Source organism: Candidatus Methanoperedens sp., assembly GCA_027460525.1.
GTDB lineage: Archaea > Halobacteriota > Methanosarcinia > Methanosarcinales > Methanoperedenaceae > Methanoperedens.
In genome coordinates this window covers 1-108,864 of sequence record JAPZAS010000006.1, presented here as the reverse complement: position 1 = coordinate 108,864, position 108,864 = coordinate 1, and the positions used below count along the sequence as shown (strand labels likewise).

General features: G+C 44.6%; 108 protein-coding genes and 1 tRNA gene. 52 read left to right on the top strand and 57 right to left on the bottom strand.

Features of this window, described 5'->3' with window-relative positions:
• Window positions 1-500: 500 nt before the first annotated feature.
• The gene (locus O8C68_02435; protein MCZ7394660.1) at window positions 501-2,630 is read right to left on the bottom strand and encodes an FCD domain-containing protein; all 2,130 of its coding nucleotides are present in this window, start codon (window positions 2,628-2,630) and stop codon (window positions 501-503) included.
• A gap of 371 nt (window positions 2,631-3,001) precedes the next feature.
• Between O8C68_02435 and O8C68_02430 the strand changes: the two genes are divergently transcribed.
• Window positions 3,002-5,107 carry a HEAT repeat domain-containing protein gene (locus O8C68_02430; GenBank protein MCZ7394659.1) on the top strand — a complete coding sequence of 702 codons (2,106 nt, stop codon included), beginning with the start codon at window positions 3,002-3,004 and terminating at the stop codon, window positions 5,105-5,107.
• 45 nt (window positions 5,108-5,152) lie between these two features.
• Window positions 5,153-5,704 (top strand): hypothetical protein, encoded by a 552-nt coding sequence (locus tag O8C68_02425; protein ID MCZ7394658.1) that lies wholly within the window; start codon window positions 5,153-5,155, stop codon window positions 5,702-5,704.
• A gap of 318 nt (window positions 5,705-6,022) precedes the next feature.
• On the opposite strand, the gene O8C68_02420 is transcribed toward O8C68_02425, so the two are convergent.
• From O8C68_02420 to O8C68_02365, 12 genes are all read right to left on the bottom strand, one after another.
• Entirely contained in the window at window positions 6,023-6,268 is a 246-nt protein-coding gene (locus O8C68_02420) for a hypothetical protein (protein ID MCZ7394657.1), read from the bottom strand.
• Between the two features lie 27 nt (window positions 6,269-6,295).
• Window positions 6,296-6,910: an MFS transporter gene (locus O8C68_02415; GenBank protein ID MCZ7394656.1), complete on the bottom strand. Its 615-nt coding sequence runs from the start codon at window positions 6,908-6,910 to the stop codon at window positions 6,296-6,298.
• Window positions 6,911-7,299: 389 nt separating this feature from the next.
• The gene (locus O8C68_02410; protein MCZ7394655.1) at window positions 7,300-10,458 is read right to left on the bottom strand and encodes a glycosyl hydrolase family 18 protein; all 3,159 of its coding nucleotides are present in this window, start codon (window positions 10,456-10,458) and stop codon (window positions 7,300-7,302) included.
• A gap of 256 nt (window positions 10,459-10,714) precedes the next feature.
• Complete coding sequence (locus O8C68_02405) at window positions 10,715-13,456, bottom strand: hypothetical protein (protein ID MCZ7394654.1); 2,742 nt, start codon at window positions 13,454-13,456, stop codon at window positions 10,715-10,717.
• A gap of 143 nt (window positions 13,457-13,599) precedes the next feature.
• Entirely contained in the window at window positions 13,600-14,358 is a 759-nt protein-coding gene (locus O8C68_02400; GenBank protein MCZ7394653.1) for a hypothetical protein, read from the bottom strand.
• Between the two features lie 57 nt (window positions 14,359-14,415).
• A complete protein-coding gene (locus O8C68_02395) occupies window positions 14,416-16,839 on the bottom strand; it encodes a hypothetical protein (protein MCZ7394652.1) in 2,424 nt (807 codons plus the stop codon).
• 126 nt (window positions 16,840-16,965) lie between these two features.
• A complete protein-coding gene (locus tag O8C68_02390; protein MCZ7394651.1) occupies window positions 16,966-21,816 on the bottom strand; it encodes a VWA domain-containing protein in 4,851 nt (1,616 codons plus the stop codon).
• A gap of 353 nt (window positions 21,817-22,169) precedes the next feature.
• The gene (locus tag O8C68_02385) at window positions 22,170-25,670 is read right to left on the bottom strand and encodes a S8 family serine peptidase (GenBank protein MCZ7394650.1); all 3,501 of its coding nucleotides are present in this window, start codon (window positions 25,668-25,670) and stop codon (window positions 22,170-22,172) included.
• Window positions 25,651-26,232, bottom strand: a complete 582-nt coding sequence (locus O8C68_02380) for a protease complex subunit PrcB family protein (GenBank protein MCZ7394649.1) — start codon at window positions 26,230-26,232, stop codon at window positions 25,651-25,653. Before O8C68_02380 ends, O8C68_02385 begins: the two co-directional genes overlap by 20 nt.
• Before the next feature lie 90 nt (window positions 26,233-26,322).
• On the bottom strand, window positions 26,323-28,071 hold the full coding sequence (locus O8C68_02375; GenBank protein MCZ7394648.1) for a class I SAM-dependent methyltransferase: 1,749 nt from the start codon (window positions 28,069-28,071) through the stop codon (window positions 26,323-26,325).
• A 305-nt stretch (window positions 28,072-28,376) separates the two neighbouring features.
• Entirely contained in the window at window positions 28,377-31,727 is a 3,351-nt protein-coding gene (locus tag O8C68_02370) for an ammonia-forming cytochrome c nitrite reductase subunit c552 (GenBank protein ID MCZ7394647.1), read from the bottom strand.
• 59 nt (window positions 31,728-31,786) lie between these two features.
• Window positions 31,787-31,948 (bottom strand): hypothetical protein, encoded by a 162-nt coding sequence (locus O8C68_02365; protein ID MCZ7394646.1) that lies wholly within the window; start codon window positions 31,946-31,948, stop codon window positions 31,787-31,789.
• Window positions 31,949-32,202: 254 nt separating this feature from the next.
• Between O8C68_02365 and O8C68_02360 the strand changes: the two genes are divergently transcribed.
• The gene (locus tag O8C68_02360) at window positions 32,203-33,102 is read left to right on the top strand and encodes a hypothetical protein (protein ID MCZ7394645.1); all 900 of its coding nucleotides are present in this window, start codon (window positions 32,203-32,205) and stop codon (window positions 33,100-33,102) included.
• A gap of 5 nt (window positions 33,103-33,107) precedes the next feature.
• Here O8C68_02360 and O8C68_02355 read toward each other — a convergent pair whose 3' ends face one another.
• Both O8C68_02355 and O8C68_02350 read right to left on the bottom strand, forming a co-directional pair.
• Window positions 33,108-34,265, bottom strand: coding sequence for an aminotransferase class I/II-fold pyridoxal phosphate-dependent enzyme (locus tag O8C68_02355; protein ID MCZ7394644.1), 1,158 nt, complete (start codon window positions 34,263-34,265; stop codon window positions 33,108-33,110).
• A 4-nt stretch (window positions 34,266-34,269) separates the two neighbouring features.
• Window positions 34,270-34,749: an Lrp/AsnC family transcriptional regulator gene (locus tag O8C68_02350; GenBank protein MCZ7394643.1), complete on the bottom strand. Its 480-nt coding sequence runs from the start codon at window positions 34,747-34,749 to the stop codon at window positions 34,270-34,272.
• 91 nt (window positions 34,750-34,840) lie between these two features.
• Between O8C68_02350 and cofC the strand changes: the two genes are divergently transcribed.
• The 13 genes from cofC to O8C68_02285 all read left to right on the top strand — a co-directional run bounded on the left by cofC (window position 34,841) and on the right by O8C68_02285 (window position 45,063).
• Window positions 34,841-35,497, top strand: a complete 657-nt coding sequence (cofC, locus tag O8C68_02345) for a 2-phospho-L-lactate guanylyltransferase (protein ID MCZ7394642.1) — start codon at window positions 34,841-34,843, stop codon at window positions 35,495-35,497.
• Entirely contained in the window at window positions 35,498-36,397 is a 900-nt protein-coding gene (locus O8C68_02340; protein ID MCZ7394641.1) for a metal ABC transporter substrate-binding protein, read from the top strand.
• Window positions 36,390-37,127 (top strand): metal ABC transporter ATP-binding protein, encoded by a 738-nt coding sequence (locus O8C68_02335; protein MCZ7394640.1) that lies wholly within the window; start codon window positions 36,390-36,392, stop codon window positions 37,125-37,127. The genes O8C68_02340 and O8C68_02335 overlap by 8 nt, the downstream gene beginning before the upstream one ends.
• A 1-nt stretch (window position 37,128) precedes the next feature.
• A complete protein-coding gene (locus tag O8C68_02330; GenBank protein MCZ7394639.1) occupies window positions 37,129-37,929 on the top strand; it encodes a metal ABC transporter permease in 801 nt (266 codons plus the stop codon).
• A gap of 53 nt (window positions 37,930-37,982) precedes the next feature.
• Window positions 37,983-38,879 carry a pyridoxal 5'-phosphate synthase lyase subunit PdxS gene (gene pdxS / locus O8C68_02325; protein MCZ7394638.1) on the top strand — a complete coding sequence of 299 codons (897 nt, stop codon included), beginning with the start codon at window positions 37,983-37,985 and terminating at the stop codon, window positions 38,877-38,879.
• A 65-nt stretch (window positions 38,880-38,944) separates the two neighbouring features.
• Window positions 38,945-40,069, top strand: coding sequence for an OB-fold nucleic acid binding domain-containing protein (locus tag O8C68_02320; GenBank protein ID MCZ7394637.1), 1,125 nt, complete (start codon window positions 38,945-38,947; stop codon window positions 40,067-40,069).
• A gap of 139 nt (window positions 40,070-40,208) precedes the next feature.
• Window positions 40,209-41,186, top strand: coding sequence for a DNA repair and recombination protein RadA (gene radA, locus O8C68_02315; protein MCZ7394636.1), 978 nt, complete (start codon window positions 40,209-40,211; stop codon window positions 41,184-41,186).
• A 62-nt stretch (window positions 41,187-41,248) separates the two neighbouring features.
• Window positions 41,249-41,752: a formaldehyde-activating enzyme gene (fae, locus tag O8C68_02310; GenBank protein MCZ7394635.1), complete on the top strand. Its 504-nt coding sequence runs from the start codon at window positions 41,249-41,251 to the stop codon at window positions 41,750-41,752.
• Window positions 41,753-41,790: 38 nt separating this feature from the next.
• Window positions 41,791-42,465, top strand: a complete 675-nt coding sequence (locus O8C68_02305; GenBank protein MCZ7394634.1) for a phosphoglycolate phosphatase — start codon at window positions 41,791-41,793, stop codon at window positions 42,463-42,465.
• The gene (locus O8C68_02300) at window positions 42,465-42,683 is read left to right on the top strand and encodes a YgiT-type zinc finger protein (GenBank protein ID MCZ7394633.1); all 219 of its coding nucleotides are present in this window, start codon (window positions 42,465-42,467) and stop codon (window positions 42,681-42,683) included. The genes O8C68_02305 and O8C68_02300 overlap by 1 nt, the downstream gene beginning before the upstream one ends.
• 96 nt (window positions 42,684-42,779) lie before the next feature.
• Complete coding sequence (locus O8C68_02295) at window positions 42,780-42,950, top strand: hypothetical protein (protein ID MCZ7394632.1); 171 nt, start codon at window positions 42,780-42,782, stop codon at window positions 42,948-42,950.
• A 273-nt stretch (window positions 42,951-43,223) separates the two neighbouring features.
• The gene (locus O8C68_02290; GenBank protein ID MCZ7394631.1) at window positions 43,224-43,475 is read left to right on the top strand and encodes a DUF433 domain-containing protein; all 252 of its coding nucleotides are present in this window, start codon (window positions 43,224-43,226) and stop codon (window positions 43,473-43,475) included.
• A 100-nt stretch (window positions 43,476-43,575) separates the two neighbouring features.
• Window positions 43,576-45,063 (top strand): hypothetical protein, encoded by a 1,488-nt coding sequence (locus O8C68_02285; protein ID MCZ7394630.1) that lies wholly within the window; start codon window positions 43,576-43,578, stop codon window positions 45,061-45,063.
• Here O8C68_02285 and O8C68_02280 read toward each other — a convergent pair.
• The gene (locus tag O8C68_02280) at window positions 45,060-45,455 is read right to left on the bottom strand and encodes a hypothetical protein (GenBank protein ID MCZ7394629.1); all 396 of its coding nucleotides are present in this window, start codon (window positions 45,453-45,455) and stop codon (window positions 45,060-45,062) included. The genes O8C68_02285 and O8C68_02280 overlap by 4 nt on opposite strands.
• 93 nt (window positions 45,456-45,548) lie before the next feature.
• Here O8C68_02280 and O8C68_02275 point away from each other — a divergent pair, with 93 nt between their 5' ends.
• Together O8C68_02275 and O8C68_02270 are read left to right on the top strand one after the other, a co-directional pair.
• On the top strand, window positions 45,549-45,821 hold the full coding sequence (locus O8C68_02275; protein ID MCZ7394628.1) for a UPF0147 family protein: 273 nt from the start codon (window positions 45,549-45,551) through the stop codon (window positions 45,819-45,821).
• A gap of 461 nt (window positions 45,822-46,282) precedes the next feature.
• Window positions 46,283-47,524 carry an ORC1-type DNA replication protein gene (locus O8C68_02270; protein MCZ7394627.1) on the top strand — a complete coding sequence of 414 codons (1,242 nt, stop codon included), beginning with the start codon at window positions 46,283-46,285 and terminating at the stop codon, window positions 47,522-47,524.
• Here O8C68_02270 and O8C68_02265 read toward each other — a convergent pair.
• Window positions 47,513-48,088, bottom strand: coding sequence for a S26 family signal peptidase (locus O8C68_02265; GenBank protein MCZ7394626.1), 576 nt, complete (start codon window positions 48,086-48,088; stop codon window positions 47,513-47,515). The genes O8C68_02270 and O8C68_02265 overlap by 12 nt on opposite strands.
• Before the next feature lie 99 nt (window positions 48,089-48,187).
• Between O8C68_02265 and hisS the strand changes: the two genes are divergently transcribed.
• Window positions 48,188-49,423 (top strand): histidine--tRNA ligase, encoded by a 1,236-nt coding sequence (gene hisS / locus O8C68_02260; protein MCZ7394625.1) that lies wholly within the window; start codon window positions 48,188-48,190, stop codon window positions 49,421-49,423.
• A gap of 97 nt (window positions 49,424-49,520) precedes the next feature.
• A complete protein-coding gene (locus tag O8C68_02255; GenBank protein ID MCZ7394624.1) occupies window positions 49,521-50,504 on the top strand; it encodes a hemolysin family protein in 984 nt (327 codons plus the stop codon).
• Between the two features lie 2 nt (window positions 50,505-50,506).
• Here O8C68_02255 and hisF read toward each other — a convergent pair whose 3' ends face one another.
• The 6 genes from hisF to O8C68_02225 form a co-directional block, all read right to left on the bottom strand.
• Window positions 50,507-51,328: an imidazole glycerol phosphate synthase subunit HisF gene (gene hisF / locus O8C68_02250; GenBank protein MCZ7394623.1), complete on the bottom strand. Its 822-nt coding sequence runs from the start codon at window positions 51,326-51,328 to the stop codon at window positions 50,507-50,509.
• Between the two features lie 178 nt (window positions 51,329-51,506).
• Window positions 51,507-52,043, bottom strand: a complete 537-nt coding sequence (locus tag O8C68_02245) for a hypothetical protein (protein ID MCZ7394622.1) — start codon at window positions 52,041-52,043, stop codon at window positions 51,507-51,509.
• 57 nt (window positions 52,044-52,100) lie between these two features.
• Window positions 52,101-52,778, bottom strand: a complete 678-nt coding sequence (locus O8C68_02240) for a hypothetical protein (GenBank protein MCZ7394621.1) — start codon at window positions 52,776-52,778, stop codon at window positions 52,101-52,103.
• Between the two features lie 72 nt (window positions 52,779-52,850).
• Window positions 52,851-53,438: a DUF2589 domain-containing protein gene (locus O8C68_02235; protein ID MCZ7394620.1), complete on the bottom strand. Its 588-nt coding sequence runs from the start codon at window positions 53,436-53,438 to the stop codon at window positions 52,851-52,853.
• Window positions 53,439-53,712: 274 nt separating this feature from the next.
• Window positions 53,713-54,054 carry a hypothetical protein gene (locus O8C68_02230; protein ID MCZ7394619.1) on the bottom strand — a complete coding sequence of 114 codons (342 nt, stop codon included), beginning with the start codon at window positions 54,052-54,054 and terminating at the stop codon, window positions 53,713-53,715.
• 1 nt (window position 54,055) lies between these two features.
• Window positions 54,056-54,751 (bottom strand): RNA ligase partner protein, encoded by a 696-nt coding sequence (locus O8C68_02225; protein ID MCZ7394618.1) that lies wholly within the window; start codon window positions 54,749-54,751, stop codon window positions 54,056-54,058.
• A gap of 85 nt (window positions 54,752-54,836) precedes the next feature.
• On the opposite strand from O8C68_02225, the gene hisB reads away from it, so the two are divergent.
• Window positions 54,837-55,409, top strand: a complete 573-nt coding sequence (hisB, locus tag O8C68_02220; protein MCZ7394617.1) for an imidazoleglycerol-phosphate dehydratase HisB — start codon at window positions 54,837-54,839, stop codon at window positions 55,407-55,409.
• Window positions 55,410-55,411: 2 nt separating this feature from the next.
• Here hisB and nadA read toward each other — a convergent pair whose 3' ends face one another.
• On the bottom strand, window positions 55,412-56,320 hold the full coding sequence (nadA, locus tag O8C68_02215) for a quinolinate synthase NadA (protein ID MCZ7394616.1): 909 nt from the start codon (window positions 56,318-56,320) through the stop codon (window positions 55,412-55,414).
• An 87-nt stretch (window positions 56,321-56,407) separates the two neighbouring features.
• Between nadA and pyrF the strand changes: the two genes are divergently transcribed.
• On the top strand, window positions 56,408-57,067 hold the full coding sequence (gene pyrF / locus O8C68_02210; protein ID MCZ7394615.1) for an orotidine-5'-phosphate decarboxylase: 660 nt from the start codon (window positions 56,408-56,410) through the stop codon (window positions 57,065-57,067).
• 98 nt (window positions 57,068-57,165) lie between these two features.
• On the opposite strand, the gene O8C68_02205 is transcribed toward pyrF, so the two are convergent.
• The 3 genes from O8C68_02205 to O8C68_02195 all read right to left on the bottom strand — a co-directional run bounded on the left by O8C68_02205 (window position 57,166) and on the right by O8C68_02195 (window position 58,604).
• A complete protein-coding gene (locus O8C68_02205; protein ID MCZ7394614.1) occupies window positions 57,166-57,312 on the bottom strand; it encodes a hypothetical protein in 147 nt (48 codons plus the stop codon).
• Between the two features lie 130 nt (window positions 57,313-57,442).
• Window positions 57,443-58,021: a flavodoxin family protein gene (locus tag O8C68_02200; protein ID MCZ7394613.1), complete on the bottom strand. Its 579-nt coding sequence runs from the start codon at window positions 58,019-58,021 to the stop codon at window positions 57,443-57,445.
• The gene (locus O8C68_02195; GenBank protein MCZ7394612.1) at window positions 58,002-58,604 is read right to left on the bottom strand and encodes a hypothetical protein; all 603 of its coding nucleotides are present in this window, start codon (window positions 58,602-58,604) and stop codon (window positions 58,002-58,004) included. The genes O8C68_02200 and O8C68_02195 overlap by 20 nt, the downstream gene beginning before the upstream one ends.
• Before the next feature lie 64 nt (window positions 58,605-58,668).
• Between O8C68_02195 and O8C68_02190 the strand changes: the two genes are divergently transcribed.
• Complete coding sequence (locus O8C68_02190; protein MCZ7394611.1) at window positions 58,669-59,193, top strand: hypothetical protein; 525 nt, start codon at window positions 58,669-58,671, stop codon at window positions 59,191-59,193.
• Window positions 59,194-59,361: 168 nt separating this feature from the next.
• Here the strand turns inward: O8C68_02190 and O8C68_02185 are convergent, their stop codons facing one another.
• Complete coding sequence (locus O8C68_02185) at window positions 59,362-59,940, bottom strand: methyltransferase domain-containing protein (protein MCZ7394610.1); 579 nt, start codon at window positions 59,938-59,940, stop codon at window positions 59,362-59,364.
• A gap of 13 nt (window positions 59,941-59,953) precedes the next feature.
• Window positions 59,954-60,214, bottom strand: coding sequence for a hypothetical protein (locus tag O8C68_02180; protein MCZ7394609.1), 261 nt, complete (start codon window positions 60,212-60,214; stop codon window positions 59,954-59,956).
• 63 nt (window positions 60,215-60,277) lie between these two features.
• Between O8C68_02180 and O8C68_02175 the strand changes: the two genes are divergently transcribed.
• Window positions 60,278-60,616: a hypothetical protein gene (locus O8C68_02175; GenBank protein ID MCZ7394608.1), complete on the top strand. Its 339-nt coding sequence runs from the start codon at window positions 60,278-60,280 to the stop codon at window positions 60,614-60,616.
• Between the two features lie 149 nt (window positions 60,617-60,765).
• Here O8C68_02175 and O8C68_02170 read toward each other — a convergent pair whose 3' ends face one another.
• The 4 genes from O8C68_02170 to O8C68_02155 are packed head-to-tail and all read right to left on the bottom strand — an operon-like array spanning window position 60,766 to window position 64,625.
• Window positions 60,766-61,707: an ArsA family ATPase gene (locus O8C68_02170; protein ID MCZ7394607.1), complete on the bottom strand. Its 942-nt coding sequence runs from the start codon at window positions 61,705-61,707 to the stop codon at window positions 60,766-60,768.
• A 5-nt stretch (window positions 61,708-61,712) separates the two neighbouring features.
• A complete protein-coding gene (locus tag O8C68_02165; protein ID MCZ7394606.1) occupies window positions 61,713-62,648 on the bottom strand; it encodes a TRC40/GET3/ArsA family transport-energizing ATPase in 936 nt (311 codons plus the stop codon).
• Window positions 62,649-62,682: 34 nt separating this feature from the next.
• Window positions 62,683-62,970: a hypothetical protein gene (locus O8C68_02160; GenBank protein MCZ7394605.1), complete on the bottom strand. Its 288-nt coding sequence runs from the start codon at window positions 62,968-62,970 to the stop codon at window positions 62,683-62,685.
• A 14-nt stretch (window positions 62,971-62,984) separates the two neighbouring features.
• Window positions 62,985-64,625, bottom strand: a complete 1,641-nt coding sequence (locus O8C68_02155; protein MCZ7394604.1) for a hypothetical protein — start codon at window positions 64,623-64,625, stop codon at window positions 62,985-62,987.
• Between the two features lie 242 nt (window positions 64,626-64,867).
• On the opposite strand from O8C68_02155, the gene O8C68_02150 reads away from it, so the two are divergent.
• Window positions 64,868-65,014: a hypothetical protein gene (locus O8C68_02150; GenBank protein MCZ7394603.1), complete on the top strand. Its 147-nt coding sequence runs from the start codon at window positions 64,868-64,870 to the stop codon at window positions 65,012-65,014.
• A 97-nt stretch (window positions 65,015-65,111) separates the two neighbouring features.
• Here O8C68_02150 and O8C68_02145 read toward each other — a convergent pair whose 3' ends face one another.
• Entirely contained in the window at window positions 65,112-66,326 is a 1,215-nt protein-coding gene (locus O8C68_02145; protein ID MCZ7394602.1) for an FprA family A-type flavoprotein, read from the bottom strand.
• A 95-nt stretch (window positions 66,327-66,421) separates the two neighbouring features.
• Between O8C68_02145 and O8C68_02140 the strand changes: the two genes are divergently transcribed.
• Both O8C68_02140 and O8C68_02135 read left to right on the top strand, forming a co-directional pair.
• Entirely contained in the window at window positions 66,422-66,577 is a 156-nt protein-coding gene (locus tag O8C68_02140; GenBank protein ID MCZ7394601.1) for a rubredoxin, read from the top strand.
• A gap of 149 nt (window positions 66,578-66,726) precedes the next feature.
• Window positions 66,727-67,617, top strand: a complete 891-nt coding sequence (locus tag O8C68_02135; protein ID MCZ7394600.1) for a radical SAM protein — start codon at window positions 66,727-66,729, stop codon at window positions 67,615-67,617.
• 8 nt (window positions 67,618-67,625) lie between these two features.
• Here the strand turns inward: O8C68_02135 and larE are convergent, their stop codons facing one another.
• From larE to O8C68_02105, 6 genes are all read right to left on the bottom strand, one after another.
• Window positions 67,626-68,426 (bottom strand): ATP-dependent sacrificial sulfur transferase LarE, encoded by an 801-nt coding sequence (gene larE / locus O8C68_02130; protein ID MCZ7394599.1) that lies wholly within the window; start codon window positions 68,424-68,426, stop codon window positions 67,626-67,628.
• 284 nt (window positions 68,427-68,710) lie between these two features.
• A complete protein-coding gene (locus O8C68_02125) occupies window positions 68,711-69,133 on the bottom strand; it encodes a ferritin-like domain-containing protein (protein ID MCZ7394598.1) in 423 nt (140 codons plus the stop codon).
• A gap of 33 nt (window positions 69,134-69,166) precedes the next feature.
• Entirely contained in the window at window positions 69,167-70,159 is a 993-nt protein-coding gene (gene purM, locus O8C68_02120) for a phosphoribosylformylglycinamidine cyclo-ligase (GenBank protein ID MCZ7394597.1), read from the bottom strand.
• 181 nt (window positions 70,160-70,340) lie between these two features.
• On the bottom strand, window positions 70,341-71,000 hold the full coding sequence (locus O8C68_02115) for a translation initiation factor IF-6 (GenBank protein MCZ7394596.1): 660 nt from the start codon (window positions 70,998-71,000) through the stop codon (window positions 70,341-70,343).
• 16 nt (window positions 71,001-71,016) lie between these two features.
• Entirely contained in the window at window positions 71,017-71,280 is a 264-nt protein-coding gene (locus O8C68_02110) for a 50S ribosomal protein L31e (protein ID MCZ7394595.1), read from the bottom strand.
• Window positions 71,281-71,285: 5 nt separating this feature from the next.
• Entirely contained in the window at window positions 71,286-71,438 is a 153-nt protein-coding gene (locus tag O8C68_02105; protein ID MCZ7394594.1) for a 50S ribosomal protein L39e, read from the bottom strand.
• Window positions 71,439-71,610: 172 nt separating this feature from the next.
• On the opposite strand from O8C68_02105, the gene O8C68_02100 reads away from it, so the two are divergent.
• Window positions 71,611-72,882 (top strand): hydroxymethylglutaryl-CoA reductase, degradative, encoded by a 1,272-nt coding sequence (locus O8C68_02100; protein MCZ7394593.1) that lies wholly within the window; start codon window positions 71,611-71,613, stop codon window positions 72,880-72,882.
• A 14-nt stretch (window positions 72,883-72,896) separates the two neighbouring features.
• On the opposite strand, the gene O8C68_02095 is transcribed toward O8C68_02100, so the two are convergent.
• A complete protein-coding gene (locus O8C68_02095; protein ID MCZ7394592.1) occupies window positions 72,897-73,814 on the bottom strand; it encodes a hypothetical protein in 918 nt (305 codons plus the stop codon).
• Between the two features lie 28 nt (window positions 73,815-73,842).
• Window positions 73,843-74,322, bottom strand: coding sequence for a VIT1/CCC1 transporter family protein (locus O8C68_02090; GenBank protein ID MCZ7394591.1), 480 nt, complete (start codon window positions 74,320-74,322; stop codon window positions 73,843-73,845).
• Between the two features lie 88 nt (window positions 74,323-74,410).
• Here O8C68_02090 and O8C68_02085 point away from each other — a divergent pair, with 88 nt between their 5' ends.
• From O8C68_02085 to O8C68_02055, 7 genes are all read left to right on the top strand, one after another.
• Window positions 74,411-75,373, top strand: coding sequence for a replication factor C small subunit (locus tag O8C68_02085; protein MCZ7394590.1), 963 nt, complete (start codon window positions 74,411-74,413; stop codon window positions 75,371-75,373).
• 36 nt (window positions 75,374-75,409) lie between these two features.
• Window positions 75,410-76,003 (top strand): DedA family protein, encoded by a 594-nt coding sequence (locus O8C68_02080; protein ID MCZ7394589.1) that lies wholly within the window; start codon window positions 75,410-75,412, stop codon window positions 76,001-76,003.
• A gap of 93 nt (window positions 76,004-76,096) precedes the next feature.
• Entirely contained in the window at window positions 76,097-76,606 is a 510-nt protein-coding gene (locus O8C68_02075) for an ArsR family transcriptional regulator (protein MCZ7394588.1), read from the top strand.
• A 103-nt stretch (window positions 76,607-76,709) separates the two neighbouring features.
• Window positions 76,710-77,486, top strand: a complete 777-nt coding sequence (locus tag O8C68_02070) for a winged helix-turn-helix transcriptional regulator (protein ID MCZ7394587.1) — start codon at window positions 76,710-76,712, stop codon at window positions 77,484-77,486.
• Window positions 77,487-77,598: 112 nt separating this feature from the next.
• Window positions 77,599-78,861 carry a Single-stranded DNA binding protein gene (locus tag O8C68_02065; protein ID MCZ7394586.1) on the top strand — a complete coding sequence of 421 codons (1,263 nt, stop codon included), beginning with the start codon at window positions 77,599-77,601 and terminating at the stop codon, window positions 78,859-78,861.
• 1 nt (window position 78,862) lies between these two features.
• On the top strand, window positions 78,863-79,930 hold the full coding sequence (locus O8C68_02060) for a DNA-binding protein (GenBank protein MCZ7394585.1): 1,068 nt from the start codon (window positions 78,863-78,865) through the stop codon (window positions 79,928-79,930).
• A gap of 2 nt (window positions 79,931-79,932) precedes the next feature.
• A complete protein-coding gene (locus O8C68_02055) occupies window positions 79,933-80,751 on the top strand; it encodes a metallophosphoesterase (GenBank protein MCZ7394584.1) in 819 nt (272 codons plus the stop codon).
• A gap of 1,926 nt (window positions 80,752-82,677) precedes the next feature.
• On the opposite strand, the gene O8C68_02050 is transcribed toward O8C68_02055, so the two are convergent.
• A complete protein-coding gene (locus tag O8C68_02050) occupies window positions 82,678-82,869 on the bottom strand; it encodes a hypothetical protein (GenBank protein ID MCZ7394583.1) in 192 nt (63 codons plus the stop codon).
• Between the two features lie 81 nt (window positions 82,870-82,950).
• Here O8C68_02050 and O8C68_02045 point away from each other — a divergent pair, with 81 nt between their 5' ends.
• Window positions 82,951-83,250, top strand: coding sequence for a hypothetical protein (locus O8C68_02045; protein MCZ7394582.1), 300 nt, complete (start codon window positions 82,951-82,953; stop codon window positions 83,248-83,250).
• Between the two features lie 27 nt (window positions 83,251-83,277).
• Here the strand turns inward: O8C68_02045 and O8C68_02040 are convergent, their stop codons facing one another.
• Both O8C68_02040 and O8C68_02035 read right to left on the bottom strand, forming a co-directional pair.
• Complete coding sequence (locus tag O8C68_02040; GenBank protein ID MCZ7394581.1) at window positions 83,278-83,550, bottom strand: hypothetical protein; 273 nt, start codon at window positions 83,548-83,550, stop codon at window positions 83,278-83,280.
• 3 nt (window positions 83,551-83,553) lie between these two features.
• On the bottom strand, window positions 83,554-84,798 hold the full coding sequence (locus O8C68_02035) for a hypothetical protein (protein ID MCZ7394580.1): 1,245 nt from the start codon (window positions 84,796-84,798) through the stop codon (window positions 83,554-83,556).
• Window positions 84,799-85,004: 206 nt separating this feature from the next.
• Between O8C68_02035 and O8C68_02030 the strand changes: the two genes are divergently transcribed.
• From O8C68_02030 to O8C68_02020, 3 genes are read left to right on the top strand one after another with little or no spacing between them, the layout of a single operon-like run.
• Window positions 85,005-85,751: a hypothetical protein gene (locus O8C68_02030; GenBank protein MCZ7394579.1), complete on the top strand. Its 747-nt coding sequence runs from the start codon at window positions 85,005-85,007 to the stop codon at window positions 85,749-85,751.
• Between the two features lie 53 nt (window positions 85,752-85,804).
• On the top strand, window positions 85,805-86,959 hold the full coding sequence (locus O8C68_02025; GenBank protein ID MCZ7394578.1) for a formate--phosphoribosylaminoimidazolecarboxamide ligase family protein: 1,155 nt from the start codon (window positions 85,805-85,807) through the stop codon (window positions 86,957-86,959).
• A 25-nt stretch (window positions 86,960-86,984) separates the two neighbouring features.
• A complete protein-coding gene (locus O8C68_02020; GenBank protein MCZ7394577.1) occupies window positions 86,985-88,376 on the top strand; it encodes a mannose-1-phosphate guanylyltransferase/mannose-6-phosphate isomerase in 1,392 nt (463 codons plus the stop codon).
• A 28-nt stretch (window positions 88,377-88,404) separates the two neighbouring features.
• On the opposite strand, the gene O8C68_02015 is transcribed toward O8C68_02020, so the two are convergent.
• Together O8C68_02015 and O8C68_02010 are read right to left on the bottom strand one after the other, a co-directional pair.
• Entirely contained in the window at window positions 88,405-88,908 is a 504-nt protein-coding gene (locus O8C68_02015; GenBank protein MCZ7394576.1) for a hypothetical protein, read from the bottom strand.
• 4 nt (window positions 88,909-88,912) lie between these two features.
• On the bottom strand, window positions 88,913-89,329 hold the full coding sequence (locus O8C68_02010) for a DUF22 domain-containing protein (protein ID MCZ7394575.1): 417 nt from the start codon (window positions 89,327-89,329) through the stop codon (window positions 88,913-88,915).
• A 172-nt stretch (window positions 89,330-89,501) separates the two neighbouring features.
• Between O8C68_02010 and O8C68_02005 the strand changes: the two genes are divergently transcribed.
• Both O8C68_02005 and O8C68_02000 read left to right on the top strand, forming a co-directional pair.
• Window positions 89,502-89,576 (top strand) — tRNA-Glu (locus tag O8C68_02005).
• A 128-nt stretch (window positions 89,577-89,704) separates the two neighbouring features.
• A complete protein-coding gene (locus O8C68_02000) occupies window positions 89,705-90,544 on the top strand; it encodes a proline dehydrogenase family protein (GenBank protein ID MCZ7394574.1) in 840 nt (279 codons plus the stop codon).
• On the opposite strand, the gene O8C68_01995 is transcribed toward O8C68_02000, so the two are convergent.
• The 4 genes from O8C68_01995 to O8C68_01980 all read right to left on the bottom strand — a co-directional run bounded on the left by O8C68_01995 (window position 90,528) and on the right by O8C68_01980 (window position 93,883).
• Window positions 90,528-91,412 (bottom strand): phosphatase PAP2 family protein, encoded by an 885-nt coding sequence (locus tag O8C68_01995; protein MCZ7394573.1) that lies wholly within the window; start codon window positions 91,410-91,412, stop codon window positions 90,528-90,530. The two genes, O8C68_02000 and O8C68_01995, sit on opposite strands and share 17 nt — an antisense overlap.
• A gap of 318 nt (window positions 91,413-91,730) precedes the next feature.
• A complete protein-coding gene (locus tag O8C68_01990) occupies window positions 91,731-92,267 on the bottom strand; it encodes a type II toxin-antitoxin system CcdA family antitoxin (protein MCZ7394572.1) in 537 nt (178 codons plus the stop codon).
• 218 nt (window positions 92,268-92,485) lie between these two features.
• Window positions 92,486-92,662 (bottom strand): DUF5350 domain-containing protein, encoded by a 177-nt coding sequence (locus O8C68_01985; protein MCZ7394571.1) that lies wholly within the window; start codon window positions 92,660-92,662, stop codon window positions 92,486-92,488.
• 51 nt (window positions 92,663-92,713) lie between these two features.
• Window positions 92,714-93,883: a Coenzyme F420 hydrogenase/dehydrogenase, beta subunit C-terminal domain gene (locus tag O8C68_01980; protein ID MCZ7394570.1), complete on the bottom strand. Its 1,170-nt coding sequence runs from the start codon at window positions 93,881-93,883 to the stop codon at window positions 92,714-92,716.
• Window positions 93,884-93,973: 90 nt separating this feature from the next.
• On the opposite strand from O8C68_01980, the gene O8C68_01975 reads away from it, so the two are divergent.
• Genes O8C68_01975 through O8C68_01965 form a run of 3 tightly spaced genes read left to right on the top strand, consistent with a single transcriptional unit; the run spans window position 93,974 to window position 98,778 of the window.
• Window positions 93,974-96,769, top strand: coding sequence for a DEAD/DEAH box helicase family protein (locus O8C68_01975; GenBank protein MCZ7394569.1), 2,796 nt, complete (start codon window positions 93,974-93,976; stop codon window positions 96,767-96,769).
• A 58-nt stretch (window positions 96,770-96,827) separates the two neighbouring features.
• Window positions 96,828-98,324 (top strand): hypothetical protein, encoded by a 1,497-nt coding sequence (locus O8C68_01970; protein MCZ7394568.1) that lies wholly within the window; start codon window positions 96,828-96,830, stop codon window positions 98,322-98,324.
• Window positions 98,302-98,778 (top strand): hypothetical protein, encoded by a 477-nt coding sequence (locus O8C68_01965; GenBank protein ID MCZ7394567.1) that lies wholly within the window; start codon window positions 98,302-98,304, stop codon window positions 98,776-98,778. The genes O8C68_01970 and O8C68_01965 overlap by 23 nt, the downstream gene beginning before the upstream one ends.
• A gap of 194 nt (window positions 98,779-98,972) precedes the next feature.
• Here the strand turns inward: O8C68_01965 and O8C68_01960 are convergent, their stop codons facing one another.
• Window positions 98,973-99,203 (bottom strand): type II toxin-antitoxin system HicA family toxin, encoded by a 231-nt coding sequence (locus O8C68_01960; protein MCZ7394566.1) that lies wholly within the window; start codon window positions 99,201-99,203, stop codon window positions 98,973-98,975.
• Entirely contained in the window at window positions 99,196-99,459 is a 264-nt protein-coding gene (locus O8C68_01955; GenBank protein ID MCZ7394565.1) for a type II toxin-antitoxin system HicB family antitoxin, read from the bottom strand. Before O8C68_01955 ends, O8C68_01960 begins: the two co-directional genes overlap by 8 nt.
• A gap of 243 nt (window positions 99,460-99,702) precedes the next feature.
• On the opposite strand from O8C68_01955, the gene O8C68_01950 reads away from it, so the two are divergent.
• The 6 genes from O8C68_01950 to O8C68_01925 all read left to right on the top strand — a co-directional run bounded on the left by O8C68_01950 (window position 99,703) and on the right by O8C68_01925 (window position 103,987).
• On the top strand, window positions 99,703-101,154 hold the full coding sequence (locus O8C68_01950) for a restriction endonuclease subunit S (GenBank protein ID MCZ7394564.1): 1,452 nt from the start codon (window positions 99,703-99,705) through the stop codon (window positions 101,152-101,154).
• Window positions 101,155-101,307: 153 nt separating this feature from the next.
• Entirely contained in the window at window positions 101,308-101,706 is a 399-nt protein-coding gene (locus O8C68_01945; protein ID MCZ7394563.1) for a nucleotidyltransferase domain-containing protein, read from the top strand.
• A complete protein-coding gene (locus O8C68_01940) occupies window positions 101,703-102,119 on the top strand; it encodes a DUF86 domain-containing protein (protein ID MCZ7394562.1) in 417 nt (138 codons plus the stop codon). The genes O8C68_01945 and O8C68_01940 overlap by 4 nt, the downstream gene beginning before the upstream one ends.
• 70 nt (window positions 102,120-102,189) lie before the next feature.
• Window positions 102,190-102,747, top strand: coding sequence for a nucleotidyltransferase domain-containing protein (locus tag O8C68_01935; protein MCZ7394561.1), 558 nt, complete (start codon window positions 102,190-102,192; stop codon window positions 102,745-102,747).
• A 92-nt stretch (window positions 102,748-102,839) separates the two neighbouring features.
• Window positions 102,840-103,544 (top strand): N-6 DNA methylase, encoded by a 705-nt coding sequence (locus O8C68_01930; protein ID MCZ7394560.1) that lies wholly within the window; start codon window positions 102,840-102,842, stop codon window positions 103,542-103,544.
• On the top strand, window positions 103,541-103,987 hold the full coding sequence (locus tag O8C68_01925) for an N-6 DNA methylase (GenBank protein ID MCZ7394559.1): 447 nt from the start codon (window positions 103,541-103,543) through the stop codon (window positions 103,985-103,987). Before O8C68_01930 ends, O8C68_01925 begins: the two co-directional genes overlap by 4 nt.
• An 8-nt stretch (window positions 103,988-103,995) precedes the next feature.
• On the opposite strand, the gene O8C68_01920 is transcribed toward O8C68_01925, so the two are convergent.
• From O8C68_01920 to argB, 3 genes are read right to left on the bottom strand one after another with little or no spacing between them, the layout of a single operon-like run.
• The gene (locus O8C68_01920; GenBank protein ID MCZ7394558.1) at window positions 103,996-105,765 is read right to left on the bottom strand and encodes a ribosome biogenesis/translation initiation ATPase RLI; all 1,770 of its coding nucleotides are present in this window, start codon (window positions 105,763-105,765) and stop codon (window positions 103,996-103,998) included.
• 2 nt (window positions 105,766-105,767) lie between these two features.
• A complete protein-coding gene (locus O8C68_01915; GenBank protein MCZ7394557.1) occupies window positions 105,768-106,103 on the bottom strand; it encodes a hypothetical protein in 336 nt (111 codons plus the stop codon).
• 6 nt (window positions 106,104-106,109) lie between these two features.
• A complete protein-coding gene (gene argB / locus O8C68_01910) occupies window positions 106,110-106,994 on the bottom strand; it encodes an acetylglutamate kinase (protein ID MCZ7394556.1) in 885 nt (294 codons plus the stop codon).
• Window positions 106,995-107,174: 180 nt separating this feature from the next.
• On the opposite strand from argB, the gene O8C68_01905 reads away from it, so the two are divergent.
• Window positions 107,175-107,477 carry a hypothetical protein gene (locus tag O8C68_01905; GenBank protein ID MCZ7394555.1) on the top strand — a complete coding sequence of 101 codons (303 nt, stop codon included), beginning with the start codon at window positions 107,175-107,177 and terminating at the stop codon, window positions 107,475-107,477.
• 79 nt (window positions 107,478-107,556) lie between these two features.
• Window positions 107,557-108,165 (top strand): hypothetical protein, encoded by a 609-nt coding sequence (locus tag O8C68_01900; protein MCZ7394554.1) that lies wholly within the window; start codon window positions 107,557-107,559, stop codon window positions 108,163-108,165.
• A gap of 15 nt (window positions 108,166-108,180) precedes the next feature.
• Here O8C68_01900 and O8C68_01895 read toward each other — a convergent pair.
• Window positions 108,181-108,864 (bottom strand): PAS domain S-box protein (locus O8C68_01895; GenBank protein MCZ7394553.1); only part of this gene is annotated, 684 nt, incomplete at its 5' end.

Genomic DNA, 108,864 nt, shown 5'->3' with positions numbered 1-108,864 from the left:
TCAAATTTGGGATCGCTGGTTGCCGGTGTGGTTCCCAGGCTGAAAAACACACCGCGTACCGTCCCAGTTGCTTGTAAAGTTACCATTTGTTCCTCCTTTTATCTATTGTTAAATTGTGATAAGAACCCGTGTTATCACATCATGTAACTGGTTTTTGAGTATTTATTAATTTCTTCTCAGGGTACTGTCAAGTCTTGGGTTGCTAATATTATATAATTTATTAAATCAGTATCGATTGACATATCGAACGAAGCGCTTCTTTTTTAGCTGACTAAGACTTGACAGAACCGAAAATCTATTTATTTTGTGTCAGAATGGGTTTATCACAGAGACAAGAATATTTGCTAAAGAAATTAATATGCCTTGAAAATATAGTTATGAGAGATAATGAATGTGGGAAACACCCGAATCGGTTATTTGAAAGGATTAGGTTGCTGAGATGCATGAACCTGAATCCCATAAGATCGTTGACCGTACACTTGAGGATATTGGAAGGATAATCACCTAGCATTAAATCCTTGTTCCCAGACACTCCTTACATAATCGATATGAGCTTCCATGTGTTTAATTGCTCTTTCTTCATCTTTGTCGATGATAGCATCCAATATTTTGCTGTGTTGGCGTAAAGTCTCAAAAGATTGAACTTGTCTGCTTAGCGGAGATAATGATCTATATAACAATCTGCAAATATCATAGAATAGACTGTTTCCACTTGCGACAGATATCCCCACATGGAAGTCAAAATCATACTCCCATATATCCTTCTCCTTTGCTTTTTCATCTCCTAGAGCTTTTTCAAATTCTCCTAAAATGGTCTTTAGAGCCTCTATGTTCCGAGTATCTCTATATTTTGCTGCTAGTCTTACTGAACTCAACTCCATCTGTTTGCGGACTTCCCAAATCGCTTCAAAAGTGCAGATATCTTTTCTATAATCTGTTCGGAGTTTTTCAGTTAAAATATCGAAGAAGTGATTGATATCTATGTTAAAAATTATAGTATTATTACTCTCCCAAAAATTAAGTTCAAATTCTGTTGGATCTCTCATAATGGCATAGAACTGAACCTTGTTCTCTAAATGCCGATTGGTATCTTTTATAATATTATTAATCTTATCATCATCCAGACTATATCCAACAAATAAAATGGTTTTTATGAAAAAAAGCTCCTCGAGTTTATTGAAGATAATATAATCTCTATCAAAGGAACCATGTATTTTGTAAATTGTTGTATCAGATTTCATCTCCAACATGTCTTTATCTTCTTGAATTAGATTAATTCTTCCTCTACGCTTTTTGATCGCATCTTCTAAAATGCAATCATCATTCGTTGTGATAGAATTTTTGATAGTTAAAATATCTGCAATCTTTTCATAAATCGAGGAATTACCGCCACGATTCATGATAATGTCTGTTAATCCGGAACCAATAAATAAAACTGCATTCCCCTCGAATATCTCAGTAATTAATCGTTTCAAACTAATCTGATCAAAAAAGGGAGGATTATATGTAGGAATAAACCCATTTCTAACTAAATCTTGTTCCATTTCAGCGGGTTTGTATGAAAAAACATCGAATTGACTCAATTCGCAATTCTTAGAGGAAATATAACCCGGAGCTACGCTACAAAGAGCCGCCGTGATAGATCCTCCACCATCATTCAACAATTCTATTATCATCTCTTTTTTTTCTCTTGTACTTATGAAAATATGTGAATATGGGAATGCCAGTCTAAGAATTGCAGTGATAAGCTTCAAGTGGTTATCAGAGACCTGATATTCATGCTTTGGCTGGAATGTCATTTTATTAGCTGTTTTCAAACGAGGTATCCCAAATATCGGAAAGCAGTTGAATTTATTTCTTAAAAACAATCCATGTTTGATCAATGCCATGATATCGAATTTGAAATCATATAATCCGAGCAACACACCAATCCCCACATTTCTTATTCCACTATTACATATTCTTTCTTGAGTTTCTAACCTGGACTGATAATCTTTTTTTGAAACACACTCTTTATGAAGCTCGTCGTATGTTTTCTTGTGATATGTTTCTTGCCATGAAAGCACACTGTCTAAACCCACACTCTTCAACGAACTATAACTCTCCTTCGATAAAGGAGGAGAGTTTAAACCAATCATCCCTCCACCTTCTTTCTGCTTTAGTTTATTTTTCAAATATCTTATATATTCCTTCATTTCTTTTGTGCCAATTTTCGGGTCGTCTGAGAAAACCAATTCTATTGTTCTAAAACTATTTTCTTCCGTCAAATAATCAATTTCCTTACAATATTGGTCAAAAAATAAACGGGTTCTGCTGTGGCTGTCATTATTACTATTAAATGCACAATAAGGACATTTGTTTATACAATAATTTGTAATGTAAAGCGGAACCATTAGATTTATTTGATGTCCAAGCGCATCGTTCCTGACACACTTTGCAGTTTTCAACAGATTATGAAAATCTTTATTATTGGTGTTTGGATCTATATGGAGAAGTGAAGCAATTTCTAGTTCATCCAGCTCCTTTAATTTTTGCGCCTTCTCAAGAACTTTGTCAACATTCTTAAGTTCTGATTTTCCCTTATCTAAAAGATAATTGATTTCATCAGGATCTATGCTAAATCCATTCATAAGATAACCTCTCTTCTTCTAACATATTTAGGCAAATTCACATAAAAATCGAATTCGTTGCGATGTTCTTTACTGACAATATTAAAGAATTCTTGAAAAATATCATCATTTTCTCTATCGAGCATGGTTGTTAATTTCATATTGCCGTCGAATGACATGTCTTCGTAATATTATTGAGCCAAAGTCCTTCTTGGTACAATCTTTCTTCTCCTCATCAATTGGTTTCTTATAACTTATTATTATTAGCATCTCACTATTAGAATCATATGCATTTATATAGTTGTACATGGGTTTCTTATTATCAGAAAATATATAACTTAAATATTTAGAAAGAATTTTGATGGTTCTATCAGATTAATAGGTGATGGAGTTTGGTTACTGAACCTGAAATTCACAGGATGGTGAAGAGTGGGAATGTGTATGATCGCATAGTAGCACTGCATGAACTCAAGAAGAAATTCTCAACTCTCACTGATAAATATCAAGCAACGAAAGACCTGCTAACCCTTACAAGAGATAAAGAAAGCTCTGTGCGAAAGACAGCAGCAGAAGCCCTTGGTTCCGCCTTTGCTTGCCTCACTGATAAAGATCAGGCATGGAAGGACATGCTAATCCTTACAAAAGATAAAGAAAGCTCTGTGCGAAAGACAGCAGCAGAAGCACTAGGTTCCGCCTTTGCTAACATCACTGATAAAGATCAGGCATGGATGGACATGCTAGCCCTGACAAAGGATGAGAATTGGGATGTGCGAAGTGTTTCAGCAGAAGCCCTTGGTTCTGCCTTTGTCCACCTCACAGATAAAGATCAGGCAACGAAAGACCTGCTAACCCTGACAAAGGATGAGAACTGGGATGTGCGAAGTGGTGTGGCATATGCCCTTGGTTCCGCCTTTGCTAACATCACAGATAAAGATCAGGCAACGAAAGACCTGCTAACCCTGACAAAGGATGAGAACTGGGATGTGCGAAGTGGGGTGGCATATGCCCTTGGTTCCGCCTTTGCCCACCTCACAGATAAAGATCAGGCAACCAAAAACCTGATAAATTTGACAAATGATACCGACAGCTTTGTACGAAGGAATGCAGCAGAAGCCCTTGGTTCCGCCTTTGCTAACATCACTGATAAAGATCAGGCATGGAATGACCTGCTTGCCCTGACAAAGGACGAGAACTGGGATGTGCGAAAGACAGCAGCAGAAGCCCTTGATTCCGCCTTTGTTCACGTCACTGATAAAGACCAGGCAACGAAAGACCTGTTAACCCTGACAAAGGACGAGAACTGGAATGTGCGAAGCGGTGTAGCATTTGCCCTTGGTTCCGCCTTTGTTCACCTCACAGATAGAGATCAGGCAGCGAAGGACCTGCTTTCCCTGACAAATGACAAATATAGTATTGTGCGAGCATATGCCAACCATTCACTGGGGAGAGTATATATTTATAAGGCAACAGAAGCAGAGGATATAGAGAAATTCAGAAAAGAATTAGAAAAAGCTCTGGAATTTTTTGAGAAATCATCAAACGAAGAAATATATTCACAGCCTGCCAGATTTTGTCTTCCATTTTACAGATCGTTACATGCAATTATTTTTGAGAAGGACAATGCAGAGGCTAAAGTCCAGGAATATCTTAATGAAGCAAGAAGTGCAGTCGGCAGTTCAGAAGGCAGGGAAAAACTTCTCGAAGCTGTTGAGAACCTGGGAAATGCGCTGAAAGAGGCGCAGAAGGTGCGGGATTTTAACGACATGAAATCCGACCTCAACGCATACAGGCGGTACTGCGACCGCGCCTGCGAACTGCTTGATACAACGGAGGAGAAAGCGCCGGGTGCATCGAGGTTGATCAGGAAGGGACTGCCGATTATTAAGGGGATAATAGCGGAGATACAGGAGAAGGCAGAGGCACTGTGTAAAGAGACACAGGGTACCCCATTTGAAGATTTGGGGAACAAAGTGAATAAAGAAGGGCAGAATCTTTTAAAAGTTGACAATCCTATAGCACTTTATAAAGCAATAGATACTATGCAGATTTTATTGTCATCTATCTGCACCAAGATGCCTGAAGAAGAGAAGGGGGAGGCATGTGATTTATTAAAGATAGCAAAAGATGAACCGATTGTTGAAGAGAAAATTAATTTAATTAATATAATTTTAAGTAAATTCTCATCTCAAAGAAGTATTGTGAAAATTATTGAAAATTTTGATAAAAAACTTAATGAAATGATTGTCTCCTTAAAGCCGGGAATCAGTGAAGAACTTACTATAACTGTTGGGGCTGAATTCCATGGAACAGGTTTGCAGCATGTCATCACTATTCCTTTGCAAGAAATCTCTTATTCAGGATTAAAAGAGGATTTAGAAAAAATCAATGAAAAAAGTTTAATTAAATTGGCAACCCTTCCATTAAGACTGGCAAAAAAAATAAAAGATTATCTTATTCGAAATAAGAAAGATGAACTGGTGGCAGAAATTATATCGTAGACATTGAAATTAAGGTCATGGTTACAATTTGAAAAGGTGAACAAGATGTATTTTGAAAAAGCAGGAAAAGAGAATACCCAAAAAACTTTGCAAATTGCTAAAGAAGAGGCATTAAAGCGTGGAATAAATCAGATAGTTGTGGCATCAACATTTGGAGATACAGCACTTGCTGCTGCTGAGATGTTGAAAGGCACAGGAATAAATCTTGTAGTGGTTACGCATAATACAGGAATTAGAGAGCCGGATCTCCAAACGTTTGACCCGGAAATAAAAAAGAAAATCGAGAATATGGGTGGAAAGGTTCACACCGGGACTATGGTTTTAAGAGGTCTTGGTACTGCACTTAAGGAAAGAGGCTCTCAATCTTATGAACAGACAGTAGCTGATACCCTGAGAATCTTTGGTCAGGGGACAAAAGTGGTTGTTGAGATCGTAGCTATGAGTGCGGATGCAGGACTTATTCCATTCTCAGATGTTATTGCAGTGGCTGGAACAGACAGGGGAGCAGATACTGCTGTTATCATTAAAGCGAATTCTTCAAATAGATTTTTTGACATTAAACTGAGGGAATATCTTGTTAAGCCACTTGATTTCTAAAAACTTAGATAGGAGTATTCTTACTCTTTAAAGCCTGTTGATTCAAAATCCATTAGAGTGAGCGCAAGCTCTGCCGGAAGCCTTCTCATATCTTATCATTAACCATTCCTCCGTTTTAAGAATAGCCTTTAATTCTGGAATTTTTTTCCAGATTGTCACCTGGGGAATTTTATCCCGCCTAAAATGGAGAAATCTATGAGAATAGATGATGTCATAGCAGCAGGCAAGGAGAAACCGCCGCAAATGTTGCCAAGCGCAGGGGAATACTGAACTTCTACGCTCTATTAATCGGCTAAAAAGACAGCAAGCTTTGAAATCTTATGGGTAATCCCTTTTTGATTGTCTTTCTTCCTTCCCTCTTGCTAAAGACAAAATTCCTGCAATTATAAGGATTACGAGACACGTCAACAGCGCTGCATGAATCCCTGAAAGGAATGCAATTGATACACCACCGATAAGCTTTGATGTTCCTATGAAAACTGAGAAGGCTGTGCTCCGCGGTATTGCTACGGTGGCTGCTGTTATTGTAATAACGAAGCTGCCGAGTGTTCCTGTGTTGGTCATAAGCCGGAGCAAACCCGAGATGCTCCCTTAATGTTGATGCTGTGCATTTGATATCACTGCGCTGCTGTTTGCCGGCCAGAACATAGCACCTCCGATTCCAGTGATTATTGAGGCTAAAATTATGGTATAGTAATTACTTGAGATTGTCAGGGTCATATACATCAGTATCGCAAAACACATGAGCACTATACCCACTGTTGGGATTTCTCTGGCACCGAACCTGTCTGAAAGCCTGCCCATGTATGGCAAGAGAAAGCTGCTGATAATATAACCGGGTGTTAACTTCAATGATGCTGTAAACGGATCCAAACCCTTGATACTTTGAATATACATGATAATTAAGAATGTTACCGACAAAAACCCAAGGCTTTGAAAGAAGGATGCAAAAATGGAAGCAGTGTGCACCTTGTTCTTGAAGGTGTGTAGGTCAACCGCGGGGAACACAATTATTGCTTCCCAGTATAAAAAGGCTACAACTGCAACTGTGCCCGCAAACATAAGCAGGATATTGAAACTGCTTAATCCTGCAGAAGCAAAATCTACTGCCCCGTAACATAAGAAAGAGAGCGCTGAGCCCTGAAGCAGCATACCTGTTAGGTCTAACTTCGCATTGACTTTCGGGTTATCCTCCAGGTATTTCATTCCAAGCAAAAAGCTACAATACCTATTGGCACATTTATGAAAAATATGAAACGTCAGCCTATGAATGTGATCAGCATACCGCCAAGCACGATGCCCAGCATTCCGCCTATTGCCTGTATGGCTCTGAAACCCACAAGAAAACCATTTGTTGGCGCAAGACCGCCAGAGTGCTTAAACCTCGAAAGTATAAGAATCTTACGAAATCATCAATTAAAATTAATTATATAATTGTGGCTGCGCTATCCTGCTTCCTGCATCCTGGCAAGCGTTGTCTTTATCTCTGCAATTTCTCTCTATTTCCCGATATTTCTCATATCATAATGAGCCAAAGAACCATAAAGATGGTTTGAAAAAAAGGCAGAAAGGGAATGTAGGAACATTCCTTATATTTACGTGTGTATCGCTACAGACTGCGAACCGAGTATATTTCCGCTGCTGTCCACAAGTTTGATCTTTATCCTGTTATTTCCGGGGTCATTGGCAATAGCTCCGGTCGGAGTGTAGAATACCGCAAACGTAGGCTGCCCTCCGATACCTATCGTTATATTTTGTGCATTACCGATGATCGCGCCGGTTGTCGGGTTGGTCTGTTTTCCCTGCACTGCAATCGGCATGGTACCTGCATCAACCACAAGAGAAACATTTGCACCCGCTGCATTTCCAACGTTGGAGGTTGCGATTGCAAACGCTCCTGGGACATTTATACTGGCTGAGACATCTGTTGTGGTGGACATCATAACGATATCCGCAGAGGGTGTATTGCTCGCAGCGAGCGTGAAAGTATTTACCTGTGTGATTGGGGCAGATACTATTGTACCGTTTGTGGTCTTTATATCAAAGGTCACGCTGCTGGCTGGGAATGAGGATGTCGGAGTTATATCAAGCACAAAGAATGCCACGCCATTGCCGGGTTTGATTGTGGCTTTAGCATTGACCTGGCCGAAGTTCGTAAGACCATCCCATGTTTTGAAGTTAATATTCACTGGCAGACTTGTGTGCTGTGTGATCTGGACATCCTGTGCATAGTTGGAACCGTAGTTAACTACAGATACAAGCAATGTCACACTGCTTCCAACCTGCGCTACACGACTGCTGGGTGCGATTGAGGCAACAAGTGCGGGTGCACCTGTAACTGTAAAGGCATTTGGAAGTACACCAAAGCTCCCATCAGGATTGGTGACTTTTACGTCGTATGTTCCTGCCGACAGCGTTGGCACTATCGCACTGATGATGGTAGATGTGACAACGCTCGATGTTGCTGTTACATTACCAAATTTCACTGTAGCACCAGAAACAAAACCACTGCCGCCTATCGAAACTGCAGCCCCAACAGGTCCGGAAGATGGTGTTATGAGGATAACTGAGATTGTTGGAGTTGGGGTGGGAGTGGGTGTAGGACTTGGAGTGGGGGTTGGTGTGACAGCCGCAGAGGAAACGGCTACTCTTCCTGTCATGAAAGAATGAAAGTTACAGTGATAATCATAATTTCCAGCAACGTTGAATGTTCGGGAAAAGGTCTGGCCATTAGAAAGAGAGCCTGAATCGAATAGTCCGGTATCGCTGGTGACTGTATGCAGTGTCGAGTCCAGATTAGTCCAGGTAACTGAAGTTCCTGGGGCTACATTTATGGTTTGCGGCTGGAAAGAGAAACCTGAGATGCTGACGTTGGCTGTGGGTGTTGAAGTCGGTGTTGGAGTTGGGGTTGGCCCTGCTGAGAAAGCTGATTTTACTACATTCCAGATGTTCGCATTATTACCTTCATACCCCAGAGCCCAGAAGCCTGCACCTCCAATATTTTCGGAGTTTACATAATCGAGTTTTAAACCGAGGGATTCATCGTCATCGTACCAGGTTTGATGCCATGTGTCACCTAACTTGTATCTGTACCATGGTGTGTTTGAATTAGAATCCCAGAGTCTACCATATGTCTGCGCATTCGCAATGGCGTTTTTCATTTGGACGGTAGCGCCATTTCCAATTGTGCTTGCTCCTTGTTCACTAGATGAAGAAGGCCAATCATAACCATAAAGAGGTAATCCCAATATTATTTTACTCGATGGATAATACTTTTTTAATAGATTCACAGAGTAATCTACATCCAATTGATATGGATCATTATAAGCATTATAAGGAGATACTGCCCCTGTTGTAGTGTCCTTAGACCAGTGATAATCATATCCCATTAGGAAAATAGCATCAACATATTGCGCAAGATTACCATTACGATAAACTCCTTCTACCCCGCCAGATACGTCAATGGATATATGAGAATCCAGATTTGCCGATTTGAGTTTGGTATAGAGGATTTGCATGAACTCCTCAAATAAAGCAGAATTTGAAGTATGAGTATAGGTGTTTGTAGGATTAGGAAACTCGAAATCTATATTTACTCCATCTGCTCCGTACGTCTGCATGGCATACAGGATATTATTTGCAAGATTCTCTCTATGGTAAGCAAATATGCTGTCCATCGTGACGGCATCGAAGCTTGTGACGGATATGATCACTTTTACCCCATTCTGGCGTGCGACATTTTTAACAGCATTATACCTGTTTATGTCTATTGGCGCAACAAGCGTACCATCACTCTTTGCATTCCATGAATGATACGCCACATGAGTAAGCCCTTTCCAGTCCGGCTGGTAGGAAGATGGATCTGTCCAGTAAGGCCAGAAAGCGTATATCAATTTAGACAAATTATTTTCAATTGCTACAGGCGTGAAGATTGTAATTTTATTCGGATCGCTGCTTCCAATGTTGTTGTTTTCATTAGACTCGGTTATCCCCTGATTGCTATCTGTAAACACTGTTACATAATAGCTTCCAGCAGGAACCGAAGCCGGAATTGCGTTTGTCGTGACGGTGACTGTATTGGAAGCTCCGGCAGCTAATGAACCCATCGAAAAATCGCCCAGAGAATAAGTTGTGCCATACACTGAAGTCCCAAGTGAAATCCGGTTTGAGAAAGAACCCGATGCTGCTCCTCCTATATTCTTTATGGTATAAGTCACTGAGAAAGTCTGTCCTGTAGTGGCAGAAGAAGTACCAATGCTCACTGAAGTAACAGTAAGGTCAGGTGTAGATTGTGACACTGTAATTTTATTCGGATCGCTGCTTCCAATGTTGTTGTTTTCATTAGACTCGGTTATCCCCTGATTGCTATCTGTAAACACTGTTACATAATAGCTTCCAGCAGGAACCGAAGCCGGAATTGCGTTTGTCGTGACGGTAACTGTATTGGAAGCTCCGGCAGCTAATGAACTCATATAAAAATTACCAAGGGAGTATGTGGTACCATACGCTGAAGTCCCCAATGAAATCCGGTTATAGAAAGCACCCGATGAAGAACCTCCCTGGTTCTTGATTGTGAAAGTAACCGAGATGCTTTGCCCTGTGGTGGCTGAGGAAGGAGTAAAGCTCATCGAAGTAACAGTAAGATCGGGCGTAGCTGCTGAGGCTATACCACCTGCAAACAATGAGATTATCAGCGCCGTTGTTACAACTACAATTCTGAGGGCACACCCTCTCTGAATATTATCCGATCCCATTTTTCCACCCATCCAGTTTGCGTGGCGACCACCATTTGATGCGTTTTTTGAGCAGGCACGCTATCTAATTAAGTATTAGTAAAACTCGAAAGTATTAAAATCTTTCGAATTCATCAATTTAAATTAATTATTATTGTTCCAAATCCCCATCCCGAGCTGCGTCCCGGCAAAAGTGGCCTTTATTCTGGAAATGCCTTCTCTGACAATGACTCCTTTCCCAGATGGTGCATCGAATAAGAGAGCAAAATATTTTTTCCTACGTCGTGGATACCGCCACCGACTGCGCTCCGATTATCTTCCCGTTAACATCCATGAGTTCTAGCATTATCCTGTTGTTTGCAGGATCATAGGCTATCGGCTGCGTCGGCGTCAGGAACACCGCAAAGGTAGGCTGAGCACCCACTGCAATGGTTAATCCTGTAGCAGGGCCCTTAATGCTGCCGTCAGGATTGGTCTCGTTCACCTGATATGCCAGTCCTGTTATCGAAGACGGTACTTGCACAGTGAAGCTTACACCGGTTGCATTGGCTGTGCCAACATTCGATGTAGCTACTGCAAAGGCTGTTGGTGTGCCAACTCCTGTCCTATAATCCAGGGTACCTGTCGCCATCATGATAATATCAGCAGTGGGCACTGTACTTGCTGAGATGGTCAAAGTGTTAACTCCGCTTATCGGAGCAGTTGCACCGTTGGTGCTGGACACGTTGAATGTCATTGACGAACTGTTGAATGTTGCTGTTGCATTGATGCTTAGCACAAAGTTAGCAGTACTACCTGATGGTATGTCAACTGAGGTGTTTGGCGAACCTGTGAACGCAGTGCCATTCCATTGCTGATAGCTTACAGTTACAGGCAAACCGGATGCCTGTGCTATACTCACACCAGTCGCTGTTCCTGTTCCCCCGTTGATTACTGACATGAATATCGTAACTGGAGTGCCTACCTGCGCATTCCTGCTGTTCGGGGTTATGGAGGAGACCACTGCCGGGGTTCCTGTAACTACCCATGTCCACAACTGCGTAGCAGTTCCATTAATGTTGGTTGCTGTTGCAGTTACGTTCCAGGCTCCTGCTGCCGCACTTGTATTGGTATAGGAGGCTGCAGTTACGCTATTGTTGGTCTGCACGGTTGTTCCGTTGATTGTCCATGTTACATTCAAGGTTTGGTTCACTGTGATGTTGAATGTCCTGGTTGCTCCTGCAGTATCACTGACCGGGGAGGATGGGGCATATCCGATGACGGATGGTACCGGGGTTACTGCTGGCGCATTTGCAGTTATGGTTGTGCTTGCGCTTGTGTAGCCAGTCTTGCTTGCGGTTGCGGTTATTGTGCCCGCACCTGTGGCATTAACGCTGATGGTTCCATTGCCATCAGTATCAGTGATGCCGCTCCCGGTTGCATTACCGTTCAAGGTAACTGTTGCGCCACTGATATTCACACCCACACTGGTTACCGCGAAAATCACGCTTGTAGGCACACCAACTGTTACTGAGGTTGGAGTTGCAGATATGGACAGTGTAAAATTGAAAGGATCATCTCTTGCCCTGCCAAATATGATGTAACGTGGGTCAGCAAAGCTCCCACTGCTGCCTCCCTGCAAAGTGTATCCAGTGGCAATCCATAATAGACCGGATGGATTATACGATCTTACCCTGACATAATCACCCCACCCATGAGGATCCGAAGATGCTGTATTATTAGGTCCATTCGTCCCTACATTTGTAGTCATAAGTTCCCACGGTGGTGGAGCCCCGCTGTAACTGTCAACGATTCCAACTGCATGGCTTGGATAGTAACTCCCTCCTCCCCAGAATACCGAAATGCCGAGGTGACCACGGCTATCAGGAGCAGCAGCACCGTATTGGTACGCGAAGTTAGGACTCCATATCGATGGACGACCAACATAACTCTTATCGCTTTCTTTGAAAGTGGCTGCTTCAATGTAAGGATAGGGGAATCCGTTTCCCTGCTTTACATTCCAGAAGAATCCAATTGTTCCATTGGCAACCCAGCCTGATAAAACCCTACTGTCTGTACGAGCACACCAGTTATATCCATCGGGTCCTGGGCAGATGGCAGAACCCTTAGTTGTGGTCGTCCATGTAGTAATTGTCCTATCGTAATAATTGGCACTTGTCGAACTCTCATCCCAGCTATACAGACGGAAAACACTATTTGTATGGTGAGTCCCCCAATACATTATACTTGTGGCGCCCTGTGCAGGTGCAAATGTAAAATGACTATTATCGGAGATATAGTTGTAACTTAAAGACGCATGGTTCTTCAAGTCATCCAGAGGAAAACGCAGAGTGATGGTACGGGTAAATGAATCTGTTTGGTCAAATATATTGGATGCAATGTAGAGATAGTTGTTGCTTAGAGCCAGTTGAGGATAATCCCACCACTGATTAGTCCATGTGCTATTGATATTGGTAGGATAAACGTTATAGAAAACCCATGTTGCACCTTTGTCGTTGGATATTCCCAACCTGAAATAGTTAACCCCGTTAGCATTTTGTATGCCTTGCCTGTACCAGATAAATATGTCGCGGCTCTGCTCATATATTACATCCTGGTCGCAGCAAAATGTAGGCATGTCTGCGAAGGGATTCACGTAACTGAATGTCGAACCTCCATCCACAGAGCGTGCTGCATACCAGTTGCCTGTGTAAAATACATAATTGCCACTGTTCGCAACGCTTGGTTCATTTACAGTGGATTTTGATAGTGCAGAAGCTCCAAGGGCACTGTTGTTGAATATTGTAAAGGTACCAGGAGAAGATGAAAGTGGAGCAAACTTAGTATTTACAATATCGGTCTCTTTACCCGAAGGGCCTACTGGTGCTTTTTCTTGAAGAATCGGCTGTCCAGATAGATGAGTTTTGTTCAGCATTTCTAAACGGTGTTTTTGCTCTTCAGGACTCACTGCTGGAAGTTCAGCTAAAAACTTTATGTTACCAGATTCTGGCGCCGTTATATTGGCTATCATTGCTTGCATCGTTCCTGATGGTATTGAAGCAAGTTCATTATCGGTATTTTGTTGACTAAAGACCCCTTGAGTTGATGCCAAAAAAATAATAAGCGACCCTAATGCTATCACAATCAACTCAATATTTTTAATTTTTCTTTGTCTTAACATTTTTAACCATTTATTTTTTTTAATTTGAATTTATACAACAAAATGAAAATGATTGCCAAAAGTACTATAATTCCTATGATTACAACGGAAATGCTCTCGGCAGAAGTGGCGGGGCCTGGTTTAAGTATGAGACTACTACTATTAAATCCGCTTATAACGGAGCCATCATCAACATCCACATATATTCCTGGTATCAAACACTCTTGTGTTCCACCAATATATCTGCAGGTTGTTTTGTCAATGGCACCCGTTACTACCCAAACGTATCCATCTGTAGAATTACTTTTTAATACCCTATCTATTTCCGCAACTATAGGTTCTTTTAGACCGTTCTCCTTTGCCTTCTCTATTACCTGTTCTTTCGTTATTGAAAATGTATGCGGTTTCTTTGGACCAAGGTAATCTGTTATATTTCCATCTTTATCTAAGGATACTGAAACATAACTTGTTCCTGGACTTGCTAAATAAGCTGAAGGTATGTCGTATGAATAAGAAACACTGTAGGATATCTCGCCTGTTCCAGATTGAAAAGTTTTGTTGTCTGTAATAGCTAAATGCTTATCGAAATAATCACTGCCAACGAAAGACTTTATATAATTATTGGAAATATTAATTATATAGCTTGGAACTGCTACATTTAATGTTTTACTGGGTGGACCTATCGTTCCAGTTCCAGTTATCGCCTGACCGGATTCTTGTTGGGCAAAAACTATGGATACACTCAGCAACAACAAAAACATCCCGGTTATTATTTTCGGCATAACTAATCACATAGTGTTAATCTTGATAAGGTTTTACTTTCGTAGACATATATTTTCCTACGTCGTTGATACCGCCACTGACTGCGCTCCGATTATCTTCCCGCTGCCATCTACCAGTTGAAGCGTAATCCTGTTGTTTGCCGGGTCGTTGGCTATTGCTACAGTTGGCGTCAGGAACACTGCAAAGGTCGGCTGAGCGCCCGCGTTAATGGTCAATCCAGTTGCTGGACCTATAATGGCTCCAGTTGTTGGATTGGTCTGGTTCACCTGAGTTACCAGTCCTGTTATCGACGTCGGCACGCTCAATACCAAACTTACACCAGTTGCATTGGCTCCCCCAACGTTTGCTGTCGCTACTGCAAACACAGCAGGTGTATTAACTGCTGTACTTACAGCCAGTGACGTGGACATCATGATAACATCCGCACTGGGCATTATACTTGCTGAGATGGTCAGCGTGTTTACTCCACTGATCGGAGCCTGTGCTGCATTAGTGCCAGATACATTGAATGTCATCGGCGAACTGCTGAACGCTGCTGTTGCATTGATTGTCAGCACAAAGTTAGCCGTGCCGCCTGCAGCTATGTCCACCGGTGTGTTCGATGAACCTGTGAAAGCAGTGCCGTTCCACTGCTGATAACTTATTGTGACGGGCAAACCGGATGCCTGTGCTACACTCACACCAGTTGCTGTTGCTGTTCCGCCATTGATCACTGACATGAATATCGTTACTGGCGTGCCTACCTGCGCATTCCTGCTGTTCGGGGTTATGGAAGATACCAGTGCAGGTAGTGTTAATGTATTGACCACAATAACTCTTATCTGCGCTGTATTGTTTAAGTTGCCTGCTTTATCGTAAGCGCTGATATTCAGATTATATGTTCCATCCGAAGCATTTACCGCCACACTGCTATTCATCCAGTTACCGCTCACATTATTTAAAACAACAGTCCCTGCACCTATTGATGCGGCATTAACTGTAGCATTTTTTACACCGCTAAATAAATCCATAATTGCAGCGCTTAATGTTATTGATTGACCGCTCCTAACTGTCGTCTGACCGGCTGGATAACCTACAGCACCAGGATATACCGTGGGAGGCTCTCCATCCCATGAGTACTCAGTCCAGTGCGAAACATCGAATGATAGGGTGTGTGTCGAATTGTCCCAGCTAAGATTTACGACTGCGCCTCCTGACGTCTTTTCGGATGGAACTATCAACACTCCATCCTGCAGAATAGCCGGACTTACTGTGAATGCGGTCAGATTATAGATACTGAGAGTGGCTGCTTTATTAAATTCCCTCAAGGCATCGGCAGTGGCATTGAGGTTCATGGATTTCCCAGACATCTTCAGCATTTCTCCGAGATTTTTAAGATTCATAGAAGTTGTATAATCAGTCAGATTAATTGGCTCATTAAATTTAAGGGTGGCAATTCTGTTCGAACCATTATAAGGTTCAAATACAAGGTAAGCAGCGCTATAGTCGGGTATATCGCGGAAGTTGGTGGTACTGCCTCCAAGATCGGTATTGAAATGCTCTCTCGGATTGATATTTGAAACAACTACCAGTGCGCCTATTTTGGGAATGGTAACAGGACCATAAGGCGTAGACATTGTTACATTTATCCACACAATCCTTGCATCCTGAGTCGGGATAATCCCCAGTGTATGAGTAATCCTGTAAGAATAATTGCCGTCGGGTAATAAAACCCCGGAGTTATTAGATTCAAGAGGAATTGAGCCGTCTGCTTCGAAGAAATTTGCTGTCACGCTGGAATAATGAATTTTATCGATGGTGTTGACGATTATCTCCACAGGACTGTTGTTATAGAACATGGATGCATTCGAAGGATGAGCAGGAACGTTCTTGGATGAATTATATCCTATTACCTTTACCCCGGGATACATAAAAGCTATAACGATAAGATTTGTTGTACCGGAAACTCCAGAAGTATCGTATGCCGTTACTGTTACATTGAATATTCCCCTGACAACTTTATCAACTTTTACAGTTTTATTGAAATAGGTTATTTGCCCAACCCCTGCGTACGACCCGTTTAAATCCATCAAGACCGTACCCAGCGTGCTGACGCTTGAGACATCTGCAATCACATTTGCAGTGTTGATACCGGTACCGGTGTCGATTATTCCCACGTTAAGGGTAAAGTTAGGGGTCACTTCATTCGCAATACCACCTGAAAGCGGTTCATATGTGGTATTTGATGGAATTAAGACAGGTCCGGAAACCGGAGGGAATGTTTTTGCATCGCTCGAACCTTTGACTGACCAGGGAGCGCCTGGAATAGCCCCATACGAATCTGCGTGACCACCCGAGGTCTTCTGGACAGAGTGGTCGTTGCCTGTTCCTTCTTCAGAAAGCGCCGCGACTGCGCCGCCCGCCAGCAATATGCTCGCGATTACCGTTATTCCAACCACGATTCTGAGGGCACGCCCTCCATGAGTTCTTACTACGACCATATTTGACCATCATTCGAGTATTGCTGCATTTTTACATATAATCTATGTTGGGTTTTGGCGCTTTAATATGCGGGGCAAATATCCAAAAAGATACAAGGGAATGATTGAACATTCCCTAAATTTATTCTAAGTGTGTATCGACACAGACTGCGAACCAAGTATGTTTCCGCTGCCGTCCACAAGTTTGATCATGATCCTGTTATTGCCAGGATCATTGGCAATAGCACCGGTCGGAGTGTAGAACACCGCAAACGTGGGCTGCTCTCCAACACCTATCGCTATGTTCTTGGCATCACCTATGATCGCGCCTGTTGTCGGGTTGGTCTGTTTTCCTGATACTACAAGCGGCATGGTACCTGCATCAACAACGAGGGATACATTTGCAGCCGCTGCATTTCCAACGTTGGAGGTCGCAATCGCAAACGCTCCCGCTACATTTACACTGGCTGAGACGTCTGTTGTGGTGGATATCATGACGATATCTGCAGACGGCGAACTGGTCGCGGCGAGCGTGAATGTATTAACCAGTGTAATCGGGGCAGATACTGTTGTGCCATTTGTAGTCTTTATATCGAAGGTCATGCTGCTTGCCGGGAATGAGGATGTCGGAGTTATGTCAAGCACGAAGAATGCCACGCCGTTGTTAGGTTTGATTGTTGCTTTAGCATTGGGTACGCCGAATTTCGTCAAGCCGTCCCAGGTCTTGAAGTTAATAATTACTGGCAAAGTTGTGTGCTGTGTAAGCTGGACATCCTGTGCGTAGTCGGTACCATAGTTAATTACAGAGATAAGCAGTGTTATACTGCTTCCAACCTGTGCGACCCGGCTGCTTGGTGCGATTGACGATACGAGTGCAGGTGCGCCAGTAACTGTGAAAGCACCTACCAGTGCGCCGAACTGACCATCCGGGTTTGTCACTGTGACCTTATAGGAACCTATGGTAAGACCAGTAGTATCAATCGTCCCTGTTATCTTTGTTGAGCTGACGACAGCTACATTGGTAAGGCTCTTTGTTCCTATCTGTGCAGTGGCACCAGTGATGAAATTCGTCCCTGTGATGGCTACGTTGACAGTCGCGGAAGAGACACTGGTGCTAGGCGATATTCCAAGTACTGTCGGGGGAAGTGTGGTGGTTACTGTGAAACCGTTGGATACTGTTGTGCTCTGACCGTCTGGATTAGTAACGGCCACATCATAGGTTCCAGTGGAAAGACTTGGTACGAATACCTGAATTATAGTATCTGAAATCGCACTTGAAACCGCTGTAACTCCACCGACCGTGACTACAGAACTCTTATCAAAGCCAGTGCCTCCTATGGTGAATATGGAGCCAACTGGCCCTGTGTCAGGTGCTATTACCACGATTGCTGGCGGGTTCGCACCCAGTAAGCCTACGCTGACGTCATCTATAAGCCAGCCGCGGAAGCCGTTGTATAAGCTGTCTACTGTATTGAACCTGAATCGAACCTTAACCTGGCTCTTGCCTGTGTAGTTACTGATATCCATGGTTACCTTGTACCACACACCAGGCAGGTCAAGACCGCCTGAACTATAAGGCATAAAAGCGGCAGCTTTGGGGTCGTTGAGCGGGTTGAGACTGCCGAGTTGAGTATAGGTAGTACCATTATCCGTGGAGATGTCAATGAACATCCTATCGAACGCATTGGTATCCACTCCTTCAACCTCCCACCAAGTCATGAACGAAAGCGTGGCCTTATTAACAGACGCAAGATTGATTGCAGGCGAGGTTAGTGTGCCTTGATTAGGTCCGTTAGATGTGCATCCGTTCTTGGATGTTTGAGTGATTAATTTATAGTCAGAGCCACAGTACGTGCCTGTTGAGTTTTCGCCATACCACCAGACATAATTGCCGCTGAATGCGGGTGGCAGTTCTCCTGTGTCAGGCAACGTAACAAGCGTGGGATTGATATCTGGAATTTTGACAAAGTACTGGTCTGCTTTATATTCCCTGTGCCAGAACCCGGTTGCAACCCAGCCGTTTGTGCCGGATTCAATATTATCGAAGAATCCAGATGACGAAGAGACTGTGAATCCATTGGTGAGAGTGGCGCTCAGACCGTCCGTGTTTGTAACAACTACATTATAAGTCCCTGCTGAAAGCGTTGGTATTGTTGCTGTTATTTTTGTGGTACTTACCACAACGACCGATGTAGCGCTGACGCTGCCAACAGTTACCGAGGCTCCTGATTTGAATCCCGACCCTGTAATAACGATGTTTGTGGGAGTGTTGATGATGCCCACATTAGGTGTGATTGCGGTTACCGACATCCCGGTCACTGTAAAAGCTTTTGAAAGTATACCAAAGCCCCCGTCAGGATTGGTGACTTTTACGTCGTATGTTCCTGCCGACAGTGTTGGCACGATTGCCTGGATGATGGTAGATGATATAACGCTTGACGTGGCGTTTACACTACCGAATTTAACCGTGGAACCCGAAACAAAACCACTGCCGCCAATCGAGACTGCAGTTCCTACAGGTCCAGATGTTGGTGTTATTAGAGTAACTGCGACCGAGTTTTGCTGAGACGGTGCATAGTATCCACCGCTATCAGAGCCGGTAAGCCCAGAATAGGTAGCAGTCACCTGAACATTCCTGAGTGTACCATCGTTGCTGGGATTGCATGTCTGATAGGTAATCTGGTACTGATTGGCTAGATTCTGTGATATTTGTACATAGATGTCTGCAAGTTGGTTCTCGGACGGCGAATAATAGAATTTTCCGCCCGTTTCAGTAGCAATCTGCTGAAGTACGCTAGTAGCAACGCTTGCCCCCAAACCGATTGTATAGACAGGTATGTTATTGGCTTTGGCGTAGTTTATCGTTTCTGTCAATGTGTGAACATCAGCATTGCTAAAGCCATCGGTAAACGCTATTATAGCTTTGCGGTTTGCTTCTGTTTTTGTTAGCGTGACCGCATTATATATAGAGTCATAGAGCGCAGTATTACCTTCTGAAAAGTTTGGCATACTGTTTACCATGTTCAAAAGCAGCGTCTTGTTGCTTGTGAAATTCTGGACGACGTCTACTGAAGTTGCGAACTTGAGGATGGCAAACCTATCATTTGCAGCGCCTAAATTAATGAAATTTGTCAATCCTGTCTTTTCAGCCGCAATGCTGGCTGCGCTCATACTTCCGCTATAATCGACAGTCATGGCAATTGAAGCTGGTATTCCTGTGGATGAAACCGGAGTAACAGATATCGACGGCGTACATGTAGAACTCTCGGTAACTGCGAAGTTAGATGCTGTTAATCCTGTGATGGATGCACCATTCTGGTTTGCTACAGTGACATATGCCTTGATCGTGCTGAATGAACTATTGTCTATCTGGTTTATCGTGACTGTAAGCTGGCTGGTAGTTGCAGACTGGATTGTAAATGCTGCATTGTTTACATCGCTGGCTACATTCCCGACTGAATCAGCCACCACTGCCTTTACAAAAACATTTGTTGAAGGAGCGTTTGGTACAGTCCAGGCATATGAGCCGGTATTTGAAAGTCCGGTTGCGATTGGAGCATATGTGCCGTTTAATCCTGTTGTGGAATAATACAGGCTGACGGTAAGAGACCCATTCCCGCCAGATGCTACCCATGTGATATTTTGACTGGAGCCTACTGTCCAGGTTTCGCCGCCATTTGGCTGGTTCAATGCTATGGTTGGTGTAGTTGGTGCAGCAAAATACTGCGGTGCAAATTCCCCCCCTGCCACGTCTTGATTGTCATATACCACCGAGATGGGGTTGGTGCCGACGATTTTGTATATGTCCTTAGTTGAAGGAACAACTATATGAAAATTGCCTTTATTCAGATATCCGCTCCAGACTGCCCCGGCTGAATTGGTCACCGTGATCAATGCATTATCACTAAAAGAGAAAATTACCAGTTTTCCGCCTAAAATCGCAGGATAGTAAAACAATGTTCCGATTCCTGTTCCGGATGTATCCATCGCATGAACGGAATAGGCGTAATTCCCGCTCCAGCTGGAATAAGGTATTACTCCGACATTTACATCCTTGCTTGTTGTAATTGTCAGATATTGTGCAGTGTTGAATGGTATCGATGTAACATTGCCGGCATTCAATGTGCCACTATATATTAAGGCACCTGTGTCGGTATTTGTAACAGTTGCCGTAGTACCATCACTGTATGCGATGATGTCAAGGTCCTCTGTCCAACCGCCTGAAGTACCTACCCATGTGTAGAACTTCTGGCCCATGAATGTGCCGCTCGATGCAGGAACGTAGAACCCCTGGTCGCTATAGCTCAGTGCAGAGACTGGATTAGAGGCAGTAACTGTGATATACACATTGCTTAATGTTGGCTCAGCATGACGCTGACCGGCATTTAGTACTCCTGACCAGATAGTTGCACCTGTCACTGTGTTGGAAATCAGCACTGAGGTGGAATCATTATAGGCAAAGACGATAAAATTGGTGTAATTGGAGCCTGTCCATGAACTAATATCCACCTGATATGTGTAAAATTTGGTGCTCAAGCTTTTCCCGTTATTATCCATTGCGTAATATCCCATGACATAGGAGCTTAGTTCGTCGCCAACAATCACGCTGTATGGATTTGTCCCTTTTATCCTATATGTCCCTTTTGTTAACCCATAGCTGTAGGCTGTTAATCCCTGATGTCCTCCATTGTTGATTGTCCCACTCCAGAGAAGTACAGAAGCATTATTGTACACCTGGAATTGTGTAGCATCCGTATAGCTAAATATCAGGATGTCACTGTGCGTATACGTATAGGTGTCATACGTCGATGTCGAAGTAGAAATCTGCGTCTCCCCACCAAATGAATTGACCGCACTTTGAGCGGTAGTCGAGCCGGTTTTATCCGATGATCTACCTGGTGTGTCAGCTGCACTTGCGCCAGGAAGTATAATAATTAGAGATGCAAGTATGCAAACGACTAAAAATTTTCGTATTAGATTTATTCCACCGTTCCTCATTCTTATTCCTCCATGCACCAAAGGAGCTAAACCATCCTTTCTAATTAATGATTTGTTACACTATAGACGGTTTACACGTATTGGCAATCCTTATGGTGATAATGAGTATGACCATAACTCTATATAAAACTTATCATGTATAAAAATATAAATCAGTTAATTATAATTTAGTGAAGTTTGGCAAAACTATGCAAAATTATTTTGTTAGAGTGAAATAAAAAATGGTGTTTATTTCAAGATCACATTGGATATTGCAAACAGGGTCGATAAGATATCAGGAAATCTAACAAAAATGTAGTAAATGCATTGTGTTTTCTTCTATCTCGCCCATAAACACTCCTCTGCATTGTATTTTATGTTGTGGATAATGCTATCGACTGGGCTCCGATTACGTTGCCGCTGCCATCCTTTAACTGCAGCGTTATCCTGTTGTTTGTTGGATCGAAGGCTATCGGCTGTGTTGGTGTCAGGAACACCGCAAAGCTCGGCTGTGCACCAGCGTTGATGGTCACTCCTGTCGCCGGACCGATGATGGCTCCGGTTGCTGGATTTGTCTGGTTCACCTGGGTTGCCAGTCCTGTTATCGAAGACGGTACAGTCACGACAAGACTTACACCGGTTGCAGAGGCTCCGACATTCGATGTAGCTACTGCAAAGAACGTTGGTGTGTTGACCGCTGTGCTTACATTCAGGTTTGTGGATATCATGATGACATCCGGCAACTGTACAAGGCTTCCTGATATGGTCAGCGTGTTTACTCCACTTATCGGGGCTGCTGCTGCATTGGTGCCTGACACGTTGAATGTCATCGGCGAACTACTGAACGCTGACGTTGCAGTGATTGTCAGCACAAAGTTAGCCGTGCCGCCAGCGGGTATGTTCACTGGTGTGTTTGCTGGACCTGTGAATGCTGTTCCGTTCCATGGCGTATAGCTTACGGTTGCGGGTTCCAGCGGTGGTGCCTGTGATACACTCACACCAGTCGCTGTGGCTGTTCCGCCATTGATCACTGACATGAATATCGTTATTGGAGTGCCTACCTGCGCATTCCTGCTGTTTGGGGTTATGGAGGATACCAGTAATGGCATGGGTGCAGGAGTTGGCGTTGGGGTAGGACTTGGAGTGGGCGCTGCATTAGCTGATGCATTATTTAAATTTATTCTAATTGGAACCTCTGCATAATCCTCTGTCGAATCCTGGATCGCAAATAAGAGGTCGGTTACGTTTTGAGTTAGTTGGGAACCGTTTATCGTAACGTTTACCTGCCGTGTTTGTCCAGGACTCAGTGAAATCGGGGTTTGGTTCACCGCTGCTCCGCTCCACGGAGCAATATCTGTAAAGTTGATTGTAAGATTATATGTCTCAGGGTTTCCAGCATTTTTAATAAATACCCCAAAATCAGGAAAGGTCTTGAGGTAATCCTGGATATCGACATTTTCTAGTTTCTCCCACGGCTGATTAAGCTGCGGATTATTGTGTGTTGATGCAAAGCGGGTCAGATTAAATTGGGTTTCGGTGGGGCAATACCCAGTGCAATACCCAAGTACTAAATCAAGATCATTTGCAGGATTCACCCACTGCAGGGTCACATTCATGTACCGCGTATTCTTAAGATTAATCCCGCTTGAACCGGCATCCCATGCAAGCGAATAAAGTGAATCGGTGTTGTTTATAGTGCCGCTTGAAAAGTTATTCCCGCCCGGCATCAGTTTTTTAACACTCAGATTCAGATTCGGCTTTGCAGTGGCATCGTTGGTTATCGAGAATGTAAAATTCTTAACTTCATTACCTGCTACAACACTTTGCAGGGACGATGGATTTACCGCAAGGTTTCCTTTTGTTCCTGTAGGATATAATACATTCAAATTGTAACCCACGCTGCCGCTCAGGGAAAATGCATGCACTGCCACCCAGTATTCATCATACACCATGTTATTGAGGGTCACGACCTCTGAGACACCCGAGTTTTGTTCTGAAAGATCCACCAGATCGCCATTCGGCGCAAAAAGATACAAATCAAGGTCGCTGGCACTGTCTGCCCAGTTAAGATTGACCTTCAGCGTTGTGCCGTTGTATGATTTCAATTTGTAGTAAATCCAGTCACCGCAAAAAAGGTTATTAATACATGACGTAGTAGCACCATCATCTACAGTTCCCTGAATAGAACCGCTGCCCATCTGTGGTATTGTAATAACCACCGGGATTCTGAGCGTTCCGGCGGTTGAGTTCGCCACTACCAAGGTAGTCCCGTATATTGCAGATTTTACTCCAGCAGGGGGAGTAAAGGTGATGTTGATGGTTTTGCTGCTGCCTGCATCTATAATCACGTAATCGGGGAGATTAAAGCTTGATATAGGAATGGTGTTAAATTTTTCAAGGTCGGTCATCGCCTCGAGGGAAAAGCTAAAATTTACGGAATATGAGTTATTGTTGTTCAATACCATCGTTCCAATCGTACTGAAACCAGGAATTACGCTCTCTTCCCATCTGTCATCTCCGTTGATGCTTGCGCTGATGTTGTACGTGAATGCGTTTGTGAGGTTTATTATTCCTGCCCCTTTCTCGAATACATGAGAATTTGAAGCTGCAAGATTGCTTGAGGTATGCATCAGGATATCTCGAACCTGTGCCGGTGTAAGTGCTGGATTTTTCTGAAGAAGAAGAGCTGCAGCCCCGGAAACATGCGGCGTCGCCATGGAAGTACCGGACTCAATTTTATAGCCAGAGGGGGCACAGAGTTCACATGCGCCTGTTGGAACTGTGGAGTTTATGCTGACACCAGGAGCAACGACATCGGGATCGAGCCTGCCAAAAGCAGAAGGACCGCGGCTGCTGAATGAGGCTATGGTGTCGTTGCTGTCTGAAGCGCCAACTGTTATCACTTTCTTGGCAGAGCCAGGAGCGCCTATTGTATCTGTGCCAGGTCCTTCATTCCCCGCTGCCACTACCACTACCACGCCTTTTTCAACAGCAGCGTCGGATACAATAGTTGTCACATCTGCGAATTCATCGTTTGGCTGAGTGGAACCTCCAAGAGACATACTTATTATGTTGGCGCCGTGGGCTATGCTCCAGTCGATCCCTGCGATTGTGTTTGAAGTACCGCAAGAGCCTGAACTGTCACATACTTTGACCGCGAATAGAGTTGCATTCGGCGCCACACCTTTTAATATGCCGTTTGCCGCCACTATTCCTGCCACATGCGTGCCGTGCCCAAAATCATCGAGAGGAGGGTTATTATTCACAAAGTTGATTCCATCCGCCACTTTTTTTCCAGGACCAAAGCCTCCGCCAAGGTCGGGATGATTGTAGTCTATGCCTGAATCTATAATCGCGACTTTGATTCCTGTCCCTGTGTACCCAAACGTATTCCACACATAGGTTGCTCCTATGGTCTGTGTGGAATTTGTCTGTAGAATACTTTTTTCTGAAGGCTGCGGCGGAAGCGACACGATTTCATCGTAGTATATTCTTTCAACTCCGGGCATTCTTGACAGTTCGGAAATTCTTGAAGCGGGCATTTTTGCTGAAAATGCATCTACGATGTTATACCTGCGCCCTACCTTCCCACCACCGGATTCTACTGCCGATGAGAGTAAAGACAAAAGTTTTGTCTTTGAAGTCTTGATTTTATCAGGTTTTTTCATGAAAACAATTACAGGTATCTGGTCTTCAGGTTTTGAATTTGCAATTTTCAGCCCAAGATTGTGGCTTATATTTCCATCCGCTCTGGAAAGGGAGAAGCCATGTTCATTTAAGCCAATATCGGTTTGAGCAGGCTTGGCTGAAGCAATACTGATTACAAATAAGCAGGCAATTAGAGTTATAAACAGGTTATTCGACGCTGAACTCAATGTTCTTCAACTCCTTTTCTGTTTCAATTACCTTCCTGCCTTCTTTATCCTCAACTTCCTTCGTCACTTTTAAGGATGCCTTATAATTCCCTTTTCCCAGTTTCCCGATGGGTATTATTACAGTGGGCTGCGTGATCACCTGCGCCACTACCATCCCTTTTCCAGGGTCTGTGTAATTGGCGAAGACGGCAAACTCATTTCCTTGTTTCTCCACCCTATCTATCGCTATTCCGTACCCGCTTGTACTGAAAACGCCCCTGAACACTACGAAATTAAGGGCGTCATTGACTGAAAAAGCAGAGGGCTGAAGGGCTTTTTTTATAACAATACTGTTCAGGCGTTCCTTAACTTCAGGAATGCTGCCATTGAGTACGATGAAGATTTCCTCAGATTTACCTGAAAATCCTCCAAGCGGATTCAAATCTATCTCTGGATTGACCTGCAGTTTCTCTTGTGGTTGGGTTACACATCCTGACAGTGAGGCGAGCACCGTAATTGCAGCAGTCAATAATATTATTGTTGGCTGATGGAGTTCATCAATCACTTTCACTATTTTTAACATGCTCCGTTTTTCCTGAACAATACAAGTTGCAAAACCTCACTATGTTTTGCTGGTAATTCATCTTAAGCAATTTATTATTGGGTTTCAAGCTTAATAATGCTTCGAATCTTTCCTCACTATAATTGTAACATTGCGAGAAATTAGTAATGAAAGAAGGCTTTTCAGTTTATAAGGATATTTTTGAAACACAGGCATATCAAGCACAAGCCTGTCGATGGGATTTACATCACAAATTGTAAATGGTAAATTCTTAATAATTTTTTTAATAGAAAAATATGAATATTCGCCCTTCAATAAGTGCATCACATACAGCCGTGATTTATATTCATCAGATATAAACCACATACCGCCTAGGATTGTTGCATAAAGTTTAGCGACCTTTAAAGGAAGGTACGGCATTAAGAACAGATTCCCATGACGTTCTATTGGATACAGGCGGTTTGGGAATTCGATTAAAGCTATGCCGCCAACCTTTAAAATCCGGTTTATCTCTTCAACCATTTTATGAGGGTCTGGAACATGCTCTAATACATGAGAACATATACATATATCGAAAATCCCATCCTGAAAGGGAAGATAAAATCCATCAGCTTGGACGCAGTATGCATTTTTCAATGCCTTAATACGAGAGTTTGTCAATTTAATTAAACTTGGGTCAATTTCAATGCCGACCACCTTTGTTCCTAATGATTCCAACAGTGGCAAGCTTCCACCAGACCCACAACCAAGTTCTAAGATAGTAGATCCAGAAATGGTTTTAAATTTATTTATATAATCTGTATATATTTTAAATTGATCCACACTCAAGTGTGCCATGAAACTATCTTCATACAACCGTCCGTTTCCTATGCCTTTTAATCCTGATAGATAATTCTCAAGAATTTCGATAAAATTTTCAGTCACCCCAAACCTTTCAGGATTGTTAATTACTGACTTAAACCCTGTGCCTGCGTCTATTGAAATTTCCATTACCCTTAGGTGCAGCCTTTTTACCTCATTACCATTTTTTCTCCGGACGTCATTAGATATCGTTATGCTATGCCGTCCTCTGGTCGCTACATCCAATACATATTCATTGTCAAGCGTGATATTTTTACCATTGCTCCAATGGACTCCTATAGCTCCAACGAAATTATTATCAAAATAGACGCTGCCTCCGAACAGCAGGGTTTCTTGAGAGCCGGCAAGGGTTTTTATGTGCAGTAGATATGTTCCAACCATATCAAGGATAATATCATAGGATACAGATGAGTATTGATCTGGATGCAGCACCACCCAATCCCGCTCCTGCTTTTCTATATTGCCAGAGCTATCAGAGTACTCAGAACCATGCAGAGCTACTACTTTTTTTATATATCTCGTGAGTTTATCTTCACTTTTATGGGCTGGTGGCTTTTCTTTATGCAATATTCTTTTCAATATGCCCATTTCTGTGTGCGTATCAAAAGTCCCACGACACTTCTCATGCAGCGCAAACATTTCGGGATTGTTAATTACTGATTTAATCCCTATAACTAATTCTATTGAAATTTCCATTACCCTTAAATGCAGCCTGCGTGGTTCCTTACCATATTTTTTTCTCCCGACTTCATTAGAAATCGTTATCGTATGCCTTCCTCTGGTTGTAATATCCAATATAAATTCACTGACAAGCATGTTGTTTGTACCGTAGCTGCGATGAACCTTTATATATCCCACAAATTTATTATCAAAATAAACGCTTCCTCCGAACAGCAGGGTTTCTTCTAAACCTGCCAGGGTTTTTACTTGCAGACTATATGTCCCAATCATTTCAAGAGCAACATCATAGGATATTGATGAATCCTGGTCTGGCTTCAATACTACCCAATCCCGCTCCTGCGTTTCAACATTGCCAGAGCTATTAGAGTATTCAGAACCATGCAGAGATAGTACTTTCATAGATTCCAAAACAGTACTTCACGCACTGTTTTTATAGCTACCCATCAAGCCCTAATTTTCTATTTTGCACTAACTTAATGTGATTCTGCTATTTTGAATAATCAGGCAATTATAGTGATAGGTGCGTTTATTTTAAGAAAAAGACTTTAATTGACGGAATTAAAAATAAAAAAAAGAGCTGGTGTTTATTTTCATAAACACCTCTCTCACTGCATTGTGTCTTTTTACGTTGTGGATATTGCCACTGACTGGGCTCCGATTACGTTGCCACTGCCATCCTTTAACTGCAGCGTTATCCTGTTGTTCACAAGATCCAGCGCTATCTTCTGTGTTGGTGTCAGAAATACCGCAAAGCTCGGCTGTGCGCCAGCGTTAATGGTCAATCCTGTCGCCGGACCTATGATGGTTCCGGTTGTTGGATTGGTCTGGTTCACCTGATATACCAGCCCTGTTATCGAAGACGGCACGACCACATTAAGGCTTACACCTGTTGCAGTGGCGCCGACATTCGATGTAGCTACTGCTAATGCTGTTGGTGTGTTAACCGCTGTCTGTACATTCAGATTTGTGGACATCATGATAACATCTGCAGGAGTCCCAGTACTTGCTGACATTGTAAGAGTGTTCACTCCGCTTATCGGAGCAGGTGCTGTATTAGTGCCTGCCACGTTGTATGTCACCGATGATGTACCGAACGCTGCAGTTGGAGTGATGGTCAGCACGAAGTTAGCCGTGCTGCCAGCGGGTATGTCTACAGGTGTATTTGGTGAACCTGTGAACGATACACCGTTCCACTGCTGATAGCTTACAGTTACAGGCAAACTTGATGCCTGCGTTATGGTCACGCCTGTGGCTATCGCTGTGCCGCCGTTAATCACTGACATGAATATCGTCCCCGGTTTGCCTACCACTGCATTCCTGCTGGTCGGCGTGATGGAAGATACCAGTGCTGGTGTTGCAATTGCTGCTGTGGCTTGGTTTGCCAGACTTACTGCATCATCGAGCAGCCCGTTTACCTTTGTTGGATTGTGTACGCCCCAGCTTAAGTCTGATGACACCAATCGCACGTTCCAGTAAGCCTGGGCAATCAGAGTTCGGCTCAGGTTCTTCTCACCGTTATAGGCTTTAATTGTATTCAACGCACTTATAACGGTTGCGTTGGTGGTATTCCACTTAGCATGGGTTTTTGCCTGTATACCCGCGATGGTTTGGCTTACATTGCCAAGGGGGGTGAACAGGACGGTCAGATTGCCAGGTTTGCTTGCAGTTTTTGTGCTTGCAGTTATTGCTACATGGCAGCTTGAGCACTCTGGGTTTCCGTTTGAGTCTGTTTTGTTCTGCAGTAGAGTCGCGTTAATCTTGAAGGAATGCCCTCCCACCTTCTGGCTGTCAGGCAGTACGTTTCCGTTCGAGTCTGTTGTCATTGTTGCCATGTGGCAATCAATGCACTCGAAATTCAACAAGCCTGTCTGCTTCCATGAGCCGGCGAACACATCCGCTGCCGGGACACCATGTGGGCTTGTTGGGGTAGTAGCAGTAGCACTTGCCCATCCAGGTCCTGTATTGCCTGCTCTTATGTTGGTATGGCAGTTGCCGCATAGCATTGTTGTGTTATCCATCATTGTATAGGCTGCCTGGTACCTGGTTGGCACGCCTTTTGCGTCCGTTGCTGTTATAATTGCGGTCTTATTATAAAATCCATACGCCTTTGCCACTCCGTACTTAGCCTGGGTCTTTTTGAGCCAGTCGCCCATGTCGTGGATGTTATGGCAAACCATGCATGTAACACCATGGAAATCAGTCAGTGGTATTTTGGTAATATTGTCCTTGTTCGCAGGGTTCCAGTTCTGCGGAGATTTGCATTGCAAACAGGTATTTGGTTGCGGACTACCGTAGCCTGTGGTTGCGTTGAAAGTACCAAAGAAATGGTTACCAATGGCTCCTCCAATTGAAACAACCTTGTCGTTGTGTGCGCTTGCATTCCATCCATTAAAGATTGGAACAATTGAATGTGAACTCGCACTCAGGCTCTGAGAGCTTGCAGTATGGCATTGTGTGGTGCCGCCGCATGAGTTTGCCGGATCAGCCGATGCGCTGTTGGGCGAATTCAGGAAGTCGAAGATGGTGTTCGCATGATTCTTCATCATATCTTTACCCACTGTTGCGTTTGTACCTTTCATGTGGCAGTCCGTACAGGTTGCCCATTTACTTTGTGGGTAGTTCATTCTGGAATGCGTAAGATTAACCCCTGCCGTATGGGCTAACCCATGCCTGTAATGGCACTTTGAGCACAATACTTCAGATACAGGACCTGTGACATTTATTGGTGCAGTACCATAGCTTGCATCTTTCCTGCTGGTATCCGTTCCGGGATATAACAGGGCAGGTGTACTAAGGGTATCGATGATATCTGTGCCTGCTGCAAGTGAAGCAGTTGCATTGAAGAAACCTATATTCGCATTTGCGACCTCAGACCATGTGTCTGCAACGAAATTACCATTTGAGAATGTGTCTGCGTATTTGTTATCCGTCATATTGTGGATATTGTGGCACACACCACATGTTACAGCTATAGTGTTTGCTAATGGCACACTCGGGTTTTTATATTGATCAAACGGCGAATGGCATTGCATACAACTTGTGCCGTTTTCAGCTGCAGGTGGCGAATGTTCGCCGCTTCCTGTATCATAGCCTGTTCCATGATTGGAACCGCTATGGCACTCCTCGCATAATTTTGCAGAATAATTAACAACTACCTGATGCCCGTTGCCTGCCGGTCCATGACATCTCTCACAGGCAATTCCCGGCTCGCTAAAGGTTCCACTAATGCCTGGTAATATCTTGGCGTTTGTATTCCAGCCAGTAGTATGGCATCTTGCACAGGTGCCGTATGGAGCAGAGGGTGTTTCACCAGTTCCCCATGTCTTAGTTTCAGTATCATATGTATTGCTCTGAGCAAGCCAATATCCAGTTGTGTTCATATATAAAAATGAGAATTTGCTAACAACTACATAGCCTATGTCACCCCAGCTATAACCTGGCGGAGTTGGAAGATTCATTGCCTGAGCTTTATTTGCTGGCGTTAACATAACACGATGCAATGTGTTAGTCCATTTATCGTACTTTGCCTTGTGGCAGTTTACGCATACTGTTGATGTCAGGTAAGTCGGTGTGCCTGTAAGGAAATTGAAATTTCCTCCGATAACATCGACATGGCAGTTATAACATCCAGGCTGATCAAGCCTTGCTGATGCAAGTGTGGTATCATTGTATCTATGGGTTTTATTATAACTCTGGCCCGTAGAAGTTAACGAAAAATCCGATGGCGCGATAATTTTCACATGGCATGTTGTACAGCTTGCCACGGTTTCAGGCAAGTCAGTGCCAGTGCCATTGAAACGATGTGTTGCGTTGAAAAATATCCCTGCTGGCTTCAAAGAAAGATCCGATTTGTGACAGAAAGAACAATCGGGTGGTGGCGACACTGTAAAAAAGGCAGGTGTTGCCTGACTACTTCCTGTCAGCATCAGCAGGACTATTATTCCTATTCCTGTTATGATTGATTTTTTAATCATTTTTTTCTCCTAATTCTTTTTATTTTTTAATAACCTGATAAATATTGCTCATCTTCTCTTTATGCCCAAGCCGCTGAGAGTATAGCTATTGTTAAGACAAATTCAAATGCCTGTGCCTTCTTTGTCGGCGATGGAGACGGAGTGCCCGTTCCGGCAACAAGTACTGTTATCGAAGTGTTTGGCACCAAGCTTCCATTTCCAGCCATTCTCACAGAGCCCATACAATATTCTCCTATCCTATCTATTTATCGCGAATACTCCACGTGTACAGTCCACGTTTTCTTGCAGGTTTTCTTTGTTACATGCTATATTTAATACTTTGCATGATGTAATTATTAATCATCTCAACTTAAACTGCGTCAGTGTTGGAGATTGGGGACATACATTCCATAATACCTCTCCCAACAATTCGGCATGTATATTTTTTTTAAAAGGTTACATTAATAAATAATAAGATAATGTAGGAGGGATGAAAATGGTGGAAGATACTGGAAAAATCATAAGTAACGGCTTTGAAACATACACAAAGAATCTCAATCTGTGTGTTCCTTTTGTGGTCAATTTATTTGTTTCTCGCATAATGGATTTTTTGTTTTTTTCTGTTGGATTTTCTTATATTCTTGGGTCAAATCTATCATCTCTTAATGAAACTGCAAGTCCTGAACAGATTATTTCAACAATTCTCCCTCTGATAAGCCGTCATATTTTTGAGATCGCCATTATGGTCATTTTATTTATTCTAATTTCTTTGTTTTTCCAGGCGTTCTTCACAGCGGGTGCTATAGGAATGGCAAAACAAGCCACAGAAACAGGAACCTTGAATCTTTCATCCATGCTGGAATATGGAAAGAAGAACGTGGTTAATCTTTATCTTGCCGAGATTCTGATAGGGCTGCTCCTCTTCGCGGGTGTAGTGTTCCTTGTGCCCGGAGCACTCAGTGCTGATAGAGGCAACATATTATCGTCTGATACGAGTTCAATACTGTTGTTTATGATAGGAGTTTTGGTCTGGATAATCTATGCGGTGATTCTTAGCATAGTTCTTGCTCTCGCGAGCTATGCTCTGGTTGTGGAAAGCCTTGGACCTGTGGATGGAATAATAGCAGGTTATAACTTTTTCACCAAGCAAAAGTTCGATGTATTCCTGCTCTGGCTGATTATCCTTATAGTATCAGCTGTACCAATAATCGGGCTGGTTATCCTTGGCGCTATTTTTGGCATGAACTTTATCTGGCTTCTGATAATCTTGGTCAGCGTTTTAATCATCGCCCCTCTTACCACGCTCTGGTGGGTTCGTTTATACATGACCAGAACCGATAAAAAAATTTACTTTAACGAGCTTCTGGCTCATCCAAACGAGCTTGAAAAGTTTTGAAAAGCTTAGAGTTTTTCAATAAAAGCTTCTATTCTGCCAAGAGCCTCGATCAATTCCTCGCGCGAGGTTGCATAAGAGCACCTCAGATACCCTGCGCCGCATTCACCGAACACATCACCAGGTACAACAGCCACCTTTTGCTCTTTTAAAAGGGCGCCTGCAAACTCCTCTGAGGTAATACCGGTGCTTTTTATGGAGGGAAAAGCGTAGAAAGCACCTCTTGGTTCGAAGCAAATAAGCCCGAGCTTGTTAAGACCATTTACAATTAAACGCCTTCTCCTGTCGTATTCCCTGACCATTTTCTGCATTTCGCCATCTCCATTTTTCAATGCTTCTATTGCCCCCATCTGGGCTGTAATTGGGGCGCAGAGCATGGTGTATTGATGGATTTTCGTCATTGCTTCGAGAAGCTCCACGTTCCCCGCGGCAAAGCCGATGCGTAATCCGGTCATGGCATGTGATTTAGATAATCCATTTAAAATTATGCTTCTCTCCTTCATCCCGGAGAGCGAGGAAAAACAGGTATGAACGCCATCGTAGGTCAGTTTGCCATAAACCTCGTCCGAGATTACCACGATGTCGTTTTCATTCACGACATCTGCTATCTCCTCAAGGTCTTTTTTCCCCATGACCGCACCCGTGGGATTATTGGGATAACTCAAAACAAGGGCTTTAGTTTTAGCTGTGATGCTCTTCTTTATCTGGTCTGCTGTGACCCTGAACTCATCCTCCTCGTACGTGGGTACAGGAACAGGTTTTCCACCTGCCAGAGAAACACTGGGTTTATAGGAAACATAGCATGGCTCGGGGATTATAACCTCATCCCCTGGGTTTGTCACTGCCCTGAATGCCAGGTCAGCAGCCTCGCTTACGCCTGTCGTAACAAGAATCTCGTTCCTTGGATTATAATCGACATTGTAGTCCTTCCTGTAGCATTCTGAGATCAATTCCCTCAGTTCGAGAAGTCCGTAGTTCGAGGTGTATGAAGTGAAACCTTTCTCAAGCGAGTAGATGCACGCCTCCCTTATATGCCATGGTGTTACAAAGTCGGGTTCTCCCACCCCGAGTGATATAACCCCATCCATCTCAAGCACGAGATCAAAGAATTTCCTTATCCCTGAGGGAGGAATGTTTTTTACTCTTGTTGATACGAATTCCGACATGGCATCACGGTGATACAGCAAGGCGTTCTGAGCGTTCTTTCTCAAACAGTACATCTCCGTCTTCTTTGTATGCGCGCAGTACAAAATGCGTTACAGTTCCCTGCACCTGCTCAAGCGTTGCTATTTTCTCCGCCACAAAGAAAGCTACGTCCTTCATGGACTTACCCCTCACTGTGAGGGAGAGGTCGTGGTCGCCTGAAATAAGCCTTACCGACCTCACTTCCGGGAACTTTGCAATCCTCTCAGCGATGGCATCATAGCCTGTCCTTGAGCGAAGCGCCACCTTTAGCTCTATAATAGCGTACACATATTCCTCGCCCGCCTTTTCCCAGTCGATTACGGTCTTGTATTTTCTTATTATCCCCTTTTTTTCCATCTCTTTGATTTTTGAGGCTATCTCTGCTTCCGTCATTCCGGTCAGAGCTGCGATTTCTCTGGGCGTGATTCTCGGATTGCTCTCCAGTATCTCCAGTATTTCTTTCATTATTATGCCTCGCGGCTTTTCTATGTTGTAAGGGTTAATAGGTTTTGTGTTTCCAAAGCTTTTTATTGGTATACCTTGTCTTTTAGGGGATATGAGAGCCGTCATCCCATTCAAGAAGAGCAATGCCAAATCAAGATTGGGAGCATTGCTCTCTCAAAAAGAACGCGAGGGACTTGCGATGGCAATGCTCAATGACGTGGCAGAGGCATTGCTTGGCTCCGGGTGTTTTGGGGTGGTTGATATATTATCCACCTCTATCATCGAAGCTAAAGGCACCAATGTCGTGCTGACCTATAAGGGATTGAATGAAGCCCTGAACGAATACCTTCAAAAAATGTCTTTGCATAAAATAAACGAGCCTGTTCTGATAATAATGGCAGATATACCGCTTGTTTCAACAGATAACCTCGGGGATATTGCCTCCTCGCATGCTGATATTGTGATTGCTCCTGGCAGGATGGGTGGAACCAATGCCTTATTTATCCGCGATCCTGAAAGCTTCCGTGTGGATTATTACGGTGTGAGTTTCTTGAAACACCTTGAAATTGCACGCAAGAACAATCTTGAGATTTCGGTTTTTGATTCCTTCAACCTTAGCACCGATATCGATGAAGTCGCAGACCTTGCAGAGGTTCTGATCCATGGAAAAGGGGAGGCTGCGCATTACTTAAAAAAACTTGGGTTCAGTCTTCTGGAAAATGAGGGACGTGTCGGAGTTAAGAGGAACAAAAACGTCCCTGAGGGATAGATGAAAAAATTAATAATCATTTTTATTTTAATTGCCTCAATAGCGGAAGGGTGCATCGGGCAGCAAAAGGCAAATGAAACAAGCGAAAAGATCAATGTCGTTACCACTTTCTATCCCCTCTATGAATTCTCAAAGCGGATAGGGGGTGAAAAAGCCGATGTATCGATACTGGTTCCTGCGGGCGCAGAGCCGCATGACTGGGAACCAGGTCCACAGGATATTATCAGAATAGAGTCCGCCCAGATATTTGTTTATAATGGCGCTGGGCTTGAACCTTATGTTGATAAAATTATAACAAAGACAGAATCCCAGAAATTGATTGTCGTGGATTCAAGCGAAGGGATTGAATTAATTAAAGAAGGGGGGACGCCTGATCCCCATATCTGGCTTGACCCGGTGCTGGCAAAACACCAGGTAGAAGCTATTGAGAAGGCTTTTATTAAAACAGACCCAAAGAATAGCGATTATTACAGAGCCAATACCGCCGCACTCGAACAGGAATTAGATGCCCTGGATGCTCAGATATCAAAAGAATTAGCTCCTGCCAAGAATAAGGTGTTCATAACTTCTCACAGTGCATTTGGCTATTTTGCAAAAAGGTACGGTTTAACGCAGATCGCAATTGCCGGGCTCTCGCCTGATATCGAGCCCAGCCCTGCAAAGATTGCCGAGATAGTTGGGGTTGCACGGGAGAATAAGGTTAAATACATTTTCTTTGAGACTTTAGTAAGCCCAAAGCTATCTGAAACTATTGCAAACGAGGCTGGGGCACAAACGCTGGTGCTCAATCCGATAGAAGGGCTTTCTGAAGCTCAAATCAAGCAAGGTGAGAACTACCTTACTATAATGCAGGATAATGTGAAAAATCTTAAATTGGCACTTGAGGCGGAGAATGGATGAAAATATCATTGAAATGACGGGTGTAAGTTTCAAGCAGGACACTTCGTGGATTCTCGAAGATATCAACCTGGAAATAAAGCGGGGAGAATTCTTAGGAATTATAGGCCCTAATGGTGCGGGTAAGACCACACTTCTGAAAATAATGCTTAAGCTTATTGAACCGACCAGTGGTACAATAAAGTTGTTCGGAGAGGACATACGCCGCTTTAAGGACTGGTATAAGATAGGGTACATTCCCCAGCATGCCCTCAGTTTTGACGTAAATTTTCCCGTAAACGTGTTTGAAGTGGTCTCCATGGGCAGATTCTCAAAAAAGGGGCTCTTCAAAAACCTCGGAAAAGAAGATCTGCAGGTGATTGATGACGCACTGGAAATAGTGGGCATGAAAGAGTATAAAAAAAGGCGAATAGGCGAACTGTCGGGTGGCCAGCAGCAGCGCGTATTCATTGCAAGGGCACTGGCAAGCCAGCCGGAATTATTGATTCTGGATGAGCCTACCGTGGGTGTGGATATTGCGGGGCAAAAAGAATTCTATGATTTTTTAGAGAAATTAAATAAGGAGAAAAAAATCACCTTGGTGATTGTAACCCATGATATCGGGAATATAAGTTCTCGTATCGGAAGGCTCGCCTGCATCAATAAAAAGATGTTCTCCGGATGCCACCCCGAGGAACTATTCGGCTATGCTCCGGAAGGCATGAAGTTCGTGCATCACTTACATGGAGAATAACATGCTGGAGATCTTCCAATACGGTTTCATGCAGCGGGCACTGATTGCAGGGGTAATGATTGCGGTCATCTGCTCTGCAATCGGCACGTTCATAGTATTGAAAAGACTCTCAATGATCGGGGATGGACTTTCGCATATTGCGCTGGGGGGTGTGGCTCTGGGTTTGTTTTTAAATGTTTATCCTGTTTTATCAGCCCTGATATTCTCGGTATTGAGCGCTATAGGTATCAACCGCCTGAGGGGGGCGAAAATTTTCGGGGATGTGGCAATAGCCATATTCTTTTCTGCCGGGCTTGCTGTGGCTGTGGTTCTCCTGAGCCTTGCAAGGGGTTTCAATGTGGATCTTTTCAGTTATTTGTTCGGAAGCATTCTTACCGTAAACGAGACTGACCTTGAAGTTATGCTCGGCATGGGCATATTTACTCTCGCGGCTGTGGTTATTTTTTACAAAGAACTTTTTTACATCACGTTTGATGAGGTAGCCGCACGAGCAAGCGGCATCCCCGTGGAGAAATTGAACACGCTGCTTGTGGTATTAACTGCAATAACCGTAGTGGTATCATTAAAAATTGTGGGTATCCTGCTTGTTTCTTCCCTTCTTGTTGTCCCCGTTGCCACAAGCCTCCAGATTGCCAGAAATTTCAGGGAGACAATTTTAAGCTCGATGGTTTTTGCAATATTCTCGGTGGTGATGGGCTTGATATTCTCCTTCTATTTTAACCTGGCAGCAGGTGGAGCGATAGTATTGACCTCTGTGATCACATTTTTAATTGTAATGATTTATAAAAAGTATATGAGTTAAATATAAAGGGCGCAAAGTATAATATCTCATATTATAAGGATGAATTACATTGTATGCAGCTTGAAAAACTAAGACACGGCACTGAACTTTTAAAACGCGGCTTCGCCAGCATGCAAAAAGGCGGGGTAATAATGGACGTAACCACGCCTCAGGAGGCGCAGATAGCAGAGAGGGCAGGCGCTGTCGCCGTAATGGCTCTTCACGCTGTGCCCGCTGATATCAGGAAAGCAGGCGGGGTGGCGAGGATGGCAGACCCCCAGGTGATTGCGGCTATCATTGATTCAGTCACCATACCCGTGATGGCGAAAGCGAGGATAGGGCATTTTGTTGAGGCTGAAATCCTCGAGGCGCTGGGTGTTGACATGGTGGATGAGTCCGAGGTATTAACGCCTGCTGACGAGAGCTTCCATATAGACAAGACAAGATTTACCATACCTTTTGTGTGCGGCGCTCGCGATCTTGGCGAAGCCTTACGCAGGGTAAACGAAGGCGCTGCAATGATAAGGACAAAGGGAGAAGCCGGGACAGGGGACGTTAAAGAGGCTGTCCGCCATATGCGGGCTATCATGGGCGCGATAAGAGAGCTGAAAGGAAAAGGTTCTGAGGAGCTGATCCAGGTGGCGCGCAGGATAGAAGCTCCGATTGAGCTTGTGAAAGAGACTGCCGAGCTTCAAAGATTACCAGTGGTGAATTTCGCGGCAGGAGGCATTGCAACGCCTGCTGATGCTGCGCTTATGATGAGGCTTGGCGCAGATGGCGTTTTCGTGGGCTCAGGGATATTCAAGGCTGAGAATCCTGAGAAGATGGCGTCCGCCATTGTCGAGGCTGTGAATAATTACGATAATCCTGCTGTGCTTGCCGAGATTTCAAAGGGGCTTGGAGGGGCGATGAAGGGAATTGATATTCGAGGCCTTACGGAGAAGGAAGTGCTTCAGGCGCGAGGGTGGTAATTACCGCCGCACGGATATTATAGCAACCATAAACCTTTTATCTCAACCAACCTTTTCAGAACATCATGGTGGACTTCGAGGAGATTGAAGAGGTTTACAAAAAGCTTGAAGGTAAGCTCACGCCTGACGAATTCAGGTCAAAAGTAGAAGAGAAAGTTACCATGATGAACGGTCTTTGCGATTCAAAGACCGCAGCCATGCTCGTTGCAAGCGAGTTTGGATTAAACGAGACAGTAAAAATCAGGGATATGAGCGAGGATAAGGGCAATGTTGTCTTTATCGCAAAGGCAATCTCAATCGGCGACATAAAAGAATTTACGCGTGACAATGACACCACAGGTCGCGTTGTGAATCTAACGCTTGCAGACGACACCGGTTCTATCAGGGCTGCGCTGTGGGATGAAGCCTGCGACCTCGTGAAGATAGGGGATATAAAGGCAGGTCAGAGCCTTAAAGTGAAAGGATATATCAAACAGGGGCAGCGCGGGCTTGAGGTCAATGTAGGTAAAGGCGGGAATATCGAGCATGTGGAAAAAGAAGTGCCTGTGAACATAAAACCCCTCAAGATAGGTGAAATCAAGCCCGGGATGATTGGCTTGAATATCGTTGGCAAGGTGCTTGATATTGGAAAGATGCGCACCTTTGCGCGCAAGGACGGAAGTGCCGGAAAAGTTACAAACGTAACCCTCGGGGACGATACAGGCAAGATGAGGCTTACGCTCTGGGATGGAAAGGCAGATGCGCCTGGTTTTAACGCAGGGGATACAGTGGAAATAACGAATGCTTATTCACGCGAGAACACCTTCAGCAACCAGACAGAACTGAATCTGGGCTCGGGCAGCGGGATCGTGAAGAGCAGCATTCTTGTTGACTATTCTGAAACCCTCACACCAGTTTCCGACATAGGAATAAACCAGGCTTACAGCGTGGCAGGGCATGTCTCAGGAATCGATGAGATCCGGGAATTTGAGAGGAAGGACGGCACCAAAAGCAGGGTATCGAATATCTATATTTCGGATGAGTCAGGAAGAATTAAAGTGGTGCTGTGGGGCGAACATGCAGAGCTGGTCAATGAACTGGATATAGGAAGCGAGATACGCATTGTTGATGCCTATGCAAAATCCGGCAGGAATGAAGAAGTGGAGCTGAGCGCAGGTGCAAGGACAAGAATCCACATCATACGAAAATAATTTTCCAGTGGAAATGGTGGGGTTCATCATTATCATTGATAATACTTTCACCCCGCTCTGGGAAGGTTTATAATCGTGCGTGAAGATTTGAAAATATAAAATGTGCACCAGAACAAATAAAATGTGCACTGGAGGAAACATGGTAGAAAGAAAAGGGTTGGAAGATTTGCCGGGCGTGGGTCCCGCGACAGCAGAAAAACTTAAGGAAGCAGGTTATGGCTCTATCGAAGCCATAGCAGTATCCTCGTCGTCTGAACTTGCAAGCATCGCTGAAATCGGCGAGTCCACAGCCCAGAAAATAATAAATGCAGCTCGTCAGGCTGCTGACGTGGGCGGGTTTGAGACAGGCGACCAGGTGCTTGAGCGGCGAAAACTCGTGGGAAAACTCAGCTTCGGCGTCAAGGCATTTGACGACCTTATGGGGGGCGGAGTTGAGACCCAGGCAATAACAGAATTCTACGGCGAGTTCGGCTCGGGTAAGACGCAGGTGGGTCATCAGATGGCTGTGAACGTGCAGCTTCCACCCGAAGAAGGGGGTCTTTCCGGGTCGGTGATAATAATAGACACTGAAAATACCTTCAGACCTGAAAGAATTACACAGATGGTGCTGGGACTATCGGCTAAAAAAGGGGTGGAATACGACCCCGAGGAGTTCCTGAAGAACATCCATGTGGCAAAAGCGTACAATTCAAATCATCAGATACTGCTGGTGGATACCGCCAGCGACCTTGCCAATAAATTAAAAGACACGGATAAACCAGTGCGCCTGCTGGTGGTTGATTCCCTCACCGCGCATTTCAGGGCTGAATATGTGGGGCGCGGCACGCTTGCGGACAGGCAGCAGAAACTCAACAAGCACATGCATGAGCTGATGAAGTTCGCAAACCTGTTTAATGCTGCAATAGTCGTGACCAACCAGGTGATGTCAAAGCCGGATGCATTCTTCGGAGACCCCACAAAGCCCATTGGCGGGCATATCGTGGGGCACACTGCCACGTTCAGATTATATCTGCGAAAATCCAAGGGAGAAAAGAGGATAGCAAGACTGGTGGATTCCCCCAACCTTCCCGAGGGCGAGGCTATATTCTCGGTTACCATGGAAGGGCTTAAGGATTAAAAATGAAGCAAGATATCGAAACCGATAAATAGTCTTGTGCTTAAGTGAAATGGGCGATTTAAATGGTACACATCGTGAAAAGCATGATCGGAGAAGCCCTCACAGGCGAGGGTAACGAGGTAGCACATATTGATCTTGTGATAGGTACAAAAGGGAGTGCCGTGGAAACTGCATTCATGAACTCGCTTGCAATGCCCAGGGAAGGCCACACGCCTCTTCTTGCTGTGCTTGAACCGAATTTACAGCCAAAGCCATCTACGCTTATAATAAACAAGGTAACGATAAAAAATGCAAACCAGGCGTTACTCATGTTCGGACCCGCGCAGGCTGCAGTAGCCAAGGCCGTTATGGATAGTGTTGAGGATGGGGTAATAAATAAAAATGATGCTGAGGATTTATTGCTCATAGTTTCTGTATTCATCCACTGGGATGCAGAAGATAAACAGAAGATATACGACTACAATTACGAGGCTACAAAGCTTGCAATAAAAAGAGCGATAGAGAAAGAACCTTCTGTAAATGAAGCCCTCGCAAGAAAGGATTCTGCTAAACATCCCTTCGCTTAGCCTATTTTTTTAAAACTCAGAGAAGGAAGTTCATACTTGTGGAATTCAATGCAATCGCAGTGGACGTTGACGGGACTATTACCTTTGCGGACAGGAGCCTTGACTGCAGGGCGGTTGAGGCACTGCGAAGCCTGCATGTGCCTGTGGTGATAGCTACCGGGAATGTGCTGTGTTTTGCGAGGGCGGTCTCAAAACTTGTGGGAACCGGAGGAATAGTGATTGCCGAGAACGGGGGCGTGGTGGAGTGCGGCACAGTCGAATACGATACCACGCATATAAAGGAGTGCGAGGATGCTTTTGAGTTCCTAAAAAAGCATTTCGCTCTTGAGAGGCTTGACCCTGAAAACAGGAAAACCGAGATTGGATTGCGGCGGAATTTTGATGTTGAGAAAGCAAGAGAACTTTTGAAAGAGTATCAGGAGATTGAGATAGTGGATACGGGTTTTGCCGTGCATATCAAGAGTAAAAAGATCAATAAAGGCACAGGACTAAAGCGCATCGCCAAACTGATGAACCTCAGTTCCAAGGATTTTGTGGCTATTGGAGATTCGCCCAATGATATCGAGATGCTGAAAGCCTCTGGTTTTGGTGTAGCTGTGGGGAATGCGCATCCTGAATTGAAGAAGGTTGCGGATATGGTTACGGAGGGTGAGCATGGGGCGGGGGTGGCGGAGGCGGTGCGGTATCTGAGGGAGAGAGGGGAAATAAGATGATGCAATGTCATTTTTGTGGTGGAGACATGAAAAAAGGGAAAAACACCTATACGCTGAATGGAACAGGTTATCATTTATTGATTGATGATGTACCGGCATGGATTTGTTCACAGTGCCATGAAGTCTATTTTGAAGAGAATGCTGTTGATATGATACAGCATATGATTAAAAACCTCGATGTGCATGTCAATAAAGTGAGGGAAGCGGCGATTGCTTAGTGGCAGGAATACCAATCTTAACGCTAGGTCAAATATCAATATGGTTCTAACCAATAATATAGCAACCAATAAAAACACATGAACACAAAGTCAAAGATGATAAAAACCCTCTCCGAAGAGATTCCCGATGCTAAAATTGAAGAGTTATTTTTCAAACGGCAAGTTGATGTTGGTTTGAAGGAACTTGACGAAGGTAAAGGGATACCTCATGAAGAGGTAGAAAAGCGGATGGCCAGATGGCTTACTTGTAGTGAAGGGTTTAAATGAACTTCATGTTTTTACAAACCAATTCAATAAATCTGCGTTCATCAATGCCGAAACCCTGCGGGTTCTCGACTCCGCGCCCACGTATTGCGAAGCAATACGTGTACACGCCCTCCAGAGGCGTGACTCTGGGCGCCTTCATCTGCGGTTCGTTTTATTCTTCGTCTAGCGACCCATGACCTCCGAACCCCTCTCCCTCGCAAAATATCTCGCCTCCTCCCGCGCCGAACCAAAAGCCTATAAATTACTTAAATCATAAAATCATAAGGTGAAATAATGTACAAAGGCATCATCCAGTCAGACCCCAGGATTATGATGGGCAAACCAGTCATAGCCGGCACGCGTATTACGGTAGAACTCATCCTTGAGAAGCTCGCCGCTGGCGAGACGATTGAGCAAATACTTGAAGCTCACCCCCGGCTGACACGAAAAGCGATTCACGCAGCTTTGGCTTTTGCAGCCGAGGCATTGCGAGCTGATGTAGTCTATCCTCAACCGGAGGCTGTCCATGAAGTTTCTGGCGGATGAGAATGTAGACAATCCAATTGTGGAGCGTCTCAGGAAAGATGGTCATATCATCCTCTTTACGCATGGAGCGGTTCGAATCAGAAAATTGGGCTCTTGAACTATGCCTGACGAAATCCTCTCCCTCGCCAGATACCTCGCCTCCTCCCGCGCCGAGTTTGCGCTCTCTGAGATGAACCTATATCTTAGCAAAAAATATGAAGAAAAAGAACTCTACGAGATTTTAAAACCTCACCTTTACGACCTCGACCTCTTCTGCGATTCACGCTATAAATGCACCAAACTCGTGAAGTCCCCGCTCCCTGCTGATGATTCAGTCATCAGGGAACTTGAGAAATCATTTAAAAAACCGCAATTGCCCGCGCATATCGAAAAATTGATCGAATCCTATATCGAGCGCTCCTGCGGGAAAAACTGGCACACCGGCAAGACTGCGCAGCTCATTCGTGAAAATATCGTAAGGCAGAAGGAAGAGTACTGGAAAAGGAAGGGAGATTCACAGTATCCCGGAATCAGGATTATTTCTTATCTGCTCTATCATTTTCCTGTTTATTTCTGCCAGTTCCAGTATTTGCTGCTCGAGCTCCTCGAAAAAGGATTGCTCACAAACAAAATGAGCTTTCTTGATGTCGGCTCAGGTCCGGGCACGATAACACTCAGCACTCTCGATTTCCTCCACAAATTGCTTGGCATTTATTCAAAGAAGGGCATTGATGTAAAATTGAATATCAGGTTTGCCTCAATCGAGCAGGAGCAGGAGAATATCAATTGCTATAAGGAGCTGACCTCCCTCTATCTCTCGGGTTCTGCCGCGGAAAATGCCAATATCACTATAAACGAACCTGTTCATGCCCCTCTTGAAACTGCGCAGGTTCCGGAGGAGACAGATTTTATAATCTTCTCAAACGTACTTGCAGAGATGAGCGCCGCACCACGGGAGCGTGCATCTGTGGTGGAGCGGCTCGCTTCGGGTAGCAAGAACCCCACAATTATCATTATCGAACCTGCCGAACTTGAGACTTCAAGCGCCCTCAGGCTTACCCAGCACGCCCTCACCAAGAAGGGGTTTACCATCTACAGCCCGTGCACTTTCATCTGGGGCATAGGATGCCGGGGAGAGAACTGCTGGAGTTTTCAGGAGCTCGGCGATATCGCGGTTCCGGGTTTTATGGAAAGGATAGCAAGAACCGCGGAATCTTACAGATACATAAATACAGACATGAAATTCTCATCTGTGATACTGAGAAAAGACGGCATGGCAAAACATGCGTACCGGGCGAAGGGAAAATTCGTGCGGCTTGCCAACCTGGAAAAACACATTGAGAAGAGGGTTAATGTTGTTGTTTCTGTCATGTCAGGAAATCTTGGAGATGAAAAAACTTATGTATTCAAGGTATGCGATGGTACCGCTTCCGACCCATGCTATGCTGTGCTGCCTGCTTACCACATAAGCGAGGGGAATAAGAAACTCTTTGAAGCAGGATATGGCGACATAGTTGAGATATACGGTACCCTTGTGAGAGAGAACAGGGCGCTGTCTTCATACAATCTCCTGATCATGCGAAATACCCTGGTCAAACCTGCGGGCTAGCCTTCTTTTTCTTCCTTGAGCAATTTCAAGATCCTGATGCCCCGCTCTATGCACTCCATCCTGTCCTTGACGCGCGCAAGGTCGGTCTCAGCTTCAAGATTCATAGCAACAGCGTGTATTTTATTCGAAATTATCCTGTTAATCGTCTGGTACTCGCCTTCTTGCGCTGCTTGCGGTTTTAGCGATGAAGGGGGTTCTGGCTCTTTTTTGTCCTTTTTATGTCCCTGGTCAGCTTTTTTTTCCTCTTCCTGGAAATCGCACACAGGACAGACTGTTTTCCCCTGATACCGAAACATTGGCGCCCCGCATTCATGGTGGCTTGCCAGCATAGTCCCGCCTCTTTCAAGCAGTTTTGTGATTTTCTGTATTTTTTCATCTTCTTTGCCCGACATGTATTCACCAAACCGAAAGTCTTTTGTTACAATAACTTAAATATGCGCCTACCTAAATATGCCCCTTTTGTTTTATAATAATTGGTGATAACTGTGCCCGAAAATCCCAGCGAGGTCATACGACAGTGCATTGATGTGCTTGACAGGATAAGCACGGATGATTCTGTCCCAAGGAATATAAGGCGCACAGCTGATAACATCAAAAAAATACTCTCAAATGAAAAAGAACCCCTGTCAGTAAGAGCCGCAATGGTAATTTCCAACCTTGATGATATAGGCAACGATCCCAACGTCCCTATTCACACACGAACCCTCGTCTGGGGGCTGTCCAGCAGGCTAGAGTCTATTCCTGTGGATAGATCGTAATATTTGACGGTTTACCCACCCTGTTATTTCTGCTGGAAATTTTATATTTTTTTGGGTTACGATTTTCTTCATGTTACGTTAATTTTATATCTGATTTATTTATACATTATTTTTATATTAACTAATAAGAGAAAGATTAATATACAGTTAAGTACAAAGTATGACTCATTGGATTTTAATTTATATCTTTCATTATTTAAAATTAGATTTTATTTTTTTCCAGACGAAATAATGGGGTGGGTCAAGGATATTAATTCCACAGGAAGCGGAGGTTTTACGTTGGCTGATAACAGGTTGGTTAGAGGAATTAAAACCAAAAAAGCAAAAAAAATCGACAACGGGCTATAGAATTTCAACAGCATTTTGTAAGCACTAAAGATGGACTCCAATGGAAATAAAGGGGTGAGAACCAGAAGTCTTAATACCTCTCCTTCTATTCCAGTATCTTGGAGGCTGAAGGATTGGAGAGCAAACTGGCTACAATAAATGGTATCTTTGAGGACATGTTAACGAGAGTGAGTATTTTTGAGAACAGGGAGGTTCTTCGGTCCACATATACACCAGACGACCTTCCTCACAGAAGCGACCAGGTGAACGGGCTGGCTACGATTCTGTTTCCTGCGCTCAGGGGTGAAACACCTTCCAATATTCTGATATATGGAAAAACAGGAACCGGCAAAACCGCAGTGGCGAAACATGTCGGGAGGGAGCTTGAAAGGACAGGAGAATCACAAGGAATACCATGTGTTGTAGTTTATATTAACTGCGAAGTTGTGGACACTCAGTACCGCCTGCTGGCATCCATAGCCAGGCATTTTGATAAAGAGATTCCCATGACCGGCTGGCCGACCGACCAGGTTTACAGTGAGCTTAAAAGTGCACTGGATTCGGATAAACGCATTGCGATAATAATACTGGATGAAGTGGACAAACTTGTAATTAAAGGGGATGATGTGCTTTATAATCTCACCCGGATCAATTCAGAATTAACAAAAGCAAAAGCCAGTCTTATCGGCATCACCAACGACTTAAAGTTTACAGAATACCTTGATCCGAGGGTGAAAAGCTCGCTTGGGGAGGAAGAGATTATCTTTCCTCCATACGATGCCAATCAGTTAAGGGACATACTTCGCCAGAGAGCTGAAATGGCATTCAAGCCAGGGGTGCTGGAAGAGATGGTAATACCATTATGCGCGGCGTATGCTGCACAGGAGCACGGGGATGCCAGGCGCGCGCTTGATTTATTGCGCGTTTCCGGGGAACTTGCAGAACGTGTAAAATCTCCCAAGGTTCAGGAAATGCACGTCAGGCAGGCGCAGGAGAAAATAGAGATAGACAGGGTTGTCGAGGTTGTAAGGACATTACCCAGCCAGTCTAAACTCATTCTATTGAGCGTGGTACTTCTTGATCATAATGTGGACGGCAGCTTAACAACAGGCGAAGCATACAATATTTACAAACAGATGTGCAAGATAATCGGAATAGAGGTACTGACGCAGCGAAGGGTAACGGATTTAATATCAGAGCTTGACATGATGGGCATTCTGAACGCAACAGTGGTCAGCAAGGGCAGGTACGGAAGAACTAAAGAAATCTCACTGAGTGTCCCTTCTGATAGCACAAAGCGAGTTCTTTTTGAGGATTACAGGTTAAAACCGCTTGAGCGCTATAAGCCGCCCAACCAGACAAAGTTATATGCTTAGTATCTTTCTGGGAATAATAGAAACATAACCCAGAACAGGGATACGATAAAACCGTGCCACCCCGATCACCCACTCTTTTTTCACAGGCTGGAGATAACTTATGCTGCCCTGCTGGTCATACGCTGGGTTTGTTCTGGTATTGTCTCCTTTTGTAATATAACCTGCATAGGGAGCCGGAGGTCCTCCATCCCACATGGATTTACCCTCTTCAACATAGTACATGGCACGGTGGATTATGGGGGTAACCCCTTCTCTCCCATAGGGTTTGTATAAAATCACATCGCCATATTCATCAAATGAAGTATAATTGGTATTTTTTCCTGTTTCGTATGTTATTATCTGGGTGCGGTCGCTGCTCTGAACAAAGATAATATCCCCTATTTGAATATGCGGTATCATGCTGCCACTCTCCACCGCAACCATGGGCGCCCAGAGTCCTAAAGCAATGTGGGATACTGAAGCGAAAATTGCCACAACAAAGATTACGAAGAGAAAATCCCGTAAAAGTCCGACCCAGGGATTCTCGCTTTTATTGAACTCTTTTATTTTTTCTATTAGACCCATAAGAACGGAGGTAACATCAGAAGGTGTATTAAGCCTTGCCCCTGAAAAGCATACAGTTTATAAAGGACAAAGCTGTTATCGGGTAAAAAGGAAGTAAGTATGGAAATACAAAAACCACGAGGCACGCGCGATTTTCTACCCGAGGAAATGGCAAAGCGAAAGTACGTAGAAAATAAGATGCGCGAGGTTGCACAACGATGGGGTTATGGCGAGATAAAGACTCCTACTTTTGAGCATATCGAGCTTTTTACACTGAAGTCAGGAGAAGCCATTCTGGGTGAGATATACAACTTCAGGGATAAGGGAGACCGCGAGATTGCGCTTCGACCCGAGCTCACAGCGCCCGTGGTAAGGATGTACGTCGAGGAACTTCAGAGGTCGGCGAAACCGCTTAAGTTCTATTATTTTGACAACTGCTTCAGGTATGAGCGACCGCAGAAAGGCCGCTTCAGGGAGTTTTTCCAGTTTGGCGTGGAGATTCTAGGGAGTGCAAAAGCAGAGGCTGATGCCGAGGTTATCGCACTGGCGGAAGAGATGCTAACGAGCGTGGATGTGAAGGGAGACCTGCATGTGGGGCATCTTGGGATTGTGCGCGCACTGTTGAAGGATATGCAAGCTGAGCACCAGAGCAGGATAATGAGGCTCGTGGACAAGAAGGACGATAAAGGGCTTGAGGAGTTCCTGGATGAGATCAATGCGCCCGATGAGATGAGGGGAAAATTGTTCCGTTTGATAGGGCTTCACGGGGATAATGCGGTGCATGAAGCCCGTGAATTAGTCGGGGATATCGAGGCGATATCACAGTTCGAGGCGCTTCTTGATCTGCTGGATGTTTACGGGCTGGAATACCAGGTTGACCTTGGGATAGCAAGGGGGCTTGATTATTATACGGGCATGGTGTTTGAGATATACTGCGAGGGCTTGGGGGCGCAGAACCAGGTGTGCGGCGGCGGCTCCTATCGCCTCGCGCAATTGTTCGGCGGCGAGGATGTAGCTTCGACGGGATATGCTATCGGTTTTGACAGGGTTATGGAGATATGCGAGGCGGCTCCGCAGTCTTCAAAGCGCATTGTTGTTGTCTGTTTTGAGGACACGCGTAAAGAGGCTATTGTGATTGCAAAAAAGCTGAGGGCGCATGTCTCAACATACGTGGACGTGATGGGGCGCAAGTTCAAGGATCAGATTTCCTATGCAAATACGATTGGCGCAAGCCATGTTGTTATCGTGGGGAAGAACGAGCTTGATGCAGGGAAGGTGGCGCTCAAGGATATGAGGACAGGGGTGCAGGAGCTGGTGACGGTGGAGGAAGTGGGGGAGAGATTGAACGAAATTTAAAACAAAACAAGCGCTTAAAGGATAGCAAAGAAAAAAGTTCCAAGATTAGTTTTAAGCATTAATCTACTATTTACCTGTATTCAACCAGGTGAATTTATTGTCCCCGACCGAGCTTTCCTTCACAATAATCGCAATAATTCTCCTCATGCTGGCATCGATATTCTTCAGCCTTTCCGAAACCTCCATAATCTCCCAGAACAGGATCCGTCTCAAAGGCCATCTTTCCAAAGGGCGAAAAAACGCATCAATTATAAAAGAAATGCTCGACGTTCCCGAGAATTTCCTCGCAGCCATCCTGATAGGCAACAACATTGTCAACATCACCATCTCGGTACTTGTAACAGTAGTAGTAATTCATCTTTTTGGTCCGAATGCCATAACGATAGCAACTATAGTTGCCACCCTCCTCATTGTTGCTTTTGCAGAGATAACCCCGAAGGCGTATGCAGCAAGGAATCCCGGGATAGCCTACAAACTTGCGCCAGTGATGAAATTTCTTATATGGATTTTAAAACCGCTCATCATTTTCTTTACAGGATTAACGAATGTCATACTGCGGCTGCTCGGTGTGAAAACCTCCATAAAAGAACCCATTTTCATGCGTGAGGACCTGGGCTATATGATTGAAATAGGTGAAGAGGAAGGAATAATTCAGAAAGAAGAGAGACACCTTCTCAAATCAGCGCTTGACTTTTCCGGGATAAAAGCAGGGGACATAATGATTCCTTTTGAAAAAGTAACATGCATTGATGCCGGGGCAACGCTTGGCGATGCTGTAGAACTTGTACGCAGAAAGAAATTCGCAAGAATCCCTGTTATTAACGAAGGAAAAATACTGGGATTCGTGCACATAAAAGACGCTCTTAATAATCTGGCTGACTGGAAAAAATCAATAAAAGAAATAGCAAGACCAGCTCTCTTTGCAAATCCCGGCACATCGTTACTCGAACTCGTAGATTTAATAAAAGGCAGCCAGTCAAGCATGTGCTTCGTAATAGATGAGGAAGGAAAACCTCTTGGTCTTATAACGCTGGGATTACTGCTTGAAAATATCGTGGGTGAAATCAAACAGATCGAATAGGCTTAAACCCTTACCGCCACCCCTTTGTTCCTGAGATACTCCTTTACCTCGCCGATGCTGTATTCCCCGAAATGGAAGATGCTCGCGGCAAGCGCAGCATCAGCTTTTCCTTGTGTGAATGCCTCGTACATGTGCTCTATATTCCCCGCGCCGCCAGAGGCTATTATGGGAATATCCAGCGTCTCTGAGAGCGTTCGTGTAACAGGTAAATCATATCCGTCCTTTGTACCGTCCCTGTCCATGCTGGTGAGCAGTATCTCGCCGGAGCCCAGTTCTTCCACTTTCTGCGCCCAGAGTACAGCATCTATGCCTGTAGGCGTCCTTCCCCCGTAGATTACAACCTCGTACCAGGCTTTCCTCCCGTCCTCAAGCTCGATTATAGTCTTATCTTTTTTATTATTGATATCAAAATTACGCCTGCAGTCGATTGCGGTGACGATGCACTGCGAGCCGAATATCCCAGAGGATTCCCTCACAAAATCAGGATTCTTCACAGCAGCGGTATTGATCGAGACCTTGTCAGCGCCTGCCCGGAGGATGCTCCTGATAGCATTTATACTGCTTATTCCTCCTCCCACCGTGAGAGGGATAAAGACCTCGTCCGCAGTCCTCTCTATCACCTCGATCATCGTGGCTCTCTTCTCATGCGAGGCTGTGATATCCAGGAAGACAAGCTCGTCAGCACCTTGCTCGTTGTACCTCTTAGCAAGCTTCACAGGGTCGCCCGCCTCTTTTAAATTTACAAACTCGATTCCCTTGACCACGCAGCCCCCTTCCTTATCAAGGGTGACATCGAGGCACGGGATGATTCGTTTGGTGAGCATTGCCCTTTTCTACTTGTTATGGAATGAAATAGTTTTGGTGTACCTGATAACTTATTTGTTATTGTTAAGATGGACAGTAAATATTATAAAATTGAAAAAAAGGTCTTTGATTACCCCCATTAAATGGTCACTGGCCCTATTTGTCAGCACATATGTTCTTCGACGAATGCGTGCTTTTTTAAAGGGCGTCAGTCTTATTGCTTTCAATTTTCTGTATGATATCCATGAGCAGGTAATTTATGTCTGTAGACGCAAGCTTTGCACAAAAATAGTTATACATCGGTATGGTCTCTGGTGTTCTACTAAGCATTTTCCATATGGTGTCTACCCCTTGCTGATTTACTTGAAGATTGTTATACAAATCAGGTTCCTTGCTCGCCAAGACTGCAATGGCGTGACATAATTTTTCGCTGAATTGATCAAGGTTGTGATCAATATTTTCTATTTTGGAATATATCTCTTTTGAAACTTTTTCCAACGATTGGGCTGCAACGGCTTTCTGGTTTTTTCTGATGCTGGTTCCTGCTTGAATTTGATTGGGCAGGTACCCGTCCAAGACTGAAGCCACAGAACTTTTTTCTGCCTGGAGCAGAATAACGATGGGTGATCGTAAGCCTGACAAGTCCTTTTCAGCTTCTTCCAGCCAGGCGAGGTACGCATCCACAAAACTGGAGCTTTCGGTACGGTAAATATTGCTGACGTCTGCGAGTTTCATCGCTTGCGTCAAGAGTTTTTCCCGCAGAATACATTGCATCCTATGTAGCTCCGTCAATCATTCTGGCTGTAACGTACGTACTACGCCTCCAGATTCGCTCGCCTTTGTAGCCCATTCAAGACCTTCTTCTTTCAGTGTGATTTTCAGGCGCACAACCGTCGTATTTGATGCCTGTTCTTTAACATCAGCCGTTTTGATGTTGGCCACAATACTTGAAGCCACTGGCTCTTTGGCGACGCCGACTATTGATACCCTGGCGCGAAGATCTCTTGCAATGGCTTCCTTGTGTGTTGCAGTCAAGGTGGTCTTCATTTTGGTCACAGTGGCTGCAAAAGCATCTTGAACACTACGCGCAACGGTTTCTTTCATGATAGGGGCTTCTGTTTGTTTCACCAACTCAAGCCGGTTTTTTACCTCATTTAAAAACGCTTCATAGAAAGCTGGGTTAATCTTGATATTGTTCTTAGACAAGGTCGTTTTCAGTTGTGCTTCTGCTGCATCTGCAATCTTTGCCGGATCTTCCATCTCCCCGCTTTGTCCTTCCACTTGATTCTCGATAAGCATGGGCATTTCAATTGTCAACTCAGGAATACGGATGCGAGGAACCGACAAACCTTCGAGAAGCGGGTTGCTTTTGTAGTATTCTGCCAGCGCTGCAGTTTGCTCATCAGCCATGCGACGTGCACGAATTAATCCAGACATCATTGATCCCAAAAGGTCGCCCAAATCTGCCATATTGCCTCCTCTGACGAATGCAGGTAAAGGGAAACTTCCGACGCCCTTTACCTGCATGCTTATAATTTTATATTACGCGGGTACTTCCTTGATGTTATTCTCGAGAATACCCAAGAGCTTTTCCATCCCAGCTGGAAGCTCATCCTGCACTGCACGAACATGAATGGTCATGCTGTAAGTCCGTTCCGTTTTATCTGTTGCAGATGAAGATTTCTTATTGCTGTAACTGCATTTCAACTCTGCTGACACGGGCCCCCATCCACCTTTTACCGCCAGAGATGCGTTTAATTCCGATGATGATGCCGTTGTCGACTCCACAACAGAATTAATCTTCGCGTTAAAGTCAATCGTTACTTCTTCGACCCTTATGAAGGGAATAGGAAGCATCGTGAGAATCGGCACAGTCAGTTTCATCGGTGTCGGCGTGGAGGTAATAACCCCAGTAGCGGGATCTTTCGTGTCAATAATTTTGTCGTATTCAAATGTAACCATCGTTGGCTTACCTTTATCGGGATCCGTCGCATTGAATCCAACACTCTTGATGAAATCGACCGATGTTTGTGCAGATTGTGCTTGAGCTTTGATGACGGCGTTCAACGGGCCGCCAATCATTGATTCAAAATTTATATTTGATAATTCCTGTCCTTCTGTACCAGCCATAATATCCTCCCTTTAAGTTGGTTCGATGTATTTCGTCCTAGTAACTACTCGCACCTCACCCATATCTTTACATGATGAGATAGTATTTAAAATTTATTGTTATATTGCTCCGGACTTCACTATAACATAATGAATCCGTTGTTTTAATCTCTAAGAAAACTATTTTTTCACAAATTATACGTCCATATCATTTCACTGAGAAAAAGGACATGATTGCAGAAAAAATCAGAGAGAAAAAAGACCCAGCGGCTCAGTTCAGGAAAATGATAGAGGTTTAGATCTTACCATGATCAGCAAAAAACGCATACTTATTTTTAACTTTAGTCTCCCCAAGCACCCTCTTAATCAAAGGCGCATCCCCGAACACATCCTCACGTTTGCCTTTTCCATTGATATAAACAGCAACAAGCACTATGGTAAGCCCGATCAATGGATTTTCAGGATTTGCCGCAGTAACAAGCATGCCCACCCAAGCAAGCACCCCCGCAACCATGCCGCGCATCGCGCCTTTCCTGTATGATTCAATTTTAGTGCGATGGAAGATGCGAATATCGCGAAGCGTCAGGAAAATAATTGCTGCAAAACCGAAAAGTGCGATATAGAGATAGATGTTCATGCTATACCGTGCTTGCTATTTTTTCAGGTTTTATGCGTTTTAGGTATTCTTTCATCATCGCAGGAAAAGATTTCGCCTCCACGAAACGAAGACCGAGCTGCTCTGCCCATTTCTGGATACCGATATCGCTTGCCACGACTGCAGCATCAAGCTCTTTTGCAAGCAGTAACACATCAATATCCGGGGCGCTGTCAAGGATTCCGTATCGCAGGGCGTTCCTGTATTTATCCCGGAAGTTGTTGATGATCCCGCCTATCACATTTCGCTCGATCTCAGGCTCGATCTCGTGCTTTGAGCGCGCTTTGGTGGTGCGGAAGAGGCACTCTGTAGCTGACTCCCATATTGCATCCTCTGCCACGTTCATCCCTTTGTTGATCCTGCCGCGCATGAAATCCACGTAATCATAGAAAATCTTGGAGGGGATTTTCACTTCATACCTGTCCGGGGTTTTTTTGACAAGCCACGTATCTATTTTTGCCAGCGTCTCCTCATCGCAGCCGTTGTTCTTTGCAAATTCCCTCAGCTCATTATACACGGAAGGATACGGGATGTAGCAGCTAATCCCGAGATGCAGGCGCACCTCGGCTATGATATCAAGGATGCCTCCCATTGCGATACAAAGAGTACCGCCTTCAAGTTCCCTTGTCTGCGTATCTGTCAGGGCGCTGGTATCAAGAACGAATCTCTGGCGAATCATATGAACAAATAATATCTTTATCGAGTTAAGAAACTTTCTGTTAATTGCAATACCTTTATATTCTAACCAAATAATAAAACCCACCATGCGCTCATCGAAAGTAACCCGGAAAACAAACGAGACCGAGATAGAAGTGAAATTATCCCTGGAAGGTTCGGGAAATACCGATATCAACACAGGCATAGCATTCTTTGACCATATGCTCAACTCTTTTGCAAAGCACGGCTCCTTTGACCTCGCTGTAAAGGCGCGAGGGGATCTCAGCGTGGATGACCACCATACCATAGAAGACGTTGGCATAGCACTTGGCAGTGCGCTAGAGAAGGCACTGGGGGACAAAAAAGGGATTGAGCGCTTTGGTGAAGCAAGCGTGCCCATGGATGAAGCGCTTGCCACAGTTGCAATAGACCTGAGCGGGCGGAGTTTTCTTGCCTTCGAGGCATCGTTTGGCGGGAAAATAGGGGGCTTCAATCCTCAGAATACCCGGCATTTTTTTGAATCACTAACAAGCAATGCGGGAATTAACGCGCATATGGATGTTAAGGGGGAGAACGACCATCATAAAAATGAAGCGCTCTTCAAGGCATTCGGGATTGCATTAAAAAGAGCAACCAGGTTAAGCGGGGTAGGTGTTCCGAGCACAAAAGGCGTATTGTAGTTTCAGTCGCCCCTTCCCACTTCCAGCATCCTGTCAAGTGCAAGTTTTGCTTTAATCCTTATGTCCTCAGGGACTTTTATCACATGCTCGTTTCTTTCAAGGGAGCGGATAATGCTCTGCAGTGTGTTCATTTTCATATTCGGACAGACGGCATATCGTGTTGCGGGAATGAAGGTCTTATCGGGATTTTCTTTGCCCAGGCGGTGTAAAAGTCCGACCTCAGTGCCTATGATGAACTCCCGCGATGCGGAAAGCCCGGCATATTTTAACATGCCCTCAGTGCTCAGCACCTTATCAGCAAGGGTTATGACATCGGGTCTACACTCGGGATGAACCAGCACCTCGGCATCGGGATGCTCCTCTTTTTCAAGCAGTATATCGCCTGGCAGTATAAGGTGGTGGGTGGGACAGTACCCGTTCCAGGGAATGATTTTCTTTTTTGTATGGGCTGCAACATACAGGGCAAGATTTTTATCAGGGACGAAGATTATCTCATCTTCAGCCAATGAGTCCACCACTTTAACGGCGTTCGCAGAAGTGCAGCATATATCGCTTTCGGCTTTAACCGATGCGGGGGTATTCACGTAACAAACGACAGCAGCTTCTGGATATTTTTCCTTCTCCTGTCTTAATAACTCGGCGGTTATCATGGCAGCCATCGGGCACTGGGCGCTGAGCTCTGGCATGAGCACGGTTTTTTTCGGGCAGAGGATTGCAGCACTCTCTGCCATGAAATCCACACCGCAAAAGACAATAACGGAAGCCGCGTGAGAAGCGGCTTTCTGGCTCAAGCCGAAGGAATCCCCTACAAAGTCAGCGATATCCTGCACATCCCCGCGCTGGTAGTTATGCGCAAGGATGATTGCATTTTTTTCTTTTTTTAATTGTTCTATTCTTTTGACTTCATCCATATTTCAGGGTCAGACATTATCCTATTGCTTAAATTGTTTTCTAACTTCACGGCAATATTAAAGAGATTGAGAAACGTTATGATTGCTATGCAGCCAGTACGCAGGAAAACGCGCCTTATCCTTGCCCTTGATGTTACAGATGAAAATAAAGCCGTCTCTATATCCAAAGCCGCAGCAAAGCATGTGGATGCCATCAAGATAGGCTACCCGCTTGTTCTTGGGGCAGGACTTGGGATAATTGACAGGATTTGCGAATTTGCGCCTGTAATTGCGGATTTTAAGGTGGCTGACATCCCAAACACAGCGCAGATTATATGCAGACAGGCGTTTGAGGCAGGCGCAAGTGCGGTTATAGTGCATGGTTTTACAGGAAGGGACAGCCTTCTTGAGTGCGTGAAAACGGCGCAGGAATACAAAGGGGAGATATATGTTGTTACGGAAATGAGCCATCCGGGGGCAGTAGAGTTCATGGCGCCAAAAGCCCTTGAGATTGCGGCTCTTGCAGTTGATTGCAAAGCACAGGGCGTGGTGGCTCCTGCAACGCGCCCTGAAAGAATAAAGCAGATACGAAGTATTGTCGGGAGTCTGACGATAATCTCGCCAGGCGTGGGCGCGCAGGGAGGAAGTGCAGCAGATGCCATAAAGGCTGGTGCAGATTATGTTATAGCTGGGCGAACAATTTATGGCTCAAAGACTCCCGGAACGGAAGCCGAAAAAATAGCAAAAGAGATTGAAAAGTGCCGATGATGATAAAATTCGCTGACATATGATGAACCCTATGAGTACTGATGGCACGAATCTGTATATAGATACGTTTCTGAAAGCTATTTTTTCAGCTTCGATAATTAACGGAACTGCATAGCCTGCGGTCTTATGAAATAGAGACGGTAGCGCAGGCACTCTTTGAAATTATCACCCTTGAAGTCGCATGGCTCAAGGTTTGCTGCTGTGCATTTGTCTCCCGAACAGAAGGTGCATTTTTCAGATGGCATCAATCTCGATATACAGAGAGGGTTCTATTATTCTTTTCGGTTACCTAAACCGGGGGTTTCAAAAAGCGGCAGTGGGAATTCAGCCAGTATACGGGGAGAGATAGGTGTCAGGTCTTAAGACAAAATCAAATCAATCACTTCTTATTTTCTTAAGCAGCCATGCCATATTCTCTCCGAGATTCTTCATATTCCGGATTCCTTCTTCGTCTTTATCAACATCCCCAATTTCTCTTCCCATGCCCATGTTCCAGTAACTTGAACCTGGAACGACTATCTGATTGATAAGGAAGAAATGATTGATCGAGTCAAAAACATGTATTGCGCCTCCCCTTCGCACCGCAACCACAGCGGCGCCTACTTTTCGCTTGAACATGGAACCATTGGCCATTGCGGTAAATCCCGCACGTTCTATCAGAGCCTTCATTTCTGAGGTTATATCGGCGAAATATGTTGGTGAACCGAGAATAATTCCATCAGCTTCCACCATCTTTTCAATACAATCATTCACTATATCATTTTTGACTGCGCATTTCCTGTCTTTTGTTTCAAAACATTTATAGCAGGCAGTACATCCCTGGATTTTCCTGCCTGCAAGCTCCACTAATTCTGTTTCTATCCCAACTTTCTCCAGTTCGCTGAACACATGGTTTATGAGAATTGCAGTGTTGCCCTGTTTTCGGGCGCTTCCGTTAAATGCTACTACCTTCATGCTGATCGCCTCTATATCCAAATACCACTTCATGGAATAAAATACCAATTATGAGCATTGATTTTACACCAGTTCCTTCAGTATAATAATGCGATCTAAAACTCCAGAATCGTCCTCTGGAATGGATCATCCATGGCATTTGGCAGCACCTTGAAGTTATTTTTATTCTCTTCATCAAATTCGCTCTGAATTCCACATCTGGATATAAATATCCTGGATTTTTAATAACTTTCATCCTGCCAAGATCGAACAATCCTATATCCTTCAATTCCAGTGTGCTCTTTGAGAATTTATTGGCTGCCAGATAGAAATATTCGCATGTACCCCTGTATGTCTCCAGATATTCCATCGCCATCTTCGGATATACACGCTTATCCCATTCCTTGATCTCGATTCCCACAATATAGAACCTCTCAAATTGTTTATAAACTGCAATAATGTCGGCAAGATTGCAGACGCTTTCCCGACAGAGGAAAGGTTTTAGATGGATCTCGGACGTTTGGAATACAGGGATCCCGTGGCGGGTAATAGCATTGACAATTATATTGGAATTAATGGTAGTTCCGAAGCTGGAGAAGTGCATCAGATATCTCATGGAGTTTTATATTATAAGATTGAGGTAAGAGGAAAGTGAAAGTGAAGAAAAAATGGCAGGATATACAGAACACGATAAAATAGCAGAAATGGCAGGAATACCATCCGTCATATCCGAAGAGATCAATCGATTCATGAATGATATGAATCCTCCAAAGGAATTTGAAGATCACAATACTGAAAGAAAGATATTCGTGTGCGGGCACTTGAATGTATCAATCAGGACTTTGATGGGAAGTGAAAAGTTAAACGAGAGGGGAAAAAAAGAATGGGTACAAAAAGAGGACTTGAAATGGTTACTGGCAACGAGAAAAGAATATATCAGGTGCTACTATCTGCATCTTGCTGTCGATAATATTTACGAGAATAAAGATCTGATAAAGGGCGGTAGAGAGACTATTGACAATTGCATAAATAGCTGGGGCAAAAACAGTGCAGTTATTGTTCCGGGAACAGAACCCTATCTGAAAGATGTGTTGGGATTTTTGAGAAATAATGCTGAGAATATCAGACAGATTATTTTTCCTGAATATGATAGTGGATGCATACTTCTAAACAGTTCATTTATGAAGCTTTAGTTGATTAAACACCTTTCTAATGACCAGTAAAATCATAGAAGAGGCTGACCTTGAGGAAGAAGCATAAGAAGTAATCTGGCTGCTTTTCATTTACAGGGTCTTCGCTTACCTTTCTTTTTCTTGTGACGGTCTAGGCCTTATAGAGTACGCATGTAATCAGGCGTTGATCTACAAACGAGCAATGGAGGACAGCCAGGCTTTCACACCCTCAGCCCCAAGCGTTGTTTCAAGTTCCGCTTCCCTGATGTAATTGATCTTCCAACCTTCGCGGAACGTGGCCCGTATCTCTGCCTGCGTTACTCTCCTTGGCCCGTATGATCCCGGCTCATGCTCGCTGAAACAGAGCATGAAATACTTGCCACCAGGATGGAGCGCCGAAGATAAACTTGCAGCATAAATCGGACGCTCCTCATCCGAGAACACGTGAAACAGGCCGCAGTCGATTATGGTATCGAACTTAGTCTGAAGCAATTGAAGTTTGAGAGCGTCTGAAACGAGAAAGTTTACAGTTATTCCACGTTCTTTTGCCTTGTCTTTTGCTTTTTTGATGGCAGACTGTGCTGCATCGATGCCCCACACTTCAAGACCCTTACTGGCAAGATATAATGAGTTTTCCCCTGTTCCACATCCCACATCAAGCACTCTTCCGCTTATTTCTCCATTTTCCGCAAGCCTGATGAACTCCTTCTGTGGGCGCCCGATATCCCATGGTGGAATACCCTCGTATGCGGAATCAAAAAAATTCATGATTTCCTCAATATCATATGCGTAGATCAATAAGAAACTTTCCGAGGATGTTATCGGTGTGGAAAGCACGGACATGCTCTTTTGTAGCCACGGAAAGATATGCAGTGTGAAGAATTTGCCTAAAATGGAATTCTTTACCTCTCCACGTTAGCGGGCAAAGCGGTGTTGGGTCGCACGCTGCGGTCGTGACACTCCCTGCAGCGAGCTGCTGGGTATCTCCATGAAATAAGTCTACTTCACCTCTTGATCGCGCAGCACTGATAGTAAGTAGCATTACATATAAAGAAAAGAAAGTCCATAGCTTCAATATTGAAATACTTCTTTAGAGGTTTACGACATGCAAACGATCACTGACGATTTCATGAGGCGGATGCTCCCCACGACAAAAAATTACTGTCTCGTTATTTTGAGAGCCGGACCGAAAAGCAAGGAACTTGGCGCAGAAAAGATCATATGGGAACATGGCCGGCGGAACTTCGCGCTCCGTGCAGATGGATTGCTGTCGATTGTCTGCCCTGTCATTGACGGAAGCGATGTAAGAGGCGTTGGTATATTCAACACCAGTGTCGAAGAAACAAAAAGGATAATGGATGAAGATCCGGGAGTAAAAGCAGAAATATTTGTCTACGAACTTCATGCGTGCCGGAGTTTCCCGGGAAGTTGCTTGCCCAAGTAATTAACCCCGGAATCTTTGACTGCGCCGTATAAACATATTCTTTATGCTATTTTTCAAGCTGAGCTATTATGTCCTTAAACTTTACACCCCCTCAACCAACCGATAACCTGACAGAACCCTAAATAAATATGTATCAACTCAAATTAGATTCATTTCAGAACCTTTTTCAGCATATCCACTCCCCTTATCTCTCCCTCGAACATCGGTATCTTTGCGATAACAAGAGCCCCGAACTTTCTATCAATGAGCTCAAGATAATGCTTCTGCTCGGCCTGTTTGTTCACGATGAAAGATGAGCTTGAGTCCGAGAGCGGCATGACCTGGTTAACTATCACCCCGCCGACGGGAATCTGGAATGCTCTTACCCAGTAAATGAACCTCTCCACCACAGAGATGGGAAGCGCCAGCGGAAGCGTGACAAAATAGAAAGCGGTGAGGGCCGGATCCGTTATGATCTTCCTTATCTCCTCTGTTTTACGTCTGGATTCCAGAAGGCCTTCGACCATTGGATCACAAACCTCTTTTTTTTCCTTTTTGAAAGAAAGGGATTTTTTGAGACATAACGCCTCCTCCCTGCTCTTTATCATTTTCCCAAGCCATATGTCGTACATCCTGCTCATTCCAAGAAGGCGATAGGTATGTGCAACCGGTGCAGTGTCAAAGACATAGTAATCATACCTGTTCTGGAGTATGATGTCCACAACGTTGTCGAACATGGCGGATTCCTCAAAGGCAGGATTCGTTATGGCAGCATCAATAAAAGGCGTCGGATCTATCGGTATGTCTGCATATTTCAGGAAATCGAGAATCTTGCTGCGGGTGTTCTCGCGATACTTCTCAACTGTCGCACCTGTTTCGATCTCAAGTGCAAAGAGGTTACTGCATCCCTCGACTGGCGCCTCACCGCCCCCAATAAATTGCTGTCCGAAGCAGCTTGAGAGGCTATGCACCGGATTCGTGCTGCAAAGGAGTGTTTTTTTGCCCCACGATGCAAGGTAGATGGCTGTTGCCGAAGCCATTACTGTTTTACCCACTCCGCCTTTACCCCCGAAAAAAACGTATTTGGCTTTTCCTTCAGTGAGTTTATTCATCTTTTTCACCCATACACTATACCCGCAGTCTTTTCTAGCGTCAAAAGTCCTTTGGGCTCGCGGTCCATCATCGGGACCTCCGCCACTATCCTGCCGCCAAATTTCTTGTGTATTGTCTCCATATTTCCCTGCTGCATTTTGACCCTGCTCTTCAGGAAATCGGGCACATTCGGGTCATTCAGTAGCTCGCGCGGATACACCTGGTTCACGATGATCCCGGAAAGTTCGATCCCGAATTTCCTGAATTCCTTGATCGCTATCTCGGTATCAAGGATAGCCATCTGTTCAGGGATAACCACATAAAAGAGGGCAGTTGTATCACGCCCGCCTATGATCTTTGCCATAAAGCCAAGTCTGTTCTTGATATCCTGGAGTTCCTCAAGTATTCCCATTTCCTCAGATACCTGCTTCTTGCCGGATATCCTCTTAACCCTTTCATCCACGTCCTGTGAATCCTTTCTTATGTCCACAACTTTGTTTATCCAGACATCAAGAAGGGATGCCATGGAAAGGAAGCGTATAGCATGCCCGTGAGGCATCATGTCGAAGATGTAGTAATCATAGTTCCCTGCCATAATTAGTTCAATCATACTGTCAAAGGTGGCACTTTCGGACATGGCAGGCTGCGCTGAGGCGCTCTTAATATAGTCTTCGATCTCCTCAGGGACCTCACCGTACATGTCCAATATCTTTTTCCTGACACTTGCCTGGTATTCCGAGACCACCCTGTCCGCATCTATCTCAAGAGCAAAGAGGTTCGGGGCAAGCTGCACCTCACCTTTCCCGAAAAGGTCATGCTCGAATACATCGGTGAGAGATGCCTGCGGGTCTGTAGAAAAAACTATGACTTTCTTACCTTTCGATGCGAGATATCGTGCGGTAATTGCTGAAAGAGTGGTCTTCCCGAGACCGCCCTTACCAGCGAAGAGCAGGTATTTCATACCAGGACGCTCTACAATTTCTTTTAGAATATCTTCAGCCTCCGAACATCCTGTCCGTCACGTCCCGGTCGCGCAAGAGCGTCCTCTTCCAGGTCTTCACATGCGGCACAACGTGAGGAAGCAGGCGCAGCGAGTAATATGGGGGAAGCACAGGTATCCCCAGCATGTCACCCATCACTATCAGCATGAAAAGATTTTCCATATGCATCCGCGTGCGAAGCGAATACGTTACCATGTCGTGGGCAGCCATCCCGTATACGAAGTCCTTGATGGCGCTCTTTATGGAGGCAAATCTTTTTTTCTCATCTTTCTGCGTATCCATTGTTACACCTCATTTTACTGGGGAACCTTTTTTCTTCTCTTGAAAGCCCCGTATATATCAATACACATGATAAGTGCTGCGATTATCAGAATTACTCCTATGATACCTGCCACTATGTTCCCCGCTGCAATCGGAGTTGAGGCAAATCCCTTTGTAAGAGACTGATAGCTCGCATAACCCAGGGCCGCGATCGTCGTGACAATCATGAACGCTCCAGGGACTCCTGAGATCATCCAGCCCTTTTTAGTATCGAGAAGCCATAGCGTAATAAGCATCAGTGAAAGCCCTGCCATGAGCTGGTTTGACCCGCCGAACAAAACCCAGATATAAAACCATGTGCCTCCGAAGGTTGGGCTAGCCAGTACAAAAGTCACCGCCAGGAAGAGTATTGAGGCAATATACTTGTTACCAAGCAGAGACACTTTTTCCCCACCTATTTCATGTATCGTGAGCCTCCCGAGGCGCACCACAAGCATCATGACGGCAAGCGCCAGGGCGATAAATATGAGCCCAACGTATGCCAGCGCCGTATTACTTCCCCCGAGAAGAGACCCGGCCCCTTTTGTGAATATTGACGCAGCTGCAAGCCCCTTTGTATCCGCTACAGGGAGCACGGCCACGATGGAGAGCGCAAGTAATGCAAGTGCCCCTTCGGCAAGCATGGAACCGGCTGTCACAGGTGCGACGTCGCGTTCGTTCTCTATCTGCTTTGATGTAGCAGAACTGCTCACCAGGCTGTGCCACCCCGAGACAGACCCACAGGCTATGGTGACGAAAAGGAGGGGCCAGAGAGGCATTGCGGCTGAACCCGTAAATCCTGCAAAGAAATCCGTGTAATCCGGCATGACATAATCAGGATGGCCGATAATCAGGGAAGCGACAAGCGCTATAAGCCCGAAGAACACCACATAGAAGAACATGTATATGGTGGGCTGGGTGAAGCTCCATATAGGCGTGAGAGCAGCTATAAAACAGATCGCAAGGATGGCAATGAGCCAGATATTGACATCGCCGATGCTGACAGGAAGCGCGGCGCCCGCAAAGATACCGCCCACGATCAACACGATGCCAGCCGCAGTCCCAGCAAAGGGGTTAATCCTTAATTTATGGATGAGTAAGCCTACAAATATACCTGCAAAGATTACAGTTGCTGTGGGGAGAATGGAATTAATGCTTGCCTTAAGCATCCCTGCCGCGAGGCTTGCGAAGGCAGCCATTATAAGGATCAGGTAAAAAACGAGGAAGACCATAAGGATGTTTCTTGTGCGCGGACTTATGAGTTCGTATGACAGGGGACCGAAGCTCTTGCCTTCGTTCCTCAACGAGACCATGCAAGAAAAATAATCCTGCACCCAGCCGATGAAGATATTCCCCACAAGTATCCAGATTAGCGCTGGAAGCCAGCCCCACAGCAATGCTGCAGTGATAGCTCCCACCACGGGTGATAGCCCTGCTATGCTCTTGAACTGGAAGCCGAAGAGCACGAACTTATTGGTCGGGAAATACTCCACGCCGTCCATGTAGACCTTTGCCGGTGTCGCACGCGCCGGGTCGCATTTCATTACATCTCTGTCAATTTTCTTGACACGTAAATGATACACCAGAAAATAAATAATGATACCCGCAATAAGTATCATGGCCGCATTCACCAACATTTTTCAAATCCTCCATTTTCCGACCCATCCCATGGGGTCATCATGAAAACATCATCAGTATTTATTAAGGTTTCCTCAGATTCGCTGCAGATTGAGGCTGCCTTAATAACTCAAAAAAAGTCCTTGTTTAAAGGGGGTTCGCAGATGTTTTCACAATGATATGGATAATGAAAAAAAGCAGCTACGATTAGCTGAGGCACCGAAACTAATAATATCCTTTAATATCTTATATTCTCAGAACAATGCCATCTGAAAAATGTACCTTCCACTCTGGAAACGAATGCACGGCAGCCAACCTTGAACCCTGCGACTTCAAAGGGGACAATTTCAAGGAATGCCTTCGCTACCGCCTCTATTTCATAAGGCCGCAGGCTATGCAGTTTCGTTAATCCCGAGTCACGCCTCGGGAGGGCGTGTCCGGCACTTCGGCCGGACTAAAAAACTCGAATCATGCTTCCGGAAGGCGTGTCCAGCGCTTCGGCTGGACTAAAAACTCGAGTTAGTTTTAACCATCGAAGCAATTTTCTGCCCAAGTGCGTAGCACTTCGCCATATCCTGCTCATCAGGTCTGAAAATCACCTCCAGCGACTCAACGGGTTCGTATCCCGATGATTTTAATTTTTCGTTTACAGCCTTAACAGCCCCGCCTGCCCAACCGTAGGAGCCGAAGGTCGCCCAGAGCTTGTTCTTGGGCCGCAAGCCCATAAGATACGTCAGGAATCCCCCAACGGTAGGGAACATGCCGTTATTCAAAGTGGGCGAACCTATAATTATTGCCCTGGCTTCAAGTACCTCTTTAACTATTTCGCTCCAATCATTCTTGCGCAGATGGAATAGTGCAGCCTCCACTCCTGAATCGGCGACCCCTCGCAGGATTTCATTGGCCATTATCTCGGTGCTGCTCCACATGGTATCATAAATGATAAGGACTTTTTGCTTTGAGATTCCTTGAGCCCATTTGAGATATGCGTCGATTATCTTTCCCGGGTTTGTCCATATCATGCCGTGCGACGGCGCTATCATCTTAATCTCTATGCCCAGTTTCTGGATCTCCTCTATTTTTTTAAGGATAATACCTGCGAATGGCATCAGGATGTTGGCATAATACTTGGCAGCCTCATCCATCACCGTATCGCATTCATATCCAAGGAGGCTGCATAAATCTTCATCAAACCGAAACGATGAGGCAAGATGCTGCCCGAACCCATCGTTGGACAGGAGGATTTTATCCTCTTTCATGTAGGTGAACATGCTGTCAGGCCAGTGAAGCATCGGCGCAGTGATAAAGGTAAGCGTCTTTTTGCCAAGCGTAAGTTCATCGCCTGTCTTGACAGTCCTGAAATTCCAGTTTGCCCTGTAATGCCGAACCAACCCTTCCTTTCCTTTTTCAGTAGCAATAACCTGGGCATTCGTTGCTATTTTCATTATTTCGGGCAGGGAACCCGAGTGGTCCATTTCAACATGGTTTGAGACGATGTAATCAATCTTCGAGGGATCTATAATCTCTTTTATACGTTCGATCATCTCGCCTGCAAAACCATGTTTTACGGTATCCACAAGCGCAACTTTCTCATCCACGATGAGGTAAGCGTTGTACGTTCCTCCGCGGGGCGTGGTGTACCCGTGGAAATCACGCAGGTTCCAGTCCACGACGCCGACCCAGTAAACTCCATCTGTTAATTCAATTTTAGCCATATTCATTCCCACGATAGCTATTTATCTCAATGGGATAATAGCTTTTGGTAGGTGTGCGAGTATTACTTTTACTTTAGGACGTTATTAAAACGAGGTGAAATATGATAAAATATCGCTGTACTGTTTGTGGTTATATCTATGACCCCGAAGTCGGGGACACCCCAAGGATTAAACCGGGGACAGCATTTGAAGACCTCCCGGACGACTGGGTATGTCCCCAATGCGGTGTGGGTAAGGATATGTTTGAAAAAATGTAACTGAATAGCTGTCCGGTTGGTCATTAAAAGAACCTCGCAACTTCGGTAGATTTATTAACGAAGAATTTGTAGGGGAATAATCGGGAAAATGCCTATATAGTATTAACGCCAATTTATTGTTCGTACAATCACGAATAAAACGAGGAAATATGAAACAGGAACGCTGGGGAAACATCGGGTCAAAATTCGCACACCTCACGAGCGTGCACCCATGTTACAATGAGAAAGCGCACTTTACTACTGCGAGAATTCACCTGCCAGTGGCGCCGCGCTGCAATATCCAGTGCAACTACTGCATACGGAAACTGGATAAATGCGAGCACAGGCCGGGCGTAGCAGGCGTAATTCTCAATCCGCGGGAGGCGCTCGTAAGAGTGGACAAATATATAAAAGAGATGCCAAACCTGCGCGTTGTGGGAATCGCAGGACCAGGGGAGTCGCTGGCAAATGAGGAGACTTTTGAGACCCTGAGGCTTGTCCATGAGAAATATCCCGAACTCATAAAATGCGTGGCTTCTAATGGTCTTCTGCTATCTGAGAAAGTGGAGCAGCTTGTTGAGGTTGGAGTGACAAGCGTCACGGTAACGATAAACGCAGTTGACCCCGAGGTTGGCGCAAAAATTTACTCCTTCGTGCGCTACCATGATACGACCTATAAAGGCGTTGAAGGAGCAAAGCTGCTGATCGAGAACCAGTTCCTCGGCGTGAAGAAGGCAAGCGAGGCAGGACTGAATGTCAAGGTGAACACCGTGCTCATCCCCGAGGTCAATTTTGAGCAGGTAAAGGAAATAGCAAAGAGGGCAGCAGAAAGCGGTGCGATGCTGATGAACATCATCCCGCTTATACCGCTTCACATGTTTGAACACGCAAGAGCCCCAGAATGCGATGAACTAACCATAGCAAGGACGCTGGCTGAAGAATTCCTGCCGCAGTTCAGGCTGTGCAGGCAGTGCAGGGCAGATGCCATAGGTGTCCCGGGATTTGAGCCGTGCGGTTCTCCGGTGCAGCAGCGCGCAACGGGCGAATATTACCACGCATGAGGAAAGATTCATAATTTTGATAATACTTCATCCATGCTCCCGCTCCTGAAACCTATGAGGTCAAGGGTAATATAGGAAAATCCGAGCCTTTTGAATTCAGACACAACAGCCTCTCTCATTTCCAGAAATCGCGGCATTTCATCAGGCATTATCTCTATCCGCGCTATGCCGGAATGGTCTCTTACCCGCACAACCTTGAACCCTGCTCTTCGAAGAAAATCCTCCGCAGCACCCACACGTTTCAATCCCTCAGAGGTTATTGCCTGCCCGTAGGGAAAACGAGAGGAAAGGCATGCCATAGAGGGCTTATCAGCAACCGACAGACCAAGCTCATGCGCCATTTTTCGAATTTCTTCCTTTGTGACTTTAAATTCAACATACGGGTTATAAACCTCCTCTTCCATCACAGCCCTGTGACCTGGTCTGTGGTTTTTCAAATCAGAAATATTAGTTCCCTCGATAATGGTATTCATGCCATGCAGAGCTGCAAGCTTTTTCAACTCACGCAGCAATCCCTTCTTGCAGTAATAGCATCTATCCACAGGGTTTTTTGCAAATTCAGGCTCGCTGAGCTCATCGTAGGAAATAACAATATGCCTTAGGCCTATCTCTTTTGCAACTTCTTTTGCGCACTCAAGCTCGCCAGGCGCAAGGGTCTTCGAATCTGCGGTAACGGCAATTGCCTGATTCTTTAAAGCCCTGTATGCAAGCGCCGCAAGTACGGCGCTGTCTACACCACCCGAAAAGGCTACGAGAACACTGCCTCTCTCTGTCAGGGCATTTACGATTAACCGTATCTTATTGGACATGGTGGATATTCACACAATCTGGAAAGATGTAAGGATTTCTGTGAGAAAACGAATGGCTTTACAAACAGTTTCCAGAGGAAACCGAGGTGATTAACAAAATCGTTACTACAGTACGAGTAAAAAGTTTAAAATTCAACACCACGGAATTGGGCAAAGAATTTAATCGGATAGCGACGAAGAAATCGTTTCTTAATATTCCATCATTATCATAAGTACGATGATTTAAATTCTCCAGAAGAAATAAAGGGGTTAAATAATAATAATGGATTAAAAAATAGCGGATACTATTTCAGCAGGATCGAAAACGTATGTTTGTGCTCTTCCTCTGCAGTTAGAATCTCCTCAAACAGCAATCGCGTGGTTGTATCCTCTTTTTCTGAAGCTTTGTCTATGATTTCCTTATACATCGCAACAGCCTCAATCTCTGCCTGGAGGTTTGCCTCAATCATCTCTTTCAGTGAACCCCCAACTTTAATCGGCGTGGGTTTGGTGGTTGGAGTCCCGCCGAGATAAAAAAGGCGCTCAGCAATATCCTCGGCATGCTTCATCTCTACTATGGCTATCTCCTTAAAAACATCCTTTATCTCAGGACTTTCCATCCCCATTGCCATTACATGATGCCACATATACTGTATGCTGACCCCAAGCTCTCTTGCAATCGCTTTATTTAATAAATCCAACAATTCATCCGCCATAATTATCAACAATTGTTGGCTTTGTTCTTATTTAAGGATTGGCATTTACTTTATCTCCATCCCGTCAACAAATATCCCCTGTTCCACGATCTCCCCTATTATCTTTCCTCCCAGCATCTTCGAAGCTTCGCGAGCCTGGCTCTTTGATAGTACAACCACAAAACCCATGCCCATATTAAAGGTCTTGTACATCTCGACTTCGTCCACGCCCCCTTCCTCCTTCAGAAACCGGAAGATAGGCTGCGGCTTGAGTGGATCAGCCATATCAAACCCGTATTTGGTGATGCGGTGGAGTTTCATTAGCCCGCTTCCCGTTATATGGGCGAGACCGTGAATATCGTACTTGCGGGCAGCGTCCAGTATTTCCATATATATCCTTGTGGGGATTAACAGCTCACCCCCGATAGTGGTATCTTTATTATAAGGGAATAAATCCTGATATGAGTAGCCCGACTCCTTTATAATTTTTCGAACAAGTGAATATCCATTGCTGTGCACCCCGTTTGAGGGAAGCCCGATAATGGCATCCCCGATTTCAATGTGCTCGCCGGTTATAATCCTGTCCTTCTTTACCATCCCGAGGCACGTGCCTGCAAGGTCAAAGCCCTTGATGATATCAGGAAGAGTGGCGGTCTCGCCTCCCACTATGGTCATTCTTGAGATCTCAGCCCCTTTTGAAAGCCCCTCCCCTATCTGCCTCATTATTTCCTCGTTCGGTTCGCTTATGGCAATATAATCCACGAAAGCAAGAGGCTCGATGCCCATTGCAAGAAGGTCGTTCACGTTCATGGCGATGCAGTCAATCCCGACTGTGTTCCATCTTCTCATCTCGTTTGCTATCAGAACCTTCGAACCCACACCATCGGTTGTAAGCGCAAGGGCATATTCGCCAAAATCTATAAGACCGGCATAATGGCCCACGTCTGTTAAAGGTGCACCAAAGCCTCTGCGTTTATAGACAAGTTGTTTTGCAAGCGACGCTATCGCACGGTTCTCCTTTTCTATATCCACCCCTGCTTTTGCGTAGGTTAAAGCCATGCGTTACTCAATAAAGGTGATTGCATAAAGATTTTATGATTTTAAAAGAGCAGGCTTTGGATAGGGTGTGGGATTGATTTTAAAAATACACGCCTGCTCATCACTATCATTATCATAATACCATATAAAAGTTTTGGTTATGTTTATATGCGTATTATTCGTGATAAAAATTCAACAATCTTTACAGATAACCCAGCGTATCTTCAATCCTGCTGATTTCAGGACCGGTGGTTTCCTCGCCTGCAACATAACCTTTGCTGTTGGCAAGAAGCCCTGAACCCACAAGTGGTGATCCGAAATTGACAGTCCCGATATCCACAGGCAGGGAGAAGAGATCTTCTATTACCCCAATCTCGGCTGGACTGGATTTTGGATGCACGAGTACCCCTTTGTTCGTGGCAATACCCGCCATGCCCACGGTCTTTAACTCTCCGATGGTGCCCCGCCTTACGTCCACGCCGAGGGTCTTTTTAATCACCCCGATGGATCTATCCGAGAGGTCAGGATGCACAAGCGCAGCAGTATCGTTGGCAAGTATGAGGTTTCCTGCAGCGTTCAGTTCCCCTGTCAATCTTGCGGCTTTTGTGTGTTTCCTTATGGCACGAAGCTCTCTTTCGAGGATAAAACCCGCCACCATGACCCCGTTGCTGTTTCCCCGCAGCAGCGAGCCTATGATAGAACTTCCGCTCACTGAAAAACGAAGGGCTGTTACGCCAAGGGATTCTTCCAGTTCTTTCACTGTTTCGTCGGAAGCATCGCGCGGTACAAAAACGAGCTCCTCGGTACATGCTGCGAATACGCCAAGTACCGGGCTTCCTGAAATATTTAACCTGCGCTTCACTCCCTTATTCCCCAAATTATTCCTGGGCGAGTTCGGCTTCCACGCCGCCAGCCTCGAATTTAACCGCTCTCACTCTTAATTTCAAGGGCGGTTTCATGGAACCTCTCTCCCAGAGCTTCTCGTTAATCGTCTTATCCAGTTTTACTTCTTTTAAATCTGTCTTTAAATGTTTTGCAAGATAGGCTCTTACCTTTCTTGCTGCGCTTTCCGCCCTCTTCCATCTCGGCACTTTCCTTGCATCCGAGAGGGGAATGGTATAGATTCTTTCTATGTCTGCCATATCAATCAAACCTTGAGTGTGCTTCTTCGCCAGTGCCTGCGCTTTGGATGGGTCATCACTTTTCTTTTGGTTTTTACAATAACCCAGGCTGGCACCCGCTGGTTCTGGTTGTGCGCTTTTGCCAGTCTTTTCTTCTTTCCTTTGGTCTTTTGAGTCATAAAAAGTTCACCGAAATGATAGGGTCATCTTAAAGTATTGATTTATTGATAAAGCTTTTGGCGATAATGGCTTTGCACCTAAGTACCGTGTTTGAACGACTTTAGGTGCAAGGCTGGCGATAACCTATTTATATCCTCCTGCCATCTAAAATCTCTCGCAGGTGGAAAAATCATGACAAAAACATCAAAGCTCTCGGGTTTCTACAAGCTGAGCCCGAAGGAAAGGCTCAAAGTGGTAAGCGAGTTTTCAAGTCTCACGGAGGAAGAAGCTTCATGCATCAGCGCCACGGGCGCCCTATCCCATGATGCGGCAGACCGCATGGTGGAGAACGTCATCGGCGTAATGGAAGTTCCTCTGGGCGTAGCTGTGAATTTCTTAATCAACGGCAAAGATTACCTCATTCCCATGGCAATAGAAGAGCCCTCGGTGATAGCTGCTGCCGGCAATGCGGCAAAGATGGCGCGTGAGGGCGGGGGATTCACCACAAGCAGCACGGGTCCGGTTATGATAGGTCAGATACAGGCTGTTGGAATCGCAGACCCCAATTTTGCGAGGGTGAACATCCTTGAGAAGAAGGACGAGATAATCCGGCGGGCAAACGAAGTGGATCCCGTGCTTGTCAAGTTCGGAGGAGGAGCAAAGGATGTGGAGGTAAGGGTTATTGACACGCCTGGCGGAAAAATGGTGATAACGCATTTAATAGTGGACTGCAGGGATGCCATGGGAGCCAATGCTGTAAACACCATGGCTGAAACCGTAGCTCCTTATATCGAAGAGCTGACTGGCGGAAGGGTGTACCTCAGGATAATCTCGAATTTTGCAGACAAGCGCATCATGAGGGCAAAAGTTGTATTCACAAAAGAGGCAATCGGCGGCGCAGACGTTGTGGACGGCATTCTTGCAGCATATCATTTTGCTGCAGGAGACCCTTATCGAGCTGCCACGCATAACAAAGGCATAATGAACGGAGTAACGGCTGCAGTGCTGGCCACCGGCAACGATACAAGGGCAATCGAGGCAGGAGCGCATGTCTATGCCGCCCGAAGCGGGACGTACCGTCCCCTGTCAGCATATGAGAAAAATGCAAACGGGGATCTTGTGGCGACAATCGAAATGCCCATGGCAGTTGGGCTTGTAGGAGGCGCCACAAAAACTAACCCCATTGCACGCGCTGCCGTTAAAATCCTCGGCGTCAAGACTGCTACGGAAATGGGCGAGGTATTTGCAGCGTTAGGTCTTGCCCAGAATTTCGCAGCATTGAAGGCGCTTGCCACCGAAGGCATACAGAGGGGGCATATGGGGCTTCACTCAAGGAATGTTGCGATTCAGGCAGGCGCCACGGGTGAAATGGTGGATAAGATAGCAGAAATAATGGTCAGGGAAAGGAAAGTCAGGGCTGACAGGGCGAAGGAATTGCTGGATGAGATGAAGAAAAAGAAATAAGAAGCGGCAAGAGATTAGAGCCGGGCTTGAGGCAGTACTTCAATCCTTGTCTTTTCACTCGGAATAAGTCCGCAGCAAGTGCCGTAATAATTGATTTCAAATCCTTTTTTCCTTGCAAAATTGATGGTTTGCATTGTCGGCGAAGCAATGCCGCTTATGCCGCACTGGAGCGCCATTCTTTCTATTTCACCCCTGTCTTTTCCGCTTGAATGGGCGCATCCAAGCACGATGGGGGTATGCGGGAACATATCTACCGCCTTCGCTATCACCTTTTCAAAATCGGAAGGTATTGGCTTGACATGCGCCATCGGCGTGCCTGCAACAGGCATCAGTCCTGTTATTATTACCGTGGATGGAGTTATTGTTTTTATCAGTTCAAGGGCGTGGAATTCACCCCTCAATTCGCCGAAATGCAATCCAACACAGACATGGGGGAATATCATTATTCCTGCATCTTCTATGGCGCAAAGGCTGTCTGTATAGTCTTTTTCAGAAATATCAAGACCATAAACATCCCTGGCTGTGCTCATATCCCCAATTACGTCAAAACCGATGCCGTCAAGCCCTGAATTTTTTAAAGCTGTCGCTTCTTCAGGGGAAATAAAACCTGTGTGTGCGATGAGGATTAGCTCTGTTTTTTGCTTAATTTTTTTTATTGCAGGGATTAAGCTGTTTATGGGCACACGCCCTCGCATATCGCAGCCCCCCGTAATTAATAAGCCCTTAGCTCCCTGTTTGTGCAGCGCAAAGGCTTTTTTTTCAAGCTCATCACAGGTTGTTGCTGGAAAAAGAGATTCCAGCAATTTTCCTTCACAGTGCCTGCACATGAGAGCGCAGGAATTACCAGTAACCGAGAGCGAAGGGAAAAGATGCGAGGTGATGAAAAAATTGATTTTTTTACTGGAATTAGGATACAAGAGGGTTTTTGGCATACTTCTCACAGGGGAATGACAGGAATAACTATAGCATAAAGGTTTTTGATATCCAATCGCCAACATAGTGAGTACAAACAATTACCACAGCCGCAATAACCAGATGTTCCGTGATAACCTTCCAGGGTTTTACTTTTTGCTCCCTGGCAATTTCAAAACTTAAAATACCCAGCAGGGACAATCCCCAGGCAACACTTACAATAATTGCGGTTGAAAGTTCAAAAAGCAAAAGGGGAACGAGAAATGTGGATGCAAAAAAGAACTTAGCCAGAAAAGTGGAGAGCGTTGATTCCCATATCTCTTTTTGAATGTGTTTACTCTCCGCTTCCTCTGAGATATGAATACCAAGCGCGTCCGAGAATGCATCGGCTATTGCTATTGTCAATACACCGCCAATAACAGCGAGTCTTGAATGTGTCCCGGCATCCAAACCTACGATTAGACCGAGTGTCGTGATTATTCCAGAGGTTAAACCAAAGATAAATCCTATTTTTAAAGAATGGTTCATACTAGTTAATCCCGAGATTAATTATTTTTCACCGCTGACGTATCAGGGAAGAAAGTTAAATAATAGTTTGCCTCTTATTAAAGCTTACATGCTCAAAGAAGAAATCTGGATCGAGAAATACCGCCCAAAAAAACTGGACGATGTAGTTGGGCAGGCTGAAGTTATAAAGCGCCTTAAATCCTATGTGCATTCAAGAAACCTGCCGCACCTTCTCTTCTCAGGTCCTCCAGGCGTTGGGAAAACAGCCTCAGCAATATGCATAGCACGAGAGCTTTTCGGCGAAGCGTGGACTAATAATTTCACCGAGTTGAATGCCAGCGATGAGCGCGGTATCGATGTGGTGAGGAACAAGATTAAGAACTTTGCCAGGACTGCACCCCTGGGCGAAGCTGAGTTCAAGATAATATTCCTTGACGAAGCAGATGCCCTTACTTCTGATGCGCAGTCAGCGCTTCGAAGAACGATGGAAAAATACACAGCAACATGCCGGTTTCTACTCTCCTGCAATTATTCCTCAAAAATAATCGAACCCATCCAGTCAAGATGCGCAGTATACAGGTTCAAACCCATCGGGAGCACGGCAGTGGAGGAGAGAATAAGGCATATCGCCAGGGCAGAAGGCGTGAACTTGACTGATGACGGAATGGATGCAATAAAATACGTGGCAGCAGGCGACATGAGGCGCGCCATCAATGCCCTTCAGGCGGCTGCGATGCTTGATAAGACCGTCAACATGGATGCTATTTATAAGACAACAGCTACTGCAAAGCCAGAAGAAGTTGTGGAACTTGTAAAACTCGGTCTTGAGGGCAATTTCATGAAAGCCAGGGCGAAATTGGATTATCTGTTGATCGAGCAGGGACTTTCTGGCGAGGATATTATAGGGCAGATATACCGGGTTATGTTTGACATGACCATTCCGGACAGGCTGAAAGTGGACATGATTGACCGCATCGGAGAAATCGATTTCAGGATGGCTGAAGGGGCAAATGAGCGCATCCAGCTTGAGGCTTTGATTGCACACTTCATGCTGTGCGGAAATAAGCGCTGACAACCTTTAAATAATGTCCATTTCTATTCTGTGGTTATGATTGCAGAGCTATTGTCCGGTTTCATTACGCAGTTTATCTCTTCCATCGGATATATCGGGGTTTTTATTTTAATGACTTTGGAAAGCGCCGCGCTTCCCGTGCCTTCAGAGGTTGTGATGCCGTTTGCAGGCTATCTGGCATACCTGAAGAAATTCGATCTGTTTTTGATAAGCATTGTGGGCGCAGTTGGCTGCACCGCAGGCTCGCTGATCTCATATTATGTAGGTCTGAAAGGGGGGAGGCCTTTCATAGAAAAATACGGCAGGTATCTGTTCATTGAAAGCAGCCACATAGAGCTTGCAGAAACCTGGTTCAGGAAATACGGGGACAGGGCAGTTCTCTTTTCCAGGCTGCTCCCTGTAGTTCGCACTTTTATATCCCTGCCAGCAGGCATAGGAAAGTATGATTTAAAAAAGCTTGTGACCTTCAGTTTCATTGGCTCTTTACCCTGGTGCTTTGCTTTAGCATATGTTGGTTTCTCTCTCGGACCTTCCTGGGAAAATATAATCGGGTTTTTTAATGGGCTTGATATTATTGTTGTTGCAGCAGTAATTATGATTATTTTATATTACTGGAAGCTCAAAAAGTGAGTAACATATCCCTTCTTCAAAACGTTTATCCATTTTGAACACATAATATAGACTCGTATTGAGAGAATATAGCTAGTATTTAGAGATGTTATCATGGGCAAGAGAACTCGTATTATTAATGAACCTTCAGACATTGTTCCGCTTCTGCGTGCCTTTGGTTCGGATACGCACAAGAAAGTTTTCGAGTGCCTGCAAAATGGCTGGAAGACTGAAGAAGAGATAGATAAAGAGGTGGGGTTTGAACCACATGAGAGCCTCGACGTTCTGAAAAAGAGCGGATTTGTGGAGAGTAAATGGAGAATGCCGCAGCCAGGGAAAATGCCAGAAAAGGAGTATCACTCATCCTATTCCAAGGTACAGGTAAATTTCCAGTGCTCTGTTGAAGATTTAAGCGACCTGATAATGGTCACTTTCAAGAACGACAAAGAATTGCGAAGCTATCTTGATTTAATCGAGAAAGAAGTTAAGAGCGGCAACCAGTCGATGAACGGGCTCCAGAGGGTAGTAGATAAAAGCATTATGTTCATCCGCGCGGTCGCAAGGCGATCATCAATCCTGGCAGTAAAAGGGCAGAGGATTGAAATGCTCGGAGAAACCGAATGAAAAACTTTAAGAAAGTTTTATCAAAAACTGTTGCGTCAGTTTACACCGCGCACACGCCCTCCCGAGGCGTGACTCGGGACGTCATAAAGGGGCTTAACCCTTTATGATACTTCGGAGTAAAAAAGAAATCACCAAATTCCAGATACTTGTTGAAATAGCCGCACACCAGCCCGATGTTATGCAGAAAGAGATTGCATATAAGATCGGCATAACACCTCAGGCTGTGTCGGAATATATCAAGGAACTTGTTTCTGATGGTTTCCTGTACTCGGATGGACGCGTGAGATATCGTGTTACCAAGAAGGGTGTGGAGTGGGTGCTTGAAAGGGCGCAGGAATTGAAAAAATACGCGCGGTTTGTGATGGAAGATGTAGTGAGCCATATATCCGTTGCGACAGCTATAGCTACGGAAGGACTTGATAAAGGGCAGAAGGTCTCGCTCTGGATGGAGAATGGCTTGCTATATGCAGGCAGAGGAGAAGGTGATGTGGCGGGCATTACCATGTCAGATGCCATGGAGGGAGAAGAGGTGGGAGTGACTGATTTGAAAGGGATGATAAGCCTGCCCGAGGTTAATATAACCATCTGCAAAATACCGAGAGTTGAAAGAGGGGGCTCTCGAAACGTGGATTACGATATTCTGAAAAAACTTTCGAAGGGGAAGCCGTATATCGCAGCGCTCGGGGTCGAAGCTCTGATCTCCCTTCGTAAAATAAATATTGCGCCCAACATTCTCTTCGGGGCAAAAGAATCAGTTGTGGAGGCGGCTTTTCACGGTCTCTCCTCGCTTGTGGTTTCTGTGGATGAGGAAATACCGTCCCTGCTCAACAGGCTTGAATCCGAAGGCTTGAACTACGAGGTTGTGGATCTGAGTAAATAATCCGATGGTTTTTTATCTTTTACTACCTTTATAGTCTTATTCCATCGGTCAGTTTGATGAACCCGTCTAAAAAAGAATGAATGTTTTTGGGTTCATCAAAGAAGGAGGCTTCATGGAGACTGAATTTGCGCCCCATATCGAAGAAATAAAAAGGGCGCTTGATAATGAAATAGACGAAAGTAATATTATAGCGGATTTAAAAAAGCTGCTTGAATACCGGGTACCGCTGAGCGAAGCGAAGAGAAGCCTGATTAAGAAATACGGCGGGTCGGAAAAGAGTAAAGAGAAGAAACTAAAGGATATACAAATCGGAGACCGCAATATCGAGATTACCGGGCAGATACTGGAAATTAGCAAAAAAACCGTAAATGTAAAAAATAATGAAAAGACGGTTTTTTCCGGAACTATAAGCGACGAGACAGCTGCGAGAAGTTTTACTGCATGGCATGATTTCGACCTGAATGTGGGCGATGTAATAAAGATCGCGCAGGCTTATGTGAGAAACTGGCAGGAGCGACCTGAGATAAATTTCGGGAACAGGTCAAAAGTCACAAAGCTTACCTCAAAAATCCAGATAGTCCAGGAAAGCGAGGTAAGAAAACTTGGAGAATTAAAGGATGGAGATATAAATGTCCATACCGAGTTCACTATCTTGAACATCGAATCGCGCGAAATCAATACAAAGGACGGCACTAAAAAAATTCTAAGCGGTATTGCTGCAGATGATGATACCAAACTTCCATTTACTGCGTGGATAGTATTGCCTGAACTTGCGGCTGGAAGTGCAGTTGAGGTAAAAAACGCCTACGTGCGGTCATTCCGGGGCGTTCCTACCCTGAATATAAATGAAACCAGCCAGGTAATAAAGCTTGATAAGAAAATCGAATACAAAGTAATCGGCAAGGTCAGCATAGGAGATATTGCAGGCAAAGACGGGGCCTATGACATTATTATCGAAGGCAACATCCTCTCCATCAGACCGGGTTCTGGATTGGTAGCCCGCTGCCCTGAGTGTTCGAGGGTTATTCAAAAAGGCATCTGCAGGGTTCATGGCAAAGTGGATGAAAAAATGGATATGCGGATTAAAGCCATAATCGATGACGGAACAGGAGCATTGACACTTGTTCTTGACGCACCCCTTACACAAAAGATATGCGGATATACCATAGAAGATGCGCAGAACATTGCAAAGGCGGCGATGTCCCAGAAAGCTGTGGAAGACGAAATCAAAAAGAAACTTGTCGGGAAAATGCTCGCAGCAAGGGGTAATACCTCAAAAGGCGAATTCGGGAGCACGCTTGTAGCAAGTGATGTGTGGGAGCCCCTTGATATGAACAAAGAAAAAGCAGCCATGCTTCTGGGCAGGGCGGGGTGACATGGAAAAGAGGGAAAAGATGATGGACAGGGAAGTTGCATGGCGCATCTTCGCACATGAGTTTAACAGGTCAAATCTCTATATCAGTGAAGGGGATGAGAGGGCGCCGAATTATATCATTACACCCACCGGGGTAAAGTGCAACCGTCTTTTTATTGTGGGTGTGGTCACGGAAGTCGAGAACATCGGCAAGGAGAATAACTTGTGGCGGGCGCGCGTAGCCGACCCCACAGGCGTGTTCACGGTATATGCAGGGCAGTACCAGCCCGAAGCCGCTATTTTTTTATCCGGACTGCAGGTTCCTGCTTACGTGGCGATAGTTGGCAAGGCAAGAAAATATGAACCCGAGGACGGCAGTGTGTATATTTCGATTAGACCTGAGGAAATGAATACCGCGGATGAAAAGCTCAGGGACAGGTGGGTTCTTGATACGGCGGAACAAACGCTCCTGCGCATCAGAACCATGGGAGAGGTATTGGACTCGGGTTTATCTGGAAATGAATTGAAGGAGCTTTTGCTGAAGAAGGGAACAAATCCTGTGCTTGCGGATGGTGGGGTGCGGGCGGTTCAACATTATAAAAACCTGGCTAAAATCATTCAGGAGCTTAAAACCGCATTAATTCATGCTATTGGGACTGTGGCATCCGAGAGCGTTACCACCCAGGAAGTTGAAAAGCAGAAAGAACCGCAGATAAACGCCCCGAGTCGCGCCTCGGGAGGGCGCATCCACGTATCCCCGCAGGCATACGTGTCTATGCATAACGGCGGGCACGACGCCGATGAACGCAGATTCCAAGAGCAGCCTGCCGAAAAGCCTGAACAAAAAGAGGAAATAAGAGGTGCAGAAGCGGAAAGCAAGACCGATGAAACCGCCCAGACACAGCCAAAAGAAGTACTTGCAGCAATAATTGATAAACTGGATACTGGCAAGGGCACATCTTATTCCATGGTGGTTGAAACTGCACAATCGGCAGGTCTTGACGCTGAATTGGTGGAGTCGTCTATCAAAGAGCTTATGGCTGAAGGAAGATGCTATGAGCCCAAAATCGGGGTGCTTCGTAAGGTATAGGAATGATCAGCCCTTTATTAAACGAACCTGCCCTTGTTGTTGAGAATACTTTTAAAACGCTTGTAATTGCGGATGTCCATCTCGGCATCGAGTGGGAGCTTTATCAGAGCGGCTTTTCAATTCCAAGCCAGATTGAGAAGAGGAAGGTGCGAATCCGGGGTTATATCGAAAAAGTAAAGCCCGACAGGATAGTGCTGCTCGGGGATGTCAAGCATAATGTGCCCATAACCTCATGGCAGGAAAAGCAGGAGGTTCCCCTCTTCCTGAAAGAATTATCTGTTTCCGCGCCTGTGGATATCGTACCTGGAAACCATGACGGCGACATAGAGAACCTTATGCCTGAGAATGTAACCGTGCACGGGATGAGGGGCTTTGTGCTCGACAATGTGGGTTATTTTCACGGTCACACATGGCCGGATGCGGAATTACTTTCTGCATCACATGTTGTGATGTCCCATAATCATCCCACGATAAGGTTCACGGATTCGCTTGGTCATGCAGTTTCGGAAGAGGTATGGATACGCACGCATTTTATTGAAAAAGCTCTCAAGGAACATTACGGCGATATCAGATTGAAGAACCCAGAGGTTATAATAATGCCTGCGTTTAATGAGTTATGCGGAGGAATACCTTTCAATGAATCCATACATGAAGAGCTGCTCGGACCGGTTTTTGCCAACCATGCGATTGAGCTTGAAAAGGCAAGGGCATTCCTGCTTGACGGCACTGATCTCGGCACAATCGGAAGCATAAAAAAACTGGGGATAACAAGGATTATCCCCAGATTTTCCAGAAAGCGCTTTCCTACGAAGCGTATCTAACGGATTTTCAACCCCCATAATCTGTCGAGTCGATACATGCGTGTATAGTTGAGTTGTGTCTAAACTTTCATGTCCTAACAGGACCTGAATCTTGCGTATATCTTCCCCGCTATCTAATAGATGGGTTGCGAAGGAATGTCTAAAGGTATGGGGGTGAACCTTTTTATTTATGCCAGCCCGACCGGCAGCCAGAAGCACCAATTGTTGAACAGCGGCGGAAGTCATCGGCTCCCATAAAGGAGACTCCTTTTGCCCCCCAGAAAAAAGCCATCCTGCTTCATTCTGACCATCCTGTAAAGCAAATCCCTCCAAATCCTTGCAAAGCTCTTTAGAAATTATAAACATCCGATCCTTACCACCTTTCCCATTGCGCACCCATCCGACACCCTCTTTTATATCAATGTCAGAAAATTTTAAATTAACAAGTTCTGAAACTCTTAGACCGGAACTATAAAGCAATTCAATAATTAATCTATGCTTCTGGTTTTTGGTTTTATCTATAATGTTTTGAACCTCCTCACAAGATAGAACAGTTGGCAATTTTTGTAACCTCTTAGGTCTGTTTATGTGCGGCATATTACGTTTTAATACCTCATTATAATAAAATTCAAGAGATGCCAAAATAACATTAACTGCCGAAGTGGAAACAGCCCTTTCACTTATTAAATAATTCATATACATTTTTATATCATCAATTTTTATTTTATTCGGAGATTTTTTTATATAGTCTAAGAATCTTTTGTTATACCCAAGATATGTATCCATCGTCCTCTTTGAGAACCCTCTTATTGTCATTTCTGTCTCTAATTGTTTTAGATATGTCTCTATGTTGGTCATGATAAATCACCTATTCAGAATATTATCAACAATCTATATAAATTCGAGCTATTTTTATAATGAAGCTTTATTTTAATTTATAGCAAAATACGAGCATCACGAGAGGGAAGTTATCAAGACAGCCCCTGCCATAGGCAGGACGAGGGTATCGGACTGCCTAAAGACGTTTAATGGACTCGGCGCATGTCTGCGCACTAATTGAAAGATGTCCCGTAAAAAAGAGATCAGGATTTTAGATCTAAACTTCCGTTATGGAAGTCTGCAAAGGCAATTTTGCAGACTTCGGAACGCACTTGATCAAGAGATATCTATCGTATTATTCCTTTAGATTAAGCCGCCTGATAGCTATTTTTTTATTGTTTTTTATCATGAGTTTTTTTAGATTTTTTAGTTTTTTTAGTGTTTGATGTTTATTATTTTTAGAATGTTATTTTTAATGTCATGACTTTTTATATGATTTTTACTTTTGATTTATCGCTATCAGTCGACTATTTTTAATTAATTAATAGTTGTTTTGTTGTGCCTGGGTAGCTGTTTTGTTGTGCCTGGGTAGCTGTTTGGCCTGGGTAGCTGTTTGGCCTGGGTAGCTGTTTTGTTGTGCCTGGTAGCAACCTGGTAAATAGGACAATTGTACAGCCAGGAAGACAGATCTCGCCAAGATCAGTATCATTAGAGCTGAGAGTAAAAGCCTACTGCTAACGATGTACAAACAGGACAAAAAAAGCCAGCACGGCTCTTTTAATCATCGTTACACAGGAAATTATCAAATTTTAAATAAAGGTTGTAGCACACACAATCTAATTGTAGCACTTTATAAAATCCAATAATTAAAAATATCAGCTAAAACTTAAATTTGTTTTTTGTGTACACATTTCTTTTATATATTCTAGGACGGACAAGGAAAGCCCGCCCGCCGCCCTTCGGGCGGGGCGGGGCAGACCTTGATTGGGTACGATCGCCTCCTTACCCTTTAGTGTACGAAGGTATGACAACCAGGTATATGACTATAAAGTAATTAAAACTTGTGAGTGTGTATGTGCAGCCAGTTAGATCAGCCAAGGAAGTCAGCCAGAATACAGTCAAAATCGTTTAATTTGCATTTTTTTTATCAGCCAATAGCGTATTTATCTTTTGCATCTGTTCTCCATTACGCTCTAACAATTCGATAACTCTATCCAGCCTTTTAAGTAATTCGCTATCAGCTAAACTATTTTCTCCCCCTTTAATAATACTTTCACCTTGCTTAGATTCTGTATTCCCCGATTTCTGCTCTGTATTCACTATGCGTAACCCAGACTTTATATAACAAGGATTCGCAAAAGATATAAGTCAATCAAAAGAATTGAAAACGGGTGAGATATTATGGAAGATGAGATAGATTCAATACAAGAAGAACCTGATGCATGCGAGACAAAAACGCCTCACGACCACCAGTTGATGTTCAAGGCGCTTGAAAATCCGCTTCGAAGAAGGATAGTCAAATCCATAGGAGCTTTTGGGAAAACGAAGAAAGAAATTATGAAAGAACTTGGCATAAGTGAAACCCAGTTAAAGTTCCAGCTTGATTATCTTGTGAAAATGTGCTATGCTGAGGTGGAGGAGGAGAGGTGCAGGCTTAACGCTAAAGGAATAGAGGAGCTGCTGGCGAATATTAAAAAATAAAAAAAGGTAAACTCCAAAGCGCTTACCTTAGATTGTTGCATCGGATAAGGGAATATCCATATTCGAATCGTTAACCAGCGAATCTATTGCATTAATGTCATTCTGCGTCCCGAAATCGTCACTGCCTGAAGGGGTCGGGGTTGCTACAGCAGAAACAGGTGTTTCGGTCGGACTTACGGGTGTCTGCGCGGGTGTTTCAACCGGGGTGGCAGTGGGTGTTACTTCAGGTGATTTTGGGCTCACACAACCTAAAACTGATGCTGCGAGTATAAGCACCAGCAATATAAAAACAATTTTCATGTTTTATCCTCCTTTTTTCCATTCACCGCTCACGCCGAAATTATCTGTCCTATATGTTCCATTGCCGTTAAGGACTGCTGCGCCTTTGCCTGTGGCAGTGAGGCTGATACTGTTGCCTGATATCCCTACCATGATGTTGGTGCCCGTTATTGTTGCTGAGCTGAATCCCTGATATCTCACCCGTCCGTTGCCGAGAGCCTGGTTTGTCCCTCCGTCAGTGGTAACGACGGCATTACGTGAGACCAACAGGGTGCCGTTTATTCCAGACAGCGCAACAGTGACATTTCCTTCGATTGCCGCCCTGCCGCTGCCATTGGCTGTCAGTGTACCTGCCCCCATAACCGCGGTTCCTCCGTTTCGTTCATTCCCCTGATTTCCCGGCTGAGCTGTTGCGGCTGGTCCACCCGAAAGTATTCTGTAATCCCGGACGAAGACCTGCAGTTGCCTGCTTGCATCTCTCAGTATTTTGATAGTTTCTTTTTGCGAAGCGTCCACTTGCTTTAGGAAAGCCTGGGCATCCGTATTGTTTATAACCATGCCAGAATTGTCAAATCCTGTGTGGGTTGCCAATAAGGCTTCTGTTTTTCGCTGGTCGGCTGCTGCTTCCTGCATCAAATTCGTGAAATTAGCTGCGATTGCCTCAAGGTTGGATGTATCTTTACCCTTGGATTTCAAGTTCTGAATTGCCGCAGCAAGTCTGGCTGATACATTATCCGACTTTGCAATGAATTTACCTGTTGTATTATCAAGCAGTATTGCGATATCATATCGAGTTTCAAGTCTTATCCTGGCGTATATATCCGTTAACTCTTTATTGTCAGCCCTTAATTCCTCGGTTGTGTTATCCTGCTGCACTTTTGTTCTTAGCTGTTCCAGTTCCGCCACATGAGCATCGATATTGTTAGAAACATCGAATGGAATTATTCCTTTATTTTCAGATTTTTCTGCCCTGGACTTCAGGACATCAAGATATGAAATTGTATGGTCTATTGCTTTTCCAAGATAGTCCTTGGCTTTGAGCACAAGATCTTCCTTTGATTTGCTGTCCTTTTTAGCATTGAATTGCCTCAATGCCTTGTCTAATTGTCCCTTCGCATCCTGAAATTGTTTTTCTGTGTTTGTGTATTTCTCCAGATTTCCGTTATTTTCCCCGGGCGCTTGTGCTGCTGCGATTCCGGAGAACAGGCTCAGTACAAACACAGCCGCAACTAGCGACGTTAATATAGTGAACCAATATCTATTTTTCATTGTATGCCTCCTTCTGTTTTTTTGTTCAATCGCCAACTATTCCTGCGATTGTGTATCCGATACTATAATCACAGAATAGATAAATATACTTGTATATGATTAAAAATTCAATCTTTTTTAGGCTTTCGAATCCTTTACAAACCTTTATAAATGCTTTTTTAACTTTATACTAAACTATATATATTCTCTTTTAAGATTAGACTATTGTGTTCACGAGAAGTAGGTTTTTCTTGGGAATTCTATTTATAGTCTTCATTACCGGCGCGCAGGCTGCAACCTTACACGGCACCATTTACGAATGGTCGGATTTTGAGAACCCTCTTAAGGACGCAATCGTGGAGGTGAACTCCACGCCAGGACAGTATGTGGTCGCTACAACAGGAACGTATTCATTCAATCTTTCACCTGGAAGTTATTTAATCAAAGCAAAATACTACCGCAATAATATCCTTGAATATACCACAGAAGAGGAAATCCGGATAGACAGAGAAGGGGATTTCGTGCATGATCTTCTGCTCTTTCCTCCTACGGATTCAGAATACGAGTATCTTGGCGACATAAACCTGACCAGCGGTATGGATATAAAAAGTGAATACCACCCAAATTACTATATTATAATCTTCTTAATTTTAGCATTCTCTGCTTTAATGCTCATTTACTGGATTAAGAAAAAAAAGGGCATAGCGATTGAATCTATTAAAGATAAGACCCGGGAATTGCCTCCTGAAAATCTAGCAGAAACCGCGCACAAAGAACTTCCAGAAGACCTTCGTAATCTCTATGATACAATACTAAAAATGGGCGGAAGAACGACACAAAAGGATGTGAGGAAAAAAATGGCACACTCAGAAGCAAAGGTCAGTCTGATGCTGGACGATCTGGAAGACAGGGCTTTAATTAAAAAAATAAAAAAAGGGCGCTCTAACATAATAATTGCGGAAGTTCAAAAATAAAGCAACTTTTCGAAATCGTAATCTTCATAGACGTATAAGACCAAGAGATGAATATGATTGAAAAGAAGGAAATAATCGAAGTATTATCCGGATATGACTTCGATAAAACCACAATCGGGGTACTGGCATCACATTCTGCGTTAGACGTATGCGACGGCGCTGTGGAAGAAGGATTCAGGACATACGCTGTGTGCGAGAAAGGACGCGAGAAGACTTATACGGAATATTTCAAGGCGCGGAGACGAAACGGAAAACTCATCCGCGGGATTATTGACACCACGGATGTTTATACCAGATTCGATGAAATGCTTAAAAATAAAAATCAACAGAAACTGCGGGATAAGAATACGATTTTCATTCCAAATCGCTCCTTTACTTCTTATTGCGGCATAGATGAGATCGAAGATGATTTCAGGGTGCCGATGTTCGGAAGCCGGAACCTGCTTAGAAGCGAGGAGCGGGGCATTGAGCGGGATTATTATTGGCTGCTTGAAAAAGCAGGTCTCCCATATCCTGAAAAAATTGAAAAACCCGAAGATATCGACAGCCTTGTGATGGTGAAACTCCCCCATGCGGTAAAGAAACTTGAGCGCGGGTTCTTCACAGCAGCATCTTTTTCTGAATTCAAACAAAAATCAGAGGCGTTCCTAAGACAGGGGATAATCACACAAGAGGCGCTTGCAAATGCAAGAATCGAGCGATATATAATCGGACCTGTTTTTAACCTTGATATGTTCTATTCACCCATAGAGGAGGAGATGAGCAGGATTGAACTGCTCGGCATAGACTGGAGGTTTGAAACAAGCCTGGACGGGCACGTGCGGTTGCCTGCCCCCCAGCAACTGACGCTGAATGAGCGGCAGCTTGTGCCTGAATATACGGTATGCGGGCACAATTCAGCCACGCTGCGTGAATCATTATTGGAGGATGTATTCGAACTTGCTGAGAAATACGTCAGGGCGACCCAAAAATACTATAATCCCGGGATAATAGGACCGTTCTGTCTCCAGACATGCGTGGACAAGGACCTGAATTTCTATGTGTACGACGTGGCGCCCCGCGTGGGTGGAGGCACCAACGTGCATGTGTCTGTGGGGCATCCTTACGGCAATACGCTGTGGCGCAAACCCATGAGCACAGGTCGTAGAGTGGCAATGGAGATAAAGCATGCTATCGAACAGGAAAGGGTGGAAGAGATAGTGACGTGATTTAAATAACCGCAGATGAACACAGATGAACGCAGATAGAAAAAGAAACATAAAATCCATAATACTTGCAGGTGGATCGGGCACGCGCCTTTGGCCTTTGAGCAGGGAACAATACCCGAAACAGTTCTTGAAATTCGGTGAGACCTCGCTTTTTCAGGACACTGTGAAGCGATGCCTCAAGGTATCCGAACCCTCAGAGATATTTACAGTTACCAATGAAGCCCAGAAATTCTTTGTTACAGGGCAGATGGAGGAACTCGGGATTGATATCCCGAAAGACAACATACTCATTGAACCTAAGGGAAAGAATACACTTCCTGCAATATGTTTCGGGATGCGCGAGATAGAGAAGCGATTCGGCAATTGTGCCGTTGGCGTATTCCCTTCAGACCACATGCTGGACATGGAAGCCATGGATACTATTTCAGATGCCGGAGAATTGGCTGCTGAAAATCTTGTGACTTTCGGGATTGCACCAGCGTCGCCTCATACAGGCTATGGATACATAAAACCAGGTGAGACCATAGACAAAGGCTTCAGGGTCATCGAGTTCAGGGAGAAGCCGAAACTTGATGAGGCAATCAAATATCGTGAAGAAGGATGCCTCTGGAACAGCGGCATGTTCGTGTTCTCTACCAAAGTTTTTTTTGAAGAGCTTAAAACCCATGCGCAGGACATCTTTTCCGCATTCGCATCCCACAAAGAGATTCGGCAGATATATCAAGAACTCCCCTCCATTTCAATTGACTACGGCATACTGGAGAAATCACAAAGGGTAGCGGTTGTCAGGCTCGCATACAAATGGAGCGACCTGGGAGATTTTGAGTCTATGTTTGCAGAAACCGGGAAGAATGAACACGGGAATGCTACCTATAACTGCGATGATATCTCGATAAATTCCACGGGTAACCTCTTATACTCAAAACAGGACAAGGCAGTATCGCTCATAGATGTCAATGACATGGTGGTCGTGGATACACCAGATGCACTGCTCGTGTGCCCGAGAAAAAGCTGCCAGAAAGTTAAGGATGTTGTTGCCGCGCTGAAAGAAAGGAAAGACGAAAGGGTGCTCTTTCACCAGACCGTCTACAGGCCATGGGGCTCATATACTGTACTTGAATATTCAAAAAGACACAAGATAAAAAATATAAGGGTCACGCCGGGTGAGAAACTCAGCCTTCAGCTGCACAATCACAGGAGCGAGCACTGGGTAGTTGTAAAAGGAGAGGCACTTGTGAATGTGGATGGAGAAGAATACCATTTACAAGATGGAGAAAGTACATTTATCAAGCCTGGCACGAAGCACAGATTATCAAACCCTGGAACAATCCCGCTTGAGATCATAGAAGTGCAGCTTGGTGATTATGTGGGTGAGGACGACATTGTAAGATTTGAAGATGAATACGGAAGGATGTGAAAAAGTTTCCCGTAAAAAATAAAAAGGGTTAGCTCACAAACTTCGGCGAGAAATACTTCTTGATGACAGTATCGCACTTATCGCACGTTATCATGAGCCAGTCCCCGACGTCCTGCTTATCATAGTGGTCGAATATGGATGCGCCGCAGTTTGGGCAGACGTAGTACTCCTTGAAATAGTAGTTGTAGAACTCTGGACAGCGCTCAAGCCAGTTGATGGTCTGGAGCAACCTTTCAAGATACCTCTGCTTTCCACCTTCAGCGCCTTTCTGCATCTCCTCGTGCACATGCTCTTCCATGTGCTTGATGTGGCGCTTGCTGTTTTTTCTTATCCTCTGGTAGTCGCTGATATACTCTTTCCCATGCTCAAGATATTTCTGGTACCCTGTTTTTGTATTCGAGCCCTCTCTTAGCGTTCTCAGGAAATATTCACTCATGAGGTCTTCCATCAGGTCTGAGCATTCTGTGCATATATTGTAGCCCTTGTAGTTTTTTGAGTCCTGCACGCCATTGCATATTTTGCAGGTATCCATATTCTCACCCGACCAGCACTGGTTTGGTAGCCTCACGCGTGAACATTATGGGATACAGGTTGAGCACAGAAAGCAGGTCTCCTTTCTTGATTTCGCCCGATTCCTGCCCCATGACGTAAGCTATATTTATGGTTCTGTCTGTCTCCACCGGAGCCGGCCCTTCTCTTGCCCCGACCTTTATTACCGAAACGATTGGATGGTGGCTGAAGGCGCAGGGCATTGCAAGCATGTCCTTCTGCACTTTAATGTCTTTTACCTTCACGCGCTCAAGTTTCCCAGCCCCGATAGTAACATCCTCGTCCGCAATGACCATTTCCCATTTTGCCCTTGTGGCTATGGTAAATTCATACGGCGATGCCTTCACTTTTTTTCTCGTTACCTTCCCGTTATCACGGGAAACCACATTTACGATTTCACTCATAAAGGTTTCACCCTGTGAGTTAATAAAACGTCATAGTACATATAGTTTATCATGTTTAATCATTATAATAATTAATAGTGATATTAAATAATTATCCAAATATAATCATAAACCAGAAATCAGCGAACATAACGAAACTTTAATAACAAAGTAGAGACTTTCAAAGAATCCCGCTCCGATAGTGTAGCACGGCCAATCATGTCAGACTCTCACTCTGACGACTGGGGTTCAAATCCCCATCGGAGCATATTGTAATTAGTAAAAATCCTACTAGCTTCGTCCTTATGTACAAAGGCATATAATACCGTACAAGAAAACTGAGGTAGTTATTTGTCATCGCTGTTCTTAAGTAGAACAAGAGCTTTTTATTAAAGAATGAGCCTTTTAATCAGGTTAGCGCGCCAGTGGATTGCGGGCGAGACCTTGGCTGATGCCATCTCATGCACAAGGAGATCAAACATATCAGGCATAGGCGCCATCATCAATTTCCTCGGGGAGCATGTAAAGGAAGAGGCAGAGGCAAGTAAGAACATACAAGAGAATCTCCGCATCCTCCAGGCTATAGAGGAATCGAAGCTCAATGCTTCCTTTTCTATAAAACTCACGCAGCTTGGGCTTGAGATTGAAAAGCGCCTTTGCCTCTCCAACGTGGAGATAATTGTAAGCGCAGCAGCTTCAAAAAACATCTTTGTCTGGATTGATATGGAGAACTCGCCCTATACGGAAGAAACCATTGACATTTACCTTGAGATTTTCAAGAAATATAAAAAAGTGGGCATTGCAATACAGTCCAACCTGAAAAGAAGCGAGAATGATGTGAAACGGATAGCTGCTGAAGGGGGCATCATCCGGCTCGTCAAGGGCGCATACGGGGAAAAAAGCGATATTGCATACACAAGCCGCAGGGACGTCACCATTAATTTCTCAAAACTCATGGGATACCTTTTCTATAAAAGCCTTTTTTTCGCGATCGCAACCCATGACGAGCTATTGATTAACGAGGCACTTGAGGCTAACAAAACGCACCAGAAGAGGCTTGAATTCCAGATGCTCATGGGAGTGAGAGAAGAACTAAAACATGAGCTTGTAAAAAAAGGTCTTGCAGTAGTTGATTATATCCCTTATGGAAAGCACTGGTTCCCGTACTCAGTGCGCAGGATAAGGGAAAGGAAGCGGAATATACTGCTGATACTGCGGTCTATTTTTGATTTTTAAACTCAATCTTTGTAATCACCCAGGGGGCGATAAAGGTCGAGGCAAATCCAAGTGCAGCATATTTGAAAAATATAAAATTGGGATTTATCGATAATAATACGCTTGAGATCAAATAAATTATTCCCAGCACTACTATTCCCATGACCGCTCTCTTAATCCTCTGCCTGTTATTCGTTGCATCCGCAAATCCGACACGCTCTTCCTCAAGCAGGTAGCCCGCGCCGATGCCTGCCATCACAAGTCCTACCTCCTCCTGCTCTATTAAAATATTGTGCTGCATGATAGCGATAGCTACCAATATTACAGGGAGCATCAAAGCAACGAAATATCCCGGAATGCGACCCAGCTTTTCCAATCTACTGGTTATTCCCGGCTCAGCCTTTAAGGAAATTAATGCCATTAAAAGTCCGAATATAATCCCGCCTACCACATCGCCGAGGTAATGGACACCCAGATAAATCCGCGATAAGGAAATGGACAGGATTGCTACGGCGCCCACAGATATGAGCCAATAATTCTTAATCATGCCGCCGAGATATCCCCAGAAACCCGATGATACAAACGCATGACCGCTCGGGAATCCGAAATCGTTCTCCTGGATTTTATGGAGGTATTCAGGCGGTCTTGGCATGGCGAACAGGTTTTTTGCAAATATTGCGGCGAATGCTGAAAAAAGAATGACGTACATTGCTCTTATGCCTGTTTTTTTGCCAAAGCACCAGAAGATGAGCGAAGCTAGAAGAATATATGAAGGCTCGCTGCCGATGGTGGTTATAGCTTTAAATAATACATCAAGTGAGGGATTTCCAACACTCTGAAGGTATATGTTGATGTTGTCATTGAACAGGAATTGCACGGGTTCTAACATAATTTTTCTTACTTCATTGAAAGATGAATAGACGAAAAAGTTTCGAATATGCTTTCCTTAGCGAAATGAATTATTAATGCTACTTCAGAAAGGTATACTAAAATTTTTACTGCGAAAGGTAAATTTGGAAACAAAAGTTCAGTCAGTTTAATCGTAAACCAAATTATTAAAATTGTTAGAAAAAATAGGATGGTGTGTTTAACTAAATTAATTGTATACGGACATGTTTTAACCCAAATATCGTGGTGAATAGATGTTTTAATTATTTCAGGATTTTCTATTTTGTTAGCCATTAATTCACCATTAATTTTATTAAGATTATTTTGATAATCCAGACAATTCTAAAATATTTTTTAAAACCTGTAATTTATCAAGAACTTCTTTATTTTTATTAGCTTTATTATACAATGTATCAACTAAATTAATAATAATTTTTTCAGGATTGTAAAAGCGAGTAACTGGTAATTTTTCATCATCAAAAAACCAAATTATATCGGGTTCATCAGATGGATTATTTTCACTCCATAGTTCAACCAGATATGGCGATAAAATATACTTCGAATTAGTATTGTGGTAGCTTTTTTTTCCGAGAGAATCGGTATATACTGCCAAGTCATCCTGAGATCCTATTTCTAATCTGGCGTTCCATTTTTTAAGTATTTCTGATATTTTTTTAAGGACATCTATATAAACTTCACGCAATTTATCAGGTGTTACTATATTGTCGTCTGGACTTAACGAAGATATTTTTAGTGCTTTTTCAGTGATTTCAGAAAGATTGAGACCTAACTTTTTCGCTTTTTCAATTACTTCTGAATTTATTGAAAGTGTTAATTTCTTTTTCTCAGATTGCATACGTATCTTTATTTCATAATGTGTACGTATGCTTAAATAGTTTTCTATCTATACGTATATTTTTATTATTATTGGTACGTATATAATAATATTTCAGAAACGGCTAAAATGCAATAATAAACGATAGAATCTAAACCTAAACCAATCGTATACCAAAAAAGAGTTTGTTTTGAAACCAAGAATAGATAGATGCCTGAGGCAGTCCATCTAATCAAAAATTACGCTTTTACAAGAGCTTTTGGTGAGCGCTTAATCTTCCGGCGCTTTTTGCCTTCGGAAGTGTATCGCTGCGCAGGTCCAGGGCGTTTGTAGGCTAGTTCGGCTTCAGGGACCATTATTACATTTCCTTTCCTGCCTTTAACCCTTCCCCATTTTGTCGTGCCTGTTTTTCCCATGTAATTATATCCTCCAGTAAATTTGTATGGCTCCACAATAATTCCATTTATTCATATACCTTTCCCCTTTTCAATTCTTTTCTTTATCATGTACATCTGCACCTTCTTGGATTTAGCCTGGTGCAGAACCCGCTCAAGCCCTTCTCTTTCAAGGTGCTCTATCTTGATATATCCCCTGTCCTCCGCATCCTGGAAAAGCTCAAGACCAAGCCCGGTGCGCGCCAGTACCGTGGTGTAACCTTCCTTTGACCCCACGCCTCCGAAGGAGAGGTCTGCCTTTTCTGCCGTTAAATCGGTGCAGACCATGCAGGAGCCGCTTCGAATCGTGTCAAGGTCGCTTAAAGGAAATACATGCTCAGACTCAGCTTTAATCCTGAACTTCCCTTTGCGGATCTTCATTTCCTTGACCGAGGATAGAGGAATGCCCAACGATTCAAGGAATGCCTTCAAGCCGTCGTAATAAAACGTGTCCATGCAGAAAAGACCCAGTTTCAATATATTCGCCCTCATGAACATGTGCAATAGACCGTACGGCGAGTTCTGCATCTTGTACACAGCATCGATGTTGCAGGAAGGACCCACAAAACCTATGGAGCGAGAGCCTCTTTTTATTGCACTCATCAGCGATTCCATGGTCAATGAATGCACGTATATGGAGCCTGCCGAGCGCAGTATCTCTTCCCTCGTCTGCGCCACTATGGGCACGGGTTTCCAGGGCTCTTCCTCGCTTTTCACCGTGACGACTGCACTGTCGATCAGCCCTTCTTCAAGCCCGTACAGCAGCATGGAGGTCACAACGCCGCCGTCCTGCCCTTTCACCTCGGGAATAAGGGTTTTCGCAGTGAAGACATCGCGCACGTTCCCTATAAGGCTTGATTCCGTGGTTATGGTGCGGGGGCACTGGTTGTAGCACACGCCGCATGCGGTGCACGGTCCTTGGAGCGCGGGCTTGCCTGCTACGATTTCCAGGACTTCACAGCTTGACACACAGGCGCCGCAGAGCGTGCAGATGCCGGGGTCTATGATCTCGCGCTTGAGTTTGCCGAAGGAGATTCTCTCTTTGTCTTTTAAGGAGCGGCGCACGCGGATTACGCTTTTGTCAAGCTCGTCGAACTTTCGCTTGCATTCTTCGGAGCAGAAATAGTACTCTTTGTTTTTGTAGGTGGATTTGAAGGGTGTGGTTTCGTCAATGGTTTTTTTGCAGATGGGGTCGATTGCCATTAGATGTTAGTTTTATTCGGAAGGTTAAAATGATTTCTGTATGTCTCTTTTATTTGGTAAAGCGTTATGGATAACAAACTGTTATATTAAATGAAGACACTTGATGCTTATAAACGGGTCGTAAGGATGAAACCTGAAGAAAAAGCAAGGCAACGGATCGACCAACTACTTGAAGCGGCAGGTTGGAATATCCAGGATTTGCGTGATTTAAATCTGGGAGCTTCTCTTGGCGTAGCGGTTCGTGAATTTCCCTTAAAATCCGGCGCTGCTGATTATTTAAATTTTGTTGATAGAGAGGCCGTAGGAGTGGTAGAGGCAAAGCCTGAAGGGACAACGTTAAGTGGAGTGGCTGAACAATCTGAAAAATACTTAACTGGAATTCCGGAAGGACTCCCTCATGTTCAGGAACCTCTTCCCTTTTCCTATGAAAGCACAGGCATAGAAACTCTTTTCAGGGATACAAGAGACCCGGATGCGCGCTCGCGAAGGGTTTTTGCTTTTCATAAGCCTGAAACCCTTAAGGAATTGAGCTTGCAGAAGGAGACTCTCAGGACAAGTCTCAAAAAGATGCCATCAACAATACCTCTCAACAAAGAAGGTTTGAGAGATTGCCAGTTTGAAGCTATCCAGAACCTTGAACAATCCTTTTCAGAAGCAAGACCACGGGCACTTATCCAGATGGCAACAGGAAGCGGCAAGACTTATACAGCCGTGAGTTTCATTTACCGCCTGATAAAATTCGCAGGTGCAAAAAGGGTGCTCTTTTTAGTGGACAGGAGCAACCTGGGGCGCCAGACAAAAAAAGAGTTCCAGCAGTATGTTACACCTGACGACGGCAGGAAGTTTACAGAGCTTTATAATGTCCAGCATCTGACATCAAATACTATCGATCCTGTTAGCAAGGTTTGTATCACCACGATCCAGAGACTCTATTCGATGCTCAGGGGAGAGACAGAGTTTGAACCCGAAAACGAAGAGCCTTCACTTTTTGAGATCTCCCCGGATGGTACTGAAAAGGATGTTTCCTACAATCCTCAAATACCTATCGAGACTTTTGATTTTATCGTTACTGACGAGTGTCACCGCTCCATATACAAAGTCTGGCGGCAGGTGCTTGAATATTTTGATGCATTCCTGATCGGGTTAACAGCCACTCCATCCAAGCAAACGCTGGGATTTTTTAACCAGAACCTTGTCATGGAATACAGCCATGAGCGCGCGGTTGCGGACGGCGTGAATGTGGGCTATGAAGTGTACCGCATTAAAACCGATATCACTGAAAAAGGAAGTAAGGTCGAAGCCGGGGACTTCGTGGACAAAAGGGATAAGCTCACAAGAAAGGTGCGTTGGGAGCAACTGGACGAGCCTTTTGAATATGCCCCTGACCAACTTGACCGAAGCGTTGTGGCGCAAGACCAGATACGGACTGTTGTCAGGACGTTCAGGGATAAGCTCTTTACCGAGATATTCCCAGGAAGGGCGGAAATCCCAAAGACCCTTGTGTTTGCCAAGGATGATTCACATGCTGAGGATATTGTACATATCATAAGAGAGGAGTTCGGGAAGGGTAATGAGTTCTGCAAGAAGATCACGTATAAAACCGAAGGCGCAAAGCCTGAAGACCTGATAGCAAGCTTCCGCAATTCCTACAACCCGCGCATAGCAGTGACCGTAGATATGATATCAACAGGCACGGATATCAAACCGCTTGAATGCCTGCTGTTCATGCGCGATGTCAAATCACGTGTGCTTTTTGAACAGATGAAAGGGCGCGGGACGCGTACTATTTCTTCCACGGATTTTAAAGCCATTACTCCCGGCGCTTCCACCAAAACGCATTTTATGATAGTGGATGCCGTGGGCGTATGCGAGAACGATAAGACAGATTCGCGCCCACTTGAGCGAAAGAAGAGCGTGGCGTTTGATAAGCTCATAATGTCAGTAGCACTTGGTAACAAGGATGAGGACACCATTACCTCGCTAGCAGGAAGGCTTGCGAGGATGGACAGGGAAATCGAAGAAAAAGACAGGTCAGAGATCCAGAAAGCTGCGGATGGGAAATCATTAAAAGAGATCATTAACAACCTCCTGGATGCGGTTGACCCCGATAAGAAGCTCGAGAAGGCAAAGGAGATTTTCAATACAGAGACGCCGACAGGGGATGAGATCAAGAAAGCTGGGGCGGAGCTTGCAAAGAGCGCCTGTGCGCCTTTTGAGGTTCCGAAACTCAGGAATGCCATTATTGACATCAAGAAAAGAAACGAGCAGATCATTGACACTGTGAGTAAGGACGCTGTGAGCTTCTCAGGTTTTGACGAGCAGGCAAAAATAAAGGCGCGCAGCATCGTTGAAACCTTTAAAAAGTTCATAGAGGAGAACAGGGATGAAATTACGGCGCTCCAGATCATTTACAGCAAGCCCTATGGCAGTCGCCACCTTACTTACGAGGAGATAAGAGAGATTGCAGAGGCGATTAAGAAGCCGCCTTATCGTCTTACGCCTGAGTTGCTCTGGCAGGCATATGAACAACTGGATATATCAAAAGTAAGGGGCGCGGGGGCGCAGAAGCTTCTGACAGACATCATTTCTTTGATACGCTATGCCGCGGGAAAGAGCGATATACTTGAGCCTTTCCCTGAAACGGTGAACCAGCGCTTTGAGAGGTGGCGCGCGGAGCAGGAGAGGGCGGGGGTGAGGTTCACAGAGGCGCAGGTGGAGTGGCTTGTAATGATAAAAGACCATATCGCTTCGTCGCTTGGCATTGAGATAGGGGACTTTGAGAACGTGCCTTTTAACCAGAAGGGAGGGGCTGTTAGGGCTTATCAACTGTTCGGCAAGGGATTGGATAATATCTTAGAAGAGCTAAATGAGGCGCTGGTGGCATGATATTACTTTCACAGTCCTCTCTAAAGCGATATATATTGAAAACAATAAGGGTATCTCAATGAAAGTAATTTTTGATACAAATATCCTGATTCATGTTGAAGACCCAAAGGAGTTATCTAAAAATCTTCAGGACTTGCTTAAGATATTTCGTGAGCATGGGCATCATATATTCATTCATCCGGCATCATTGAAAGATATAAACAATGATAAAGATGAGCAACGAAAAAAGGTTATTTTATCAAAAATTGAGGGTTATCCGCGAATAGAGTCTCCTCCAAAACCAACTGATGAATTTTTATCAGTTGTGGGGGTATCATCCAATTCCAATGAAATAAACGATAATGAAATCCTTTTCGCAATCCAGAGAAATGCTGCTGATTTTTTAATTACTGAAGATTATGGGCTTCAGAAGAAAGCAGTCCGAGCAAATCTTGAAGATCGCGCGCTGTCCATTGATTCGGCGCTGGATTACTTTAAGAACCTTTACGCACGAAAAGTAATACGCCATCCACTTTTAGAAGAAGATTTTGTTCGTAACCTTAAGATAGAGGATCCATTTTTCGATTCTCTAAAAGAGGATTATCCGGATTTCACGGATTGGTTTAAAAAAGTTTCAATACAAGATAGAAAATGCTGGGTTTATCATGAAAATGATATGATTAAAGGACTATTGATGTTGAAAGAGGAAGATGAGCCTATTCCGACATCTCCTCCTATAACAGCTGCTAAAAGGCTAAAGATTGCTACCTTAAAAGTCGATATACCCGGTTCTAAACTGGGAGAGCTTTTTTTAAAAATGGCATTTCAATACTGCATTGGTAACCAGATTTTTGAGACGTTTCTCACCCATTATCGAAAACAGAATGATCGGCTGATACCGCTCATTGAGAACTTTGGGTTTGAACTCGTGGGTTTTTTAGAAGAACGTAGAGGGAAGAAGGAAAAAGAGGAGGTCTATCTTAAAAAGCTCATTCCGAAAGAAAATGATTTGTCGTCGTTGAATTTAGCGAAAAAATTTTATCCATCTTTTAAGGACTCTCCAAGCATTAGAAAATTTTTAGTCCCTATCATACCTGAATATCATGATAGGCTTTTTCCGGATTTTAAGAAACGCCAGATGAGAATTACTGATTATTCTGAGATTAATATTCCGGGGAATGCCATTAAAAAGGCATATCTTTCGCATTCAGCAATCACGAAAATAAGACCGGGAGACATTCTTCTTTTTTATCGTTCTCATGACCAGAAAGCGATAACATCAATAGGAATTGTTGACCAAGAACCCGTTCACACAAATCAGCCAGATAAGGTAGCAGCAATTGTGGGGCAAAGAAGCGTTTATCTTTATGACGAAATCAAGGATATGGCGCAAAAACCTGTTTTAGTTCTTCTTTTCAGACATCATCTTAATCTACCAAATCCGCCGGACTTAAATTATCTTCGTAATCATAAAATAATACAATATGCGCCGCAGTCAATAATGGAATTAAATCATAATCAGTATGTGGCGATCAAGAAAGGAGGGAAACTGGATGAACGTTTTACTATCAGTTAAGCCTAAATATGCTGAGAAAATAGTAAAAGGCACAAAAAAATACGAGTTCAGGAGGTCAATTTTTAAAAGGAATGACATAGAGAAGGTCTATATTTATTCCTGTTCGCCAGTGAGTAAAATCATTGCCGCTTTTGAGATTGAACAAATCTTAAAGGATTCTCCGGAGAGGATATGGAAGCTATGTTCTGAGAATGCCGGAATATCAAAAAAAGATTTTTTTGCATATTTCAAAAATTCTGATGTTGCGTTTGCAATTGAAATTAGTGATGTCGATAGTTTTCATGAGCCTATAGACCCGTTTAATATTTTTAAAGATTTTAAGCCGCCTCAGTCGTTCTATTATGTACCAACAAATTTTCTCCAGAGCCTGTGGGATGTTCATGATACTGAATTAGTCAAACCTGCTTTCTCAGCAGAATCCATACCAGGAATCTCCTTTATGAAACAATTATGAATGGGATTTATACGATGTTATTGGGTCAATATCGCAATCAATCCGGCGCCGCTTGCGTATCTGCGTTTATCTGCGTTCATCTGCGGCTAATTAATAGAGTGGTGCGGGAGGCGCTGGCAGAATGAGCGAGGGCGCGCTGCCTGAACTCCCCGGAGGCTGGGTGTGGACGAGGCTGAGAAATCTGGATATACGGATTAAAGTTCTTCCCATTCTTCCAGAGCTATTATTCTTCCGATGAGTTTCTGCAATTCTTTGATCATCATTTTAAGCTGCGGGACTGAATATTCATCGTTGCTTGGAATTGTTAGAACTTTGGTGCCGTATCGCATATAGAAATGTCGTCCGCCAGGTTCAGGCGGATTGAAACCCAATTTTACCAGTTTTTTGATAAAAATTCTGCGTTTGCATGGCTTCCATTTAGGCATGAGCCGCAGCCTCATTGCCTTGCGGGATACCTGCATTGATATCCAGATGATCTATCACTGGCAATGTATCGCCGTGCCGTATTTTGACTATGAGCCAGCCTTCAAGGACTGATTCAAGTTCTTTCTGGCACTCAAAAAGCGTCTTCCCAAAAGCGATAACACCCGGACATTGTGGTATTCTGCCGGAAAAGCTACCATCTTCGAGCTTATCGTATTCAGCTTTGCTCAACGCTTTGTTAATATAATCTATAAGCATCAGGATCACCAATTTTGCATTCTGTATTTTAACTTATCATCCTGATATACTTTTTTATACATAGCAGTATCTTATTAACACCTCAGGGTTGAAGATGATGAAAAATCTGGATATGCAGGATGATGAAATATTTGCGCCTTTCACCAATCCGCGCGCGTCATCCGTGGATGCGCCCTCCCGAGGCGCGACTCGGGGCGTTCATCGGCGGCTGATTTTTAAAGAGGCGCGGGAGGCGCTGGCGGGATGAGCGAGGGCGCACTGCCTGAACTCCCCGGAGGCTGGGTGTGGGCGAGGCTGGGGGAAGTCTGTTTAGACCCTCAATACGGTTGGACGACAAGTGCGATATCAAAAGGATCACTTCATTTGTTGAGAACTACTGACATAACTTCAGGAAATATTGATTGGAGTACAGTTCCATTTTGCAAGGAAGAACCACCTGAAAAAGAGAAATACTTATTGAAAGATGGAGATATTATTATTTCAAGGGCTGGTTCTGTTGGTTATAGTCATCTTATTAAGAATCCAAAAGAAGCTGTATTTGCCTCCTATCTAATTAGGTTTAGACCTCTAATCGATGAAAAATATTTAGCATGTTTCATAAAAAGTCCATTGTATTGGGATTCTATCTCGGAAAAAAGTCTTGGTATAGCCATTCCTAATGTCAATGCATCAAAGTTAAAACAAATTCAAATCCCCCTCCCCCCTCTCCCCGAACAGCACCGCATCGTAACGATAATCGAAGAGCTTTTCACAAAACTGGACGCAGGCGTTTCGGCGCTCAAAAAGACGCAGGCGCAGTTGAAGCTCTACCGCCAGTCAGTCTTGAAAGCCGCCTGCGAGGGTAAACTTGTGCCGACCGAGGCTGAATTAGTGAAAGCCGAGGGGCGCGATTATGAGCCTGCGGATGTGCTGCTGGCGCGCATCTTAAAGGAGCGGCGGGAAAAGAGCAAAGGTGGGAAGTACAAAGAGCCAGCGGCGCCGGATATGAGTGGTTTGTCTGCGCTGCCGGAGGGGTGGCATTGGGTGAACATAGATCAGCTATCAGAAGTTGTAAGAGGAGCATCACCTCGTCCAGCAGGAAATCCAAAATATTTTGGAGGCAACATTCCATGGATTACAGTTGGAGAAATCACAAAAGATAAAAAAATATATCTTACTTCTGTCGAAAATTTTGTTACCGAAGAAGGTAAAAAAGCTAGTAGATTTATTGATGAAGGAACATTTTTGCTTACAAATAGTGGTGCAACTCTGGGTGTTCCAAAAATTACTTTGATAAGTGGTTGTATTAATGACGGCTCTGTTGCTTTGTTAGGTCTTGAAGAGACTTTGAAATTGTATTTGTATTTTTTTCTTTTTAGTCAAACAAAGAAACTTCGCCAGATAAATCAAGGTGCAGCTCAACCAAATTTAAATACAAGTATTGTTAAGAGAATTGTCTTGCCTCTCCCTCCCCTCGCTGAGCAGCGCCGCATCGTCGCCGATGTCGAGCGCCGCCTCTCTGTAGCGGATGAGGTCGCAAGAAATGTGGAGCAGAGCCTCGCGCAGGCAGGGCGGCTGCGGCAGAGCATACTGAAAAAGGCGTTCGAGGGAAAGCTTGTTGCGCAGGATGCGAATGATGAGCCTGCAAGCGTGCTGCTGGAGAAGATACGCCTTCAGAAAATATTAGAAATCAAAAAAGGCAGGAGCAAGCGCTAACTTTACTTCTGCAAGCGCTGGGGCAAGCCCCAGACCCCCGTGAGGCGCCGCCTGACGGCGGGGAACCACGCATCATCTTGAAATTTAATTTCAAGATTTGACCATCCCCCTTGATTCAAAGAGTTTATAAAACCCTTTAGACATTTATCTTACGTGGAAAACATAACAAGAGTACTGGAAAAAGATTATGAAGTCCTCTTCGCTTACCTTTTCGGCTCATACGCAAAAGGCATTCAGGACGAAAAAAGCGACATTGACATTGCTATTTACTTAAAAGATGAAAATATCCTTGAAAAAGACCCCTTATATCCTTCAAGGCTTGCGATAAAGCTCGAAAAGGCTCTGGTTGAAAAAAAGAAAGTTGATGTGAGGGTTCTAAACGGCTCGACCTTGAGATTTAAAAGCCAGGTATTAAGGTACGGGAAGCTTCTGCACTCCAAGGACGAGAAAAAACGAATAGAATTTGAAACCTCCTCTTTAGCTCAATATTACGATTTCAAACCTCACCTTGAAATGTACGATGCCGCAAGGCGAGCGAGGCTTGGAGTATGATAAGCAGCGAAGTCATTAATGCCATGATTGACCTCATTGATGAGAATCTTCAGCTCATTGAAGAAATCAGGTCACAGGGATTCGATTCATTCTCAAGCAACTTCAAGGATATTCAGGCTGCTAAACACTCATTGCAGGAAGCAATCGAGGCATGTCTTGACATAGGCAGTCACATAATAGCTGAAAGAGGTTTCAGACGCGCAGATGATTACAAAGATATTTATAATGTTCTTGAAGAAGAAGGAATTATAGACCATGTTTTATCTTCAAAGCTTCAGGAGATGGCGCAGTTTAGAAATCTCCTTGTGCACAGATACGGCAAGATAGACACGAAAAGGCTTTTTATTATTATGTCAGAAGACCTGAAAGATATTCGGGAGTTTGTTAAGAAGATTTTGAAGTATATCTCTTAATTACGATTTGGACTAAAAAAGGAGAATCGTGCGCAAGGTTTATTAACTTTATGATACAATTGTTTATTATATGATACAGTTGTATCAAAAAATTACACAATTAAAAGTTCTCGAACTTTTCATCAAGAACCCATATGAGCGGTACTATCTCAGGGAAGCTTCCAGAATACTGGATATCAGCCCGATGACCGTCAAACGCGCTATTGACCTGCTTGTTCAGGACAGGCTGTTGGTCAGGGAAGAATTCAAAAACCAGATACTGTACAAAGCCAACATGGCAAGCCCTGCCTTCAAACACCTGAAGACAGCTTATAATCTTGCCTGGCTTGAGGAAAAAGGCATCGTAGAATTCCTGAAAGAAAGGCTTCCCGGGTTAAGTTCACTGGTTCTTTATGGCAGCTTTGCAAAAGGAGAAAACGATGAAACAAGCGACATCGACCTTCTTGCAATTTCTTTATCAGCGGAAAAATTAGACCTGCGGTTATCGGAACTTTTAGGAAAAGAGACCTCTTTAATCATATTCACACCTTCGGAATGGAAAGAACAGGCTGAAAAGAACAAAGCTTTTTACATAGATGTTATCACTGAAGGGATTGTTTTATTTGGAACAAGACCGGTGGTGGAATGAACTTGGAAAAGATAAAAGTCAAAGAAAAAGATGCTACTGTTGCAATAAGCTCTGCAAAAGCCTTTTTAGAAGCTATCCGGAGGCTGGTTTAAATGGCAAACGAATCATCAACAATCGTGCAGCGTCTCTGGAACTACTGCAATGTGCTCCGCGACGACGGCGTGAGCTACGGCGATTATGTGGAGCAGTTGACCTATCTTCTGTTTTTGAAAATGGCTGAAGAGCAGACAAAACCGCCTTTCAACAAGCCGTCCACAATCCCTAAAGACCTTAACTGGCACAGCCTTCTTGAAAAAGATGGCGATGCACTTGAAACCCATTACCGCCACATCCTTGAGACTCTGGGAAAAGGGAAAGGTATGCTTGGCGTTATTTTCAGAAAATCCCAGAATAGGATTCAGGATCCAGCGAAACTTAAGCGTTTAGTCGAGCTAATCAATGATGAAACCTGGGTTGGGCTGGACATTGATGTTAAAGGTGAGATTTACGAGGGGCTTTTGCAGAAGAACGCCGAGGACATAAAGAGCGGCGCAGGACAGTATTTCACCCCAAGACCGCTAATCAAAGCCATGGTCGAGGTCATAAAACCGCAGGCTGGAATGACGGTCTGCGACCCTGCATGCGGCACAGGCGGCTTCCTTCTGGCGGCGCATGATTATATCTCAAAGCATTCGATGGACAAGGAGCAGAAAAAGTTTCTCAGGTTCGATACGTTCAGGGGGTATGAGATAGTTGACAACGCCGCTCGCCTGTGTGGAGAAAGCTGCTGCAGGAATGCGATGTTCATACTCTTTTGAGGCTTCCAACAGGCGTGTTTTACGCACAAGGGGTAAAAGCCAACGTGCTTTTCTTCGACAGGAAACATGCCAGCGAAAAGCCATGGACTGAGAAGCTCTGGATATACGATTTAAGAACCAATATGCACTTTACGCTCAAAACAAACACGCTGAAATATGAAGACCTCCTGGATTTCATCAAGTGCTACAACCCGAAGAATCGTCACGAGAGAAAGCCCACGTGGACCCCGGAAACACAAGACGGCAGATGGCGAGCATATACTTATGAAGAACTTGTATCAAGGGATAAGTTAAGCCTTGATATATTCTGGCTGAAGGATGAAAGTCTTGAAGATTCTGAGAACCTCCCCGACCCTGATGTTATTGCAAGGGATATTGCAGAAAACCTTGAATCTGCGTTGGAGGAGTTCAGCAGTATAAAGGTAGATTTGGGGATAAAATAATTTTCATCTTAACTCCCCGCCACGCTGTAATAATACTCCCCTTCCGCCTTCTGCCTCCTGTCAAGCTGCGAGTCAAGCTTATTCACCCTCGGTCTCTTGGTCTCCTCATCCCGCCTGAACGTGATTCCAATGCCTTTAAGGAACCTGTTCATGCCCTGCCTCATGTCAAAAGGTCCGTGCACCTCTCCCCTCTTCATGGGCTCTCCCTCGAACACAAGGAGCCTGTCGCTCAGCATGTCTATCATGTAGATATCGTGGTCAACTACCATTGCTGTAACTTTATTGTTCTCGGCAAATCTCCGGATAACCTTCGTAGCCAGCACCCTCTGCTCAACATCAAGATGCGCCGAGGGTTCATCCAGAAGATACAGGTCTGCCGTCCGTGATAAACACGCAGCTATCGCCACCCTCTGAAGCTCCCCGCCGCTCAGATCATTCACCTTCTGGTTAAGGAGCCGCTCAATCTGAAGCGGTCTTAGGATCTCAGTCTCGTAATAGCTGGTATCAACCTGAGTTGTCAGGGAGCGAAGAAGCTCAGAAACCATCACAGGCTCATCTGCTTTGATATACTGGGGCTTGTAGGACACCTTGATATTCATCTCTATCTTGCCCTCAGTGGGCTGTATTTCCCCTGCCAGTATCTTCACGAAAGTAGATTTTCCGATGCCGTTCGGACCCACAATGCCTGTGACTTCGCCCTTCCTTATCTCCCCGCCCTGCGCCGCAAGCTCGAAGCCTTCATCGTATTTTTTCGCGAATCGTCCAAAGGTCATAAGAGGAGAGACCTCCTTCGCAATCTGGGGCGCATGCACATCGAACTTGATGGCTTCCGTGCGTATCCTGACGTTTTCCTCGCGCAGGAAACCCTTGAGATATTCGTTGATCCCTACCCTGATGCCTTTAGGATGGGTAATCACACCGAAACCTCCCGGCGTGCCGTATGCGATATGCACTACATCTGCGAGCAAATCCAGTATCGCAAGGTCATGCTCAACAACCATCACTGCTTTATTCTGCGCAAGCTCCCTGATAATATGTGCCGCTTTTATTCTCTGGTAAATATCAAGATAAGGGCTTATCTCGTCAATGAAATAGAAATCCGCTTCCTTTGCCACACATGCCGCAAGCGCAACCCTCTGCAGCTCCCCGCCGCTTAATTCTTCGATCTTGCGGTCTGTGATGCCTGCGATGTCGAGTTTGGATAACAGCTCATCCAGTATTCCTCTCTCGTCAGTCCTTGTTAGCAGGCTTGCGACAGTGCCTTTGAATTTCTTGGGAATCATGTCCACGTACTGCGGCTTCTGCGAGGTTTTTACCCCTCCTTTCGATACACCTTCAAGGTAATCGGCAAGTGCGCTGCCGGCATAATATTCAAGTATCTCCTCCCATCCTATCCTGCCACGCCCCAGGTTGGGCTTCAGCGTTCCTGAAAGTATATTTATGGCTGTACTTTTCCCGATTCCATTCGGTCCGAGGATGCCTGTAACCTTTCCAACCACTGGCACCGGAAGCCCGTATAAGGCGAACCCGTTTCTGCCGTACCTGTGCGTGGGCTCCTCAAGTTTCTCGGGCAAACTTATGATCATGATCGAGCCAAACGGGCAGCGGTTGACGCATATGCCGCACCCCACGCACAATTCTTCAGATATGACAGGTTTCCCATCCTCACCTGTTATTATCGTCTCGTCTCCAGTTCTTACCCTGGGGCAGAACTTTATGCACTGAAGCCCGCACAACCTGGGCTGGCATCTATCACGGTCTAAAATCGCAAGTCGCATAATTATTTATTTAATAATAGTGTCCAGAAAACAAGTAAGTAGATGATGATCAAAAATTCCACATACAGCCAGTCCTTTGCCTCAAATTCCTTTACCCTGACGCCGATCAAGGGATATAATAACCTCTGGATGTAATACGAAAGCAGGACCACTAACAAAATGATCGACACCCAGGAAATTCCGGATGCATCCCTGAATTTCAGGAAAAAAAGCAGCGCAAAAGCCGCACTGATGAATGCCGGAAGTACCGTTTTTTTAATTCCTTCGATCAACAACCGCTTCCGCTCATCCGGGGTTTGGGTTTTAGGTTCAGGTTCGGTCTTTTCCTTTTCAGCCACGGTGGTTCACTCTTTCCTGTATATCATAGTACCTATGCCTTCATGCGTAAACAGTTCAAGCAGCAGGGAATGCGGCAAACCGCCGTCGATGATATGAACCTGTCCCACGCCGCCTTCGATTGCAGACGCACTTGATTTTATCTTCGGTATCATCCCGCCGCTTATGATGTTTTCAGCTATAAGGGATTCTATCTCATCGAACGCTATCCTTGAAATACGCGTTTGCGGGTCTTTAGGGTCACGCAGAACGCCGGGCACATCCGTAAGGGAGATGAGTTTTCTGGCTTTGAGGGCGGCTGCGATATCCCCTGCCACGGTGTCAGCGTTCACATTCAGGTCATTGCCTTTTTCATCCGTTGCTATGGGCGATATCACAGGGATGTATCCCTTGCCTGCGAGTATCATCACTATCTCGGGGTTGATGACCTCGGTTTCACCCACCCAGCCAAGGTCGATTTCCTTCTCAACACCGCCGACTTTCACGCGCTGGGGAGCGAGCTTCCTTGCCACGATAAGCCGTCCGTCGCTTCCTGAAAGACCTATACCCTTACCGCCGTGTTTGTTTATGAGCGAAACTATCTTGCTGTTGACATTGCCCACGAGCACCATCCTGGCTATCTCAAGTGTCTCGTCGTCCGTGACCCGAAGCCCTGCCACAAACTCGGGCTTCTTTCCCATGCGCTCCATCTTTTCCGTGATCTCCGGTCCTCCGCCGTGAACGATGACGGGATGTATTCCCACAAATTTTAAGAGCACGATATCCTGCACTATCTTCTCCATTATGTCGGGGTCAACGATTGCATGTCCTCCCATCTTGATTACCATGATGGAATCGTAGAACTCACGGATGTAGGGAAGGGCTTCTATGAGGATGTTTTCGCGCTTGAGCATTCGGGGTTAAAATGGGGAGTCAGGATATTAAAGTTATTCTTAATCGAGAGAAAGCCTTAATATGCATGCAATTCGACTTTATATATAAATAAAGGGCGTGAATGATTGTTCAGGAAATTTTTGGAATCCTATATCGAAGTGTGCAATAATATCGTAACCGAGGCTGCCAATTCAGTGCTGATGTTCGAAGCCGGTGAGCAGGCTGCAATGTCCATTAAAACCATAAAAATAGAGGATATTAACAGGGAATTTGAAAAAGATGGTATCACGACATCCATAGAAATATCTGAAAAAAAAGTTACATTCCACGTTAAAGGCTTACCCCTCTTAGGCAATAGATGTAAATATTGCGATATTTTAAGAGGTTTCTTCGGGGGCTTGGCGAGAAAGCACGTTGACCCCAGATTTTACTGCAAAAAAGGCGCAGAATGTGTTATTGAAGGGGGGAACCGGTGTACATTCATAGCGGAGCTGATTGAATGAATAATTTTAACCGCACACATGACTTTGTCCGGCATCTGGTTCTAAAATCTTCAATTGGATTTTTATTCTAAGGTGTTAAATGCCAAAAGATTTGACAGTAACCCTGAGCGACATAGAATACAAGATTCTAAAAAATTTAAAAATAGTCGAAGGAGTTGATGGTGAGAAGCTAAGAAATCTTTTAAGGGTTTATATAGCGACCGTACCCGAATTAAAGTCGTCTGAATATGCTTTGAGACGGGTTGAACATAAAGATGAGATAGAAGAAAATCTGAGGGATGTCTGGGCACAGTATGAACTCACGGATTACCCGATGGAATACTGGAAAGAAGATAAAACCAACACATTGATCAGCGACCTTGTTGAAATCAACGTTCTTGTAAAAGCAGGAGAAAAACAATTCATACCTTCCAATAAATTCAGAAGCCTCTTCAAGATGCTGCTGCACGATATCGCAACAGAATCCAGGGACAGGGATGAATATTCCGCAGCATGCATGGCTACAATCCAGCTGCTGATGGAATTCGGGGCTGGGAGCCTGAGCAAAGAAACTATAAGAGATGCCACAATTTTTATTAATGAAGGGTGGATGTTTGTCTACGCTACCGCTATTAAAAAGGCAAGGGAGTTCATGAAAACCAAAAAGATGTTTCCTGAGGCTGAAATGCCAATTCCAGAAGTATCATAGAAAAGGAGGCTATACTTATATTCTCCCGCTGCTGTCGCGAATGTCGGTTACTACGATAATTCCTTCCTCTGTTTCAATTGGACTCATGTTAATTTCCACGGGGAACTCACTTCCGTCCTTACGCACGGCAACTGCTCCAAGATGAAGTGCCATTTTCTTCGTGGTTGGTTCTGCAAAGTAGCCGGCGCAGTACCCGGCATGTTTTTCCCTGAAGCGCTCGGGTATAAGGATATCATAGGATTTGCCGAGCAGTTCTTCCCGCTTATAGCCAAATATACTCTCAGTCTGGGTATTGATGAGAAGGATATTGTAGCTACTATCAACAGCCACGATGGCATCGGGTGCAGAATCTATAAGCATCTGGAAATTTCTCTCAGCACGTTTGCGATTGGTGATATCCGTTACCATCCCCTCCAAACCAACAACGTTGCCGCTGGAATCGTATAGAGCATGGGCGTTGATCAAAACCCAATTCTTGCTGCCATCCTTACGGCGTATCTGTGCTTCGAAATTTGTCACGATGCCGCGTGCACGAATCGTGCGCACTAACTGCAAGCGCCGGCCTGGCTCGACATAGAGTTTCCGGGCATTGGTAATACTGGTAATGATTTCCTCTTGTGATTCGTAGCCCAACATGTGTGCCAGCGCAGGGTTTGCCGCCAGGATGCCCCCTTCAATGGAGGTCTGGAATATGCCTTC

Excerpts from the sequence above, each read along its gene's own strand:
- O8C68_02435 (MCZ7394660.1), bottom strand. The coding sequence starts at position 2,630 with ATGAATGGATTTAGCATAGATCCTGATGAAATCAATTATCTTTTAGAT.
- O8C68_02425 (MCZ7394658.1), top strand. The coding sequence starts at position 5,153 with ATGTATTTTGAAAAAGCAGGAAAAGAGAATACCCAAAAAACTTTGCAA.
- O8C68_02420 (MCZ7394657.1), bottom strand. The coding sequence starts at position 6,268 with ATGACCAACACAGGAACACTCGGCAGCTTCGTTATTACAATAACAGCA.
- O8C68_02415 (MCZ7394656.1), bottom strand. The coding sequence starts at position 6,910 with ATGAAATACCTGGAGGATAACCCGAAAGTCAATGCGAAGTTAGACCTA.
- O8C68_02410 (MCZ7394655.1), bottom strand. The coding sequence starts at position 10,458 with ATGGGATCGGATAATATTCAGAGAGGGTGTGCCCTCAGAATTGTAGTT.
- O8C68_02405 (MCZ7394654.1), bottom strand. The coding sequence starts at position 13,456 with ATGCAAGCAATGATAGCCAATATAACGGCGCCAGAATCTGGTAACATA.
- O8C68_02400 (MCZ7394653.1), bottom strand. The coding sequence starts at position 14,358 with ATGCCGAAAATAATAACCGGGATGTTTTTGTTGTTGCTGAGTGTATCC.
- O8C68_02395 (MCZ7394652.1), bottom strand. The coding sequence starts at position 16,839 with ATGGTCGTAGTAAGAACTCATGGAGGGCGTGCCCTCAGAATCGTGGTT.
- O8C68_02390 (MCZ7394651.1), bottom strand. The coding sequence starts at position 21,816 with ATGAGGAACGGTGGAATAAATCTAATACGAAAATTTTTAGTCGTTTGC.
- O8C68_02380 (MCZ7394649.1), bottom strand. The coding sequence starts at position 26,232 with ATGTTAAAAATAGTGAAAGTGATTGATGAACTCCATCAGCCAACAATA.
- O8C68_02370 (MCZ7394647.1), bottom strand. The coding sequence starts at position 31,727 with ATGATTAAAAAATCAATCATAACAGGAATAGGAATAATAGTCCTGCTG.
- O8C68_02365 (MCZ7394646.1), bottom strand. The coding sequence starts at position 31,948 with ATGGGCTCTGTGAGAATGGCTGGAAATGGAAGCTTGGTGCCAAACACT.
- O8C68_02360 (MCZ7394645.1), top strand. The coding sequence starts at position 32,203 with ATGGTGGAAGATACTGGAAAAATCATAAGTAACGGCTTTGAAACATAC.
- O8C68_02355 (MCZ7394644.1), bottom strand. The coding sequence starts at position 34,265 with ATGTCGGAATTCGTATCAACAAGAGTAAAAAACATTCCTCCCTCAGGG.
- O8C68_02350 (MCZ7394643.1), bottom strand. The coding sequence starts at position 34,749 with ATGAAAGAAATACTGGAGATACTGGAGAGCAATCCGAGAATCACGCCC.
- cofC (MCZ7394642.1), top strand. The coding sequence starts at position 34,841 with ATGAGAGCCGTCATCCCATTCAAGAAGAGCAATGCCAAATCAAGATTG.
- O8C68_02340 (MCZ7394641.1), top strand. The coding sequence starts at position 35,498 with ATGAAAAAATTAATAATCATTTTTATTTTAATTGCCTCAATAGCGGAA.
- O8C68_02335 (MCZ7394640.1), top strand. The coding sequence starts at position 36,390 with ATGGATGAAAATATCATTGAAATGACGGGTGTAAGTTTCAAGCAGGAC.
- O8C68_02330 (MCZ7394639.1), top strand. The coding sequence starts at position 37,129 with ATGCTGGAGATCTTCCAATACGGTTTCATGCAGCGGGCACTGATTGCA.
- pdxS (MCZ7394638.1), top strand. The coding sequence starts at position 37,983 with ATGCAGCTTGAAAAACTAAGACACGGCACTGAACTTTTAAAACGCGGC.
- O8C68_02320 (MCZ7394637.1), top strand. The coding sequence starts at position 38,945 with ATGGTGGACTTCGAGGAGATTGAAGAGGTTTACAAAAAGCTTGAAGGT.
- radA (MCZ7394636.1), top strand. The coding sequence starts at position 40,209 with ATGGTAGAAAGAAAAGGGTTGGAAGATTTGCCGGGCGTGGGTCCCGCG.
- fae (MCZ7394635.1), top strand. The coding sequence starts at position 41,249 with ATGGTACACATCGTGAAAAGCATGATCGGAGAAGCCCTCACAGGCGAG.
- O8C68_02300 (MCZ7394633.1), top strand. The coding sequence starts at position 42,465 with ATGCAATGTCATTTTTGTGGTGGAGACATGAAAAAAGGGAAAAACACC.
- O8C68_02295 (MCZ7394632.1), top strand. The coding sequence starts at position 42,780 with ATGATAAAAACCCTCTCCGAAGAGATTCCCGATGCTAAAATTGAAGAG.
- O8C68_02290 (MCZ7394631.1), top strand. The coding sequence starts at position 43,224 with ATGTACAAAGGCATCATCCAGTCAGACCCCAGGATTATGATGGGCAAA.
- O8C68_02285 (MCZ7394630.1), top strand. The coding sequence starts at position 43,576 with ATGCCTGACGAAATCCTCTCCCTCGCCAGATACCTCGCCTCCTCCCGC.
- O8C68_02280 (MCZ7394629.1), bottom strand. The coding sequence starts at position 45,455 with ATGTCGGGCAAAGAAGATGAAAAAATACAGAAAATCACAAAACTGCTT.
- O8C68_02265 (MCZ7394626.1), bottom strand. The coding sequence starts at position 48,088 with ATGGGTCTAATAGAAAAAATAAAAGAGTTCAATAAAAGCGAGAATCCC.
- hisS (MCZ7394625.1), top strand. The coding sequence starts at position 48,188 with ATGGAAATACAAAAACCACGAGGCACGCGCGATTTTCTACCCGAGGAA.
- hisF (MCZ7394623.1), bottom strand. The coding sequence starts at position 51,328 with ATGCTCACCAAACGAATCATCCCGTGCCTCGATGTCACCCTTGATAAG.
- O8C68_02245 (MCZ7394622.1), bottom strand. The coding sequence starts at position 52,043 with ATGAAACTCGCAGACGTCAGCAATATTTACCGTACCGAAAGCTCCAGT.
- O8C68_02240 (MCZ7394621.1), bottom strand. The coding sequence starts at position 52,778 with ATGGCAGATTTGGGCGACCTTTTGGGATCAATGATGTCTGGATTAATT.
- O8C68_02235 (MCZ7394620.1), bottom strand. The coding sequence starts at position 53,438 with ATGGCTGGTACAGAAGGACAGGAATTATCAAATATAAATTTTGAATCA.
- O8C68_02230 (MCZ7394619.1), bottom strand. The coding sequence starts at position 54,054 with ATGAACATCTATCTCTATATCGCACTTTTCGGTTTTGCAGCAATTATT.
- O8C68_02225 (MCZ7394618.1), bottom strand. The coding sequence starts at position 54,751 with ATGATTCGCCAGAGATTCGTTCTTGATACCAGCGCCCTGACAGATACG.
- hisB (MCZ7394617.1), top strand. The coding sequence starts at position 54,837 with ATGCGCTCATCGAAAGTAACCCGGAAAACAAACGAGACCGAGATAGAA.
- nadA (MCZ7394616.1), bottom strand. The coding sequence starts at position 56,320 with ATGGATGAAGTCAAAAGAATAGAACAATTAAAAAAAGAAAAAAATGCA.
- pyrF (MCZ7394615.1), top strand. The coding sequence starts at position 56,408 with ATGCAGCCAGTACGCAGGAAAACGCGCCTTATCCTTGCCCTTGATGTT.
- O8C68_02205 (MCZ7394614.1), bottom strand. The coding sequence starts at position 57,312 with ATGCCATCTGAAAAATGCACCTTCTGTTCGGGAGACAAATGCACAGCA.
- O8C68_02200 (MCZ7394613.1), bottom strand. The coding sequence starts at position 58,021 with ATGAAGGTAGTAGCATTTAACGGAAGCGCCCGAAAACAGGGCAACACT.
- O8C68_02195 (MCZ7394612.1), bottom strand. The coding sequence starts at position 58,604 with ATGCACTTCTCCAGCTTCGGAACTACCATTAATTCCAATATAATTGTC.
- O8C68_02190 (MCZ7394611.1), top strand. The coding sequence starts at position 58,669 with ATGGCAGGATATACAGAACACGATAAAATAGCAGAAATGGCAGGAATA.
- O8C68_02185 (MCZ7394610.1), bottom strand. The coding sequence starts at position 59,940 with ATGAATTTTTTTGATTCCGCATACGAGGGTATTCCACCATGGGATATC.
- O8C68_02180 (MCZ7394609.1), bottom strand. The coding sequence starts at position 60,214 with ATGCTACTTACTATCAGTGCTGCGCGATCAAGAGGTGAAGTAGACTTA.
- O8C68_02175 (MCZ7394608.1), top strand. The coding sequence starts at position 60,278 with ATGCAAACGATCACTGACGATTTCATGAGGCGGATGCTCCCCACGACA.
- O8C68_02170 (MCZ7394607.1), bottom strand. The coding sequence starts at position 61,707 with ATGAATAAACTCACTGAAGGAAAAGCCAAATACGTTTTTTTCGGGGGT.
- O8C68_02165 (MCZ7394606.1), bottom strand. The coding sequence starts at position 62,648 with ATGAAATACCTGCTCTTCGCTGGTAAGGGCGGTCTCGGGAAGACCACT.
- O8C68_02160 (MCZ7394605.1), bottom strand. The coding sequence starts at position 62,970 with ATGGATACGCAGAAAGATGAGAAAAAAAGATTTGCCTCCATAAAGAGC.
- O8C68_02155 (MCZ7394604.1), bottom strand. The coding sequence starts at position 64,625 with ATGTTGGTGAATGCGGCCATGATACTTATTGCGGGTATCATTATTTAT.
- O8C68_02150 (MCZ7394603.1), top strand. The coding sequence starts at position 64,868 with ATGCCATCTGAAAAATGTACCTTCCACTCTGGAAACGAATGCACGGCA.
- O8C68_02145 (MCZ7394602.1), bottom strand. The coding sequence starts at position 66,326 with ATGAATATGGCTAAAATTGAATTAACAGATGGAGTTTACTGGGTCGGC.
- O8C68_02140 (MCZ7394601.1), top strand. The coding sequence starts at position 66,422 with ATGATAAAATATCGCTGTACTGTTTGTGGTTATATCTATGACCCCGAA.
- O8C68_02135 (MCZ7394600.1), top strand. The coding sequence starts at position 66,727 with ATGAAACAGGAACGCTGGGGAAACATCGGGTCAAAATTCGCACACCTC.
- larE (MCZ7394599.1), bottom strand. The coding sequence starts at position 68,426 with ATGTCCAATAAGATACGGTTAATCGTAAATGCCCTGACAGAGAGAGGC.
- purM (MCZ7394597.1), bottom strand. The coding sequence starts at position 70,159 with ATGGCTTTAACCTACGCAAAAGCAGGGGTGGATATAGAAAAGGAGAAC.
- O8C68_02110 (MCZ7394595.1), bottom strand. The coding sequence starts at position 71,280 with ATGGCAGACATAGAAAGAATCTATACCATTCCCCTCTCGGATGCAAGG.
- O8C68_02105 (MCZ7394594.1), bottom strand. The coding sequence starts at position 71,438 with ATGACTCAAAAGACCAAAGGAAAGAAGAAAAGACTGGCAAAAGCGCAC.
- O8C68_02100 (MCZ7394593.1), top strand. The coding sequence starts at position 71,611 with ATGACAAAAACATCAAAGCTCTCGGGTTTCTACAAGCTGAGCCCGAAG.
- O8C68_02095 (MCZ7394592.1), bottom strand. The coding sequence starts at position 73,814 with ATGCCAAAAACCCTCTTGTATCCTAATTCCAGTAAAAAAATCAATTTT.
- O8C68_02090 (MCZ7394591.1), bottom strand. The coding sequence starts at position 74,322 with ATGAACCATTCTTTAAAAATAGGATTTATCTTTGGTTTAACCTCTGGA.
- O8C68_02085 (MCZ7394590.1), top strand. The coding sequence starts at position 74,411 with ATGCTCAAAGAAGAAATCTGGATCGAGAAATACCGCCCAAAAAAACTG.
- O8C68_02080 (MCZ7394589.1), top strand. The coding sequence starts at position 75,410 with ATGATTGCAGAGCTATTGTCCGGTTTCATTACGCAGTTTATCTCTTCC.
- O8C68_02075 (MCZ7394588.1), top strand. The coding sequence starts at position 76,097 with ATGGGCAAGAGAACTCGTATTATTAATGAACCTTCAGACATTGTTCCG.
- O8C68_02070 (MCZ7394587.1), top strand. The coding sequence starts at position 76,710 with ATGATACTTCGGAGTAAAAAAGAAATCACCAAATTCCAGATACTTGTT.
- O8C68_02065 (MCZ7394586.1), top strand. The coding sequence starts at position 77,599 with ATGGAGACTGAATTTGCGCCCCATATCGAAGAAATAAAAAGGGCGCTT.
- O8C68_02060 (MCZ7394585.1), top strand. The coding sequence starts at position 78,863 with ATGGAAAAGAGGGAAAAGATGATGGACAGGGAAGTTGCATGGCGCATC.
- O8C68_02055 (MCZ7394584.1), top strand. The coding sequence starts at position 79,933 with ATGATCAGCCCTTTATTAAACGAACCTGCCCTTGTTGTTGAGAATACT.
- O8C68_02045 (MCZ7394582.1), top strand. The coding sequence starts at position 82,951 with ATGGAAGATGAGATAGATTCAATACAAGAAGAACCTGATGCATGCGAG.
- O8C68_02040 (MCZ7394581.1), bottom strand. The coding sequence starts at position 83,550 with ATGAAAATTGTTTTTATATTGCTGGTGCTTATACTCGCAGCATCAGTT.
- O8C68_02035 (MCZ7394580.1), bottom strand. The coding sequence starts at position 84,798 with ATGAAAAATAGATATTGGTTCACTATATTAACGTCGCTAGTTGCGGCT.
- O8C68_02025 (MCZ7394578.1), top strand. The coding sequence starts at position 85,805 with ATGATTGAAAAGAAGGAAATAATCGAAGTATTATCCGGATATGACTTC.
- O8C68_02020 (MCZ7394577.1), top strand. The coding sequence starts at position 86,985 with ATGAACGCAGATAGAAAAAGAAACATAAAATCCATAATACTTGCAGGT.
- O8C68_02015 (MCZ7394576.1), bottom strand. The coding sequence starts at position 88,908 with ATGGATACCTGCAAAATATGCAATGGCGTGCAGGACTCAAAAAACTAC.
- O8C68_02010 (MCZ7394575.1), bottom strand. The coding sequence starts at position 89,329 with ATGAGTGAAATCGTAAATGTGGTTTCCCGTGATAACGGGAAGGTAACG.
- O8C68_02000 (MCZ7394574.1), top strand. The coding sequence starts at position 89,705 with ATGAGCCTTTTAATCAGGTTAGCGCGCCAGTGGATTGCGGGCGAGACC.
- O8C68_01995 (MCZ7394573.1), bottom strand. The coding sequence starts at position 91,412 with ATGTTAGAACCCGTGCAATTCCTGTTCAATGACAACATCAACATATAC.
- O8C68_01990 (MCZ7394572.1), bottom strand. The coding sequence starts at position 92,267 with ATGCAATCTGAGAAAAAGAAATTAACACTTTCAATAAATTCAGAAGTA.
- O8C68_01985 (MCZ7394571.1), bottom strand. The coding sequence starts at position 92,662 with ATGGGAAAAACAGGCACGACAAAATGGGGAAGGGTTAAAGGCAGGAAA.
- O8C68_01980 (MCZ7394570.1), bottom strand. The coding sequence starts at position 93,883 with ATGGCAATCGACCCCATCTGCAAAAAAACCATTGACGAAACCACACCC.
- O8C68_01975 (MCZ7394569.1), top strand. The coding sequence starts at position 93,974 with ATGAAGACACTTGATGCTTATAAACGGGTCGTAAGGATGAAACCTGAA.
- O8C68_01970 (MCZ7394568.1), top strand. The coding sequence starts at position 96,828 with ATGAAAGTAATTTTTGATACAAATATCCTGATTCATGTTGAAGACCCA.
- O8C68_01965 (MCZ7394567.1), top strand. The coding sequence starts at position 98,302 with ATGAACGTTTTACTATCAGTTAAGCCTAAATATGCTGAGAAAATAGTA.
- O8C68_01960 (MCZ7394566.1), bottom strand. The coding sequence starts at position 99,203 with ATGCCTAAATGGAAGCCATGCAAACGCAGAATTTTTATCAAAAAACTG.
- O8C68_01955 (MCZ7394565.1), bottom strand. The coding sequence starts at position 99,459 with ATGCTTATAGATTATATTAACAAAGCGTTGAGCAAAGCTGAATACGAT.
- O8C68_01950 (MCZ7394564.1), top strand. The coding sequence starts at position 99,703 with ATGAGCGAGGGCGCACTGCCTGAACTCCCCGGAGGCTGGGTGTGGGCG.
- O8C68_01940 (MCZ7394562.1), top strand. The coding sequence starts at position 101,703 with ATGATAAGCAGCGAAGTCATTAATGCCATGATTGACCTCATTGATGAG.
- O8C68_01935 (MCZ7394561.1), top strand. The coding sequence starts at position 102,190 with ATGATACAGTTGTATCAAAAAATTACACAATTAAAAGTTCTCGAACTT.
- O8C68_01930 (MCZ7394560.1), top strand. The coding sequence starts at position 102,840 with ATGGCAAACGAATCATCAACAATCGTGCAGCGTCTCTGGAACTACTGC.
- O8C68_01920 (MCZ7394558.1), bottom strand. The coding sequence starts at position 105,765 with ATGCGACTTGCGATTTTAGACCGTGATAGATGCCAGCCCAGGTTGTGC.
- argB (MCZ7394556.1), bottom strand. The coding sequence starts at position 106,994 with ATGCTCAAGCGCGAAAACATCCTCATAGAAGCCCTTCCCTACATCCGT.
- O8C68_01905 (MCZ7394555.1), top strand. The coding sequence starts at position 107,175 with ATGTTCGAAGCCGGTGAGCAGGCTGCAATGTCCATTAAAACCATAAAA.
- O8C68_01900 (MCZ7394554.1), top strand. The coding sequence starts at position 107,557 with ATGCCAAAAGATTTGACAGTAACCCTGAGCGACATAGAATACAAGATT.